This window comes from Rhodococcus sp. BP-261, assembly GCF_019835205.1.
Classification (GTDB): domain Bacteria; phylum Actinomycetota; class Actinomycetes; order Mycobacteriales; family Mycobacteriaceae; genus Rhodococcoides; species Rhodococcoides kyotonensis_B.
In genome coordinates, this window is sequence record NZ_JABUCO010000005.1 from 1 (window position 1) to 115343 (window position 115343).

Genomic DNA, 115343 nt, shown 5'->3' on the forward strand with positions numbered 1-115343 from the left:
ACTTCACCGAACTGCCCCGTATCCGTTCCGAGCGTCCCGCGTTCGAGCTGCACTACCCACACATGGTCGAACGCATGCGCTCCGAAGCCCACGTCGGACCCGGCAGCCACGGCGGACACACCACCGAGGTACTCGAACAGGCACGCCGTGCACCCATCAGTACGAGCGACCACGAGCACTCCGGCGACCCGGATCCAGGCAGGGATCTGAAGTAGCAGGTACGCGATAGCCCCGAAGAGCCCCTCCCGGTACCCGGGCGGGGCTCTTCGCTTGCAAGAATCGAAACCCACGACCACATTCGGACAGCGGATTCGCACGCGATGCGGATCCGCGCGTGAAGGGAGATCCGGTGGCGTCATCGGACACCGCTGTACTCGTGACGGTCACCGGGCCGGACAAGCCTGGCGTCACGTCGGTTCTGTTCGCTGCGCTCTCACGTCACGAGGTGACCCTGCTCGACGTCGAACAGGTCGTCATCCGGGGACGCCTGACACTGGGCGTACTGCTGAACTGTCCCCGAGATCCCGAACACCTGCAGGAAGAACTCGAAGAGGCCATGTCGACGGTCGGCGTGCACGTCGACGTCGAGATCGGCGCGGACCAGAACGGCAAGCCCGGACTTCCGACACACGTCGTCGTCGTTCTGGGCCGTCCGGTCACCGCCCGCGCGTTCAGCACCCTCTCGCGGGAGCTCGCGCGGCAGGGTGCGAACATCGACTCGATTCGCGGCGTCGCCGATTACCCGGTCACCGGCCTCGAACTGCAGGTGTCGACGACCAACACCTCGCCCGACGCCGATCGTCAGCTGCGCACGGGGCTGTCCGAGATCGCCGCGGGGGTCGGCGTCGACGTCGCGGTCGAACGGGCGGGAATCGCGCGGCGTTCCAAGCGGCTCATCGTGTTCGACGTCGACTCGACGCTCGTGCAGGGTGAAGTCATCGAGATGCTTGCCGCCAAGGCCGGTCGGGAAGCCGAGGTTCGCGCGATCACCGAATCCGCGATGCGCGGTGAGATCGATTTCACCGAATCGCTGCACCAACGCGTCGCAGCGCTGGCAGGGCTGGACGCATCGGTGATCGACGAGGTGGGCGAGGACCTCGAACTCACTCCGGGTGCGAGGACGACCATTCGAACGCTCCGCAGGCTCGGGTATTCGTGTGGTGTCGTGTCCGGTGGATTCCGCCAGGTCATCGAAGGCCTCGCACACGAACTCGAACTCGACTTCGTTCGCGCGAACACTCTGGAGATCGTCGACGGCAAGCTGACCGGCCGCGTCGTCGGCGAGGTCGTCGACCGTGCCGCGAAGGCGATCGCTCTGCGTGAGTTCGCAGCCCAGTCCGGGGTGCCGATGGAGCAGACCGTCGCTGTCGGTGACGGCGCCAACGACATCGACATGCTCACCGCGGCGGGTCTCGGCGTTGCCTTCAACGCCAAACCCGCCCTCCGCGAGATCGCCGACACGGCGATCTCGCACCCTTATCTCGACGCCGTGCTGTTCATGCTCGGCGTCACACGCGGTGAGATCGAGGCAGCCGACGCCGTCGACGGCGGTGTGCGACGCGTTCCGATCCTGTGAGCGAGTCGCCGATCGAGGACACACCGCGGAGCACGTTCGCCGAACGACACGAAGTCCTCGCGCAGGGCTACGGGGGACGGCCGGACCCCGACGACCCCGCCGACGTCCTCGCGATGCCGATCGTGCTGAACATCCCCAAGGCCGATCCGCCGCCGCGCAGCCGGTTGCTCGAAGCGGCGGCGTCGGCCTCGGTCGCGCTGTGCTTCGACGAGCGCGTCGGACCGGGCGGGGAATGGGAAGAGTCGTTCCGCGCGTGGACGTCGTCACGCATCCGCAAGGTGGCCAGACGAGCTCGTGGGGCCCATTGGACCGCCGCGCAGGATGTGCCAGGCGTGACCGTGGACGTCGGCGACGCGCAGGCCCGTGCCCTGGTTCCCGGACGCGTCGGCGACCTCGATGCGCGGATCAGGAGACTGCAGATCGGCGGCACCGATCTGAGTCACGACGAACCGGATCGGGTGGCCGACGACCTTCCGGTGCTCTGGATCGACCCTGCGCTCGAGATGACCGTGGGAAAGGCTGCAGCGCAGGTCGGGCACGCGTCGATGCTGCTCGCCGGAACGATGTCGACCGAGCAGTGCGAAGCATGGGCGGCACGCGGTTTCGCGTGTTCGGTCCGCGACGCGAACGCCCAGCAGTGGGCGACAGCCCGCGCACTCGTCGACGCCGGTCGCGCCGCAGCCGTACGCGACGCCGGATTCACGGAGGTGGCGCCCGGCTCGATGACGGTCGTCGGCGTCGCACCCGAGATGTGGCGATAGGGTCCACCGCTTCGAAACTGGCCGTTTCTGCGGCATCCAGTGTGCTCGACACTGAATGCATGCGTACATCGAACATCTCTTCCGGATCGGCCAGGAATCTCGTACTGCGCCTCGGCGCCCTGTACATCGGACTATGGCTGTACGGACTGTCGATGGCCGCGATGATCACGGCAGGGCTCGGCCTCGATCCGTGGGACGTCTTTCATCAGGGGATCGGTCGGCACGTCGATCTGAGCTTCGGAACCATCACGGCCGTGACGGGGATTCTGGTGTTGCTGGCGTGGATTCCGTTGCGCCAGAAGCCAGGATTGGGGACCGTCAGCAACGTCGTCGTCATCGCGATCGCAGTCGACGTGTCGCTCGCGTGGTTACCCGACGTCGATTCGCTCGCGGTCCGCATTCCGTTGATGCTGGCGGGCATCGTGACCAACGGCTTCGCGACGGCGTTGTACATCGGTGCGGGCATGGGACCCGGCCCGCGTGACGGACTGATGACGGGCTTCGTGGCGCGAACGGGCCTGTCGATCCGTCTGGTTCGCACCTGCATCGAGATCACCGTCCTCGCGACGGGCTGGCTGCTCGGCGGCAACGCCGGAATCGGAACCCTGTTGTACGCCTTCGGTATCGGGCCGATCGTGCAGTTCTTCGTCCATCACCTCCCGACGCTGCGCAGCACGAGCACGGTCGAACCCGACAGCGACAGTGGCGAACCCGCATCGATGGCCGTCGCGTCGACGGGCGTGCCGTCGGCAGTGCTGGAATCGAAGACGGCGACGAATCTTTCGGCCGCCCAGGGCGGGCACGCCAGCGATACCTCGGTCGGGCCGCCGGAGTGCAGTACGAGCAGCGAACTGGCGTCGTCGACGCGATGCCCGTCCGAGGCGTAGGAGCGGACGTCGCCGCCGTCCACCCATGCCTGGATGGTGCGGATCGAATCGTCGTGCCACTGGTCGGTCGTCAGTTCGTTGCCGCGTCCGTCGAACCAGACGAGATCCGGCCTGCCGCTGGGAGTATCGCGCCCGAAGAAGAATTCCTGCTGGCGCAGTGACGGGGCGCTTCGCCTGATCCGCAACAGTCGCGAGACGAACGCGAGGAGATCGCGGTCGGCGGACTCCCAGTCGATGGCCCACGACCGATCCGCGGGTGCATCCTCCGGCACGCAGTACGCATTGTTGTTGCCGCCCTGCGTGTGTCCGATCTCGTCGCCGGCCAACAGCATCGGCGTCCCGGTCGACAGGGTCAGCGTGGCGAGCAGTGCGCGGACGTGGCGGCCCCGCGCAGCGATGACATCGGGATCGTCGGTCGGGCCCTCGACGCCGTGGTTCTCCGAGATGTTGTTGTCGGTGCCGTCTCGGTTGTCCTCACCGTTCGCGTCGTTGTGCTTGCGCGAGTACGACACCAGGTCGCGGGCGGTGAAGCCGTCGTGTGCGGTCACGAAATTGACCGAGGCCCAAGGCTTTCGGACGCCGCCGCCGAAGATGTCCTCGGAACCCGCTATGCGCGAGGCGAGTTCACGCACGCCGGTCTGTCCCGCCCAGAACCGACGGACGGTGTCGCGGTACCGGTCGTTCCACTCCGACCACATCGCGCCGAACCCGCCGACCTGATAGCCGGCGCCTGTCGCGTCCCACGGTTCGGCGATCAGTTTGCGTGTCGACAGCACGGGATCCGTCGCGATCGCAGTCAGAAGCGGTGCGCGCGCATCGAATCGCCACGCGGGGCGGCCGAGCGTGCTCGCGAGGTCGAAACGGAACCCGTCGACACCCATGTCCGTCGCCCAGTAGCGGAGACTGTCGCAGACCATGCGTACGACAGCAGGTGACGCCGAGTCGGTCGTGTTTCCGCACCCGGTCAGGTCGACGTCGTGGCCACGTCCGTCGAGAAGGTAGTAACCGGGTGCGTCGAGCCCGCGCCAACTGATGGACGGACCGTCGACCGAGCTCTCGCACGTGTGGTTGTAGACGACGTCGAGTATCACTTCGATACCGACCGAGTGCAGCGCGTCGACCATCGTGCGGAATTCGGCGATCTCGGCTCCTGGCGTCGACGCGAACCGTGGATCGGGTGCGAAGAACGCGCCGGTCGAGTATCCCCAGTGATTACGCATCCCACGGGCACGGACGCCCGGCTCGGTGATCGTCGCATGCACCGGCAGCAGTTCGACGGTCGTCACGCCGAGGCGGGTGAGATGGTCGAGTACTGCAGGGGTCGTCAGTCCGAGATAGGTGCCGCGATGCTCGGCCGGTACGTCCGGGTGCCGGGCAGTGAACGCGCCGACGTGCATCTCGTAGACGACCGTTCGATCCCACGGGATGCCGGGCCGGGGTGCGCTCGGAGGTACGTCGGGCGCGGTAACGACCGCCAGCGGCACATGGCCCAGTGAATCCACGGTGTTCGGACGCCCGAACGGGTCGTCCTCGTAGGCGAGGAGAGCCTCCGCCGATCCGACGGTGCCGTGGATCGTGCGCGCGGCGGGATCGAGTAGAATCTTCTGCGGATTGAATCTGCGGCCGTCCGACGGGTTCCACGGGCCGTGCGCTCGGATTCCGTACTTCGTTCCTGCTTCGACGCCCTCGACGAACCCATGCCAGACGCCGTACGTACGGCTGCCGAGTGCGATGCGACGCTCGCCGCCGTCGTCGTCGATCAGGCAGATCTCGATGCCATCGGCGTCGGGCGAGTGGACTGCGAATTGCGTACCACCTTCGCCGACTGTTGCCCCGAGCGGGAAAGGGGACCCCGGTGCGGGACGATTCGCCGAGTCGGGCTCGCCGACGGTGTGATGAACATTGGACGACACGCATACAGATCCTGCCGTGAAAGCCCGACGAATGTGGGACAAGATAGACCTCGTGTCCGAACCAGATCCCGATCTCCTCATCGACTTCGACGACGTACTCATCAGGCGAGGTGGTGTGACGCTTGTCGGCCCTGTGACCTGGCAGGTGGAGCTCGACGAGCGCTGGGTCGTCCTCGGTCCGAACGGGGCAGGCAAGACGTCGTTGATGCGCATCGCAGCTGCCGAGGTGCATCCCACCTCGGGCGTCGCACACGTGCTCGGTGAAGTGATGGGCAAGGCCAACGTCGCGGACCTCAAACCGCGCATCGGTCTGTCCTCCTCCGCGCTGGCCCACCGCATTCCGGCCGACGAGACCGTCGCCGATCTCGTCGTGTCCGCCGGGTACAGCGTGCTCGGCCGGTGGCGTGAGCGGTACGACGACATGGACACCGAGCGTGCCGTCGACATGCTCGAGAGCCTCGGTGCCGAACACCTCGCGAACCGCACCTACGGAACTCTGTCCGAGGGCGAGCGCAAGCGTGTGCTGATCGCTCGCGCCCTCATGACCGACCCGGAACTACTTCTTCTCGACGAGCCGGCCGCGGGTCTCGACCTCGGTGGACGCGAGGAGCTCGTCGCCCGCCTGGCCGATCTCGCCGCCGACCCGGACGCGCCCGCGACGGTGCTCATCACGCACCACGTCGAGGAGATCCCACCGGGCTTCACGCATGCACTGTTGCTCAAGGAGGGTGGAGTCGTCGCGCAGGGCCTCGTCGACGACGTCATCACCGCCGAGAACCTGACCGAAGCGTTCAGCCAGTCAATCACGCTCGATCGCGTCGACGGCAGATTCTTCGCGCGCCGTACGCGGGCCGGAGCACAGCACCGCCGCTGATGTGATGGCCGTTACGTAAGTCCGGTAGATTTCCTTCAATGTCCACAGCCAGCGGTGCCTCGACCCCGTCCGATCTCGCCGACGTCCCGGTGCGCGACGCGTCGACCGTGATTCTTCTGCGCGACGCGGCTGCGGGTATCGAGGTGTTCCTGCTGGAACGGGTCGGTGGCATGGCGTTCGCCGGCGGCATGACGGTGTTTCCCGGGGGAGGCGTCGACTTGTCCGACGCCGACGCCGACACCGGACTCGAGTGGACCGGACCGAGCGCGTCCTGGTGGGCCGAACGATTCGGTGTGGACGAGCGCAAGGCCACAGCGCTCGTGTGTGCGGCGGCGCGGGAAACGTTCGAAGAATGCGGCGTCCTGCTCGCCGGACCGACTGCGGACTCCGTCGTTTCGGACACGCGCCGCTTCGCCGACGACCGCGGTGCACTCGAACGACGGGAGCAGACGTTCGGCGAGTTCCTGACGCGCAACGAGTTGGTGTTGCGCGCCGACCTGTTGCGTCCGTGGTCGAACTGGATCACGCCGGTGGGGGAGAAGCGTCGCTACGACACCCGGTTCTTCGTCGCGGTGGTGCCGGAGGGGCAGACCGCGGACGGCGAGACCAGTGAGGCGGCGTCGGTCGGATGGCGTTCGCTGGATGCTGCGCTGGAGGACTGGCGTCGCGGCGCGACGATCCTGCTGCCTCCGACGTGGAGTCAACTCGCGGGACTGACGACGTTCGACGGTGTCGATGCCGTCCTGGCCGCGTCGCCCGACGTCACGCCCATCCAGCCGGATCTCTACCACTCCGACGGCGAACTACGCGTCGATTTTCCGGGCCAGGACGCGTACTACGCGGGCAGCACCCACCCGTGGGCAGACCGTTAGGTCCGCCTACCGGTAGCGTGAGCGCCATGGCTGAGTACGTGACTCTCGAGGTAGCAGACGGCATCGGCACCATCCGCCTGGACCGTCCCCCCATGAACGCGCTGAATCGTCAAGTGCAGGAAGAGATTCGCGACGCGGCCCGGGCGGCCACCGTCGACTCGTCGGTCAAGGCCGTCATCGTGTACGGCGGCGAGAAGGTATTCGCGGCAGGCGCGGACATCAAGGAGATGCTCGAGCTCACGGCCGCGCAGATGTCGGCCATCATCGGTGATCTGCAGTCCGCGCTCGGGTCGCTCGCTGCCATCCCGAAGCCCGTCGTCGCCGCGATCACCGGCTACGCACTCGGAGGCGGACTCGAGGTCGCGCTCGGCGCGGATCGTCGTATCGCAGGCGACAACGCCAAGCTCGGTGTCCCGGAGATTCTTCTCGGCATCATTCCCGGCGGCGGTGGTACCCAGCGGCTTGCGCGCCTGGTCGGTCCGAGCACGGCGAAGGACATGGTCTTCACCGGTCGGTTCGTCGGAGCCGACGAGGCTCTGCGCATCGGCTTGGTCGACGAGGTCGTCGCCCCCGACGAGGTCTACAACGCCGCACGTGCGTGGGCGTCGCAGTTCACGACGGGTGCGGCCCGCGCTCTCGCCGCCGCGAAGGCGTCTATCGATCAGGGGCTCGACACCGATCTGAACACCGGTCTGAAGATCGAGGCTCAGCAGTTCGCCGCGTTGTTCGCCACGAAGGACCGCACCATCGGCATGGAATCCTTCGTTGCCAACGGACCTGGCAAGGCGGAGTTCGTCGGCGAGTGAGGTCGGCAAAACTGGAACTTGTTCATTCACTACCGGATAGTAGGCTGCCCTCATGACTGCAAGCCCACACGACGGCAACTCCGATGCACCCGCATCGTCTGCCGCAAGCGCCGTGAACGATCCTGCTCCCAACCCGCACGCCACGGCCGAGCAGGTCGAGGCTGCCCGGAGCGACACCAAGCTCGCTCAGGTCCTGTACCACGACTGGGAAGCGGAGACGTACGACGACAAGTGGTCGATCTCGTACGACGAGCGCTGCATCGAGTACGCGCGTGGGCGTTTCGACCAGGCGGTCAGCGGCCAGCCGGGTGCGCAGGACGACCTGCCGTACGGTCGTGCCCTCGAATTAGGTTGCGGCACAGGGTTCTTCCTGCTCAATCTGATGCAGGCGGGCGTCGCGGAGAAGGGTTCGGTCACCGACCTGTCGCCGGGCATGGTGAAGGTCGCCCTGCGCAACGCCGAGCACCTGAACCTCGATGTCGACGGACGCGTCGCCGACGCGGAGACGATCCCTTACGAGGACAACACCTTCGACCTCGTCGTGGGCCATGCGGTGCTGCACCACATCCCCGACGTCGAACAGTCTCTGCGCGAGGTGTTGCGCGTGCTCAAGCCCGGTGGACGCTTCGTGTTCGCCGGCGAACCGACGACCGTGGGCAACTTCTACGCTCGCTGGCTCGGCCGTGCGACGTGGGAGACCACCACGCGTGTCACCAAGCTGCCCTTCCTCGCGAGCTGGCGCAAGCCGCAGGCCGAACTCGACGAATCGTCCCGCGCCGCGGCGCTGGAAGCCGTCGTCGACCTGCATACCTTCGACCCCACCGACCTCGAGAACATCGCGCGGAGCGCAGGTGCGGTGGACGTACAGGCCCAGACCGAAGAGTTCGCCGCGGCACTGCTCGGATGGCCGGTGCGTACGTTCGAAGCCGCCGTTCCGGCGGAGAAGCTCGGATGGAACTGGGCCAAGTTCGCGTTCGGCGGATGGAAGACGCTCAGCTGGGTCGACGAGAAGGTCCTCAGGCACGTGGTGCCGCGCGGATTCTTCTACAACGTGATGATCACCGGAGTGAAGTCCGACTGATCGAATCATGGGTTACGGCTTCACCGGCGCCGACATCGACTTTCTGACCAGCGATGTCGGCGTCGCCGCATTGCGCGACGTCGACGAACGGCCGTTGGACTCGGCGTCGATGCTGTCCGACATCTCGATTCTGCGTGCCGCGCACGGAGATCGCACCGCCGCACTCGTCGAGACGACGCGTCTGCGGCGCAAGGCGGCTACCAAGATCGACGGAGCCGAGCGGTGGTTGCTGACCGACGACGCCGTCCAACAGGCGACACCGACACCTGTCGCCGTACGCCGCGCGCAGCGTCTCGAGGGTCGCGACGTACACGACGTGACCTGTTCCATCGGAACGGAATTGGCGGCGCTGTCGACGACTGCTCGAACCGTCGTCGGTAGCGATCTCGATCCGGTGCGCACACGGATGGCATCGCACAACGTCCCGGGTGTCGCGGTACTGCGTGCCGATGCCCTGACTCCGACCACTCGTGGAACGGTCGTACTCGCGGACCCGGGCAGGCGTGCCGGTGGAAGGCGCACGCACGATCCTGCGGCGCTCGAACCGCCCCTACCGTCGTTGCTGGGCGCCTATGCCGGACACGATCTGGTCGTCAAATGTGCGCCCGGTCTGGACTTCGACAGGCTCGGATGGGAGGGCGAAGTCGAAGTCGTGTCCCTGAGCGGCGGTGTGCGGGAGGCATGTCTGTGGTCGACGGGCCTCACCCACGACGGAGTGCGTAGGCGCGCAACGGTGTTGGCGTCGGACGGTTCGTCGTTCGAGGTGACCGACGCCGAACCCGACGACATCGACGCCGGCCCCGTGGGCGAGTGGATCGTCGATCCGGACGGGGCGGTGGTGCGCGCGGGACTCGTGCGGCACTACGGTGCGCGTCACGGTCTGTGGCAACTCGACCCTCGAATCGCCTATCTGACCGGCGACTCGGTTCCCGAGGGCGTCAACGGATTTCGTGTGCTCGAACAGATCAAGTATTCCGAGAAGACACTGCGGCAGGCGTTGGCGTCGAGGCGCTGCGGCTCGGCCGAAATTCTCGTCCGAGGTGTCGACGTCGATCCCGCAGTGCTGCGACCGAAGCTCAAACTGCGGGGAGACGTCGCCCTGTCGGTGGTCATCACGCGTGTCGAGCGTTCGGCGTTCGCGTTCGTCTGCGAAGCACGGCGCCCCGGTGGTTCGAGCTGATCCCGACGGCTCGAATCAGGGTGCGTAGGTGAAGATCTCGCCCAGATTGGTCGACGTCACCATCTGACCTTCCGGTCCGACCGACGTGCCGACCGTCGATCCCTGCGCGCCTGGAAGGGTGCTCTCGGACAGAGTCTCGCCCGACGAACCGTCGAGCGACGTCAGTACCAGATCGTCGCCGCGGCGGACGACCGTGTGGACGACACCGTCCGCGCTCTGCACGGGTCCGCCGGCCTGCTTCAGATCGTCACGAGCCCACACCTGCGTGGCGTGATCGCCGTCGTCGCGGATCGACTGCACGATGCCGTCACCACCCGAGGGCACGATCGACCCGTCCGCCGACACGGACGGCGACGCCGACACACCGAATCCAGCTCCGTACGCCCACTTCGACGCCCCGTCGCCCGCGCCGTACGCGGTGAGCCTGCCGTCGACGTCCGCGACGTAGACGGTCTGCCCGTCCGCCGACAGGACCGGGCTCGACGTGACCGCTGCCGGCAGCAGTTCCGAGGACCATCTCTCGGTGATGGAGGGAGTCGCATGCGCGTCGTAGGACAGCGACACGAGTTGCGGCGCAATGGCTCCCGGGCGCCACAGCACGAGGAAGATCGATCCCGTATCGAGGTCGACGGCCGGGCCCGCGCCGACGGGGCATTCCGGGGATCCGATCGTGCAGTCGTCGAGACCCGTCGTCGGCGCGAGGAAGTTCGTGTCCGGAGACTCCAGGAACGGAGGCGGCTCGATCAGGTCGTGGATCGGCACGGTCAACTGCCCGGTCTGTGTGTCGAGCACGTTGACCTGGCCGAGATGCGTCACGGCGAGCACACTGCCGTCGCCGAGGAACTGTGCCGACCGGGGAACGCCGTACACCGGTGTCCGCCAACGCAATTGGCCGTGCTCGTTGAACGACGAGAACCCGCCGTCGTCGCCGACGTACACGTTGGCGACCGAGTCGACGAGAGGTGTGGCCGTCGGGACAGAGGGTCCGACGCGGTTGCACCACCGCTTGCGGCCGGACTCCATCTCGAACGAGAAGAGGTTGCAGCCTGCGTCCGAGTACGTGCCGACGAACATCTGTCCGCTCGCGGCGATCGAGATCGGGGATCCGACCGCGCCACCCAGCGGGCGCGACCACTGCAGTTCGACGTCGGTCGATCCGTCGTGGCCGGTGGAGCTGCTGTTTCGAGAGTCGCCGTGCGCAGCGGGCCATGCTCCGGGAGCGAAGGCGTCGACGGTGTCGCTGTCTCCGCAGGCGGTGGAGGCGACCAGTGCGGCGGTTGCCACTGCCGCTACTCGCGCGAACGTTGCTCTGCCGCCACGCACCGTGCTGTTCTCCCTCGTCTCAGGTCGCGTGCATGGTTCGCTGGGCACGCGCGTCGCACAAGAGACTATCCCGGCACCGGTGTCCACCGACGAAGCGGCCGTGCGGGGCCATGGTGGAGTGAGCGCGACCGGTTATCTAAGGTGCTCGGTATGACGAGTATGTGGAACGCGCCGTTGCGTTCGCGCTGGCGGGGATCGAGACGGCGCGACGACGAACAGGCGCGTTTCCTGACGCTCGATTCCCTGCGGTGGGTTCTGCAGAACAAGGCCTACACGCCGTGGTACCTGGTGCGGTACTACCGTCTGGCGAAGTTCAAGGCCGCCAATCCGCACGTGATTCTGCGCGGCATGGTGTTCCTCGGCAAGAACGTCGAGATCCACTCGACGCCCGAGCTGTCGAGGCTGGAGATCGGTCGCTGGGTGCATATCGGCGACGGCAATGCCATCCGGTGCCACGAAGGCTCGCTGCGGATCGGCGACAAGGTGGTGTTCGGCAAGGACAACGTCGTCAACACCTACCTCGACATCGAAATCGGCGCGTCGACGCTCGTGGCGGATTGGTGCTACATCTGCGATTTCGACCACCGCATGGACGACGTGACGACGCCCATCAAGGATCAGGGCATCGTCAAGGGTCCCGTCCGCATCGGCCCGGACACGTGGGTCGCGGCAAAGGTCACGGTGTTGCGCGAGACCGACATCGGACGTGGATGCGTGCTGGGTGCGCACGCGGTGGTCAAGGGCACGATCCCGGACTACAGCATCGCGGTCGGCGCACCGGCGAAGGTCGTGCGCAACCGCAAGGCCGACTGGGAAGCCGGCGCGGCGGCGCGCGCCGAGTACATTGCCGCGCTCGAGGACATCGAACGCAAGAAGTCGCTGAAGGCAGCAGAAGCCGCCCGCGGCGACTCAGCTTCGTTCGGGTAGCGCGCGTTCGACGATGACCGGCCTGCCGAGCGGATAACGCACCTTCCGCTTGGCTCCGAGGTACACCTGCGCGGTCGCGTCCGCGACGTGCTTCCAGTCGAAGTCGACCGTGAGGCGGGCACGCGCGGCCTCGGCACGTTCCTGCGCCTTGTCCACGTTGTCGAGAACCGACCGCACGGCGGTGGCCAAGCCGGCGACGTCGCCGGGCTCGAACGACAGACCCGTCGTTCCGTGAACGATCGCTTCCCCGAGCCCGCCCGCGGTCGAAGCCACGAGCGGAGTTCCGGCTGCCGCGGCCTCGAGCGCGATGATGCCGAAAGGCTCGTAGCGTGAGGGCAATACGATCGCGTCGGCGCCGTGCAGCCACCCGAGGAGTTCGGTGTGATCGAGCGAACCGAGGAACGACACCGCACGTGCGACGCGGTGCGTGCGGGCCAGCTGCGACAGCCACGCGAATTGTGTTCCCTCACCGGCGATGTGAAGCGTCGTGCCGGGGTGACTACGACGGATGCGGGGGAGTGCAGCGATCGCGTCCTGGACCCCCTTCTCGTACTCCAGCCTGCCGACGTAGAGCAGCTTGGCCGGTTCCGAGCGCGGTTCGCGACGCCGAAAGCTCCACGTACGGATGTCGATGCCGTTCCTGATGACGGTGACGGCGGCGTCCTTGATGCCGAAAAGCCGTGTCACCTCGTCCTTCATCGATGTCGAACACGTGATGACGGCGTCGGAGTCGTTGGCCAGCCACCACTCGATCGAGTGGACCTGACGGTTGATCGGCCCGGAGATCCAGCCGCTGTGCCGCCCCGCTTCGGTGGCGTGGATGGTCGACACCAGTGGGACGTCGAAGTGTTCGGCGAGCGCGATCGACGGATGTGCAACCAACCAGTCGTGCGCGTGGACGACGTCGGGTTGCCAACCGTCGCCGAGTCCCGGCTTGCCGAGGGCGATGCCCGCCCGAACCATCGCGTGGCCCATCGCAAGGGTCCACGCCGCCATGTCCTCGCCGAACACGAAGTGTGCGGGATCCTCGGCGACAGCGACGACGAGGACGCCGTCCTCGATGCGGTGAAGAGTGGGGTGCGTCGAGGCGTCGGTACCCGTCGGGCGACGCGACAGGACCACCACCTCGTGGCCTGCCCGCACCAGTTCGGTCGCCAGATGATGTACGTGCCTGCCCAACCCGCCGACGACGACGGGTGGGTACTCCCACGACACCATCAGAATCTTCACTCGGCCGCCCCTTCGTCACGATGATCCCCACGCAAACGTCTGGCGTCGAGTCCGGGGAACAAGCCGTCGGCCCGATTCCACCGTTCGGCGAGTTCGGCGGCCCTGCCGACCGGACCCCGCGCGACCGCGTCGGCGATCTCCCGCAGCGCGTGCGCATGGATGTGCGCGCGGTCGCGGGCATATCCTGCGGCGGAGTCCTTGCTGACCATGAACGCCCAGTCGCTTGCCAGTGCCAACAGTGTCTCACGCAGAATCTGGTCGTCGACCCGGTTGCGCAATACGGGCCCGTCGGACTCGCGAGAAGCGTTCTTGTCGATCGTGTCCAATGCCAGGGCCGAGACCTCGGCGTTCAGCGTCACCAGGTCGGCGACGGCGTCGCCCGCCCAGACACGCCAGTCCTTGCCCGATCCCCACGACGACTTCTGCAGGTCGACGGGCGTGCCGACGTAGCCACGCGTCCGAGCGTCGTCGAGCGTCCCGACGTCGATTCCGGCCTCCGGCAATGCGCGCAGTACACGCTCCAGCCACACCGGGCCCTCGAACCACCAGTGGCCGAACAGTTCGGTGTCGAAGGCAGCGACGACCAGGGCGCCTCGCCCGATTCGGTCGGACTCCTCGCGCAGGCGTCGTCGAACCGAATCGACGAAGTCGGCGACGTGCTTGTCGATGGCAGCGGATGCGCGTTCGGGATCGTAGGGTTCCTTGTCGGCGGAATCGACGGTCCGGCCCGTCACCCGTGCGTGCTTGAGCCCCGTCGCGTGGTCGTAGGTGTGGAAGTCGCGATACGCGGGGTGGCCCGGATATCCCGATTTCGGCGACCACACCCGATAACTGACCGTCAGATCGCGACCGAACGCGATGACGTCGGACTCGCGAACGGGACGGCCGAGTGTCGTGTCGCCGCGCAGCGCCGGGCCGTCGACCATGAAATGCGTCACTCCCGCTGCGGCATAACCGAATTCCATGCCCGGTGCGTAGGCGCATTCCGGAGCCCAGATGCCCGTCGGGCGGGTGCCCCATCGTGACCGGGCATCCGAAAGCCCCTCGGACAGCGAGAATTCGCGCAATCGCTCGTCGAGGAGAGGCTGGAACGGATGTGCGAGCGGGCCACCGAGCAACTCGACCGTTCCGGCGTCGACGAGTCGGCGAATCGCGGCGGAACCCCCATGGCGCCACTGTGTTTCGAACGTGTCGAGAGCGTGCGACGCGGCCCTGTGCTCACGCGTCGACAGTCCGCGATCGGTCGCCTCGTGCGCACGCAGCTGCCAATTGCCCAGCCAGTGATGCATGCCGGACAGGCAGTGCGGGTCGTCGAGTTGGGCGGCCAGCACGGGAGTGATGCCGAGCGACAGCAGGTTCGTTCGGCCCTCGTCGGCCAGCCGGCCGAGCATCTCCACCAACGGCAGATACGAGCCGGCCCACGACTGGTACAGCCATTCCTCGCCCACGGGCCACCGTCCGTGATTGGCGAGCCAGGGAAGGTGGGAGTGCAGAACCAGGGCGAACATCCCTGGCTCGGTCACCGGAGTGCGGCGTTCGCTCACTCGCTCACCGAGGTCGCAGGCTTCGTTGCGACGGCCACCAGATCGAGGCTGGCATCGATGTCGGAGGTGCGAATGTCGAAGTCGCACGAGCGAATTCCCGCGACATCGGCCGTCAGATCGTCGGGCCACGGCTCGCCCGCGAGTGCACGTTCGATCTGCGCGTCGATGAACGAACCACCGTGTTTGGTGTCCAGGGCGCGCAGGACCGAGCCGTGGTGCACGCCTGTCATCGTCTCGACCGTGAATCGAGCGTCGCCCAGCAGTTCGGTGAGTTCTGCGGCATTCAGCTCACGGGTGTGGAACGGATTCAGGGGAGTGTCACGCCCGGGGGAGAACGTGATGCGGTTCGGCGTGCTGATCAACAGAACTCCGCCAGGGGCGAGTACGCGGTGGCACTCGGCGAGGAACTGAGCCTGGTCCCACAGATGCTCGATGACCTGGAAATTGACGACGACGTCGATCGAGTCGTCGGCCAGGGGTAGCTGCGCCAGGTTCCCGCGCAACATTCCGACGCGGGGATAACGCGTCAGGACGTGCGCTGCCGCCGACGCGTCGTAATCGAGGCCGACGACGGACGTCGCGACGTCGGCGATCATGTTCGCGCCGTAGCCCTCACCGGAACCGGCCTCCAGTACGACCTTGCCCGCGCAACGATCTCGCAGGTGCTCGTAGACGACTTCGTGCCGACGGAACCAGTAGTTCTCCTCGGCGATGCCGGGAACCGTGCGCTCCCCGGTGAGGGGTAACGGTTCGGGCGCGCCGTCCACGACGGAACCTGCGTTCGATGAATCGCTCACCGACGAGAGGGTAATGCCTCTACTGCCCAGTAGGACAGCGACGGGCAGTCCCTGGCGTGGCCCTCCTGGATGTATGGTCAGGCGGGAAACGCAGTAAGTTACCCACCGGTAACTAGACATGGGGTAATCTACGGCCAGGTGCTAGAACTGCAAGAACCCATACGAACACTCGATTCAGCGGAACATGACCAGGAGGTCGACGCAGACCCATGACGAACATCGTCGTATTGATCAAGCAGGTTCCCGACACGTGGTCCGAGCGCAAGCTGACCGACGGTGACTTCACCCTCGATCGTGAAGCCGCCGACGCCGTGCTCGACGAGATCAACGAGCGCGCGGTCGAGGAAGCACTGCTCATCAAGGAGTCCAAGGGTGGTGAGGTCAAGGTGCTGTCCGCAGGCCCCGACCGCGCGACCGACGCCATCCGCAAGGCTCTGTCCATGGGCGCCGACAGCGCCGTCCACCTGAACGACCCTGCGCTGCACGGTTCGGACGCGATCCAGACCGCATGGGCACTCGCAGCGGCACTCGGCCAGATCGAGTTCGAGAACGGCGAGGCCACCGAGCTGATCATCGCCGGTAACGAGGCCACCGACGGCCGCACCGGAGCCGTTCCCGCGATCATCGCCGAATACCTCGGCATCCCGCAGTTGACGCAGCTGCGCAAGCTCGTCGTCGACGGCGACAAGGTCTCCGGAGAGCGCGAGACCGACGAAGGCATCTTCGGCCTCGAAGCCACGCTGCCCGCCATCGTCAGCGTCACCGAGAAGATCAACGAGCCGCGCTTCCCGTCCTTCAAGGGCATCATGGCCGCCAAGAAGAAGACGGTCCAGACGCTGACCCTCGCGGACATCGGCGTCGAGGCAGAGACCGTCGGTGTCGAGAACGCAGGCACCACGGTGACCTCGTCCACGCCGAAGCCTCCCAAGACTGCTGGTGAGCGCGTCACCGACGAAGGCGACGGCGGAGACAAGATCTCGGCCTACCTCGTCGGCCAGAAGATCATCTGATCGCCCACCCCAAGCAGCCAGACCACAAGAGGAGAAGCTAGAACATGGCAGAAGTACTTGTGCTCGTCGAGCACGCAGAGGGAAGCCTGAAGAAGGTCAGTCTCGAACTCATCACCGCGGCACGCGCTCTCGGTGAGCCGTCGGCAGTCGTGACCGGTCCGGCCGGCACCACCGACAAACTCGCCGACGCCTTGACCGAGGCCGGTGCCGAGAAGATCTACGCTGCCGAGTCCGACGACGTCGACGGCTTCCTGTTGACCCCGAAGATCGACGTGCTGTCGTCTCTGGCCGAGTCGGTCAGCCCCGCCGCGATCATCACCGCGTCGAGCACCGAGGGCAAGGAGGTGGCCGGACGTCTGGCTGCACGCCTCGGTTCCGGCCTGCACTCCGACGTCGTCGCGGTCAACGGTGACGGCAGCGCCGTCTACTCCATCTTCGGTGGCGCGTACACCGTCGAGGCCAAGGCCAACGGCGACGTCCCGGTCATCTCGGTGCGCCCCGGCGCAGTCGAGGCAGAGCCGAAGGCAGGCGCGGGCACCCGCGAGACGGTCGAGGTCCCGGCCCAGGAAGAAGGCGTCACCAAGGTCACCTCGCGTGACCCGATCGTCGGTGGCGACCGTCCCGAGCTCACCGAGGCGTCGGTCGTCGTCTCCGGTGGACGTGGCGTCGGCAGCGCGGACAAGTTCAACGTCGTCGAGGAGCTCGCCGATTCGCTCGGTGCCGCCGTCGGTGCATCGCGCGCCGCCGTCGACTCCGGCTACTACCCGGGCCAGTTCCAGGTCGGACAGACCGGTAAGACGGTCTCGCCGCAGCTGTACATCGCGCTCGGTATCTCCGGCGCGATCCAGCACCGCGCAGGTATGCAGACTTCGAAGACCATCGTCGCCGTCAACAAGGACGAGGAAGCACCCATCTTCGAGATTGCGGACTTCGGTGTCGTGGGCGACCTGTTCAACGTCGCACCGCAGCTGACCGATGCGGTCAAGAAGCACAAGGGCTGACACGTCGTAGCCGAATCGGCCCCCGTACCCACTGGGTGCGGGGGCCGAACTGTGTGATACAGCCGTTCACACAACGTGTTCGGACACGTAACCCAGGTGATGCGCGGACGGTGCTGAAGCTCGTTAGACACAGCATCATGACCACTTCAGTCATGACCTCGGCCGCAGCGGAGCTCGCGACCACCGCTCCCGCCGCGCCTGCCACCGACAGGTACTCGCTGGTCCTCTCCACGGACCGCTACCACCGGGAAGCCGCACAGCGGCTTCGCTACGACGTGTTCGCCTCCGAACCGGGGTTCGAGATTCCCGCCGACACGAACGGCCTCGACGCCGACCGATTCGACGACTTCTGCGACCATCTTCTCGTCCGTGACAACCTAACCGACGATTTCGTCGGCTGCTACCGCATGCTTCCGCCCGACGCCGCCGCTCGCGCGGGCGGCTACTACAGCGCAACGGAATTCGATCTGTCCGCACTCGATCCAGCGTCGTCCCGGGTCGTCGAGATGGGCCGGGCCGTCGTTCGTCCCGAGCATCGTTCCGGCTCGGTTCTCGGACTCATGTGGTCGGGAATCCTGCACTACCTCGAAGTGACCGGCCTCGAATGGGTGATGGGCTGCGTGTCCGTACCGATGCAGGCCACGCCGGACGACGAACCCGGCGTCAACGTTCGCGGCGTGCGCGATCTTCTGCTGACCAAGCACGCCTCGCCGGCCGACCGGCGGGCGATCCCACACAATCCCGTCGTCGTCGACGGCCGTACGCTCGACGACCTCGTTCCCCCGGCCCGACCGTCCGTGCCGCCGCTGCTGCGCGGGTACCTGCGCTTGAACGCGACGATCTGTGGCGAGCCCGCTCACGACCCGGACTTCGGTGTCGCCGACTTCGTCGCGCTGCTCGGGCTCCGCGAAGCCAACACGCGATACCTCGACCGACTCAGAAGTGCCGCCGCGACCTACGACTCGCAGGCCGGCCGATGACACGCCGAGACGTCGCGGCGACCTCGGCCCCGCCCGAGATCGATCACGCGTGGATGCCGTCGAGCCCGTGCGGCGACAGCTGCATCGGACGTGACACGTCGGCGGCCCGGACCATCGTAGTCGTTCTGCGAACGCTCCTCGCCGTCACGGCGCTGATGCTTCTGCCGATCCTGATTCTCGTCGGGGTGGCGTCTCCGCACGCGCGGCGGAATGTGACGCGCTTCGGGGCCAGGATGCTGCTGTTCGCGATCGGGATCGGCCTGCGCGTCGACGACCAGCGGTCGGTGCGGGAGAAGTCCAGGACCGAGGGCGGCGCGCTCGTCGTGGCCGGCCACGTCTCGTGGACCGACGTCATCGTGCTCACCGCGCTGCGACCTGCGACGTTCGTCGCCCGCGGCGATCTGATCGACTGGCCGGTTCTCGGAGTTCTCGCCCGCGCGATGAAGGTTCTGCCGATCCACCGACGCAGCCTGCGCGCACTGCCCGGCACCGTGGAACAGGTCGCGGACCGGCTGCGCGCGGGCGGCACGGTCGTCGCATTCCCCGAAGCGACGACGTGGTGTGGCCGTGCCTACGGGTCGTTTCGCCCGGCGATGTTCCAGGCTGCCGTGGACACCGAGACATGGGTTCAACCGGTCCGACTGCGCTATGTCGACGCTTCCGGTGAGCAGACGACGTCGACGTGCTTCGTCGGCGACGAGACGATCGGACAATCGATCTCCAGGATCTTCCGGCTCAAAGGGATCGTCGCCGAAGTCGGACTCGCGACGCCGGAACCGCCGGGAAACGATCGTCGAGACCTCGCGCGGCGGTGCGAGGCATCGGTGCGATCCGGCGATGCGCTGAGCGCCGACCTGCACGGTGTGATCGCCGGGAACGTCGTACTTCATTCGGCGATGCAGCAGGGCGCCTGACCCTCGGCGGAATCTCGCGCGTTCTTCCGGCTCACGCCGAGCGGCTATCCTGAACAGCGTTATGCCTTCTGCCCGCAGTTCGGCTGCTACCACTGCCTCGAGCGCACCCGTCTACCTCGATCATGCTGCGACGACGCCCATGTCGTCCGCCGCGATCGAGGCGATGACGGCCGTGTTCGCCACCGTCGGCAACGCGTCGTCGCTGCACGGATCGGGGCGCTTAGCCCGCAGGCGCGTCGAGGAAGCGCGCGAGTCCATTGCGGAGAATCTCGGCGCACGGCCGTCCGAGGTGATCTTCACCTCAGGCGGAACCGAGAGCGACAACCTCGCGGTCAAGGGCATCTTCGCGGCCAGGCGCGACGCCGAACCGTCGCGCACCCGGATCGTCGCGAGCTCGGTGGAACACCACGCGGTTCTCGACGCGGTGGAGTGGCTCGCCGCGCACGAGGGTGCCGACGTCACGTGGCTGCCGGTCGACGCGTCCGGACGCGTCCAGCCGGACACTCTGCGCGCCGAGCTCGCGCTGCGCGGTGACGAGATCGCGCTGATCACCGTCATGTGGGCCAACAACGAGGTCGGCACCATCATGCCGATCGCGGAGCTCGCTGCCGTCGCGCAGGAGTACGGCATCCCGATGCACAGCGACGCCATCCAGGCCGTGCCCCACCTTCCCGTCGACTTCGCCGCCAGCGGACTGTCGGCACTCAGCATCGCGGCACACAAATTCGGTGGACCGCAGGGCGTCGGCGCGTTGTTGCTCGGCCGCAGCGTTCCGTGTGTGCCGCTGCTCCACGGTGGCGGGCACGAGCGGGACGTACGGTCCGGGACGCACGACACCGCGTCCGTCGTCGCCATGGCGGCAGCGCTGAAGGACACCGTCGACACCCGTTCCGCGCGCCACCGAGAGCTGACGCGGCTGCGCGAGAAGATGATCGCCGGAGTGCGGGCCATCGATCCCGACGTGATCGTCAACGGTGCGCAGGGCGACGGCGGTCTCGACAGCATCGCGCACTTCACGTTCCCCGGATGCGAGGGTGATTCCCTGCTCATGCTGCTCGACGCGGCCGGGATAGAATGTTCGACCGGATCGGCATGTACCGCGGGCGTCGCTCGCGCGAGTCATGTGCTGATCGCCATGGGCGCCGACCCGGTGACCGCGCGCGGATCCTTGCGTTTCTCGCTCGGGGCCGGATCGTCGGACGACGACGTGGATCGACTTCTGGCTGCGTTGCCACAGGTGACAGAACGTGCCCGCGCTGCGGGACTGGCGAGCGTAGGAGCTCGGGGAGGACAACGCTGATGCGTGTTTTGGCTGCGATGAGCGGCGGAGTGGACTCGGCTGTCGCGGCGGCCCGGGCAGTGGACGAAGGGCACGACGTCGTCGGCGTGCACCTCGCTCTGTCGAGTGACCCCGGAACGCTCCGGACCGGTTCGAGGGGCTGCTGCTCCAAGGAGGACGCGGGAGACGCCCGACGCGCCGCCGACGTCCTCGGCATCCCGTTCTACGTCTGGGACTTCGCCGACCGGTTCAAGGAAGACGTCATCGACGACTTCGTCGAGTCCTACGCGGCGGGGGAGACCCCGAACCCGTGCCTGCGGTGCAACGAGAAGATCAAGTTCTCGGCGCTCGCCGACCGTGCGCTGGCGTTGGGCTTCGATGCCGTCGCCACGGGCCACTACGCCCAGCTGCACGACGGTGTGCTGCGCCGCGCGGTCGACGCCGACAAGGACCAGTCCTACGTACTCGCGGTGCTGAACAAGGCCCAGCTCTCGCGTGCGATGTTCCCGATCGGTGACACGCCGAAGTCCGAGATCCGTGCCGAAGCCGCCGAACGGGGACTCGCCGTCGCCGACAAGCCGGACAGTCACGACATCTGCTTCATCCCGTCCGGTGACACACGTGCATTCCTCGGCGCGAAGATCGGCATCCGGCCGGGCAAGGTCGTCGACGCGGACACCGGTGCCGAACTGGCCGACCACGACGGAGTCCACGGATTCACGATCGGCCAGCGCAAGGGCCTCGGCGTGCAGGGTCCTGCCGCCGACGGCAAACCCCGCTACGTGACGGCCATCGAACCCGACAGCGGCAACGTCATCGTCGGGTCGGCAACGCGTCTCGACGTCTGGGGCATCACCGGCGAGCGTGCCATCTGGACCGACGGCGTCGCGCCGACCGGACCGATCGAGTGCGTCGTCCAGGTGCGCGCACACGGAGGAACCACCGAAGCGGTCGCCGAGGCGACGTCCGACGGCGGTATGGACATCCAACTCCGCAGTGCGCTCACCGGTGTCGCGAAGGGACAGGCGGCCGTACTGTATCGGCGAGATGTGTTGGGCGACATCGTCATCGGTAGCGCCACCATCGCGGGCACCCGTTCCGAGAGCGAGTGAGCAGCAGCGTTTTCGCCGGACTCGCGACCGGAATCGGCTCGTGGCCCGGCACCGACGTGCGTGAGGCGGCGGGCATCGTGCTCGGTGAATTGCCCGCCCTGCCCCATGTCGTCGAACTGCCCGCCCGTGGGCTCGGCGCCGACCTGATCGGTCGTACCGGGGCGTTGATGGTCGACGTCGAACTCGATGTGCGCACGTCCGGATATCGCATCGCGCAGCGGGCGACTCGGGCAGGGCGCCACGCCGAGGACCTGTTGAGTCGCGATCTCGACATACTCGAAGAGTTGTGGGAGACAGGCGGTTTCGCGGCGTCTCTGTCGGTGCTGAAGGCGCAGGTCGCCGGACCGTTCACGATGGCGGCCGAGGTCGAACTTCGGAACGCGCATCGCGTGCTCACCGATCGGGGAGCCGTCCGGCACGTTGCGGAATCGCTGGCCGAGGGCATCCGTGAGCACGTCGCCGAACTGCGTCGGCGGCTCGGCGTCGACGTCGTCGTTCAGCTCGACGAGCCGAGTTTGCCTGCGGTGCTTCGCGGTTCGCTACCGGGTGTGAGCCGACTCGATCCCGTGCCGGCATTTCCCGAACCCGACGCGCTGGAGCTGCTCGATTCCGTTCTCGATTCGATCGGAGTACCCGCGATGGTGCACTGCTGCGCCACGGGTGTGCCCATCGATCTGATCCGTCGCAGCGCCGCGGACGCCGTCGCGCTCGATGCGTCGCTGCTGCGTTCTTCCGACCTGGACGCGGTCGGCGAGCTTCTGCAGGCAGGGAAAACGCTCGTCCTCGGCGTCGTCCCCGGTACGACGCCGGAACGTACGCCGACCTGGCGAGAGGCGGCGGCACCTGCGGTGACGCTCGTCGATCGGCTGGGATTCCCGAGGTCGACGCTGGCCTCTCAGGTGTCGGTCACGCCCGCGTGCGGGTTGGCCTCGGCGACCCCCGAATGGGCGCGCACCGCGCTCACGTTGGTCGAGAACGTCGCCGATGCGTTCGGTGACGCGCCGGACTCGCTGTAGGAGGTTTGTTCGGCGAGGTTTGGTGTCGGTGTATTCCGATAATCTTCGGGAGTGGACGAATCGACTGACGTACCTGCTTCGACCGACACCGCTGACGCCGTGGCTGCCGGCACACCGGCATCCAGCGAAGATCGGGAGCAGTGGCAGAAGTTGGCCGAGGAAGTGCGTGGCCACCAGTTCCGCTACTACGTGCGCGACTCGCCGATCATCTCCGACGGCGAATTCGACGCTCTGCTGCGCGATCTGAACGCGCTGGAGGAAGCACATCCCGAGCTCCGTACCGCCGACTCGCCGACGCAGCTGGTCGGGGGCGGGTTCGCCACCGAGTTCACCGCCGTCGACCATCTCGAACGAATGTTGAGCTTGGACAACGTGTTCGACTACGACGAGCTTCGTGCCTGGGCCAAACGCGTCGAGTCGGAAACCGGATCCGGTCTGCACTACCTGTGCGAGGTCAAGATCGACGGTGTAGCGCTCAACCTGGTTTACGAGAACGGCACACTCGTCCGCGGTGCCACGCGTGGCGACGGCCGCACCGGCGAGGACGTCACGTTGAACGCGCGGACCATCGACGACATCCCCGAGACGTTGACCGAGAGTCCCGATCATCCCATTCCGGCCTTGTTGGAAGTGCGCGGCGAGGTGTTCTTCCGGTTGGAGGACTTCCAGGCGCTCAACGCCGCGCTCGTCGAGGAGGGCAGAGCGCCGTTCGCGAATCCCCGGAACTCGGCAGCAGGGTCGCTGAGGCAGAAGAATCCCGCGGTCACCGCGCGTCGTCGTCTCGGCATGATCTGCCACGGTTTCGGCCGAATGGAAGGGTTTTCGCCCGACTCGCAGCTGCACGCCTACGAAGCGTTGAAGGCGTGGGGTCTGCCCGTGTCGACCCACACCAGCCAGGTCGAGGGCATCGACGCCGTCGTCGAGAAGGTCGAGTACTGGGACACCCATCGCCACGACGTCGAACACGAGATCGACGGGCTCGTCGTCAAAGTCGACGAGATGGCTCTGCACCGCAGGCTCGGTACCACCTCGCGCGCGCCGCGCTGGGCCATCGCCTACAAGTATCCGCCCGAGGAAGTCACCACCAAGCTCCTCGACATCAGGGTCAATGTCGGCCGTACGGGCCGTGTCACTCCGTTCGCGTACATGGAACCGGTGCTCGTGGCCGGGTCGACGGTGTCGTTGGCGACGCTGCACAACGGGTCCGAAGTCAAGCGCAAGGGCGTGCTGATCGGCGACACCGTCACCATCCGCAAGGCGGGCGAGGTCATTCCGGAGGTTCTGGGGCCTGTCGTCGACGCACGCACAGGTGACGAGACCGAGTTCGTCATGCCCACCGAGTGCCCCGAGTGCGGCACCACGCTGGCTCCCGCGAAGGAGGGCGACGCCGACCTTCGCTGCCCCAATTCCGAGTTCTGCCCTGGTCAGCGTCGTGAACGCCTGTTCTTCGTCGCCGAGCGAGGCCGGTTCGACATCGAAGGTCTCGGCTACGAGGCGGCGACGGATCTGTTGAAAGCCGAAGTGGTGCTCGACGAGGGCGACATCTTCTCGCTCACCGAGGACGACCTGTTGAAGACGTCGATCTTCCGGACCAAGGGCGGCGCGCTGTCCGCGAACGGCCGACGGTTGCTCGACAATCTCGACAAGGCCAAGGACCGGCCGCTGTGGCGGGTTCTCGTCAGCCTGTCCATCCGCCATGTCGGACCGTCCGCCGGTCGTGCGCTCGCCACCGAGTTCGGCAGCCTCGAACGCATCGAGAACGCGTCGGAAGAAGAGCTGGCCGCGGTCGACGGCGTCGGCCCCACCATGGCCAAGGCCGTGGCCGAATGGTTCACCGTGCCGTGGCACCGAACCATCGTCGAGAAGTGGCGCGCCGCGGGCGTCCGGATGGAGGACGAGCGCGACGACTCGATCGTTCGGAACCTCGAAGGCATGTCGATCGTCGTCACGGGTTCGCTCGAGAACTACTCGCGTGACCAGGCGAAGGAGGCGATCCTCGCACGTGGCGGCAAGGCGGCCGGATCGGTGTCGAAGAAGACGGCGTTCGTCGTCGTCGGCGAATCGCCGGGAAGCAAGCACGACAAGGCCGTCGAACTCGGGGTTCCTGTACTCGACGAAGCAGGCTTCACGCTGCTGCTGACCGAGGGTCCGGATGCTGTCCGGCCCGGCGACAGCGATGGCGAGAGCGACCCGGACAGCGACGGGAGCGGAGCCCGCAGGAGCGACCCGGACAGTAACGACGAGTAACGCTTCAGCCCAGGACGGTGGCGACGATTCCGGCGAGGTAGCCGAGTCGCGCCACCTCCGACGGCCTGAAGTCGGGGCCGCCCGGACGTCCCAGCACGAGGACGGTTCCCGTCGACCCGAGCGGCGCTGCAGCGATCTTGGTGTCCATGTCGCGCCAGGCCTGCGGCACCCACTCGGCATCGCCGTCCAGCGCGGCCGGGTGCTGCAGTGGCATCCACGGCATCTCCGTGGCGTGGGTTTCCGGGGCGCCGGAACTACCGACGACCCGGTACGTGCCGCGTTCGCCCGTGGCCACGACGATGCTGAACCCGACCCGCAGGACGCGTGGCGCACCGTCGACGAGTACCTGTAGTCGGTCGTCGGTGGCCGCGGCGACGCTGTCGATCAGTTCGAGTTCGCGATGTGTGTCCAGCACGCCCGTGTACGGCCGGATCGAGTCGACCCGTACGTGATTCAGGTTCTCCGCCGCGGTGATGAGCGTGTCGGGAAGGGATCCGGGCGCGACGTCGACGACCAGGTCGTCCACCGCGTACCCGTCGCCGCGTTCGATGACGTCGAGAGACAGAATGTCCGCTCCGACGGAACCGAGTGCGACGGCGAGTGCGCCGAGGCTGCCGGGACGATCGGGAAGCTGGACGCGGAGCAGGTAGGACATGACGCTCCCTTTCGGTGACTCTCTTCGAACACGGACGATCCGTAGAGAACTCTAGGCATCCCTCACGCCGCACGTCGGGTCCGCGCCGCGCACCGTCGACGCTTTCTCGGTCGTGCCCGGGTCGACCAGCACGAAGGGGGCGGTGATCTTGACGACACCATGGGCGTGTCCGGCCGTCGACAGCGGAAGGTCCACGGGCTGCGGCCGTCGCCGGACCTATAAGCTTGCACACGTCATGTGCCCGTGCGGCGCATCTTCGATTGTTGTGAAAGGGGTCCACGCGGTGCCTGATATCTCCCGCGACGAGGTAGCTCACCTCGCCCGGCTGTCTCGGCTGGCGCTGAGCGAAGCCGAACTGGACGAGTTCGCAGGTCAGCTGGATTCGATTCTGCACCACGTGAAGACGGTCGCGGAAGTCGCCGCGGACGACGTGCCGCCGACGGCCAACCCCAGCGCCATCACCAATGTGACGCGCCCCGACGTCATCGTGCCCGGCCTGACGCCTCAGCAGGCGCTGGCCGAGGCGCCGAACGCCGAGGAAGACCGTTTCGCAGTGCCGCAGATCCTGGGAGAGAGCGAATGACCGACCTGACCGCACTCGACGCGTCCGAACTCGCGACGCGCATTCACTCCCGTGAGGTGTCGGCCGTCGAGGTCACGCAGGCTCACCTCGACCGCATCGAACAGGTCGACGGCGACCTGGGCGCATTCCTTCACGTCTCCGGTGCCGGTGCACTCGTCTCCGCGAAGGAGGTCGACGCCTCGCTCGCTGCCGGCGACGCGCCCGCGTCGGCTCTGGCAGGCGTTCCGCTGGCGCTGAAGGACGTGTTCACCACGACGGACATGCCGACGACGTGCGCGTCGAAGATCCTCGAAGGATGGATCTCGCCGTACGACGCGACGGTCACGGCGAAGCTGCGTGGCGCGGGTATCCCGCTGCTCGGCAAGACGAACATGGACGAATTCGCGATGGGCTCGTCGACCGAGAACTCCGCATACGGTCCGACGAAGAACCCCTGGGACACCACCCGCATCCCCGGCGGATCGGGCGGCGGAAGTGCGGCGGCCCTGGCGTCGTACCAGGCGCCTCTGGCGATCGGCACGGACACCGGCGGCTCGATCCGTCAGCCTGCCGCGTTGACCGGAACCGTCGGCACCAAGCCGACCTACGGCACGGTGTCTCGATACGGACTCATCGCGTGCGCGTCGTCGCTGGATCAGGGTGGCCCGTGTGGCCGTACCGTTCTCGACACGGCATTGCTGCACGAGGTCATCGCCGGACACGACCCGCGCGACTCCACGTCGGTCGACACCCCGGTGGCGTCGGTCGTCGCCGCTGCACGCGACGGTGCCAAGGGCGACCTGAAGGGCGTCAAGGTCGGCGTCGTCAAGGAATTGCACTCCGACAGTTACCAGTCGGGTGTCATCTCGTCCTTCGATGCCGCGGTCGCCACGCTGACCTCCCTCGGTGCCGAGGTCGTCGAGGTGTCGTGCCCCAACTTCGTGCACGCGCTCGCCGCGTACTACCTGATCCTCCCGTCGGAGGTGTCGTCCAATCTCGCCCGTTTCGACGGAATGCGTTACGGCTCCCGCGCAGGCGACGACGGTACGCACAGCGCCGAGCAGGTCATGGCGATCACGCGCGCCGAAGGATTCGGTGCAGAAGTCAAGCGCCGCATCATGATCGGCACCTATGCGTTGTCGGCCGGATACTACGACGAGTACTACGGCCAGGCGCTGAAGGTGCGCACGCTCATCGCCCGGGACTTCGACAGGGCCTACGAGCAGGTCGACGTGCTGGTCTCTCCGACGACGCCGACGACGGCATTCCCGCTGGGGGAGAAGGTCGACGACCCGATCGCGATGTACCTGAACGACCTGTGCACGCTGCCGACCAACCTCGCAGGCCACTGCGCGATGTCGGTTCCGTCCGGACTCGCGTCCGAGGACGGTCTGCCCGTCGGTCTGCAGATCATGGCACCCGCGTTCGCCGACGACCGCCTCTACCGCATCGGTGCGGCGTACGAGGCAGCACGCGGCGCTCTGAAGTGACACCGAGTTGATCGGGATGATGCACGACGTCGCGCTGGACGTCGTGCACGTCCGGATCGACTCGATCGTCCTTCCCGCCCTCGCGCTGGCGGTGGCGTTCCTTCTCGGCTGGATTCTGTTGCGCCGCCGAGTCCTCGGGGTTCTGACCGTGCTCACCGTGGTCGGTGCCCTCGTCGCGGTGACGAACACGCAGGTCTGGAAGGTGCCGACTCTCGCTGCGGCGATGGGGCATCCGCCCGTCGGCACCGTCACCAGCGTCGACATCCCGGGAACGGTGTCGGGATTCGAGGCCAGACCCGCGTCGGTCTACACCCCGCCGTTCTACCGCGCGGACGCTCACGGCGACAACCCGGTGCTGGTGCTGCTCACCGGCCAGCCGGGTCACGTCGTCGACTGGATCGAGGGTGGCCATCTCGCGCGGACGATGGATACGTTCGCAGCGAACCACGACGGCCATGCACCCATCGTCGTCGTCGCCGATGCGCTGGGCGACGCCGACGCCAACCCCATGTGCATCGACTCCGATCTGGGCAACGTCTCGACGTATCTCGCCGTCGACGTTCCGACGTGGGTTCAGCAGAACATGCACGGCTCCACCGATCCACGAGAGTGGGCGATCGGCGGATACTCGTACGGCGGAACGTGTTCGGTGCAGACCGCGCTGCGTGTGCCGGACGTGTACCCGACGTTCCTCGACATTTCGGGTGAGGACGAGCCGCGACGCGGCACACGGGACGAGTCGATCACCGCGGCCTTCGGTGACGACAGCGACGAATCGGTGGCGAAGTTCGACGCCGTCGCACCTCTGACGTTGCTCGAGCAGAACGACTATCCGGACACAGCGGGTGCTTTCGTCGTCGGAGACGCCGACGAGGAGTTTCGGCCGCAGACGCGTCGCCTGTTCGACGCGGCCGTCGCCGACGGCATGGACGTGCGGTACGCAGAACTACCCGGTGGCCACTCGATGGACGTGTGGGCGCCCGCGCTCGAGATCGAAATGGATTGGCTGGCACATCGATTGGGTCTCTAGCATTCGCGAATGCTCGTGCCCTGGTCGGTGCCGTACCGATGTCCGTGACCCGCGGGCGCGTTCAGTGCGGACAGCAGGTCGACGGTCGTCTGCAGGTAGGAGACCACCGGAATCCATGCGGGGACGGGGGCATCGACGCGGGCGTCGGTCAGGTCGGGACGCTCGTGAATCAGATCGGCCGACCACCAGACGACCGGATCGGAACTGTTGGCGAGTACGACGCCTCCGCCTGCGGTCACCTCACCACTGGGAGGTCCCGCCCATACCGTGCTGCACACGAAACTCGAATCACGTTGCACCGCAGCGCTTCCGGCGACCGATCCGAGGCTCTGTCCGTAGACGTGGAGCTCGGGACGCGACAGCGGATCGTACGTTCGCAGTCTGTCTCGCACTGCGTTCAACAGTGCGGTCGTCGCGTCGACGGCTGCGTCCTCGGCGAAAAGAAATGTCGCCCAACTGGGTTGGTCGGAGTACTGCAGAGCCACCGTCGCGACGTCGTCGGCGAATCGCTCCTCGATGCCGCTGACGGCGTTCTCGTCGACCCATCCCGATCCGGTCGGAACAGCGATGACGATGTGCTCCTTGCCGAATCCCCCTGCACGACCCAGCTCGTCGACGGCGAGCAGTGCTCGTTCGTCGACGGTCGCGGCGGATCTCAGTCCGACGTACGTCCGGATTGCCGAACCGTCGGCCCCGGCAGCGACGAACCTGCGGCCCTCGCGACCCAAGTCGTCCCACCGGATCTGCGACGCTGTGTTCGGAGCGGTGAGATCGGTGTCGACGACGGCGTCGGCAAGCGTGTAGCGAGTGGAGAACGCGTGCCGAGCCCACGGAACCGCGAACACGGAGCCGACGACGACCACGACGAGCGCAGCGACCGTGACTCGCGCCGTGCCGACAGCTCGCACGCCGCGTGCCGATCCGACTCCGGCGACGATCAGCATCGCCGATATCGACACCGAACCGCACAGTACTTCGACCCAGTGCATCGCGCCGGTGGGCGGCTGACCCATCGCGTCACGCAGTCGGTTCTGCCAGTGAGCGGCGGCGACGACTGCTCCGGCCACGGCGACGATGCCGACCGAGGCTGCGACGCGTCGCGCGGTCGGCTGCGGGCCCCTGCAGTGCAGTCGCGTCGTGATCCGGTGGAGGACGGCGGACAGCAGCAGGGCCGTGGCTGCGAACAGCGCTGTCACGACCGCCTGGACTTCGGGTGCGCGAGGAAGCAGCGACGGGGCCAGCGATGCCACGGTCGCCGCCGACAGCAGAACCGAAGTCGTGACGCGGGGAACGGCGGGTGGGCGTCGGGGAGTGTCGATCGGGTGAGTCGCCGGGATGACGAGAGTCGCGGTCATGCGTGTGCCTTCGCTCGGCGTGCGACAACGGCGGCCGCGGTGGACGCTGCAGCAGCACCGGCGGCGACGAGCGTGCCGGCGAGAAGGAACGGCAGAGCAGGTTCGGGGCCTGGGTTGCCGTACCCCTGGCGCCACGAGTTGAAATCGACTGCGGCAGAGGCGACGTCGCTCATCAGGTAGCAGACCGAACGGGAACCGATTCCGTCACGAACACGGCAGGAATCGTGCAGGGAAGTCCGAAGCGATGCGTCGAGGTCCTCGCGAAGTCGCGTTGCCGCCGGATCGCCTGTCGCAGCACCGTATCGGATGAGGTCGTACCCGAGATCGTGTGCCTTGCAGGCGGTGTCGAACTCCCGTGGAAGGGGAATCGGTGACGAGCACTCGCCCGTCGGGTTCACGAGCACACCGTTCTCGACGGCGGGCTCGTAGAACATCGTCCGAAAACCCGTGGGCACCCGGCCGGCCGCGAGAACGGCGTCATTCGCGGTCAAGGCGTCGATGGCGACGGACACCGCCGAGGTGTGCGCGTCCGAGGCGGCGGCGGTGGGGAGTCCGATGCTTGCTCCGAGACCCACCGTGGTCAGAAGTGCTCCGATGGCGATCTTCGCTCTCGCTGTCATGACCCGAGACGCTAGGAACGCTCCACGCTGCAGGTCATCGCACCGAGGTCGCGATCTCGCGTCACACCTCCGGACCGACAGCCGGTCCTTCTGATACCGCGGTACGGGTCCTGATCTCACCCCGAGGTATGACGACTTTCGTCGCGTCGGTTCCTAGAGTTCACGGGGTGAGCAAAGGTAATTCGATGGGAAGCCCCGTGAACACGACCGTGGCAGGTGTGCGACGGCTCGTCGCGGGTCGAGTCGTCGATGTCGTGATCGTTCTCGTCACGGCGATTCTGTACGCGGTGGCATGGCCGACGCTGCAGTTGACGCATGACGTGTCGCCGCCCCTCATGCCGATCGTCGCTGCGCTCGCAGTCTTCCCGTTTCTGCTCGTGCGCGCCAATCCGGCCCTGGGATGGGCGATCTCGGCGGCCTCCGCGTTGGTCGTGCCCGTCGCGTTCGACAACGTTCCGGGCTACGACTATCCGTGGCAGGTCACCCACATCATGGTGATGTTGGTGCTGGTGTTCGCAGTGAGTCTGCGGTGTGCGATGCCGATCGTCGGCGTCGCCTGGGGGGCGACGGTACTGCTGTTCCTGTCGTTCACACCCGGCGACGACGGCATCGGCTGGGCCGTCGGGTTCACGGCTGTCGTCGTGTTCGGACTGCTCGTGCGATGGCTCGTGCTGTCGCGTCGTCAACTGGCTCGCCAGGAGGAGGTGAGCGAACTCGAACGGGCGCGGCGCGCCATCCTCGAGGAGAAGGCGAAGATCGCGCGAGATCTGCACGACGTCGTCGCCCATCACATGTCTCTCGTGGTGGTGCAGGCGCAGAGCGCTCCGTATCGACTCGACGATGTATCGCCATCGGCTGCAGCGGAATTCGAGTCCATCGGCGCCACCGCGCGCGAGGCGCTCAACGAGATCCGCGGCATGCTCGGGGTTCTGCGCAGCGACGGTCACGTCGTCGACGACGCCCCGCAGCCCAGCGCGTCGGACGTCGACGCGCTTCTGGTGAGCGCGCAACGAGCCGGTGTTCGACTCACGTGGACGTCGACGGGACAACCGTCGCTCGTATCGGCCGGTACGGGTCTCGCGCTGTATCGCATTCTGCAGGAATCGCTGTCCAACGCCGCTCGCCACGCCCCCGACAGCGATGTGCGTGTGCGTCTCGACTACGGATCGGATCTGGTGTTCCTGGAAGTGATCAACGGGCCGTCACCCGCGGGCGTCGTCGCCGTCGAGAACTCCGGAGGCCATGGCGTGCAGGGTATGAGAGACCGAGCCCGCGGTGCAGCGGGGTGGCTCGACACACGTCCGCTGTCCGACGGCGGCTTCGAAGTCGTCGCCCGACTACCCGTCGACGCGATTCCGGTGGCGGCCCCGTCGGCATAGGGTGTCACCCGTGGCAATCACGGTATTCATCGCCGACGATCAGGCAATGGTTCGACAGGGATTCGGTGCATTGCTGGCCGCTCAGGCCGACATCTCCGTCATCGGGGACGCCGACAACGGAGCGAGTGCCGTCACCGAAGTGACGCGGCTGCTCCCCGACGTCGTACTGATGGACGTGCGCATGCCGCAGATGAACGGTCTCGATGCCGCGCGCGCCATTCTCGGTGCGGGACTGCCACATCCGGTACGCATTTTGATGCTCACGACGTTCGACATCGACGACTACGTCTACGAAGCGCTCACCATCGGCGCCAGCGGCTTCATGCTCAAGGATGCGCCCGCCGAGGAACTGATCCGCGGCGTACGCGTCGTCGCCGCGGGGGAGGCATTGCTCGCGCCGTCGGTTACTCGTCGCCTCATCGCCGACGTGACGTCCAGGCGCGGAACACCCCGGGTGGAACCGTCGTCGCTGCGGGTTCTGACGCCGCGCGAACGCGAGGTGCTCGAGTTGATCGCCAAGGGGATGTCGAACACGGAGATCGCGCAGTCGTTGTTCGTCGCCGAGCAGACCGTCAAGACACACGTCGGCAAGGTGCTCGGCAAACTCGGTCTGCGGGACCGGGCGCAAGCAGTCGTGCTGGCATACGAGAGTGGCGTCGTCACTCCAGGCTGACCATCCGACCGTCACGAATTACGGTAGGAGGTATGGCCACGACGAAAGGCGAGAATTCGATGCGCATCGGTGTTCTGACCGGCGGCGGTGACTGCCCGGGACTCAACGCAGTGATCAGGGCGGTGGTTCGCACCGCGGATGCGCGCTACGGATCGACCGTCGTCGGATTTCTCGACGGATGGCGAGGGTTGCTGGAGGACCGGCGGATTCAGCTCCGCAACGACGACCGCAACGATCGGCTGCTGACCAAGGGCGGCACGATCCTCGGGACAGCACGGACCAACCCCGATGTGTTGCGCGCCGGGCTCGACCGGATCAAGCAGACGCTCGAGGACAACGGCATCGACGTGCTCATCCCGATCGGTGGTGAGGGAACTCTCACGGCCGCGAACTGGCTGTCGGAGGAAGGCGTTCCCGTCGTCGGCGTGCCGAAGACGATCGACAACGACATCGACTGCACCGACGTCACATTCGGCTTCGACACCGCGCTCACCATCGCCACCGACGCGATCGACCGGCTGCACAGCACCGCGGAGTCGCATCAGCGCGTCATGCTCGTCGAGGTCATGGGACGGCACGCGGGATGGATTGCCCTGCACGCCGGTCTGGCGTCCGGATCGCACATGACGTTGATCCCGGAGCAGCCGTTCGACGTCGACGAGGTCTGTGATCTCGTGCGCAAGAGGTTCCAGCGCGGCGACTCGCACTTCATCTGCGTCGTCGCCGAGGGGGCGAAGCCGAAGGAGGGGTCGATGTCGCTTCTCGACGGCGGTATCGACGAATTCGGACACGTGCGATTCACCGGCGTCGCGCATCAACTCGGCCAGGAAATCGAGCGGCGGATCAACAAGGAAGTACGCACGACGGTGCTCGGGCACGTGCAGCGCGGCGGGACGCCGACGCCGTACGACCGCGTGCTCGCGACGCGTTTCGGTGTCAACGCCGCCGACGCCGCCCACGCCGGGGACTTCGGAAAGATGGTCTCGCTGCGCGGGGTCGACATCGGGCTGGTCTCGCTCGACGAGGCCGTCAAGCAACTCAAGCGGGTGCCGGAAAGCCGGTACGTCGACGCGGCGGCGTTCTTCGGGTAGGCGCCTTCGGCGCCCGTGAGTACTTATGTATAGAGGGCTATGCATTAGTACTCACGGGTGCCGGAGGCGCCTCGTTACTGACGCGTTCGCACCAGCGCATAAACTGACGTGCATGACTGCTGCCACGGTCGATCTCATCGACTACGACGACGTGCTGACCCGATTCGACCCCGTTCTGGGTATGGAGGTCCACGTCGAGCTGGGCACAGCGACCAAGATGTTCTGCGGCTGCCCGACTGCGTTCGGTGCCGAGCCCAACACGCAGGTCTGCCCGGTGTGCCTGAGCCTCCCCGGCGCCCTTCCGGTGGTCAACTCCGCCGCCGTGGAATCGGCCATCCGCATCGGCCTTGCACTGAACTGTTCCATCACCCCGTGGGGACGTTTCGCTCGGAAGAACTACTTCTACCCGGATCAGCCGAAGAACTACCAGATCTCGCAGTACGACGAGCCGATCGCCACCGAGGGCTACCTCGACGTCGTCCTCGACGACGGCAGCACCTTTCGCGTCGAGATCGAGCGGGCGCACATGGAGGAAGACACCGGCAAGTCGACGCACGTCGGCGGCGCGACCGGGCGCATCGAGGGAGCGAGCCACTCGCTGCTCGACTACAACCGCGCGGGCGTTCCGCTCGTCGAGATCGTCACCAAGCCGATCACCGGTACCGGGGAGCGCGCTCCCGAGGTGGCACGCGCCTACGTCACCGCCCTGCGTGACCTGCTGAAGGCCCTCGACGTGTCCGACGTCCGCATGGATCAGGGCTCGCTGCGTTGCGACGCCAACGTGTCGCTCATGGAGAAGACGGCCACCGAATTCGGTACGCGTACCGAGACGAAGAACGTCAACTCGCTCAAGAGCGTCGAGGTCGCCGTTCGCTACGAGATGCGCAGGCAGGCAGCCGTGCTGCAGTCCGGCGGCGAGGTCGTGCAGGAAACCCGTCACTTCCAGGAGTCCGACGGCACCACGTCGCCCGGACGCAAGAAGGAGACGGCCGAAGACTACCGCTACTTTCCCGAGCCCGACCTCGCGCCCGTCGCACCGGACGCAGCCTGGATCGAAGAGCTCCGCGGCACGCTGCCCGAGCTTCCGTGGCTGCGCCGCGCCCGCATCCAGGCCGACTGGGGCGTCTCCGACGAGGAGATGCGTGACCTCGTGAACTCCGGAGCTCTCGACCTCGTCGCGGCGACCGTCGACGCGGGTGCACCCGCGCAGGCCGCGCGGTCGTGGTGGGTGTCCTATCTGGCTCAGCAGGCGAACGTCAAGGGCGTCGAGCTCACCGAGCTGGCCATCACGCCGGCTCAGGTCGCAGCCGTCGTCGCGCTGGTCGCCGACGGCAAGGTCAACAACAACGGTGCTCGTCAGATCGTCGACGGTGTCCTCGCCGGGGAGGGTGAACCTGCCGACGTCATGGCTGCTCGTGGTCTCGTCGTCGAGAAGGACGACACCAAGTTGCAGGCAGCCGTCGACGAGGCTCTCGCCGCGAATCCCGGTATCGCAGACAAGATCCGCAGCGGCAAGGTTCAGGCGGCGGGTGCCATCGTCGGTGCCGTCATGAAGGCGACACGTGGCCAGGCCGACGCAGCACGAGTCAAGGAACTCGTGCTCGCCGCCTGCAGCTAGCTCTAGTCGAATCCGCCTCCGCCTGCGGGGACCGGAATCTTGACGACGCGATCGTCGTTGGGGCCGGGCGCGTCACCGTTCTTGTTGACGGTCCCGGCCCAGATCGTGCCGTCGCCGGAGATCGCGGCGCCGTTGAGTTGGCCGTAACGGTCCTGCGCGACGAGGGACGGCGCGGCGGTCACGGCTCCGGTGTTCTCGTCGGTTGCGAGCACGGCGACGGCCTTGCCCGTCGTCAGCGCGATGGCCACCGTGCCGGGGCCGGCCGCGCAGCCGGCGACACCGGGACGGTCCGGCCAGGTCCAGACCGGTGAGACGACCGTGCCGAGTTGGTCGATGCGCTGCAGCCGATCCTCGACGGCCGTCCGGTCGGTGACCCAGATGCTGCCGGTCTGATCGGTGCAGACGTCGCCTGCGGTCCCGATACCGCTCAGTGCGACGGCCGGGGCAGGCGGGTTCGCGGACGGCGTCAACGAGTCGACGCGCAGCAACTTGCCGGAAAGTGACGCCGGATCCGTTGCGGCAGCAGGGTTTCCGGCATCGCCCGTCAGTACCAGCATCTGACTGGGGCTGGAGAATTCGATCGCACCTCGGTTGCTCACCTGGCCGCGCGGGATGCCCGTCAGTACTGGCTTCGGGGTGTCTCCGGCTGCGATACGGACGACACGGTTGTCCGAGCCCGTCGTGATGTAGGCGTAGATGAGTCCGTCCTCGGCGTAGCTCGGGGACAACGCCAGATCGAGCAGACCGCCGTCGCCGGACGCGTCGACGTCGACGCGCGCTACTTCCGTCGGCTGCTGCCCCTGGGCGACCTGCACTATCCGCCCGGTACGCCGCTCGCCGATCAACGCCGAGGCACCACCGGGGAGCATGACGAGACCACCGGTGGTGTCGAGACACGTCGCGATCACGTTCGGGTCCGGGTCGACACACGGACCGGGAGGCGGGCCGGGAGCGGCGGAGGTGGACGTCGGAGGCGCGTCGGGGTCGACGGGGTCGATCTCGGCTGCGCCGAAGGACGGCTCGGGGCTGAACGGGGTGGATGCGGAGTCGTCGAAGCGTGCACATCCCGCCGCCATGATCGCGGTGACGGCCAGGACTGCGGAGGCGGTAGCTCTTCGTGACGACGCACGCACCAACTTCATGTACGCAAACGTTACGGAAACCTCGGCGCACTTCGCCAGGCGGTCCGGATCCGTGAGCGCCGCGCCCGACTCAATGTAGGTGCATCGGCGCCTCACCGCTCTAGTGTTGGAGACGTGACCGACAAGCCCCGTGACTCCGACAAGCCCGACTCCGGCTACGAGCCTGCGTCGAGCCCGTACGACCAGCCCACCGAACAGATTCAGCAGCCACCGAAGGCGCGCCCGGCCTCGGGTGACTCGAACAAGTTGCCACGTACCGACGACGACTTGGACTTCGGAAGCAGCACGGCGTCGTACCCGACCGAGCAGCTACCCGCGTTCCGCCCGTCGAAATACGAGGAGCCGACGCCGTCGGACACCGGATCGTCGTACTCGGACAAGCCGACGGAGGTGTTCGATCGCTCCCAGACGAGTGCGCCGGTCTCACCGGCACCGTCCGTGTCCCCAGCCGCTTCCGCGCCGGAACCCGTCGTGCGTACCGAGACGGTGCAGATCCCGGCCAAGCGCGGCACGCTGGATCTCGGATTGCTGCTGCTGCGTCTGGCAGTGGGTGGCATCTTCCTCGTGCACGGTCTTCAGAAGCTGGTCGGCTTGTGGAACGGCCCGGGTCTCGACGGCTTCCGCGGACTGCTCGAGGACACCGGCTACGAGCAGGCCAACATCCTCGCGATCGCGGGCGCGGTCGGTGAGACCGCGGGCGGTGCGCTGCTGATACTCGGACTGGCGACGCCGTTCGCGGGTGCCGCGGTTCTCGGCGTCATGATCAACGCGTGGTGCTTCAAACAGGCCGCCGACCCGGGTCTGCAGTTCTTCGCGCCGAACGGCGTCGAGTACGAGAGCCTCCTGGGCGTTGCAGCCGCCGCGATCATCCTGACCGGCCCGGGCAAGATCGCGCTCGACGGCCGCAGGGGATGGGCGACGCGTCCGCGCTTCGGTTCGTTCCTCGCGCTGCTGCTCGGCATCGCCGGCGGCGTGTGCATCTGGATCTTCTTGAACGGTGCGAACCCGATAGCGGCGTAGCCGCATGTGAGTGGGAATGCGTACTGGAGTACGCATTCCCACTCACGGGGCCTAGGGCACGTACCGCACTGCGCCCTTGTCGGCCGACGTCGCGAGAGCTGCGTACGCGCGCAGGGCCGTGGTGACCGTGCGCTGGCGATCCACGGGCTGCCACGGGCGCTCCGACGCCTCCATCTTGGCCCGTCGCGTCGCGAGAACGTCGTCGTCGACGAGGATCTCGAGCGTGCGCGAGCCGACGTCGATGCGCACCTGGTCGCCGTTCTCCACCAGACCGATGACGCCGCCCGACGCGGCCTCCGGGGAGATGTGGCCGATGGACAGGCCGGACGTGCCACCGGAGAAGCGGCCGTCGGTGATCAGCGCGCACTCCTTGCCGAGACCGGCACCCTTGAGGAACGCCGTCGGGTGCAGCATCTCCTGCATGCCCGGGCCGCCCTTGGGGCCCTCGTAGCGCACGACGAGCACGTCGCCCGGCTTGATCTTCTTCTGCAGGATCGCCGACACGGCTTCTTCCTGCGACTCCACGACGAGCGCCGGGCCCTGGAACGAGAACAGTTCCTCGTCGATGCCCGCCGTCTTCAGAATGGCGCCGTCGACCGCGATGTTGCCGCGCAGCACGACAAGACCACCCTCGACGGTGTACGCATGCTCCTTGTCGCGAATGCACCCGCCTGCGGCGTCGGTGTCGAGCGACGACCACCGGTTGTCCGTCGAGAACGGTTCGGTGGTGCGCACTCCACCGGGAGCAGCATAGAACAGCTCGAGGGCCTCGTCGGAAGCCTTGCCGGAGCGGATGTCCCACGTGTCGAGCCACTCGTCGAAGCTCTTCGTGTGCACCGTCGAGACGTCGGTCTCGAGCAGGCCTGCGCGACGCAGTTCGCCCAGCAGCGCCGGGATTCCGCCTGCGCGGTGCACGTCTTCCATGTGGTAGTCGGAGTTCGGCGACACCTTGGACAGGCAGGGGACCTTGCGGCTGATGGCGTCGATGGTCTCCAGATCGAAGTCGACCTCGCCCTCCTGGGCTGCGGCGAGCGTGTGCAGCACGGTGTTGGTCGAGCCGCCCATCGCGACGTCGAGTGCCATCGCGTTGCGGAACGCGGCGGGGGTGGCGATGCTGCGCGGCAGCACGGAGTGGTCGTCCTCGCGGTAGTACTTGAGCGCTGCTTCGACGACGACGGTGCCCGCCCTCTCGAAGAGTGCGCGACGCGCACTGTGCGTCGCGAGTGTGGATCCGTTGCCCGGCAGAGCAAGACCGAGGGCCTCGGTGAGGCAGTTCATCGAGTTGGCGGTGAACATGCCCGAGCACGAACCACACGTGGGGCAGGCGCTGCGCTCGACCTCGTCGAGTCCTTCCTCGGACACGGACTCGTTGGCGCTCGCCGAGATCGCGGTGATGAGGTCGGTCGGTGCCTGCGCGACGCCACCGACGACGACGGCCTTGCCCGCTTCCATCGGACCGCCCGAGACGAAGACCGTCGGGATGTTCAGACGCATCGCGGCATTGAGCATGCCGGGAGTGATCTTGTCGCAGTTGGAGATACAGACGAGCGCGTCGGCGGTGTGCGCGTTGGCCATGTATTCGACCGAGTCCGCGATGATTTCGCGGCTCGGCAGGGAATAGAGCATGCCGCCGTGGCCCATTGCGATGCCGTCGTCGACAGCGATCGTGTGGAACTCACGTGGAACGCCACCGGCAGCGCGGACGGCGTCGGCGACGATTTCGCCTACGTTCTTCAAATGCACGTGGCCGGGCACGAATTGGGTGTACGAGTTGGCGATCGCGACGATCGGCCTACCGAAATCCGAGTCCGTCATTCCAGTGGCGCGCCAGAGCGAGCGTGCGCCCGCGGCGTTGCGTCCGACAGTGGTAACCCGTGACCGTAGCGGCGGCATGCTTCGATTCCTCAATCTGTGGAGCGAATACTTTTCAGCGGATATCGCTCCGGCAAGGCTACTCCCGTATCACGAAGTGCCCTTGTCCGGTCCGCCGTCGGTTTCCGAATCCTGCTCCGCCCGCTCGGCATCGGCCGCGGCGGCATCGGCTGCTGCTGCCGCGTACGGATCGGTGATGCGTCCACCGCTCGCGGCCGCCAACTGAGGCAGACGGTCGAAACGAACGAGAGGAAGTGACTTCTCGCTCTTGTCCTTCAGGACGACGCGTGCCCACCGGCGATTCGGAAAGTGGATCCCGCGGACGTCGTCCCACCCTATGAACTCGGAGCCGAGGAATCGACGCACGGAAAGACCGTCGATCGACACCACGGTCCTGACCCGAATCACCCACACGGCCACTACGATGGGGACCACGAAGAGCCAGCCGAGAGCGGCAGGCCAACTCGCTGCGGGGAAGAAAACTCCGAACAGGAGCAGGGCCACGCCGATCAGCGCGAGGCGCGGAAGCCGGATGACCTGTGGGGAGGGATCGGGCGTGTGGGATGATGTGTCCGGTGGTTCGGACTGCTGCGGAGACGACACCCATTCATCTTCGCATTGCAACTGCGCGATCTCACATAATGGGATTGCGTCGTGACGAGTTTGACTGTTCCCTATGCGCGCGCCTACCGTCGAGCGCGTGAAGCGGAATCAGATACTCGTAATCGGCCGGCGCGTCGTCGCCTGAGCCGGTTCATTCCAACTCGCATCGACGCGCCACCCTCGTACAGCCTCGGCTGGCGGGGGTTTTTTCTTGCCCAGAGATCGTCCAGTACCAAGACCCTGAGGAAGCCGCAGTGAGCGCACCAACCGCACGCCCAGGGCCCACGACACGTAAGTCGGGGGCAGTCAGCAGCTCGTCGACGCAAGAGACGCCGACGGTAGGCATCGTCGAAGGATCTCGCCGTCAGGTCGCACCCGAAAAGGTGACCGGCGCGCAGTCCGTCGTCCGAGCGCTCGAGGAACTCGACGTCGACACGGTATTCGGTATTCCCGGCGGCGCCGTCCTTCCCGTCTACGACCCGCTCTTCGACTCGAAGAAGGTCCGCCACGTCCTCGTCCGGCACGAGCAGGGTGCAGGACACGCCGCAACGGGTTACGCCCAGGCAACCGGCCGCGTCGGTGTCTGCATGGCGACGTCCGGACCCGGCGCGACCAACCTCGTGACCCCGCTCGCCGACGCACAGATGGACTCGGTCCCCGTCGTCGCGATCACCGGTCAGGTCGCCCGCAGCCTCATCGGCACCGACGGGTTCCAGGAGGCCGACATCTCCGGCATCACCATGCCGGTGACCAAGCACAACTTCCTGATCACCGACGGGGTCGACATCCCGCGGATCATCGCCGAGGCGTTCTACATCGCCGCGTCCGGTCGTCCGGGCGCTGTCCTCGTCGACATCCCGAAGGACATCCTGCAGGCGCAGACGACGTTCTCGTGGCCGCCGGAGATGCGACTGCCCGGCTACCGTCCGGTGACCAAGCCGCACGGCAAGCAGGTTCGCGAAGCGGCGCGCTTCATCGCCGACGCGAAGCAGCCCGTGCTGTACGTCGGCGGCGGTGTCATCAAGGCCAATGCGTCGGCCGAGTTGCTGGAACTCGCGGAGCTGACCGGCATTCCGGTCGTCACCACCCTGATGGCGCGTGGCGCGTTCCCCGACACGCACCAGCTGAACCTCGGCATGCCGGGCATGCACGGAACCGTTGCAGCCGTTGCGGCACTGCAGAAGAGCGACCTGCTCATCACGCTCGGCGCTCGTTTCGACGACCGTGTCACCGGCAAGCTGTCGTCGTTCGCGCCGAACGCCAAGGTCATTCACGCCGACATCGACCCGGCCGAGATCGGCAAGAACCGATACGCGGACGTGCCGATCGTCGGTGACTGCAAGGAGGTCGTCGTCGAGCTGATCGAGGCCATCCGCGCGGACCGTGCCACCGGCACGACGCTGGACCTCGCGGAGTGGTGGACCTACCTCGACGGCATCCGCAAGACGTACCCGCTGAGCTACGACCGTCCCCAGGACGGGAGCATGTCGCCGGAATTCGTCATCTCCGCGGTCGGCAAGGCCGCAGGTCCCGACGCGGTGTACTGCGCGGGCGTCGGCCAGCATCAGATGTGGGCGGCGCAGTTCATCGACTACGAGAAGCCGCGTACGTGGCTCAACTCGGGTGGTCTGGGCACCATGGGGTACGCGGTTCCCGCAGCCATGGGCGCCAAGATGGGCGTGCCGGACACCGAGGTGTGGGCGATCGACGGCGACGGCTGCTTCCAGATGACCAATCAGGAACTCGCCACGTGCGCGGTCGAGGGCATCCCGATCAAGGTCGCGTTGATCAACAACGGCAACCTCGGCATGGTTCGGCAGTGGCAGACGCTGTTCTACGAGGAGCGTTACTCCAACACGAACCTCGGAACCCATGGCACGCAGCGCATTCCGGACTTCGTCAAGCTGGCCGAGGCTCTCGGTTGCGTCGGAATCCGGTGCGAGCGCGAGGAAGACGTCGACGACGTCATCGCGCAGGCCCGGGCGATCACGGACCGGCCGGTCGTCATCGACTTCATCGTCGGTGCCGACGCGCAGGTCTGGCCGATGGTGGCCGCAGGCACGGGTAACGACGAGATCATGGCAGCACGTGGCATCCGCCCGCTGTTCGACGAGGACGAGGCCTCGGTCGCCGAGCCGGCCGTCATCCACGAAGCCATGAACCGCGAGCAGGCGCACGGTGAGGCGCTGTCCGCGAACGACGAGAAGGGCACCGCGAAGTGAGCACGAGTCATACCCTCAGCGTCCTCGTCGAGGACAAGCCAGGTGTGCTGGCCCGCGTCGCCGCGCTGTTCTCGCGTCGCGGATTCAACATCTCCTCGCTCGCCGTCGGCGGCACCGAGATTCCCGAGATCTCGCGCATGACCATCGTCGTGACCGTCGACGAATTCCCGCTCGAACAGGTGACGAAGCAGCTCAACAAGCTCATCAACGTCATCAAGATCGTCGAGCAGGACGACGACACGTCGGTCGCGCGAGAATTGGTCCTGATCAAGGTGCGTGCCGACGCAAGCGTGCGGAGCGAGGTCATCGAAACGGTGAACCTGTTCCGCGCCAAGGTGATCGACGTGTCGCCCGAGTCCGTCACGGTCGAGGCGACGGGTACCCGCTCGAAGCTCGATGCGTTGCTGAAGATGTTGGACCCCTATGGAATTCGAGAAATAGTTCAGTCGGGAGTCGTTGCCGTCGGACGTGGACCGAAATCGATCACTGCCTCGCGCTAGCCGCGAGCAGTACAGCGTAAAACCCAAGAGGAAAGGTAATAACCAGTGGCAGTCGAGATGTTCTACGACGACGATGCTGATCTGTCGATCATCCAGGGCCGCAAGGTCGCGGTCATCGGCTACGGAAGCCAGGGCCACGCGCACTCGCTGAGCCTGCGCGACTCGGGCGTCGACGTCCGCATCGGCCTGAAGGAAGGTTCGAAGTCTCGCGCCAAGGCCGAGGAGCAGGGACTGACCGTCGGCACGCCGGCAGAGGTTTCCGCATGGGCCGACGTCATCATGGTGCTCGCACCCGACACCGCTCAGGCATCGATCTTCAAGGAAGAGATCGAGCCGAACCTGAAGGACGGCGACGCGCTGTTCTTCGGTCACGGACTCAACATCCACTTCGACCTGATCAAGGCTCCTGCCGGCGTCACGGTCGGCATGGTGGCCCCCAAGGGCCCCGGCCACCTCGTGCGTCGCCAGTTCGTCGACGGCAAGGGCGTTCCCGCGCTCATCGCCATCGATCAGGACCCGAAGGGCGAGGGCCAGGCGCTCGCGCTGTCGTGGGCCAAGGGCATCGGTGGCACGCGCGCAGGCGTCATCAAGACCACGTTCAAGGAAGAGACCGAGACGGACCTCTTCGGCGAGCAGGCTGTCCTCTGCGGTGGCACGGAAGAACTCGTCAAGACGGGCTTCGAGGTCATGGTCGAGGCCGGCTACGCACCCGAGATGGCGTACTTCGAGGTTCTGCACGAGCTCAAGCTCATCGTCGACCTCATGTACGAGGGTGGCATCGCCCGCATGAACTACTCGGTGTCCGACACCGCGGAGTTCGGCGGCTACCTCTCCGGCCCGCGCGTCATCGACTCGGGCACCAAGGAGCGCATGAAGGCGATCCTGGCCGACATCCAGTCCGGTGAGTTCACCCGTCGCCTCGTCGCCAACGTCGAGAACGGCAACACCGAGCTCGAAGGCCTGCGCAAGGCCAACGCCGAGCACCCCATCGAGGTCACCGGCAAGAAGCTGCGCGACCTGATGAGCTGGGTCGACCGTCCGATCACCGAGACGGCCTGATCCGTCGTACATGAGTGAAGGGCATCCGCGAGGGTGCCCTTCGCTCGTTCGGTGAGGGTGAACCCCGTGCTGTTCGCCCAGGCCATTAAACTTGTCCCGCACTCGCACTCTTTCACCAGCTCGAAACCGACATAGGGGAGTTCTTCACGTGAGCCAGCCAGGCCGTCCTGTCGTTCTGATCGCCGACAAACTTGCGCAGTCCACAGTCGAGGCTCTCGGCGACGGCGTCGAGGTCCGTTGGGTCGACGGCCCGGACCGCCCCGCCCTGCTCGCCGCCGTCCCCGAGGCCGACGCGATCCTCGTTCGCTCCGCGACGACGGTCGACGCCGAGGTCCTCGCCGCAGGCACCAAGCTGAAGATCGTCGCCCGCGCAGGCGTCGGCCTCGACAACGTCGACGTACCGGCAGCCACCGAGCGCGGTGTCCTCGTCGTCAACGCACCGACGTCGAACATCCACACCGCTGCCGAGCACGCCGTGACGCTGCTGCTGTCCGCTGCGCGTCAGATCCCCGCCGCCGACAAGACGCTGCGTGAGCACGAGTGGAAGCGCAGCAAGTTCAACGGCGTCGAGATCTTCGGCAAGACCGTCGGCGTCGTCGGACTCGGCCGCATCGGCCAGCTGTTCGCGCAGCGCCTCGCCGCGTTCGAGACCCACATCATCGCGTACGACCCCTACGTCTCCGCAGCACGCGCCGCACAGCTCGGCATCGAGCTCGTCAGCCTCGACGAACTGCTCACGCGCGCCGACATGTTCTCGGTGCACCTGCCCAAGACCCCCGAGACCAAGGGCATCATCGGCAAGGAAGCCCTCGCCAAGACCAAGCCCGGCGTCATCGTCGTCAACGCGGCTCGCGGTGGGCTCGTCGACGAGCAGGCTCTCGCCGACGCCATCACCAGCGGCCACGTCTTCGCTGCAGGCATCGACGTCTACGCCAGCGAGCCCTGCACCGACAGCCCGCTGTTCGAACTGCCCCAGGTCGTCGTCACGCCGCACCTCGGTGCGTCGACCACCGAAGCGCAGGATCGCGCGGGCACCGACGTCGCGAAGTCCGTATTGCTCGCTCTCGCAGGCGAATTCGTTCCCGACGCAGTGAACGTCAAGGGCGGCGCGGTCGGCGAGGAAGTGTCGCCGTGGCTCGACATCGTTCGCAAGCAGGGTGTCCTGCTCGGTGCGCTATCCGACGAACTGCCGTCGTCGCTGTCGGTCGACGTCCGCGGTGAGCTCGCAGCCGAGGACGTCGAAATCCTCAAGCTGTCGGCGCTGCGCGGTCTGTTCTCCGCCGTCATCGAGGACTCGGTCACGTTCGTCAATGCACCCTCGCTCGCCGAGGAGCGCGGTGTCACCGCCGAGGTCACCACGGCACCCGAGAGCGAGAACCACCGCAGCGTCGTCGACATCCGCGCCGTCTACGGCGACGGCACCGTCCTCAACGTCGCGGGCACGCTCACCGGAACCCAGCAAGTCGAGAAGATCGTCAACATCAACGGACGCAACTTCGACCTGCGTGCCGAGGGCAAGAACCTCATCATCAACTACACCGACCAGCCCGGCAGCCTCGGCCGCATCGGCACACTGCTCGGTGACGCGGGCGTCGACATCCAGGCCGCGGCGCTCAGCCAGGACTCCGAGGGCGACGGCGCGACGATCCTGCTTCGCGTCGACAAGGACGTGTCCGCCGAGGTCAGCGCGAACATTGCCTCGGCGGTCGGTGCGTCGACCATCGAGCTCGTCGACCTGTCCTGATCGTCTCTCACATCCATTCGCTCGAACAGAACGAGGAGTCAATGAAGCTCGCCGTCATCGCTGGAGATGGAATCGGCCCCGAGGTCGTCGACCAGGCACTGAAGGTGCTGGACGTCGTCGTCCCCGGCGTCGACAAGACCGAGTACGACCTCGGTGCTCGCCGCTACAACGCGACCGGCGAGCTTCTCCCGGATTCCGTTCTGGACGAGATCCGGGCGCACGACGCAATCCTGTTGGGCGCCATCGGCGATCCGTCCGTGCCCAGTGGTGTGCTCGAGCGCGGACTGCTGCTGCGCGCTCGGTTCGCGCTGGACCACCACATCAACCTGCGTCCGGCCAAGCTGTACCCGGGTGTCGTCGGACCGCTCGACGGCAACAAGAACATCGACATCGTCGTCGTCCGTGAAGGAACCGAAGGCCCGTACACCGGCAACGGCGGTGCGCTGCGCGTCGGTACGCCGAACGAGGTCGCGACGGAGGTCAGCGTCAACACTCGCTTCGGTGTCGAGCGCGTGGTGCGTGACGGTTTCGCGCGGGCCATAGGTCGTCGCAAGCACCTGACGTTGCTGCACAAGACGAACGTATTGTCTTTCGCCGGTAGCCTCTGGGCACGCACGGTCGACGAGGTTGCCAAGGAATTCCCGGAGGTCGAGGTCGCCTACCAGCACATCGACGCCGCCATGATCCACCTCGTCACCGACCCCGGTCGTTTCGACGTCATCGTCACCGACAACCTGTTCGGCGACATCGTGACCGACCTGTCCGCAGCCGTCAGCGGCGGAATCGGTCTTGCGGCCAGCGGAAACATCGACGCGACGGGTACGAACCCGTCGATGTTCGAGCCCGTTCACGGCAGCGCACCCGACATCGCGGGCCAGGGCAAGGCGGATCCCACGGCCGCAATTCTGTCGGTGTCGCTGCTCCTCGCACACCTCGGGGACACCGCGAACTCCGAGCGCGTCGAAGCTGCGGTGGCCGCGGACCTCGCGTCGCGCGGAACTGCTCCGGCCTCGACGTCGGAAATCGGTGACAGGATCGCGTCGAAGCTGTAACCCTTTCTCGCACCGAAGGCCTCCTCCGGTCACTCAGAGTGACCGAAGGAGGCCTTCGGTTTGTGCGGACCCCGGTCAGTCCTTCGACTCGTGGTCCGCCGGGATGACGGGGACGGACAGGGCGGGGAAGATCGAGGACACCAGGAACGCCACGGGAAAGCTGACGGCCGCGAGGGCGCCGAATGCCGGGGGTACGAGGGACGCGGCGATGTACTGACCGGTGTTCTGCATTCCCAGCGCACGACCGCTCCAGTACGGTCCCGCGAACTCCGCGACCGCGGTGAAGGCCAACCCGTTGGGTGCGACGGTGACGACCGATGCGACGACCATGACGACGATGGACACGGGGGAGTCCATCCAGTCGGTGATCGCGAGTACGAGCATGGTGACCGTCGTCGATACGGCGACCCAGCGGAGCGGACGCATTCGGCTGCCGACCCGGTCGGACAGTGCGCCGACGCCCATGCGGCCGAGGGCTCCCAGGATCTGGGTTGCGGTGACGAGTACACCGGCCGATGCGGCGGACCAACCGCGGTCGGACATCAACCACACGAGTGCGTACGTCCAGACGACGTACTGCGGCACGACGAGCAGGATCGACGTCGAATGGATGCGCCACAGCTGGCTGCTCGTGCGGTACGGGTTGACCAGCAGTCCTTGCTTCTCCGCCGCAGCGCGGTCCGGACGCGGGGGATCGACGACGCCCAGGCACAGAATCGCGCCGAGACCACAGATGACCGCTGGGACGAGCAGAGCGGATCCGACGCCGTGGTCGCGCGCGATGGACGGGATGGTCATCGCGGCGACAGCGACACCCAGTGGAACCGACATCTGACGGATTCCCATGGCGAGCCCACGCTGCTTCGGCGGGAACCAGCCGACGACGACGCGTCCGCTCGCGCTGTTGGCGCTGGCTGCAGCCATTCCACCGACCAGAAGGCACAGCCCGAGTATCGGTAGCGAAGTGGTGAAGTACGCGGCGACACTGGCGAGTGCGGTGAGCCCCAATCCGATTGCCAGAACGAGTCTTTCGCCGACGCGATCGACGAGCACGCCCCATGCGATGAGCGTCAGCATGATGCCGACCGTCGGCATCGCGACGAGAATTCCGGCGGTCGCGAAACTGAGGCCGAGATCGTCGTGCAGTGCGGGGATCAGGAAGGCGGCGCCGTTGATGAACACGGCTCCTGCGGTCTGGGCAAGCATTCCGAGCCCGAGCATGAACCACTTTCGACGACTCGTCGTCCGGCTCTCACTGTCGGTTCTCGTCACGTTCCTCACTGCTCCATCTCACTATGTGGACACTGAATCTCTCACTGTGAACTCTTCGGTCGACTGTACTCCGCGTCGGTGGTGGGCAATTCGACGGCCCGGCCACGTGGAAAACGTGGGTCGATAGACTTTCGGTATGCGACTGGGTCGAATTGCAAGTCCTGACGGTGTGGCTTTCGTGAGTATCGAAGGGGAGGGTGACGCGCAGACTGCCAAGGAAATCGCCGAACATCCTTTCGGCACACCGACCTTCACCGGGCGCTCGTGGCCGCTCGCCGATGTTCGCCTGCTGGCGCCGATTCTCGCCAGCAAGGTGATCGCGATCGGCAAGAACTACGCGGCGCACGCCGCGGAGATGGGTGGCGAAGCGCCCGAATCTCCCGTCATCTTCATCAAGCCGAACACGTCGATCGTCGGACCGGGCGCTCCGATCGTGCTTCCCCCGACGTCGAACGAAGTTCATTACGAAGGCGAACTCGCGGTCGTCATCGGCCGCCCCTGCAAGGACGTTCCCGCGTCCAAGGCTCTCGACGTCGTGCTCGGATACACCGTCGCCAACGATGTATCGGCCCGCGATCACCAGCGTGCCGACGGTCAGTGGACCAGGGCGAAGGGGCATGACACGTTCTGCCCGCTCGGTCCGTGGATCGAGACGTCGCTCGATGCATCGGACGTCGAGATCAAGACCGAGGTCGACGGCCAGGTCAAGCAGCACAGCCGCACGTCGCTGCTGTTGCACGACATCCCGAAGATCATCGAATGGGTCTCCGCCGTCATGACTCTGCTGCCCGGTGACGTCATCCTGACCGGAACTCCGGAGGGCGTCGGGCCGATCGCCGACGGCCAGTCGGTGTCGATCACCGTCGAGGGGATCGGAACGTTGACGAACCCTGTCGTAGCCAAGAACTAGACACCCACACTCAAGCCCTCGAACGTGAGCGAGACATGACCTCCACCGAAGTACGAGTCCGATTCTGCCCTTCGCCGACGGGCACACCCCATGTCGGCCTCATCCGCACCGCGCTGTTCAACTGGGCGTTCGCGCGCCACCACGGTGGCTCGTTCGTCTTCCGCATCGAGGACACCGACGCGGCCCGCGACTCCGAGGAGTCCTACGCCGCCCTTCTCGACGCGTTGCGCTGGCTCGGTCTGACGTGGGACGAGGGCCCCGAGGTCGGTGGACCGTACGAACCGTATCGGCAATCGCTTCGACGCGACCAGCACCTCGAGGTCGTCGCGAAGCTTCTGGAGGCAGGGGAGGCGTACGAGAGCTTCTCGACGCCCGAGGAAGTCGAGGCCAGGCACAAGGCGGCAGGTCGCGATCCGAAGCTCGGATACGACAATTTCGATCGTGACCTCACGCCGGAACAGAAGCAGTCGTTCGTCGACGAGGGCCGCAAACCCGTTGTGCGCCTTCGTATGCCGGATCGCGATCTGACGTGGAACGACTTGGTGCGCGGCGAGACGACGTTCAAGGCGGGAACGGTTCCGGACTTCGCGCTCACCCGTGGCAACGGAATCCCGTTGTACACGTTGGTCAATCCTGTCGACGACGCACTCATGAACATCACCCATGTTCTCCGTGGCGAGGACCTCCTGTCGTCGACGCCGCGTCAGCTCGCGCTGTACGAAGCGTTGGTCCGTATCGGAGTCGCGCAGCGGACACCGGAATTCGGTCACCTTCCCTTCGTGATGGGGCAGGGAAACAAGAAGCTGTCCAAGCGTGATCCCGAGTCGAACCTGTTCATTCACCGCGATCGCGGGTTCGTTCCCGAAGGGCTGCTCAACTATCTGGCATTGCTCGGCTGGGGGATCTCGGACGATCACGACGTGTTCTCGTTGGAGGAGATGGTCGAGGCGTTCGAGATCGGCAAGGTCAACTCGAACCCGGCGCGCTTCGACCAGAAGAAGGCCGACGCCATCAACGCCGAGCAGATCCGACTGCTCGAACCGGCGGACTTCGCGACGCGTCTGCGTGCCTTCCTCACCGAGCACGGCCATCTGCCTGCCGAGATCGACGAGGCGCAGTTCGCGATCGCCGCGGATCTGGTGCAGACACGCATCGTCGTGCTGTCCGACGCGTGGGGACTGCTGAAGTTCCTGTACGTGTCCGACGACGAATTCGAGATCGATCCGGCGGCCGCGTCGAAGAATCTCGGTGCCGACGCGGGCCCGGTGCTCGACGCGACCATCGCCGCGCTGACGGCACTGCCCGAATGGAAGACAGCCGAGTTGGAGGAATCGCTGAAGTCCGCGCTGATCGACGGCCTGGGGCTCAAGCCCCGCAAGGCATTCGCTCCCGTGCGCGTTGCGATCACCGGATCGCACATCAGCCCGCCGCTGTACGAGTCCATGGAACTGCTCGGTCGCGACAAGTCGCTCGCTCGACTCGGCGCGGCGCGCGCCCTGGTGGGTTGATCCACCCGATGGCGAGCCGGTGAGCGCTTCCGGCCGGGTGGACCGGTTCCAACGCAGACATCCGGTGGTCGGGTTTCCGCTCGCTGTCGTCTACAAGTTCGTCGACGATCAGGGTGGCTATCTCGCCGCCCTGATCGCCTACTACGCGTTCGTGTCTCTATTTCCGCTGTTGCTGTTGGGCTCGACGATTCTGGGGATCGTGCTCGCGGGCAATCCCGATCTGCAGCAACAGATTCTGGACTCGGCGCTGAATCAGATCCCGATCGTCGGGCAGGACGTCGGCGAACCCACTCGCATCGGTGGCGGCACACTGGGTCTCGTCGTCGGCGTCGTCGGATCGCTGTACGGCGGTCTCGGTGTCGCGGTGGCGTTCCAGAATGCGATGAACACCGCGTGGGCCGTCCCGAAGAATCTGCGCCCGGACCCGATCCGGGCTCGCCTACGCGGTCTGGGGCTGCTCAGTACCGTCGGAGTGGCGGTACTCGGCATCACCGCGGTCAATGTGATCAGCTCCGCGGGCTACTTCGGGGAGATCACGGGCACCGTCGTGCTGGCTGCTGTCGTTCTGTTGAACATCGTGGTGTTCGGTGTCGCGTTCCGGCTCGCCACGGCGAGGCCACTGTCGGTGGGGGACGTGTTGCCGGGTGCTGTTGCGGCAGGGGTGATCTGGCAGCTCCTGCAGACGTTCGGCGGGGTCTACATCAAACATGTCGTGAGCCGAGCCTCGATCATCAACGGTGTGTTCGCGGTCGTGCTCGGACTGCTCGCCTTCATGTACGTCGCAGCGGTTCTCATCGTCGTCGCGGTCGAGATCAACGTCGTACGCGTCGACAAGCTTTATCCGCGTTCGTTGTTGACCCCGTTCACCGACGATGTCGACCTGACCGAAGGGGACCGTCTCACCTACACCGGACAGGCGGAGGCGCAACGCAGCAAGGGGTTCGAGGAGATCGACGTCAGTTTCGACGGCCCGGGACCGAACGGTCATTCCGGATCGGCGTAGTGCGGCCGGACCGCGATGTCCATCGGGAAGCGTACGACGGTGTCGCCGAACAGCAGTCGCGTCGCCGCCAGCGCGGAGTCGACGACGAGTCCGCGCGCGGTATCGGGGTCGGACGTGTGGACCACGACTTCGTCGTGTTGGAAGAACACCAGTTCGCCTGATCCTGGGCGCGCCGACAGGCGTCGCCGCAGTTCGGCCAACAGACATGACGCCCATTCCGACGCCGTCGCCTGCACGACGAAGTTCCGTGTGAAGCGGCCGCGGGCATGGGTGTCGCCGTGGGACCACCACTCCGGCGTCGGCGGCGGGCAGGCTCGTCCGAGCCACGAACGGACCGTCTCACCCCGTTCGCCGGCGCGCGCGGCGCGTTCGACGTAGTCGACGGCGTCCGGGAAGCGGCGACGCAGCAGCGTGAGGAGAGCCCGCGCGTCACCCGACGTCGCGCCGTAGAGGACTCCGAGGATCGCGACCTTGGCCTTGGCTCGGTCCCCGCCGAATGCGGCGCCGGCGACCAGTGCGTAGAGATCGTCGCTGCCCGCTGCATTCATCATCTGTCGATCACCCGACATCGCGGCGAGAATGCGCGGCTCCAACTGACCGGCGTCGGCGATCACGAAGGTGTGTCCTGGATCCGCGATCACACTGTGCCGCAGGGCTTTCGGAATCTGCAGTGCACCGCCGCCACGGCTCGCCCAACGCCCGGACACGACCCCACCGGGAACGTACACGGGACGGAACCGGTCGTTCCTCACCCAGGTGTCGAGCCACGACCATCCGTTGGTGCTGAACAATTTCGCGAGATCGCGGTAGCGAAGAATCAGCGGGATCGCAGGATGGTCGATCCGTCGCAGAACATGGGCGCGTGTGGAGTCGAGCACGATGTCCTCGCGGGCGAATGCGGCCACCACCTCGGCGGGCGATGCCGGATTGACTCGGCGACCGAAGACCTCGCCGACGGCGGTTTCCAGTTCGATCATCGACCGCGGCAGCGATCCGTCGGGTGGACGGGGGCCCAGGACTGTCTCGAGGTACTGCCGATGACGCGTCGACGAGAACGGCAGCCCGTCGTAGCTCATCTCCGCGGCGGTGAGTGCTCCCGCCGATTCGGCAGCGACGAGCAGTCGAAGCGTCGCCGAATCCTGTATCGCGGTGGCGTGCGTCCGATACGACTCGACCAATGAGTCCGGTGACGGAGGATCGTACGTCTCGAAGAGGCCTGGCCGATCGTCGCGGTCGACCGCGGCCGCCATCACCTCCCCTCGCCGCGTCGCCAGAATCGACTCGGTGAGCTCGAGGTCGTGGCAGCGCTGAACGCGAACGCCTGCGTCGAGCAGCGGGGGATAGACGCGCGCTGCAGAGTCCCAGATCCAGCGTGGGTGAGAGTCGGCCTCGATCCTGGAGATGGTGTCCGCAAGATCGGAACATGTGATTCCGTCGCCGACCGTTCCGTCGTCATCGATCGGAACCAGGACGCCACCCGTGCCCGACGGTGCGACGACCATCTTCACGGCGGATTCTCGCGAACGTTCACCCCATGCAGTCTTCAGTAGTGTCGTTTACAGGCCATCGACGGGTCCGTGCGACGCCGTGGAGTCAGGTCAATGCCTCTGAACAGGCGATTTGGAGAATCATGGGTGGGCCCTGCTAATCTCTATCACGGCTCGAAACGAGGTGCAGAGCGCAGCGGAAACGCTCGCCGAGCAGTTCGAGAAGGTCATTGGGGTATGGTGTAATTGGCAACACAGCGGTTTCTGGTACCGCCATTCTAGGTTCGAGTCCTGGTACCCCAGCAAGCGCGAAGCGGCGATTTGGTCGCAGAGCGCGAGCCGGTTAAGCTTCCTGAGCACTCAGCGAGTGGTTGGTGGAGTGCAACCGGAAGTAACACTGCAAGTGCTGTAAAGATCCTGGCCCCGTCGTCTAGCGGCCTAGGACGCCGCCCTCTCAAGGCGGTAGCGCGGGTTCGAATCCCGTCGGGGCTACAACGAAAACCCTCCCACCGATCGCGGTGGGAGGGTTTTTTCGTTCGTCGGGACGGTCATACACTCTTGCGCCGGAACATCTTCTGGTGATCGGCCGGCCCGTGCGCGTTGTGCACCTTGGGTCCGCCGTCCAGGTGGTCGGTCGCGGTCACCGACTTGTGGTTCTTCTTGTCCAGCACTTCGCGGAACTTCTTCTTCAGATTCTCGTTGTCGGACTGGGTCATGATGATCACTCCTCGGGCGTCGACTGCCCACGAAGGTACTCCTCCCGGCAGGCCGGGCTCACCCCATTTTCGAAAGGTACTGAGCCGTGGTGCCGCCGAGCGGAAGCGTCGGGAGCCCCAGTTTGCGGTGATCCCAGGAACGAATCCGGTCTACGACGACGCGAACGACGATTCTCTTGTTCATCATCTGCTCGACCATCGGGCGAACCTCGTCCGAATAGGGACCGGTGTAGCGCTCCCAGACGCTGATGCCGACGTTCAGGGTGGCGTCCGGATCGTCGACGACCTCGGCGTGGCCGTCGATCGACACACCGCGCAGTGTGTCGTACGTATGACCGTCCTCGACGAGAACCGTGACGCGCGGATCGCGGCGTAGGTTGACGGCCTTCTGGGACTTCGCTTTGGTCTCGAACCAGATTTCGCCGTCGAGTAGCGCGTACCACATCGCGACGAGATGCGGTGTGCCGTCACGACCGATCGTCGCGAGGGTTGCGACGCGGCTGCGTTCGAGAAATTCGCCGATCTCGGCGTCGGTCATCGTGATCTGTGCCCGTTGATTGGTTCCCACGAGCATCTTCCTATCAGAGGTGACCGGTCGGTGTTCGCATTCGACGAACGACGGCTCACAATCGCTTGTGTATGGCCTCCGCCGCCGCGAGGAGGTCGGCGGCCCAGCGGGCGCCGGGGCGCCGTCCGATTCGATCGATCGGACCGGAAACCGATACTGCTGCAACGACATTGCCGACCGCGTCGCGAATCGGCGCGGCCACCGACGCGACGCCGGGCTCACGCTCGCCTGCACTCTGTGCCCATCCGCGTCGACGCACCTCGGCCAACGCGCGCTCGCCGAATTCGGCCTCGGGCAATATCGCTCGTTGAGCGTGCGGATCGGCCCACGCCAGAAGGACCTTGGCGCCGGAGCCTGCAGTCATCGGAAGGCGCGCTCCGACGAGGACCGTGTCGCGCAGTCCCGTCGGAGGTTCCATGGAGGCGACGCAGACGCGAACCGATCCTTCGTGCCGGTAGATCTGCACGCTCTCGCCGGTGATCTCACGTAAGCGGGGAAGGACCGAGGCGGCCGCGTCGAGAAGCGTGTCCGACGCGGTGGCGGCGAGCTCCGCCAGACCGGGTCCAGGACGCCACAGGCCGTTGGCGTCTCGGGTGAGAAGGCGGTGGATCTCGAGTCCGACGGCCAGACGGTGGGCCGTCGCGCGGGGGAGTCCGGTTCGTGCGCAGAGATCGCTCAGCGTGCAGGGTTCCTCGGCTACCGCGTACAGAACGCCCATAGCTTTGTCCAGAACTCCGATGCCGCTATGCTGTCTCATAGGTCGATACTAGCGTCTCGCATAGTGGGAATGCACATTGTGAGATCGCACAGGGTGCGCGCACGATGCGAGAGACGCGCAGTGGGTGTGTGCTGTGCAGTGTCGACGAACGACGCGACGTGGGCCGGCCCGTAGCCCACCGGCGCGACAGGCAGAAGTGACTCGAGCGAAGTAGAGATTGGTGGTAACCATGTCCGGAACAGCACGCACGCTGGCGGAGAAGGTGTGGGATCAGCACGTCGTCGTACGCGGCGAAGGTGAAGGTGCTTCGCGTGAGCCCGATTTGATCTACATCGATCTGCATCTCGTGCACGAGGTCACCAGTCCTCAGGCGTTCGACGGCCTCCGTCTCGCCGGACGACCGCTCCGACGGCCGGACCTCACCATCGCCACCGAGGACCACAACGTCCCGACCGCCGACATCTTCGCGCCCATCGCGGATGTCGTGTCGCGGACGCAGGTCGACACGCTGCGCAAGAATTGCGAGGAATTCGGAGTTCGGCTGCACCCCATGGGCAATCTGGATCAGGGCATCGTCCACATCATCGGCCCGCAGCTGGGCCTGACGCAGCCGGGAATGACCGTCGTCTGCGGAGACAGTCACACCTCGACGCACGGTGCTTTCGGCGCCATCGCAATGGGAATCGGCACGAGCGAAGTCGAACACGTCATGGCGACGCAGACGCTGTCGCTGCGTCCGTTCAAGACGATGGCGATCACCGTCGACGGTGAACTCGCACCCGGCGTCACGAGCAAGGACCTGATCCTCGCCGTGATCGCGAAGATCGGCACCGGTGGCGGTCAGGGTTACGTTCTCGAGTACCGCGGCGAGGCCATCCGCGCGATGTCGATGGAAGCTCGAATGACCATCTGCAACATGTCGATCGAGGCCGGGGCTCGCGCCGGCATGATCGCGCCCGACGAGATCACCTACGAATACATCAAGGGGCGGCCGCACGCACCGCAGGGCGCGGACTGGGACGAGGCCGTCGCGGCGTGGGACCAGCTGAAGACCGATCCGGATGCCGTCTTCGACAACGAGGTTCACATCGACGCGTCGTCGCTCACGCCGTTCGTGACGTGGGGTACCAACCCGGGGCAGGGCGCGCCACTCGGTGATCGCGTTCCGAATCCGGACGATTTCGCCGACGAGAGCGCCAAATTGGCTGCCGAGAAGGCGCTGCAGTACATGGGTCTCGAGGCAGGAACTCCGCTGCGGGAGGTCTCGGTCGACACCGTGTTCGTCGGATCCTGCACCAACGGTCGCATCGAGGATCTGCGTGCCGTCGCAGAGGTTCTCGACGGCCGCACGGTCGCCGACGGTGTGCGCATGCTGATCGTGCCCGGATCGATGCGCGTGCGCGCACAGGCCGAGGAGGAAGGTCTCGGTGAGATCTTCACCGCCGCAGGCGCCGAATGGCGCCAGGCCGGATGCTCGATGTGTCTCGGAATGAACCCGGATCAGCTCGCGTCCGGCGAGCGTTCGGCGTCCACCTCCAACCGAAACTTCGAAGGGCGTCAAGGGAAAGGGAGCCGTACTCACCTGGTCTCGCCGCTCGTCGCGGCTGCCACTGCGGTACGAGGCACGCTGTCGTCGCCCGCCGATCTCGTCTGACCCGGCCTTTCATTCGCACGAATTATTCGTTGACCGTAGGAGATTTTTCGATGGAACCCTTTACCAGCCATAAAGGAATCGGCGTACCGCTGCGTCGGTCGAACGTCGACACCGATCAGATCATTCCGGCCGAGTACCTGAAGCGAGTCACGCGTACGGGTTTCGAGGACGGTCTGTTCGCCGCGTGGCGAAACGATCCTGATTTCATTCTCAACAACAGTCCGTACGACCGCGGTTCGGTTCTGGTGGCGGGACCGGACTTCGGAACGGGGTCCTCGAGGGAGCATGCGGTGTGGGCCCTCTCCGACTTCGGATTTCGGGTCGTCATCGCGTCGCGTTTCGCCGACATCTTCCGCGGGAACGCCGGAAAGGCGGGTTTGCTGGCCGCACAGGTCGAGCAGAGCGACGTCGAATTGATCTGGAAGGCACTCGAAGAGCAGCCGGGACTCGAGATCACCGTCGATCTGGAAGAGAAGACCGTCACAGCGGGAACCTTGGTGGTGCGCTTCGATATTGACGACTACACGAGGTGGCGCCTGCTGGAGGGCCTGGACGACATCGGATTGACGTTACGCCAGGTAGACGCCATTGCCGAGTACGAAAAGGCAAGGCCTTCATGGAAACCTACGACGCTTCCCGAGCGCATCGAGGCCCCGTCCGAAGGGTAGGAAATTCGGCCTCCGAGACCTACTGTGGCGGTAAATCTTTCCGTTGCGCCTGATGAAAATTGGCGTGGCGCATAGACTCTTGACGTCTTGGGGTTTACCGTTGTAGTAGTCGGTCCGACGATGGGCCACAATATTGCGGAGGAAATCCATGAACAAGGCAGAGCTGATCGATGCCCTGACCGAGAAGTTGGGGTCTGACAGGCGGAGCGCGACCGAGGCTGTCGAGAACATCGTCGACACCATCGTGCGTGCAGTTCACCGTGGCGAGAGCGTCACCATCACCGGATTCGGTGTGTTCGAGCAGCGTCGCCGTGCGGCTCGTGTCGCGCGCAACCCTCGTACCGGCGAGACCGTTCGCGTGAAGCCGACCAACGTTCCTGCTTTCCGTCCGGGTGCTCAGTTCAAGGCCGTCATCGCTGGCGGACAGAAGCTTCCGGCGTCCGGCCCTGCCGTCAAGCGTGGATCGGCTGCTGCGCCGGCGAAGAAGACTGCAGCAGCGAAGAAGACCGCAGCCAAGAAGGCAGCAGTCAAGACGACCGCTCGTAAGACCACGGCAGCCAAGAAGGCAGCACCGGCCAAGACGACGGCCCGCAAGACCACCACCGCCGCCGCGAAGAAGGCAGCACCGGCCAAGACGACGGCCCGCAAGACCACCACCGCCGCCGCCAAGAAGGCAGCTCCCGCGAAAACTGCTGCCAAGAAGACCACGGCTGCAGCGAAGAAGGCTCCGGCCAAGACCGCAGCCAAGAAGACCACGGCTGCAGCGAAGAAGGCTCCGGCCAAGACCGCAGCCAAGAAGACCGCCGCCAAGAAGGCCCCGGCCAAGCGCACCGCACGCAAGTAAGCGTCGAACGGTACGGCAGTACCGAAAACAACGACAGGGCCCCGACATTCGATGTCGGGGCCCTGTCGTCGTCCTGTATGTCGTTGTCGTGGACCGTTTCTGTGTCGGCCGTTGTGTCGTGTCGTACCGCGTATCAGTCTTCGGCAGGCACGGTCGGCAGCGGGCTCGCCAGGTGATCGGCCGCGATCAGTTTGTCGCCGTACAGCGTCAGCACCCAGACGCTGCCTTTTCGATTGCGGTTCGGCGGTAGCGTGACGCCGTCCTTCTCCGCCCACCACGACAGCAGATCCGGAATGACCTTGCCCTGACTGCACAGTGCGGTCACGTGATCGGCCGACGCGATCTCGCGGGCACGCCGGCGAGCGGTCGGCGGGTCCTCCCAATACCCCTCTTCGGACAGCAAGGGTTCCAACGTGATCTGTTCCCCCAGCGCGTCCGCAAGAGGCTGGACGGTTTGCACACACCGCCGCCGATTCGCCGCGTGCACGGTCTCCGCTCCGAACGCTCGCAGCTGTCCGACGAGCGCCGCTGCCTGGGTTTGTCCGAGCTTGTCCAAGGGGCGTAACGCGTCGTCGCCTTTGTAGCGCGATCGTTGCCCGGCGCGACCGTGCCGAACCAGCAACAGGGTCCGGGTGTCCGCCGGTTGCTTCAGGAATTTGTTCAGCACCTTGCGATCCATCGGATACGACAATTCACGCGCGGCGTGCTCGGGGCTTACCCATCTCAGCTCGTCCACTTCGGAGTTCGCTTCGAATTTGCCGTCGCGTGCCTCCGCGGCCCAGTAGTCGACCTTCTTCGTCTTCTGGTGCCCCGGAACGGGATACGTGACCTTGGTCAGATACCGGCCCAATCGGGCGTCGAACCCCGTCTCCTCGGCGATTTCCCGCACTGCGGCCACGACGGCGTTCTCGCCCGGGTCGATCTTTCCCTTCGGAAAAGACCAGTCGTCGTACTTCGGGCGATGAACGAGAGCGACACGAATGTCGCCTCCGTCGCCGGGGCATCGTCGCCACAGGACGGCACCCGCGGCGAAGATGTTGGCGCGCAGCGATTTGTCGCCGCGGCTCATCAGGAGGCCCGACTCCGACGGCTGCGCATCAGCTCGACCTGGTGCTCGCGCACGGTCTCACCCTGTGCGGGCGACGCGGCCCAGCTGCCGTCGGGCTGCAGAACCCAGCAGCGCGTGGTCGGGTCGAGAGCGGACTCGAAGATGTCGTCGAGTTGAGCAGTCAACCGTGGATCCTTCACCTGCGCCATGACTTCCACGCGGCGGTCCAGATTGCGATGCATCATGTCCGCGCTGCCGATCCAGAATTCTTCCGAACCGCGGAACTCGAGTATCCGTGAGTGTTCGAGGAAACGCCCGAGAATGGAACGCACCTCGATGTTCTCGCTCAGGCCGGGTACTCCTGGCTTCAGCGCGCAGATGCCGCGCACGACGACCTGGATCGGGACTCCGGCAGCGGACGCACGGTACAGGGCGTCGATGACCTGTTCGTCCACGAGCGCGTTGGCCTTCAACCGGACACCGGCGTTGCGGCCGGCCTGCTTGTGCTCGACCTCGCGTTCGATGCGCTCGATGATTCCGCGTCGAACCCCGTACGGAGCCACCAGGAGGTTCCGGTAGTGGGACTTGCGGGAGTATCCGGTCAGCGAATTGAACAGGTCGGTGAGGTCGGCGCCGATCTCGGGCGACGACGTCAACAAGCCCACGTCCTCGTAGATGCGGGCAGTCTTCGGGTTGTAGTTGCCGGTTCCGATGTGGCAGTACCGACGAATGACCGATCCTTCGCGTCGAACGACGAGGCACGTCTTGCAGTGCGTCTTCAAGCCGACGAGACCGTACACGACGTGTACCCCGGCTTTTTCGAGCTTGCGTGCCCATTCGATGTTGGCCTGCTCGTCGAACCGCGCCTTGATCTCGACCAGTGCGACAACCTGCTTGCCCGCGCCTGCCGCGTCGACGAGTGCGTTGACGATCGGTGAGTCACCGGAGGTGCGGTAGAGAGTCTGCTTGATGGCGAGCACGTGCGGATCGGCAGCCGCCTGCTCGATGAAGCGCTGCACACTCGTCGAGAATGAATCGTACGGATGCTGCACCAGCACATCGCCGTCGCGCAGCGTCGAGAACACGCTTTTCGGTGTTTCGCGCTCGCCGAACGCCGGATGCGTCGCGGGCACGAACGGTGCGTCCTTGAGGGTGGGACGGTCGACGCCGTACACCTGCCACAGGCAGGACAGGTCGAGGAGGCCAGGCACCTGGATGACGTCACCGGGGTCGACGTCGAGTTCGCGCAACAGCAGACCCAGCATGTGTTCGGTCATGTCGTCGGCGATCTCGAGGCGGACCGGAGAACCGAATCGGCGACGCGCCAGCTCGCGTTCGAGTGCCTGCAGCAGATCCTCGTCTCGATCTTCCTCGACCTCGAAATCCGCGTTGCGCGTGATGCGGAACGCATGGCTCTCCACGACTTCCATTCCGGGGAACAGGACGTCGAGGTGCGCCGAGATGACCTCTTCCATCGCGAGGAACGCATCGACGGCCTGGCCGTCGCCGCCGCGTCGCACACGCACGAAACGGTCGACGTTGTCCGGAACCTTGACGCGCGCGAAGTGCTCGCCTGCGGTGGCGTAATCCTTCACCGTGACAGCGAGATTGAGGCTGAGGCCGCTGATGTACGGGAACGGGTGGGCGGGGTCGACGGCGAGAGGTGTCAGTACCGGGAAGATCTGTTCCTGGAAGTACGCGGACAGGCGTTCGCGTTCGGCGTCGTCGAGGTCTCGCCACCGGACGATCTCGATGCCCTCGGATGCCAATTCGGGCAGGATCGAGTCGAGCAGCACCCGCGCGTGGCGACGCGCAAGTTCCTGTGTCCGTTCGCCGATCAGCGCGAGCTGTTCGCGGGGAGTGAGACCGTCGGCGGATCGAACCGACAGCCCCGTCTCGTCACGACGTTTCAGACCCGCGACGCGGACCATGTAGAACTCGTCGAGATTCGAGGCGAAGATGGCGAGGAACTTCGCACGCTCGAGGAGCGGAAGCGACGAATCCTCCGCGAGAGCGAGAACGCGTGAATTGAAGTCCAGCCAGCTCAATTCGCGGTTCAGATAACGGTTTTCGGGCAGAGCGTCCTTGTTCTGGACGACCTCGGGAGTGGTGGCGGCGGGTAGGGCGGACGGACTGCTCGGTGTCACGTTCGCCAGGGGAGCACTCCATTCCGCAGCCTCGACACCGCCCGAAGGGCCAGTGGATTCCGATTCGCCGGTTTGTACTTCGCTGTCGCTCACGAGAACGATCATCCCCCATTCCGTCGACGGTTGAAACTCGGATCGGCCATTTCGATCGCGATGCCGTGGCCGCATCACCAACCGAGCGTACGGAGAACTTCCGCGGTGGCGGGTCCGACACCCAACGAGAGTGCTTGTCGCACGTCGTCGATCGTGTCCACGTCGAGACGGAGGCCGGGCCAGGTGCCGTCGAGATCGTCGGCGCCCGACTGTCGGTGACGCTGAGCCGACGCCGGTCCGAACAGGGGAGTGAAGTCGCTCGCACCTGCCTTCAGGATCAGTGCAGCCGTTCCCGTTCCGTGATGATCGCTGACGACGGACCGCGACGCCGGGCGTGCGGTCTCGTAGGCTTCGGCGAGTTCTTCCGAACGCAATGCGGGCAGATCGGCCTGCAGGACGATGATGTCGTGTTCTCCGCCGGCACGAGCGGAGGTCATCGCAGCCGAGAACGCCGAGTTCAGTCGGTCGGCGGACGTGCCGTCCTCGCCGGCCGGATCCTCGACGACGAGGGCCCCCAACTCGTCCGCCACGTCGGCGACGGTCGGATCCGGCGTGACGACGGTGATCGACCCGACTGCCTCCACCGCACGGGCCGCCTGCACGGTGTCACGCAGCATCGCCACGACGAGCCGCGCCCGATCGACGTCCGAGAACGAATCGGCCAACCTCGTCTTGGCGGTGGTCAGATCCTTCACTGCGATGACCACGTGGGCGGTACTCATGGGTACCGATCCTGCCAGCGTGCGCGTCGCGCGCCGAGTTCGACCTCGGTGACGGGGCTCGGGCGGCTACTGTGATGCGGCGGCATGCTGGCGGGGTGGCCGACGCGGATTCCGGCGAGACTTTTCGAGAAGGTGGTTTTCGATGACCAGAGCAGCAGTACTCGGTTCCGGATCGTGGGGAACGGCATTCGCGAAAGTGCTTGCCGATGCCGGGACGGACGTCACGATGTGGGCCCGACGTGAGGAGTTGGCGTCGGCGATCGCCGACAAGCACGAGAACACCGACTATCTCCCCGGAATCACGTTGCCGTCGTCGATCTCGGCCACGAGCGACCCGGCGACGGCGCTCGACGGGGCCGACATCGTCGTGCTCGCGGTGCCCTCGCAGTCGTTGCGCGCCAACCTGGCCACGTGGACCGACTTCATTCCGGCGGATGCGACGCTGCTCAGTCTGGCCAAGGGAATCGAGACCGGAACGTTGCTGCGTATGAGTCAGGTGGTCGGTCAGGTGACGGGGGCGGATCCGAGTCGGATCGCGTCGTTGTCCGGCCCGAATCTCGCGCGGCCGATCGCGGAGGGGCAGCCGGCTGCGACGGTCATCGCATGCCCGGATTCCAGGCGCGCGCTCGAGATTCAGAAGTCCTGTGCCACAGGCTATTTCCGTCCCTACACCAATTCCGACGTCATCGGCTGCGAAATCGGCGGTGCGTGCAAGAACGTCATCGCCCTCGCCTGCGGAATGGCGAGTGGCGTCGGCTACGGCGAGAACACGCTCGCGTCGATCATGACGCGCGGCCTCGCCGAGATCATTCGGCTCGGCACCGCGCTCGGCGCGAAGCCGGCGACGCTGGCCGGTCTCGCGGGCGTCGGCGATCTCGTCGCGACATGCTCGTCGACGCTGTCGCGCAACCGCACGTTCGGTGAGCGTCTCGGGTCGGGCGGATCGATGGAGAGTGCGCAGGAAGCTGCACACGGTCAGGTCGCCGAGGGCGTCAAGTCCTGCACGTCGGTACGTGCGCTGGCCGAGAGCTACGACGTCGAGATGCCGCTCACCGAAGCGGTCCACCGCGTGTGCCACGAAGGATTGTCGGTTCCCGACGCCGTCGGGCATCTGCTCGGCCGTCGTATCAAGCCCGAGTGAAGGTGGGCCACGTCCACTGTGGCCGATGAGGTGGCGGTACGGTTTGGAACCGTGAGCACACCCCGTACCAAGGTCGCCGTCCTCTTCGGCGGCCGGAGCAACGAGCACGCCGTGTCCTGTGTATCCGCAGGCAGCGTGCTGAAGCATCTCGATCCGGAGCGGTACGAGGTCGTCCCGATCGGCATCACCACCGACGGCGCCTGGGTGCTCGGCGCCTCGGACCTCGAAGCACTGGCCATCCACGGCCGTGAACTTCCGTCCGTGGACAAGGACGGCGTCGCGCTGGCACTGACGGCCGATCCGACCCGTCGAGGCGCGCTCGTCGGACTCGGGGAGGGTGACGCGGGCAAGGTGCTCGACGCCGTCGACGTCGTCTTCCCGATCCTGCACGGACCGTACGGCGAGGACGGAACGGTTCAGGGGTTGCTCGAGCTCGCAGGCATTCCGTACGTCGGCCCGGGCGTCCTCGCCAGCGCTGCGGGAATGGACAAGGAGTTCACGAAGAAGTTGTTGGCGGCGGAGGGGCTGCCGGTCGGCAGGCAGATGGTGCTCCGGCACGACACCGAATCGTTGACCCCTGCGCAGCAGGATTCGATCGGACTGCCCGCATTCGTCAAGCCCGCGCGTGGCGGATCGTCCATCGGCATCTCACGGATCGTCGCGTGGAGCCAACTTCCGGCGGCCATCGCCGAGGCTCGTCGCCACGATCCGAAAGTGGTTGTGGAAGCGGCCGTTCACGGGCGTGAGGTCGAGTGCGGTGTTCTCGAGTTTCCGGACGGTGCCGTGCGCGCGAGCGCGGTCGCCGAGATCAAGTTGCCCGGCGCCGACGCGAACGACCACTCGTTCTACGACTTCGACAGCAAGTACCTCGACGACGTCACCGAATTCGACTTGCCCGCCGATCTTTCCGAGGACGTCGCCGACCGAATCCGTGCGATCGCGGTCGACGCGTTCCGTGCGCTCGATTGCCAGGGACTCGCGCGTGTCGACTTCTTCGTCACCGACGACGGCCCCGTCATCAACGAGATCAACACGATGCCCGGATTCACCTCGATCTCGATGTACCCGAAGATGTGGGGCGAAAGCGGTGTCGAGTACGGGGCCCTGCTCGATACGTTGATCGAGACCGCCGTCGCCCGGGGTGTCGGACTGCGCTAGTTCGGAGGCTGACGCAGAGGCGCAGGATCGAGCGGTGTCTGCGGCAATGCGGCGGTGATTGCGTTCGACGCGTCCTGCAGCGGTGTCGGTCCCGACCCACCGGGAACGGTCAATGCGACGTAGACGGCGCGGTCGACGGCGAACCACGTACTGGCGTCGATGCCGGAGTCGGCACCGGACACCTCGAACCATTGCACATCGTTGACGACCTGCAGGGGCGCTGCGACGTCGAACCCGTCAGGTCGGTCGAGGCCACAACGCAGGACGACAGGTTCGGACTCGTCGTCGCCTGGTGCCCACGCGCGAGCGCCCGCCGGGGCAGGGTCGAGCAGTTCGGCCGAGCGGTAGTCACCGAGTTGCTCGGGCAGAGCGCCCAGCAGCGAGGTGCATTCCGGACTCTCGGCTTCGGGCGCGTTCACCGGTCCGAGTGCTTCGGGTGGGCGCGTGGACTTGCCCGACACCATGACGGCCGCGACGATGACACCGATCAGCAGCGCGACCGGAAGCGCGACCGCCGTCGCGATGACCGCCGGGTGACGCCGCTCGGGTTGCTCCTGAAGTGTCGGCTCTGTCGGTGGCTGGGGCCTGGATTCGGGTTCGCTCATGGTCCTTCGGTCTTTTCGCAGTGCGAGGTCAGTGCTGGTCGACGACCTGGCAGGTCAACGTGCGAGTGATCGAGTCGACCTTCTGGATGTGTCCGACGATGTCGCGAACCTGTGCGTCGCCTTCACCCTCGGCGCGCACGACGACGTCGTACGGTCCGGTCACTGCTTCTGCCGACACCACGCCGGACACCTCGCGCAACGCGGATGCCACGAGGCCCGCGCGCCCCACCTCGGTCTGGACGAGGACGAATATCTGCACCATTGCTGGTCCCTTCCGGCGATCCTCGGCCGCGACACCGGCGGTAGTGTCGAGCGAGGGGAACGTGATCGTGGTGAACAGTTCACCGCCTGCGCACCTGCCGCTAAAAGTACCGCAGCGGCGAATCGGGTCCTCGCGCGCACGACCACCATCGACACGAGGGAGCTTTCGTCATCGACAACGGAGAGACGACCGTCGGCAGCGTCGGCGAGTTCGGTGTCATCGACAGGATCACCCAGGGGCGGCATCATCCGGCCGACACGGTCCTCGGCCCGGGAGACGACGCGGCGATCGTCGCCGCGCCCTCGGGATCGGTCGTGGCTACGACGGATATGTTGTTGCAGGGCAGGCATTTTCGACTGGACTGGTCGAGTCCGGTCGACATCGGACGTAAAGCGATTGCGCAGAACGCTGCGGACGTCGTGGCGATGGGTGCACGGTGCACCGGCTTCCTCGTCGCCCTCGGCTGCCCGTCGGACACGCCGATCTCGGTCACCGACGGACTCACCGACGGGCTGTGGCTCGAAGCCGAGCGCGCGGGAGCGGGCATCGTCGGCGGTGATCTCGTGCAGTCGGAGAGCCTCGTGATTTCGATCACCGCCCTGGGGGACCTGGACGGGCGACCCGCCGTACTCCGTTCCGGGGCGCAACCGGGAGACGTCGTCGCCGTCGCCGGTCGGCTGGGACGGTCGGCCGCTGGGCTCGCCGTCCTGCTGGCGGGAATCGACGGTCACGACGGACTCGTCGACGCGCATCGGGTTCCCAGCCCGGACTATTCCCGAGGGGCGGCTGCCGCGCGTGCGGGTGCGACGTCGCTCACCGACGTCTCCGACGGGTTGCTCGCCGACCTCGGGCACATCGCGGACGCGTCGTCCGTGTCGATCGACGTCGTCACGGAACTGCTGCACCATGACGACGACATGCGTTCTGCGGCAAACGAACTCGGGGTGTCCGTGTTCGACTGGATGCTCGGCGGAGGTGAGGACCATGCGTTCGCCGGAACCTTCCCGGCGAGCGTGATTCTGCCCGACGGGTGGGTCGTGATCGGGGCCGTGCACGACGGGTCGGGCGTCACCGTCGACGGGAGAGGTCACGACGGGAGCCACGGCTGGTCGAGCTTCTCCGTGTGAGGACAGTTCTGGGCTATGTTGCACGATATGACGAAGAAGCCGCTCGCGGAGGTAGTCGAAAAGGGTTGGGCTACAGCGCTCTCCCCGGTCGAGGATCGGATCACGCACATGGGGAACTTCCTGCGTGAGGAGGTCGCGAACGGTCGGCAGTATCTGCCGTCGGGGGACAACGTGTTGCGCGCGTTCACCCGACCGTTCGACGACGTCCGTGTCCTGATCGTCGGGCAGGACCCGTACCCGACGCCGGGACATGCGGTGGGGCTGAGCTTCTCGGTCGCCCCGGATGTGCGCCCGGTGCCGCGTTCGCTCGCGAACATCTTCAAGGAGTACACCGAGGATCTCGGCTTCCCGACGCCTACCTCCGGCGATCTGACGCCGTGGGCGGATCAGGGTGTGCTGCTGTTGAATCGAGTCCTCACCGTCGAACCGGGTGTCGCCGCGTCGCACCGACGGAAAGGGTGGGAAGCGGTGACGGAACAGGCCATTCGAGCGCTCGTCGCCCGCTCCGAATCCGGTGAATCGGCGGGCTTGGTCGCCATTCTGTGGGGACGCGACGCGGCGACGCTGAAGCCGATGCTCGGAAGCACCCCGTACATCGAATCGGCCCATCCCTCACCGCTGTCCGCGTCGCGCGGATTCTTCGGTTCTCGGCCGTTCAGCAGAACGAACGACATCCTCGCCGACGGCGGCCACCGGCCGATCGACTGGCGGCTGCCCTAGCGGAGGAGAGGATCAGGAGAAGTCGGGGCGACGCTTCTCGACGAACGCGTCGACGCCTTCGCGTCCGGTAGGACTGTCGGCGGCGGCCGAGATGGACTCCGTCTCCGCAGCCAATTGCTGTGCGAGAGTGTTGTTCTCGGACTGCAACAGCAGCGCTTTCACGCCCTGGAACGCCGCGGTCGGGCCCGCGGCGAACGTGCGCGCCAGACGTTCGGCCTCGCTCACGATGATGTCGTCACCCACCAGACGGCTGAGGATGCCGAGGCGAACGGCTTCCTCGCCGTTGATGATCGAGTCGTTCAGCAGAATATCCCGCGCCCGAGTGGAACCGACGATGCGGGGGAGCGTCCACGTCAGTCCGCCGTCCGGAGTGAATCCGATTCCGGGGTAGGCGGGACGAAGTTTGGTCGCGCGGCCGCCGATCGCGACGTCGGCGTGGCACACGATGCTCATGCCCGCGCCCGCCGCCCAACCCTGGACGCCTGCGACGATGGGCGCCGTGGCTGCGGCGAGCTCGGAGACGAAAGCGTGGAACGCGTCGGCGACCCCGCGCACGTACGCGCCGCGATCGGGTGCGTCGGCGAAGGCGCGGACGTTGCCGCCTGCACAGAAGTTCGGACCGGATCCGACGAGCAGAACACATCCCGCGCGAAGTTCGCCCGCGTTCAGCAACCGAAGTGCCGCAGCGCCTTCCGTCATCGCGTCACCGTTCAGCGACGTTCCCGCGGCCTCGGTGGCCACGGTGATTCTCAGGACACCGTCCTCGAGATGGACGTAGTTCGCGCTTTCGATGTTGGTCACCGTCGCACTGTAACGTGCCTCACCCGAGGGGACGCGAACCCCCTCCGGCAGATACGACGATGCCCCCGAAAACAACTGTGCCCCGACGCTGAACAGCGTCGGGGCACAGTCGATGATGCAGACGGTGAGGGCTCGATCAGCCCCGAACCACCTTGCCGGCCTTGAGGCAGGAGGTGCACACGTTCATGCGCTTGCTGTTGCCGGGGGCAACCTGAGCGTGAACGGTCTGGATGTTCGGGTTCCAGCGACGGTTGGTCCGTCGGTGCGAGTGCGAGACCGACTTACCGAAGCCGGGCCCCTTGGCGCATACGTCGCAGACGGCAGCCATAGTCGCGAACTCCTTGATAGATGTTGTTCATTACATGAGGGCATTTGCTCCGACACGTACGACGCGCACAGCACACCGTGCCGCATCAGGCAACCCTGCAAGAATAGCCGTGCCCCCGGAATTAACCAAACCGCCACCTGAGGGCGTACGTCACAGCCGCTGGGAACGGTAGCCGCCCGTCACCGAGTCTAGGCTTGTTCGGTGTCGGTCCGCCGACGCACGGGGAGTTCTCGATCGATCTGCAGCGTCGAACAGGGGGTGTACGTGGCGGAGAGCGAGCTCGAGGCGACGTCGACAGAACTCGGCGTCGACGAGTTGCGTACGTGGGCGTACCGATGTGTCGACGATCTGACCGCGCGATGCGACGAGATCAACGAGCTGAACGTCTTTCCCATCCCCGATTCCGACACCGGAACGAATCTGGTGTTCACCGTCCGCGCCGCCGTCGAGAGCATGCGCGCGGCCGGACCCGACGCGGATCTGTCGACCACGGCGTCGGCCCTCGCGGCGGGAGCAGTGGCAGGCGCGCGAGGAAATTCGGGCGTCATCGTGTCGCAGGTTTTGCGTGCGGTCGCAGAAGTGGCGTCTCGTGGCTCATTCGACGGTGCGGCGTTGACCGATGCTCTCGTGCGCGCAGCCGAACTCGTCGTCGAGGTCGTCAGCGTTCCGGTGCAGGGCACCATCGTCAGCGTGCTCGCGCGGGTGGCCGAGGACGTGTGGTCGCTCGATCGGCAGGCCGACGTGACGGTGGTGGCTCGCCGGGCTGCCGAATCGGCGTCGAGTGGGCTCGATCGCACCCGCAAGCAGTTGCCCGCTCTCGACGCAGCAGGTGTCGTCGACGCCGGAGCACTCGGTCTCCGCGTGATGCTCGACGCACTCGCCACCACGCTGACCGGTGCTGTCCCGTCGCGGCAGCGCTATCACCGACGGGTCGACCCGCAGACGCGACGAGGCGCCTCACCCCGGTTGCTGCCGCGGGCGACGATCGTCGGCGACGTCACGCACGGCGAAGCGACGGTCGGATACGAAGTTCTGTACGGGATTCGCGACATCGACGACGACGGTGCGCGACAGCTTCGACTCGGCCTTGCAGACATCGGGGATTCCGTCGTCGTGGCGGGCGACGGCGACGGCGGGTGGTCCGCGCACGTCCACACCGCCAATGCAGGGCTGGCCGTGGAGGTCGGTCTGAAGATCGGGAACGTGCACGGGGTGCGGATCGAAGTGTTGGAGTCCGCCGAGGCGGGTTCGGGTGGGCACTGTCACCCGGGTCACACCACTGCCGACGTTCGCGGTGGACGCGACATTCTCGCGGTCGTGGCCGGCGACGGTGCCGAAGGGCTCTACTTGGGCGAGGGTGCCAGCGTCCTCCGATCCGACAGGCAACGAGTGGGGCCTGCCGAACTGTGCGCCGCGATCGTCGAATCCAACCACCCCGAAGTTCTCGTCCTGCCCAACGGAGCTCTGTCCGCCCAGGAGTTGGTGCACGTCAGTATCGCGTCGCGCAACGCGGGCAAGGACGTGCTGATGCTGCCGTCCGGTTCGATGGTGCAGGGACTCGCCGCGCTCGCGGTCCACGACGCGTCGCGTGCGGCGGTGGACGACGCCTTCGCGATGTCCGAAGCGGCGGCCGGCACCCGGTGGGCGTCGCTGCGTCACGCCGAGGAACGCTCGCTCACGTGGGTCGGAACCTGCGAGCCCGGTGACGGTCTCGGACTCGTCGGGCACGAAGTCGTCGTCATCGGCCCCGACGGGGTCACCGCCGGCCGCGACCTGCTCGATCAACTTCTGTCGGTGGGTGGTGAGATGGTGACGATGCTGATGGGGCGGGCCGCGTCGGACGAGTTGGGTGAGCAGCTGACCGAACACGTACGCACCCGCTATCCAGGTGTGGAAGTCGTGGTCTACCACGGCGGACAGATGGACGAACTGGCGCAGCTCGGCATCGAGTGACTCACGAGAAGGGACGGACGACAAGCAATCATGGCCGTACTCTCGGATCGGCTCGACTCCGTGCTGGGCGCGACGGTGTCCACGCCGCTGCACGAATTCTTCGACATCTCCACCGTCGAGGACCTGCTGCGCCATTACCCACACCGGTACATGACCCACGGCGGGGAACTCAGCGAGAAGGAACCGCCGGAAGGTGAACACATCACCATCGTCGCCACCATCTCGTCGGCGACGCTGCGGCAGATGAAAGTGCGCAAGGGCCAATTTCTCGCGGTGTCGCTCGCGGCAGACGGCCAACAGATCGACGCCAGCTTCTTCAACCCTCACAAACTCAAGCACGTCCTGGTGCCGGGACGCCGCGGCATGTTCTCCGGGAAGGTCAAGTACTTCGGCCGTCGCTGGAATCTCGCACACCCCAGTTACGTGCTGCTCGGTGGTGACGACGAGGACGGCGCGATCGTGCCGGCCGGCCGGATCGTCGGAGGCGGGGCGCTCGCCGGCTTGGCTCGCGGGTCGGTCGACTCCTCGGGCAGCGTGGACATGGCCATGTTCGAGCGCAGGTACGTGCCGATCTATCCGGCCACCAAGGACGTCGAGAGCTGGACGTTCATGCGCTGCGTTCGTCAGGTTCTCGACCGACTCGACCCGACGCCGGATCCTGTTCCGGCCGACATCCTGGCCGATCGCGATCTCGTCGACCTGGACACCGCACTTCGATGGATTCACTTTCCGGACTCCTCGGAGCAGAAGGAACAAGCCCGTGAGCGTCTGAAGTTCGACGAGGCGCTCGCGGTGCAGTTGGTGCTGGCATCGAGGCGTCGGGACGTCCAGGCGCGGTCGGCTCCGCCGTGCCCGCCGCGGACCGACGGCATCGCGGCCGAATTCGAACGCCGACTTCCGTTCTCGCTGACCGAAGGTCAGCTCACCGTCGCGGGGGAGATCTCCGACGACCTGTCCCAGGGCCACCCGATGTCCCGGCTGCTGCAGGGCGAAGTCGGCTCGGGTAAGACCGTCGTCGCGCTGCGGGCGATGTTGCAGGTCGTCGACGCAGGCCACCAATGTGCGTTGTTGGCACCGACGGAAGTGCTTGCCGCCCAGCACGCTCGTTCCATCACGTCGATGCTCGGTTCGCTCGCGACCGCGGGCGAACTGGGATCGCACGATCTCGCGACGAAGGTCGCGTTGCTCACCGGGTCGATGAGTACGGCGGCCAAGAGGTCGGCGTTGCTGGACGTGGTCACCGGGGATGCAGGCATCGTCATCGGCACGCATGCACTCATCCAGGACCGCGTCGAATTCATGGACCTGGGCATGGTCGTCGTCGACGAGCAACACCGATTCGGCGTCGAACAGCGAGATGCGCTGCGGGGTAAAGCCCGTGAGGGCACGAGCCCACACCTGCTCGTGATGACGGCGACGCCGATTCCGCGAACCATCGCGATGTCGTCCCTCGGTGATCTCGAAACGTCCACGCTGACGCAACTTCCCCGTGGTCGATCGCCGATCGTCAGCAACGTCGTGTCGTCGAAGGACAAGCCGGCGTGGGTCGGTCGCGCGTGGGAACGCATCGTCGAAGAGGTCGAGCAGGGTAGGCAGGCGTACGTCGTGTGTTCGCGGATCGGCGGCGACGAGGACGAGAAGCCGGCCAAGAAGGCGTCCGACGAGGGAACGAATCTGCCCAAGCCGAAGGCCGCGCTCGACATGTTCGACATGCTGCGTGACGGTCCGCTGGCGCAGCTACGAGTGGGACTCCTGCACGGACGTATGCCGTCCGACGAGAAGGACGTCGCGATGTCCGAGTTCAATGCGGGCGAGATCGACGTTCTCGTCTGCACGACCGTCGTCGAAGTCGGCGTGGACGTGCCCAACGCGACGGTGATGGTGATCGTCGACGCCGACAGGTTCGGGATCAGTCAGTTGCATCAATTGCGCGGCCGTATCGGCCGAGGTGGCCACCAGGGTCTGTGCATCATGATCACCCAACTCGGCGGCGGCGGTCCGACGGCAGAGCGCTTGAAGTCGGTGGCGGCCACGAACGACGGATTCGAGCTGGCCAAGCTCGACCTCGCGATGCGGCGTGAAGGCGACGTCCTCGGAGCAGCGCAGTCCGGCACGGTCAGCAGCCTTCGTCTGCTCTCGCTCTTCGACGACGAGGACGTCATCGCCGACGCGCACGACTGCGCCCGCGCGTTGTTCGACGCAGACCCGCAGTTGGAGAACAGCCCGGGCATCGCCACGATGATGAAATCGGCGTGGCGGTCGGACCGAATAGACTTCCTCGACAAGTCCTGACCGGGGTCTGCCGACCTCTGCACCGTTCAAGCAACGCATTTTGGTCAATTTGTCCCACATCTCGAGACTGAGGTCACATCGACAGCGCTCGGCGGCGGTAGGTTGAGCCAATGTTCTCCAAAGTGTTGGTTGCAAATCGCGGCGAGATCGCCATCCGAGCGTTCCGCGCGTCGTACGAGTTGGGTGCCGCGACAGTGGCTGTCTTCCCCTTCGAGGATCGCAACTCGGTCCATCGAACGAAGGCCGACGAGGCGTACGAGATCGGCGAGAAGGGTCACCCCGTTCGCGCCTACCTGTCCGTGTCCGAGATCGTCGCCGCCGCGAAACGGGCAGGCGCCGACGCGGTGTACCCGGGCTACGGGTTCCTCTCGGAGAACCCGGACCTCGCCGCCGCGTGCGCCGAGGCAGGCATCACGTTCGTCGGGCCGTCGTCCGACGTGCTCGAGCTGACGGGCAACAAGGCCAGGGCGATCGCCGCGGCCAAGCGTGCAGGCTTGCCCGTGTTGGCGTCGTCGGAGCCGTCGAGCGACGTCGACGAGTTGGTGGCCGCATCCGAATCGATGACCTTCCCCGTGTTCGTCAAAGCCGTGGCCGGTGGCGGTGGCCGCGGTATGCGACGCGTGGCCGAACCCGCGCAGCTGCGTGAGTCCATCGAGGCCGCGGCGCGTGAGGCGGAGTCGGCGTTCGGCGATCCGACGGTGTTCCTCGAACAGGCCGTCATCGACCCGCGTCACATCGAGGTCCAGATCCTCGCCGACGGCGAGGGCAACGTCGTCCATCTCTTCGAGCGCGACTGCAGCCTGCAGCGTCGACACCAGAAGGTCATCGAGCTCGCACCCGCACCCAACCTTCCCGCCGAGGTGCGCGAGAAGATCTGCGCCGACGCCGTCGCGTTCGCGAAGGAGATCGGCTACTCGTGTGCAGGCACCGTCGAGTTCCTGCTCGACACTCGGGGCAACCACGTCTTCATCGAGATGAACCCTCGCATCCAGGTCGAGCACACCGTGACCGAGGAAGTGACCGACGTCGACCTCGTGCAGGCACAGCTACGGATCGCGTCGGGGGAGACCCTTGCCGACCTCGGCCTGAGCCAGGACAAGATCGTGCTGCGCGGTGCCGCACTGCAGTGCCGCATCACCACCGAGGACCCGGCCAACGGGTTCCGTCCCGACACCGGTCGCATCACCGCCTACCGCACCCCGGGCGGCGCAGGTGTCCGTCTCGACGGCGGTACGACGCTCGGCGCCGAGGTCGGTGCGTACTTCGACTCGATGCTCGTCAAATTGACTTGTCGCGGACGGGATTTCGAGACCGCTGTGGCGCGTGCGCGCCGTGCGGTGGCCGAGTTCCGCATCCGCGGTGTCGCGACGAACATCCCGTTCCTGCAGGCCGTTCTGGTCGATCCCGACTTCACCGCGGGACGCGTCACGACGTCGTTCATCGAGGAACGTCCGGAGCTGTTGACCTCGCGCACCTCGGGTGACCGCGGCACGAAGATCCTCAACTACCTCGCCGACGTGACGGTCAACAAGCCGCACGGGGAGCGCCCGTCGACGGTGTACCCGCAGGACAAGCTTCCCGAGGTGGACTTCTCGAAGCCCATTCCGGACGGCAGTCGTCAGCGTCTGCTCGCGCTCGGGCCCGAGGGCTTCGCGCGCGATCTGCGCAGTCGCAAGGCGCTCGGCGTCACCGACACGACGTTCCGCGACGCGCACCAGTCGCTGCTCGCGACGCGTGTACGAACGTCCGGGCTGCTGATGGTGGCACCCTACGTCGCGCGTACGACGCCGGAACTGTTGTCGATCGAGGCATGGGGCGGTGCGACGTACGATGTGGCGCTGCGGTTCCTGCACGAGGACCCGTGGGAGCGCCTCGCGGCGTTGCGTGAAGCGGTGCCGAACATCGCGCTGCAGATGCTGCTTCGCGGACGCAACACCGTCGGCTACACCCCGTACCCGGAGAAGGTGACCCGCAGCTTCGTCGCGGAGGCCACCGACACCGGTATCGACATCTTCCGCATCTTCGACGCGCTCAACAACGTCGACCAGATGCGTCCGGCGATCGACGCGGTGCGTGAAACCGGTACGGCCATCGCGGAAGTCGCGCTCAGCTACACCGGCGACCTGTCCAACCCGAACGAATCGCTCTACACGCTCGACTACTACCTGAAGCTGGCCGAGCAGATCGTCGACGCCGGTGCGCACATCCTCGCGATCAAGGACATGGCAGGCCTGTTGCGTGCTCCTGCCGCGAAAACCCTTGTGACAGCACTGCGCTCGAACTTCGATCTCCCGGTGCACGTGCACACGCACGACACGCCGGGCGGACAGTTGGCGACGTATCTCGCTGCGTGGGAGGCAGGCGCGGACGCCGTCGACGGTGCAAGCGCCGCGATGGCCGGAACCACCTCGCAGCCCGCACTGTCGGCGATCGTCGCCGCGGCAGCACATTCCGAGCGCGACACCGGTCTCGACCTGGACGCGGTATGCGACCTCGAACCGTACTGGGAGGCGCTGCGCAAGGTGTACGCGCCGTTCGAGTCCGGACTTCCGGCACCGACGGGCCGCGTCTACACGCACGAGATTCCGGGCGGCCAGTTGTCGAACCTGCGGCAGCAGGCGATCGCCCTCGGCCTCGGCGACAGGTTCGAGACCGTCGAAGCGAACTACGCTGCGGCCGACCGGATGCTGGGCCGTCTGGTCAAGGTGACACCGTCGTCCAAGGTCGTCGGCGATCTCGCGCTGGCTCTGGTCGGCGCGGGCGCGTCGGCCGAGGAGTTCGCCGAGAACCCACGGGCATACGACGTTCCGGACTCGGTCGTCGGATTCCTGCGCGGAGAACTGGGCACACCCGCGGGCGGATGGCCGGAACCGTTGCGCACGAAGGCATTGGAAGGTCGCACCGAGCCCAAGCCCGAGACGCCGATCTCGGAGGAGGACGAGAAATCGCTCGACGGAACCTCTGCCCAGCGTCGAGATGCACTGAATCGCTTGCTGTTTCCCGGACCGACGGCCGAACTGGCAGCGCACCGCGAGAAGTACGGCGACACGTCGCGGCTGTCGGCGAACCAGTTCTTCTACGGCCTGCGTCAGGGCGAGGAGCACCGGGTCAAGCTTGAGAAGGGCGTCGAACTGCTCATCGGACTCGAAGCGATCTCCGACGCCGACGAGCGCGGCATGCGCACGGTCATGTGCATCCTCAACGGCCAGTTGCGGCCGGTGTCGGTGCGGGACCGCTCGATCGCCTCCGATGCCCCGACGGTGGAGAAAGCGGATCGGTCCGATCCCGGACACGTGCCTGCCCCGTTCGCAGGCGTCGTCACGCTGTCGGTGTCCGAAGGCGACAAGATCGCCGCGGGAGACGTCGTCGGCACGATCGAGGCCATGAAGATGGAAGCCGCGATCACCGCCCCCAAGGGTGGCACGGTCACCCGTCTCGCGATCGGCAACGTCCAGCAGGTCGAAGGCGGCGATCTGCTGCTGGTGATCAAAACCGGATCGGGCGCGGAGGCGCCGAGCGCGTGATGCGTAACCTTCTGTAGATGACCAGGATCGTCGCAGGCATTGCAGGAGGACGGCGGTTGAAGGTGCCGCCTCGCGGTACACGTCCCACGTCGGAACGTGTCCGCGAGGCGCTCTTCAGCTCTCTCGATTCCAGGCTCGACCTCGACGGTGCCGTCGTGCTCGATCTGTTCGCGGGATCGGGAGCCCTTGGCCTCGAAGCACTTTCGCGTGGAGCGTCGTCGGTTCTGTTGGTCGAGTCGGATGCTCGCGCGGCGTCGGTCGTGCGCGACAACGTCTCCGGCGTCGGCCTGGCGGGTGCGACGGTTCGCTGCGCGCCCGTGTCGGCGGTGCTGGCCGCGCCGGCCGACACGCAGTACGACCTCGTGATGGCAGATCCGCCGTACGCCGTCAGCGATGCCGCGGTCGAGAAGATGCTGCAGGACCTGCTCGCCGGGAACTGGCTCGCGCCGGAAGCCGTTGTGGTGCTCGAACGTTCGTCGAGATCGCCCGAGACCGCATGGCCGGACGGGCTCGTTCCGGAGAAGGTCAAGAAGTACGGCGAGACGCGTATCGAGATCGCGAGCGTGGCAGCCCAGCTCGGCTCCTGACGCCTGTCCGGCTCCTGACGCGTCCTCGGTGATAGCGTCTTCGTCCATGACTGGAGCTGTGTGCCCTGGATCCTTCGACCCCGTGACCAAAGGTCACCTCGACGTCATCACCCGGGCTGCAGCGCAGTTCGACGAGATCATCGTCACGGTGATGATCAACAAGAGCAAGCGCGGACTGTTCACGGTCGACGAGCGCATCGAACTGTTGAAGGAAGCCACCGGCCATCTCGGAAACGTGCGGGTGTCGTCGTGGCACGGCCTGCTGGTCGACTACGCACGCCAGGAAGGCTTCACCGCCATCGTCAAGGGACTGCGCGGCGCCAACGACTTCGACTACGAACTGCAGATGGCGCAAATGAACCAGAAGTTGTCCGGCGTCGACACGCTTTTCATTCCGGCGAACCCCACGTACAGCTTCCTGTCGAGTTCTCTCGTGAAGGAAGTGGCGATGTTCGGCGGCGACGTCGAGGACATGGTTCCTGCTCACGTTCACGGACCGCTCCTCGAGCGCATCGCCGAACGCAAGGCGGAGTAGCGCGCGACACGCTTGTTCCGACACACCGCGGGCGCGTCGCGCACGGGCGGGGATCTGCAGGCAAACTGGACTGTGCTCGATCTTTCTTCGTTCGACGATTGGGGTTACCGGTGTATCGCGTATTCGAGGCGCTCGACGAACTCGTCGCCATTGTCGAGGAGGCGCGCGGTGTCCCGATGACAGCCGGTTGCGTCGTCCCCCGTGGCGACGTGCTGGAACTGCTCGACGACGTCCGTGATTCCATCCCCGGCGAGCTCGACGACGCCCAGGACGTGCTCGACCACCGCGACAAGCTCGTGGGCGATGCTCGCGCCACGGCCGACAAGACCGTCACGTCGGCCAATCAGGAGGCGCAGGACACCGTCGAGAATGCTCGGGATTCGGCCGACCGCATTCTGGCCGACGCCAAAGCCCAGGCGGACCGCATGGTCGCCGAAGCGAAGGCACACGCCGAACAGCTGGTCGACGACGCCACCGACACTGCCGAACGGACCGTGGAGGACGGCCGTCGGGAGTACGAGGCCGTGACGACGCGGGCGCGCACCGAGGCCGATCGCATGATCGAGTCCGGGCAGGCGGCATACGACCGCAGCGTGGCGGACGGCGTCGCGGAACAGGCTCGTCTCGTCGCGCAGACCGAGGTCGTTCAGGCCGCGCACGCGGAATCGGCGCGGGTCATCGACGAGGCGCACGCGGAGTCGGATCGGATGCGCAGTGAATGTGACGTGTACGTCGACACGAAGCTCGCCGAGTTCGAGGAGTTCCTGACCGGCACCATTCGCTCGGTCGGACGAGGTCGTCAACAGCTTCGCACCGGGTCCGGCGTCCCCGATTATGGAACCGACCCGGCCGACGATTTCCGTCGGTCACGCCGTTCGTAGTCGTCCTCGCTCGGGATCCGGGGCCGCAGTTTGCCCCGACATGCATGCATGCGTATCGTTGTGTGGTTGCCTGATGCACGGTTCGACGACTCGTCGTGCCTGCGATCGGGCAGACATCCGTCATCGAGCAGGAAGATTCACTGTGTCAACCGGTCGTAGTACCCCCCGTCCCGACGCGGACGCGGGTTTCGTGCTGGACGTCGACAATCTGGGTCGCAGGCCCGGGTCGATGAAACAGATCCAGCGGACGGTCGCCGCGCCGTCGCGCATCGGGCTCGACTCGATCGCGATCAGCGAAGGATCGCCCGTCGAGCTCGACCTTCGGTTGGAAGCAGTGTCCGAGGGCGTTCTCGTCACCGGCACCGTGCGTGCCGACACGACGGGGGAGTGCTCTCGCTGCCTCGAACCGGTGACAGGTGACGTCGACGTCTACCTCACCGAGCTGTTCGCCTACCCGGACAGCGTGACGGAAGAAACGACCGACGAGGACGAGATTCATCGCGTCGTCGACGATCGGATCGACCTCGAACCGGTCATCGTGGACTCGGTCGGACTGGAGCTTCCGCTCTATCCGCTGTGCCGCGAAGACTGCGAGGGATTGTGCCCCGAATGTGGCGTTCGCCTGGCGATTGCTGAATCCGGCCACAGTCATGACATACTGGATCCTCGCTGGGCTGGTCTTGCAGCCAAATTTGGCGTGGGCTCAGAACCGAGCACAGAACTTGTGAACAACGAAGCCGAGGAGAAGTAGAAGTGGCTGTCCCGAAGCGCAAAATGTCGCGTTCCAACACGAGGTCGCGTCGTGCACAGTGGAAGACCACTGCGCCCACCCTCGTCACCTGCCCCAACCGCGGTTGCGGCGAGAAGACCCTGCCCCACATCGCGTGCCCCTCGTGCGGCACCTACAAGGGTCGCCAGGTAGCAGCAGCGGTCTGATCCCAGGATCGGACGAATTGTGACGAACAAGGGCAGTTCTACCTACAGGAACAGCTCGACAGCCGGCAGCGGCGGGGACGACCGAGAGTCGCTCCTCGCCGCTCTTGGCGTTGTACTGGACGAATCACTGCTGACGTTGGCGTTGACGCACCGCTCGTACGCGTACGAGCAGGGCGGGCTGCCGACGAACGAGCGCCTCGAGTTCCTCGGAGACTCGGTGCTCGGACTCGCGATCACCGAACGGCTGTATGCGGTGCACCCGGACAAGTCCGAGGGCGAGCTCGCCAAGATCCGCGCCAGCGTCGTGAACATGCACGCTCTGGCCGAAGTGGCACGCGGCCTCGGCGAGGGCGGACTCGGTCGTCATCTGCTGCTCGGTAAAGGCGAAGAGCAGACCGGCGGGCGTGACAAGCCGAGCATCCTCGCCGACGGTATGGAATCGCTCCTCGGTGCGATCCATCTGCAGCACGGAATCGACGTCGCGCGCGAGGTCGTGTCCCGACTGTTCGCGGACCTGCTCGATCGTGCACCCCGACTCGGCGCAGGGCTCGACTGGAAGACCAGCCTTCAGGAACTGACGGCGGGCAAGACGCTCGGCGTCCCCGTGTACGAGATCTCGTCGACGGGCCCCGATCACGACAAGGAGTTCACCGCGACGGTTCTCGTCGGCGGTCACGCGTTCGGTGTCGGTATCGGGCGGTCGAAGAAGGAAGCGGAGCAGAAGGCCGCAAGCACCGCGTGGAATGCGTTGTCGGACAGCGAAGAAGAATCCGACGGCGGCACCGACGTGGCGTCGGGCAGCGTGGATGCCTGAGCTTCCCGAAGTCGAGGTCGTGCGCCTCGGTCTCGAGGCGCACGTCGTCGGGTCGCGCATCGACTCGGTCGACGTCCTGCATCCGCGTGCTGTGCGCCGCCACTTCGCGGGCGAGCGAGATCTGGTGGCCCAGTTGCGTGGTCGTCGAATCGCGTCGGCGCAGCGGCGCGGAAAATATCTGTGGTTGCCACTCGACCCCGGCGACATGGCGATCGTCGTGCATCTGGGCATGAGTGGGCAGATGCTCGTCCAGCCGCCGACCGTTCCCGACGAGAAACACTTGCGGATCAGGGCACACCTCGATTCCGGCGCCGATCTACGATTCGTGGACCAGCGCACGTTCGGGGGGTGGGCCGTCGCCCGACTCGAAGTGGTCGACGGCACCGAAGTTCCCGAACCCGTGGCACACATCGCACGTGACCCCATCGACCCGCTCTTCGACGCCGAAAAGGTCGTGGAAGTGTTGCGCGGCAAGCACACCGAGATCAAACGGGCACTGCTCGACCAAACCGTCGTGTCCGGTGTCGGCAACATCTACGCCGACGAAGCATTGTGGCGAGCCAAGATTCACGGCAACCGCATCGCCGACACCCTGACGCGACCTGCGCTTCGGCGTCTTCTGACGTCGGCGCACGCGGTGATGGGCGAGGCCCTCGCACAAGGCGGTACGTCGTTCGACGCGCTGTACGTCAACGTCAACGGCGAATCCGGTTATTTCGATCGATCGCTCGACGCATACGGACAAGAGGGTCGTCCGTGTTCGCGTTGCGGTGCGCCGATCAGGCGTGAGAAGTTCATGAACCGGTCGTCGTACAGCTGCCCGAAATGTCAGCGTAAACGGTAGAGGCGTTCAATCCGGTACTGCGCTGCCGCGACGCTCCGGCGCGACGGCCCGACGCAGTAAGTCCCCGAGCGTCTCCAGCTCGGCCGGGGTGAGCCCGGAAATCAGCGGCGACGCTCCCCGCAGCCCCGCGAGCAGTGTCCTTCGGCGCTCGGCCCCCTCGGCGGTGAGAAGTATCTGCTTGGCCCGTCGGTCGGTGGGGTGTGGGCGGCGCTCGAGCAAGCCCTGGCTTTCCAGGTAGTCGATGACAGCGGTGGCGTTGGACGGCTCACAGCCCATTTGCTCGGCCAATTCACGCATCGTCATCGGGCCGGTCAGCTCCCTGAGGGCGGAGGCCTGGGAAACGGTGAGTCCGTGCGCGCCGACGCGCGCGCGCTGGCGGGCCGTGCTCTGGGTGTCGACCTCGTGCACGAGCTTGGCCAGCTCCCAGTCCGCCGCCACCATCGAATCCGTCGACGTCATGATCACACTCTAGCAATACCCTTCAGACCATGATAGATATGATCTGAATAGTTCAGTTCATATCTAAATGGAGGTTCGATCATGACGAACGAAATTGACACACGGGAGCGCCTTCGCCGCCCGTCCGGTGTCCGTTCGCTGACTCTCGGCGAGACCAAGCTCACCTATGTTCCCGATGGCGTGGCCAGACTCGACGCCCGAATGTTGCTGCCGGAACCGTCGGAAGAGGACTGGGCGCAGAACGCCGAGTATCTGGACGAGGACGGTCACCTGGTGGCGGGCGTCGGCGGACTGCTGGTCGAGCGCGACGGGCACGCACTACTGATCGACGCGGGCGTCGGACCGTTGACGATCGGCCCGCCGATGAACCCGTTCGGCGTTCTGTCCGGCGGTGCGTTGCTGGACAACCTGGCGAGAATCGGTTGCAGCCCAGCCGATATCGACGCGGTCGCATTGACGCACCTGCACACCGACCACTTCGGTTGGGCATGGCATCCGGCTCCCGGCAGCACCCGCCCCGCCTTCACCGAAGCCGATTACCTTGTCGCCGAGACGGAATGGGCCAACCGTCACGTCGCCGAAGAGCAGGGGCAGGCCGACATGATCAAGGCTCTCGCGCCGCACGTCCGGACCGTGGTGGAGAACGAGGAAGTCTTCCCCGGCGTTCGGGTCATGTCCGCTCCCGGCCACAGTCCTGGCCATTCCGGGTTCGTCATCGAAGCGGACGGGCAGCGGGTGATCGCCTTCGGCGACGCGTTCCACTCTCCGGTTCAGATCACTCATCCGTTGTGGGAGAACACATTCGACCACGATCACCGGCAGGCAACCGCCCTGCGCCACCGCCTCGTGCTCGAACTGGCCGGGTCCGACGCCATCGGCTTCGGTATCCACTTCGCCGACGTACCGTTCGGACGAGTTCGCATCGAAGACAACCGGGCGACCTGGCACCCCGTCGACGACTGACGAAGCACGATCCGGTCCGCGCCTCGGGGACCATCCGCGTCGATCACGACGTCGGTGGCACTGTCTAGAATCTGCTGTCATGGCTGACGAGAGCACACCGACAGAGCTGTGGGTCGAACGCACGGGCACCCGCCGGTACACCGGCAAGAGTTCGCGAGGGGCCGAGGTGTCGATCGGTTCCGAGTCGGTGGACGGAGTCTTCACTCCCGGTGAACTGCTGAAGATCGCACTGGCGGCATGCACCGGTATGAGCTCGGACCTGCCTCTGTCACGCAGGCTCGGAGACAACTACGACGCCACCGTCCGAGTCTCGGGCGCCGCGGACCGCGAGAACGAGCTGTACCCGGACCTCCACGAGATTCTCGAACTCGACCTCAGCGAGCTCGACCCCGAGGCGCAGCAGCGGTTGCTGACCGTCGTCGAGCGGGCGATCGACAAGGTCTGCACCGTCGGCCGCACGCTGAAGGCGGGCACGAAGATATCCCTCGACGTCGTCACGGACGCCTGACATGAGATGGGGGGCGGCTCTGGGGGTACTGGCGACGACGTGCGGGGCAGTGGTGGCCGTCGCTCCCACGGCAGCGGCAGCCCCCGCGTGCGCACCGTGGACCGTCAGCACGGTCGCGTCGGGGCTCGGCCTGCTCGAGAACGTGACGTTCGACGACCGAGGAACCATGCTGCTGTCCCGGACGTCGCTCACCGGTCCCGGCGCCATCGCCGGTCTGACGCCGGACGGGACTCGGTCGGTCGTCGTTCCGGACGTGACCGCACCCGGTGGGCTCGTCGTGCGCGGCGACACCCTGTATTTCACGACCGGCAACGGCTTCTCGTCGGGACTTCTCGACGTTCACGACGGCACGGTCGAGGCCGTCGACCTCGACACCGGTGCGCGCACGGTGGTGGCGCGCGACGTCGTCATGCCCAACGGCCTTGCCGTGCTCGACGACGGTGACCTCCTGGTCACACGCAATCTCGGCACGCCGAGCGGCGTCACACGGGTCGACGCGGGCGATCCCAACTCGGCTCGATACGTGCGCACGGACGTCGGGAGCGCCAACGGTCTGGCCGTGGACGACGGAACGGTGTACGTGTCGAACACGTTCGAGCCCGAACTGGCGATCACCGTTCTCGACGCGTCGAACCTCGGTGGGGATGCTCGTCGCATTCCGGTCGACGGATTCGGACCTGTCACCGCGTCGGACGACTTGACCGTCGGGCCGGACGGACAGATCTACCTCGCCCAGAACCTCGCCGGTCGAGTACTGCGCATCGACCCCGAGTCCGGTGCGTCGTGCGTCATCGGAACCGGCCTGCCGGCGACCTCGGCGGTCGAGTTCGGTGGTGTCGGATGGGACCCGGATTCGCTGTACGCCACGAGTTTCGACGGCTCGGTCCGCCGGCTGGCCCCCGCATGAGCGACGAACGACTGACTGCGTGGGTCCACGGAACCGTGCAGGGTGTGGGTTTTCGATGGTGGACGCGGTCTCGGGCGCTCGAACTCGGTATCGTCGGGCACGCCACCAACCATGCCGACGGCCGTGTTCTCGTCGTCGCCGAGGGCTCGCGCGAGCGGCTGGAACGACTTCTCGACTTGTTGCGCGGCGGGACGACTCCCGGCGTCGTGTCGCTCGTCGTGGAATCCTGGGATCCAGCACGCGGCGGACTCTCCGGGTTCGTCGAGCGTTGAGGCCTGACGTCGGCGACTGGAGTGTCGACCGAACAGGTCGGACCTACCCGGTAATCTGACTCGTCATGCATCTCAAGAGTCTGACGCTGAAGGGCTTCAAGTCCTTCGCCTCGGCGACGACTCTTCGTTTCGAACCGGGAATCACCTGCGTCGTCGGACCCAACGGGTCGGGTAAGTCCAACGTCGTCGACGCGCTCACCTGGGTCATGGGGGAGCAGGGCGCGAAAGCGCTGCGCGGCGGGAAGATGGAAGACGTCATCTTCGCCGGCACGTCCGGCCGGGCGCCGCTCGGCCGGGCGGAAGTGACGCTGACCATCGACAACGCCGACGGTGCACTGCCCATCGATTACACCGAGGTCTCGATCACCCGGCGCATGTTCCGCGACGGTGCGGGCGAGTACGAGATCAACGGCAACTCGTGTCGGTTGATGGACGTGCAGGAACTGCTCAGCGACTCCGGTATCGGACGCGAGATGCACGTCATCGTCGGACAGGGACGCCTCGCCGCCATTCTCGAATCGCGGCCCGAGGACCGACGCGCCTTCATCGAGGAGGCCGCGGGTGTTCTCAAACACCGCAAGCGCAAGGAAAAGGCCGTCCGCAAACTCGACGCGATGCAGGCCAACCTCGCGCGTCTGACCGACCTCACCGCCGAGCTCCGGCGTCAGCTCAAGCCGCTCGGCAGGCAGGCCGAAGTCGCGCGGCGTGCACAGACCGTCCAGGCCGATCTGCGCGATGCGAAGCTGCGCCTGGCCGCCGACGATCTCGTGACGCGTCGTGAGGCATTCGCCAGCCAGGAACAGGACGAAGCGGCGCAACGCGAGCAGTACGCCGTCGTTCAGGACACCCTCGAAGCCGGAAACGTCGCGCTCGGCGAGCTCGAGCAGTCGGTCGCCCGTCTGACACCCAGTGCCGAGGCGGCGAGCCAGACCTGGTTCCAGCTGTCCGCGCTCGCCGAACGCGTGAACGCCACCATCAGGATCGCGAAGGAACGCGCACGTCACCTCGACAGTGCGCCGTCGACGGGCCGCGGTCAGGATCCCGACGAGCTCGAGCAGCAGGCCGAACGCGTCGCCGAGGAAGAGATGGAGCTCGTCGAGGCCGTCGAGATCGCCCGCGAGACGCTCGAAGCAGCGCGCGAGCAGCTGATGGAACGTGAGTCGGCCGCAGCCGAGGCCGAACGCGCCCACATGGCCGCCGTGCGCGCCGTCGCCGATCGTCGTGAGGGATTCGCCCGGCTGTCCGGGCAGGTCGACACGTATCGAACGAAGGTCGAGTCCATCGATGCCGAGGTAGCTCGGTTGTCGGTCGCCATCGACGAAGCCCGTCAGCGCGGCGACGTCGCGCAATCGGAGTTCGACAGCGTCCAGGACCAGATTTCAGGGCTCGATGCAAGCGAACTCAGCCTCGACACGCACTACGAGCGTGCGGTCGCCGCACTGCGCAGCGCCGATGCTCGCGTCACCGAGTTGCAGAACGAGGATCGAACCGCGGGCAAGAAGGTCGCGTCGTTCCAGGCGCGCATCGAAGCACTGACGATGGGCCTCGAACGCAAGGACGGCGCGGGCTGGCTCATCGAGAACGGCCAGTCCGGTCTGTCCGGCCTGCTGGCCGAGCGGATCACGATCGAGCCCGGATTCGACGTCGCCATCGCGGTGGCCATGGGTCCGGTCGCCGACGCGGCACATGCCGACTCGTTCGCGAGCGCGCGCGAGGCCGTACGGGCACTCCGCGAAGCCGACGGAGGCCGAGCAGCGATCGTGTTCGACGGCACCGCCGTCGAGGCGCAGCATCGGTCGGTCACCCTGCCCGACGGGGCACGGTGGGCTCTCGACGTCGTGTCGTACCCGGATTCGTTGGCCGAGTCGATGCTCGCCCTGCTCGGTGACGTCGCAGTCGTCCCGTCGCTCGACGACGCAGCGTCGCTGGTGGCGTCGGCGCGTGGCGTGCGTGCGGTGACGACGGCGGGCGATCTCGTCGACGCGGGCCTGGTCACCGGTGGTTCGGATCGTCGGCCCAGCACGCTGGAGGTACAGGCCGCGATCGATACGTCCATGGTCGAACTCGCTGCGGCCGAACGCCGTTCGGCCGAGCTGGAAGCTGCGTTGTCGGGCGCGCTCGCCGAGCAGTCCGACCGCAAGGAATCGGCCGAGCAGGCATTGGCCGCCCTCAACGAGTCGGATGCGGCCATGGCTGCGGTCTACGAACAGCTGGGCCGCCTCGGCCAATTGGCGCGATCCGCCCACGCCGAGTCGACGCGTCTGTCCGAGCAGCGAGCGGCCGCGGAGACCGGTCGAGAGGAAGCTCTGGGGGCGCTGGCGGAACTCGAGGAACGGCTTCGACTCGCCGAGGACGAACAATCCGGGTTGGAGGGCACCAGCGACTCCACCGAGTCCACCATCGCCCGCGAGACAGCCGCGGCCGCGTTGGCGGAGGTCCGTGCCGTCGAGGTCGAAGCACGCCTGAACGTGCGCACCGCCGAGGAACGTGCGCAGTCGCTGCGTGGACGCGCCGACTCGTTGCGCCGAGCGGCTCGCGCCGAGCGCGAGGCCCGTGCCCGTGCCGAACGCGAGATGGCATCGCGACGGCATGCAGCTGCCGTCGCCGAGGCCGTGGCGTCCGCGGGAGAGCGCGTCGCCGAGCGGTTGGCGATGGTCGTCGACGAGGCCGCGTCCCGTCGCGACGAGCTCGCCGAACGCAAAGCGACGACGACGGCCGAGCTCGAACGCGTCAAGGAACAGGTGCGCGCGTTGCAGGCGCAGCTCGCGTCGATCACCGACGCCGTGCACCGCGACGAGGTAGCCCGCGCCCAGGCGGCACTGCGCATCGAACAGCTGGAAGCGAGCATTCTCGAGCAGCACGGCATCGGTCTCGACGATTTGATCGCCGAGTACGGGCCGGACATCGCGTTGCCGCCGACCGACCTGGAGATGGCCGAGTACGAAGCAGCGAAGGAACGCGGCGAACAGGTCGTCGCCCCCGCACCGATGCCGTTCGATCGTGTGACGCAGGAGAAGCGCGCCAAGAAGGCCGAACGCGATCTCGCGACACTCGGCAAGGTCAACCCGCTCGCGCTCGAAGAGTTCGCCGCGCTCGAGGAGCGCTACAACTTCCTCTCGACGCAGCTCGAAGACGTCAAATCGGCGCGCAAGGATCTGCTCGAGGTCGTCGCCGACGTCGACGACCGCATCCTTCAGCTGTTCACCGATGCCTGGCTCGACGTCGAGCGCGAATTCACGCAGGTGTTCGCGAAACTGTTCCCCGGCGGGGAGGGTCGACTGATTCTCACCGAACCCGGCGACATGCTGACCACCGGTATCGAGGTGGAAGCGCGACCGCCCGGCAAGAAGGTCAAGCGGTTGTCGCTGCTGTCCGGCGGTGAGAAATCACTGACCGCGGTCGCGATGCTCGTGGCCATCTTCCGTGCGCGGCCGTCCCCGTTCTACGTCATGGACGAGGTCGAGGCCGCGCTCGACGACACCAACCTGCGGCGGCTGATCGGGCTGTTCGAGCAGCTACGGGAGAAGTCGCAGCTCATCGTCATCACTCACCAGAAGCCGACGATGGAGGTCGCCGACGCGTTGTACGGCGTCTCGATGCGCGGCGACGGCATCACGACGGTCATCTCGCAACGGTTGAACCGGGATCGCGTCGAAACCATCGGCAGCGCAACGATCGACGAGGATTCCGTGGTGGATCCCGCGCCGGCGCCGCCGGCATGACACGGCTGACGCGGGCGCTGTAGCGCATCGTGACAGGATGGTCCCCGTGAGTACCGAAGCGTGGATCGTCGTCGCGGCCGTTCTGGCCATTCTTGTCGTCGTGCTCGTCGCGGGATTCGTTCTGTCCCGTCGCCGCCGCGTGTCCTTCCAGTCCAAGGACACCAAGGCCGTCGAGGAAACTCCGAAGGACAGATCGGGTGGTTACAAGGCGGGCGGTGGCTTCTCGTTCAGCCAGGGCACCGCCACCGCCGAGCCGGAGCTCGCCCCGAAACCCAAGCCGCGCCCCGAGCCGACTCCGCGGCCGGAACCGACGCCCACACCCGAGCCCGCTCCGACGCCAGAGCCCGCGCCTGCTCCCGAACCCGCGCCGACACCGGAGCCCGCTCGGACGCCCGAGCCTGCGCCTACACCTGAGCCCGCTCCGACGCCCGAGCCCGCGCCTGCTCCCGAGCCCGCTCCGACGCCCGAGCCCGCGCCGGAACCTGCTCCTGTCCCGCCGCCCGAGCCCGAGCGTCCTGTCATCGAGGAGATCGCACCCACCGAGGGCCGGATCGACCGACTGCGTGGCCGGTTGTCCCGGTCGCAGTCCGCGGTCGGGAAGAGCTTGCTGGGACTGCTCGGTGGTGGCGATCTCGACGAGGATTCGTGGGAGGAAGTCGAGGACACGCTGCTGATCGCCGACATCGGGTCGTCGACCACGGCGGAGATCATGTCGACGCTGCGTGAACAGATGGCGGCGCGCAGCATCCGCACCGAAGCGGATGCGCGAGCACTGCTGCGCGAGGTCCTCGTCGCGCAACTGCACCCCGAGTTCGATCGGTCGATCAAGGCGCTGCCGCACGAAGGTACGCCTGCAGTGCTGCTCGTCGTCGGTGTCAACGGCACCGGCAAGACGACGACCACCGGCAAGCTCGCCCGCGTGCTCGTCGCCGACGGCCGCCGGGTTCTGCTCGGCGCGGCCGACACGTTCCGCGCCGCAGCAGCGGACCAGTTGCAGACGTGGGCCGAGCGCGTCGGTGCGGACGTCGTGCGCGGCAAGGAAGGCGCCGATCCGGCCGCCGTCGGATTCGACGCGGTGTCCAAGGGCATCGAGCAGGGTGTCGACGTCGTCGTCGTGGACACGGCCGGGCGTCTGCACACCAAGTCGGGCCTGATGGACGAGCTCGGAAAGGTCAAGCGCGTCATCGAGAAGCGAGCGCGCGTCGACGACGTGCTGTTGGTTCTCGACGCGACGGTCGGACAGAACGGTCTGATGCAGGCACGTGTGTTCGCCGAGGTCGTGGACATCAGCGGCGTCGTACTGACCAAGCTCGACGGCACCGCGAAGGGCGGCATCGTGTTCCAGGTCCAACGCGAACTCGGTGTTCCGGTGAAGCTCGTCGGGCTCGGAGAGGGCGCCGACGACCTGGCGCCGTTCGAGCCGGGGGCGTTCGTCGACGCACTGCTCGGCTGACATCAGGTGCGGCCGTCCGCCGCACGAAGCCACACGAAACACGCCCCGCCGAACCGTCGGCGGGGCGTGTTTCGTCGTTGCGGACGGGGTCGTTCGAGGGTGTCCGGTTTCGACCGCTTTTCCCCGGTTTCGTGCTCGAAGCAAAACCGGCGAAAGAACGAAACGCCTGGACGAAACGTACTAGCAACACATTCCGTCTGTCCGTTCACATGCGCGAAACACCGGAGTGTCACCGATGAAACCTAGTGAAACCACTCTTTGTCCAGACCACGCGCCAACCGGTGCGTCAGATAAGGAGGGTGTACGTGAGTCCCGAGGATTTGTTGGCCAACTCCGGCAATGCCGCCTGGATGCTGGTGGCCGCATCGCTGGTGCTGCTGATGACGCCAGGCCTGGCGTTCTTCTACGGCGGCATGTCGCAGCAGAAGTCCGTGCTGAACATGATGATGATGTCGTTCGGCTCGATGTTCGTCGTCGCCATCATCTACGTTCTGTGGGGTTGGTCCATGTCCTATGGCACCGAGAACATCGGCGGGATCTTCGCGAACCCGTTCGAGTTCTTCGGACTGAAGGATTCGATCACCGACGCGGACGGCAACTTCATCGCCGGTGCCTGGGGCTACGCCAACGTGATCGACATCGCGTTCCAGGTGACCTTCGCGATCATCACCGTCGCCCTCATCAGCGGTTCCATCGCAGGCCGCGTCAAGTACGGAACGTGGCTCGCGTTCGCAGGTATCTGGGTCACGCTGGCCTACTTCCCGCTGGCACACATGGTGTGGGGCGGTGGACTCCTCTCGGGCTCCGAGGACGGACTCGCGGCCAAGCTGTTCGGCACAACCGACGACGGTGAGGGCGGCCTGGTCGCCTCCGTCGCACCGATCGACTTCGCCGGTGGCACCGTCGTTCACATCAACGCCGGTATGGCCGGCCTCGTGTTGGCGCTGATCGTAGGTAAGCGCGCCGGATTCGGCCGCGTCGCATTCCGCCCGCACAACCTGCCGTTCGTCATGCTCGGCGCTGCACTTCTGTGGTTCGGTTGGTTCGGCTTCAACGGTGGATCTGCATTCGCCGCCGACGGTGTCGCCGGTCTCGCCTGGGTCAACACCACCACGGCCACCGCTGCTGCCATCGCAGGATGGCTCGTCGTCGAGCGCATTCGCGACGGCAAGGCCACCAGCCTCGGCGCTGCGTCGGGCATCGTCGCCGGTCTCGTCGCCATCACGCCTGCCGCCGGTGCTCTCACGCCGATCGGCTCGATCTTCCTCGGCGCCATCGCCGGTGTTCTCTCCGCTCTCGCAGTCGGCCTGAAGTTCAAGTTCGGCTACGACGACTCGCTCGACGTCGTCGGTGTCCACCTCGTCGCAGGCCTGTGGGGAACCGTCGCCATCGGCTTCTTCGGATCCGAGACCGGCCTGTTCTACGGCGGTGACTACAAGCAACTCGTCGTCCAGATCGTCATCGCTCTCGTCGCACTGATCTTCACCGGCATCATCACGACCGTCATTGCATTCGCGCTGAAGCCGCTCGGTTGGCGTGTGTCGAAGGAAGACGAAGCCAAGGGAATCGACGAAGCCGAACACGCCGAGACGGCGTACGACTTCGCCTGACAAGGTAGAGATAGGAGCGAATCGAAGCTCCGCACGCAACCGGGCACTCCAGAGCTTGTGAAGGGAAGCAGAAAATGAAGCTGATCACGGCAATCGTCAAGCCGTTCACGTTGGAGGACGTCAAGACGGGTCTCGAACAGGCCGGTGTGCTTGGCATGACGGTCAGTGAAGTCCAGGGATACGGACGTCAGAAGGGCCACACCGAGGTATACCGAGGCGCCGAGTACTCGGTCGACTTCGTGCCGAAGGTGCGCGTCGAGGTCGTCGTCGACGACGCCGCGGTGGAGAAGGTCGTCGAGGTCATCGTCGAAGCCGCTCGCACCGGCAAGATCGGCGACGGCAAGGTGTGGGTTTCGCCGGTCGACTCGGTCATCCGGGTACGTACCGGGGAACGTGGTGCCGATGCGCTCTGACCCCACTGGGTCGCGGGCAGGCGGCCCCGGCTCTGCAGCGAAAGCTGCAGGGTCGGGGCCTTCGGCCTCTGGGCCGTCCGCTACCAAGAGTTCCGATGCGGCGGCAGACCTGGCGCGCGCCAGGAAACAATTGCTCGACGGCGGAACACGCGGACGCCGTCTCGACGCGCCCGCGCTGAGGCAGGCGCTCGTGGACCTTCACGAGTTCTGGCTCACCACGAAGGGTGCCGAACTCGGGATCAAACCCGATTCGGGATTCGCGATCGTTGCAGTCGGAGGCCTCGCGCGCCGCGAATTGCTTCCGTACTCCGATCTCGATCTCGTACTGCTCCACGACGACATGGACCCCGAGTTGGTGTCGGAGGTGGCCGACAAGCTGTGGTATCCGCTGTGGGACGCCCACATCAAACTCGACCACAGTGTGCGCACGGTGCCGCAGGCTCTGCAGGTGGCGTCGACGGATCTGACTGCAGCGCTCGGCATGCTCGAAGCCCGTCACATCGCGGGAGACGTCGAGCTCAGCAATCTGCTGATCGGCGGAGTGCGGCGCGAGTGGCGTACCGGCATCCGGTCGCGGTTCGACGAACTGATCACCCAGACGCAGTCGCGGTGGTCGCGGAGCGGCGAAATCGCACATCGCGCCGAACCGGACCTCAAGAGCGGTCGTGGTGGACTGCGGGACGTCCAGCTTCTCGACGCGCTGTCCATCGCCCAGCTGACCGACGGCATGCCGGGACTCGGTCCGCAGTCTCCGGGAGGAGGACTCGCCTTCGCCCACACGCGCATGCTCGACGTCCGAACCGAACTGCATCGTGTTGCCGGCCGCGCCCGCGACCAACTGCGTGCGCAGGATGCCGACGAGATCGGTGCAGCACTGCGCATAGGAGACCGGTTCGACCTCGCCCGCGTTCTCAGCGACTCGGCACGCACCATCAGCTACTCGGTGGACGTCGGGCTACGCACCGCCGGGAATTCGCTTCCACGACGCGGGCTGTCGCGTCTGCGCCGAGTGCCCGTACGTCGGCCGCTCGACGAAGGCGTCGTCGAGCATGCAGGAGAGGTCGTGCTCGCCCGAGATGCCCGTCCGAGCAAGGATCCGGGACTCATCACCCGCGTGGCGGCCGCGTCGGCGCAGTACGGGATGCCGATGTCGGCGTCCACGTTGAGCAGACTCTCCGACAGCGCACCCGAACTGCGTGAACCGTGGCCCAAGGAAGCGGTGAACGATCTGTTGGTCCTGCTCGGCTCCGGTCGACGCTCGATCCCGGCGATCGAGGCACTGGACCGCACCGGCCTGTGGGGGCGCTTGCTGCCCGAGTGGGGTGCCGTCCGCGACCTTCCGCCGCGCGACGCGGTGCACACCTGGACTGTCGACCGGCATCTCGTCGAGACCGCGGCGTACGCGTCGGCGCTGACGACGCGCGTCGCTCGACCCGATCTGCTGATCCTCGGGGCTTTGATCCACGACATCGGCAAGGGTCGCGGGGGAGACCACAGCGTCGTCGGCGCCGAGTTGGCGACGCAGATCGGTAACCGGCTCGGGCTCTGGCCGTCGGACGTGGCACTCCTGACCGCGATGGTGCGTCACCATCTGTTGTTGCCCGAGACAGCGACACGACGCGATCTGGACGATCCCGTGACGGTGCAGACCGTCGTCGACGCCCTGGGCGCCGATCCGGTTCTTCTGGAGCTGTTGCACGCGCTCGCCGAGGCCGACTCGCTCGCGACGGGTCCGGGAGTGTGGGGTGATTGGAAGGCGTCGCTGATCCGGGAGCTCGTGCGGCGGTGCAGGCTGGTGATGGCAGGGGAGTCGTTGCCCACGCCCGATCCGCTCGACCCGGCTCACGTCGAGTTGGCCGAGAAGGGTGGCGTACACGTCGATCTGCAGCCGACCGAGGGGTCGCACACGTTCGTCGTGACGGTCGTCGCGCCGGACACCCCCGGTTTGTTGTCGGACGCCGCGGGTGTTCTCGCGCTGCATTCGCTGCGCGTGTTGTCGGCGTCCCTCGGCAGTCACGACGGTTCGGCGGTCAACTCGTTCGCCGTCACGCCGTTGTTCGGAGCTCCGCCTCAAGCGGGGCTGCTGCGTCAGGAACTCATTCGCGCACAGGCCGGTGAGCTCGATCTGGTGGCGGTGCTGAACGAGAAGGAACGGAATGCTCGCCCTCCGGTTCTCGACGGGGAGGACTCGGCGGTGCCGGTGCTGTACGCCCAGGCTCCTCCGCGCGTGTTGTGGTTCGACGGGACCGAACCGGGACAGGTCGTGCTCGAACTGCGGGCCGAGGACCGGCTCGGCCTGCTCTGTCGACTCGCGAGCGCGCTGGAGAAGCTCGGTGCCGACGTGCGGTGGGCGCGGGTGGCGACTCTCGGTACGTCCGTCGTCGACGCCTTCTGCATCGACCTGACCGGATCGGACACTCGTGCGACACGCGAGGAGATCGAAGAAGCGATTCTCGGTGTGGTTCCCGCCCCGGAACCGCCGAGACCACCGGAAAAGCCCGAAGGAACCTAGGTACGGTGTCGGCCAGGCGTCGAATTCCCATCGTTCGTAGTGAGATCTCATAAAGATTCGGTTACGGTGTTTGCGCGCGAGATCGTTTTGTTACGTTTCCCGCCAGCAGACGAAAAGCGGGTCCGAGCAGTGACTGCTCGGGGGCGCACGCCGACGACTGATGAGGTAGACACTGTGGGATCCCACCGGCGGTCGAACATTTACGTTCCGGCCGATACAGATTCGACGACACCACGTGGGCGCCACAGGGCGACGGAGGACTCCAAGGATTCGGGGTTGAAGGCGGCGACCATCGTCGCCGCCACCGGTGCGATCGTCGCGGGTGCGGCTCAGATGGGAACGGGTACCGCGTCGGCGGCACCTGCTCCCGCGCCGCAGGCCCCCGCGGCGGCTGTGCCGTTCCAGATCCCGCCGAACCTGCTCCCGGCCGGGTTCGAACTCCCCGCGGGCATCCAGTTGCCGGAGAACATCCAGCTGCCGCCCGGCATCGAGATTCCCGACACCTCCGACCTTCCCGCACTCGGGCTGCCGGACGTCGGCAAAGCGGCTCAGGATCTGTTGCAGGGACTGCAGCCGCTGAAAGAGAAGGCCGTGCAACCGGTTTCGGGTGTTCTGACGTCGAGCTTCGGTTCGCGATGGGGAACGCACCACGGTGGGCTCGACGTCGCGGCCCCCATCGGAACGCCCGTTCTTGCCGCTGCCGACGGCGTCGTCACCGCGGCAGGGCCTGCATCGGGGTTCGGCTTGTGGGTCAAGGTCATGCACGCCGACGGCACCGAAACCATCTACGGCCATGTCGGCAACTACTCGGTGGCCGAAGGACAGCAGGTCTCGGCGGGCCAACAGATCGCGACGGTCGGCAACCGAGGTCAGTCCACCGGCCCGCACCTGCACTTCGAGGTCCACGACCCGAGTGGGGTCAAGGTCGACCCGGCGCAGTGGTTGGCCACCCGCGGGGTGTCGGTGACCTGGAACGACGCAGCACTAAACGCGTAGGCAATCCTGCGGACCGCGCTCTGTCGGCCTCGATGACGACGGGGCGCGGTAGCGGGCGCTAGTCTGGAGCCTGCTCTACTCGTCTGTTCAGGCCCCATTCGCAATTGGCTCAGGAGTGCAATCGGTGTTCGAATCCCTATCCGACAGGTTGACCGGGACCCTCAAGGACCTGCGTGGCAAGGGTCGACTCTCGGGGGCCGACATCGATGCCACAGCCCGTGAAATCAGGCTCGCGCTGCTCGAAGCCGACGTCGCTCTGCCCGTCGTGCGTGAGTTCATCACGCGCATCAAGACGCGCGCCAAGGGCGCCGAGGTCTCGGGCGCTCTCAACCCGGCCCAGCAGGTCGTCAAGATCGTCAACGAGGAACTCGTCGGCATTCTCGGCGGCGAGACGCGCCGGCTGACGTTCGCCAAGACGGCGCCGACGGTCATCATGCTGGCCGGTCTGCAGGGTTCCGGTAAGACGACGCTCGCCGGCAAGCTCGCCAAATGGCTCAAGGAGCAGGGACACACACCGCTTCTGGTCGCGTGTGACCTCCAGCGCCCCGGTGCTGTCAGCCAGCTCCAGATCGTCGGTGAGCGTGCGGGCGCCACGGTGTTTGCTCCGCACCCCGGCACGTCGATCGGTGGCGGCGAGAACGAGCTCGGCATCTCGGCTGCCGACCCGATCGAGGTCGCACGTGCCGGTGTCGCCGAAGCACGCACCAAGCAGTACGACATCGTCATCGTTGACACCGCAGGCCGTCTCGGTATCGACACCGAACTGATGAATCAGGCCGCGGGCATCCGAGACGCCGTGCAGCCCGACGAGACGCTGTTCGTGCTCGACGCGATGGTCGGTCAGGACGCGGTCAGCACCGCGCAGGCCTTCCGGGACGGCGTCGGGTTCACCGGCGTCGTGCTCACCAAGCTCGACGGCGACGCCCGAGGTGGTGCGGCGCTCAGCGTGCGCGAGGTGACGGGCGAGCCCATCATGTTCGCGTCGACCGGTGAAAAGCTCGAAGACTTCGACGTCTTCCACCCGGACCGTATGGCCAGTCGAATTCTCGGCATGGGTGACGTCCTCAGCCTCATCGAGCAGGCGGAGCAGCACTTCGACGCCGAGCAGGCCGAGGCGACCGCCAACAAGATCGGTTCCGGTCAGCTCACGCTCGACGACTTCCTCGAGCAGATGATGGCCGTCCGCAAGATGGGCCCGATCGGCAACCTGTTGGGCATGCTCCCGGGTGCAGGCCAGATGAAAGAACTGGCCAACATCGACGAGAAGCAGCTCGACCGTGTGCAGGCGATCATTCGTGGCATGACGCCGCAGGAACGCAACGATCCGAAGATCATCAACGCGTCGCGGCGTCTACGCATCGCGAACGGATCGGGCGTCAAGGTGTCGGACGTCAACCAGCTCGTGGACCGGTTCTTCGAAGCGCGCAAGATGATGTCGGCGATGGCAGGCCGCATGGGCATGCCCGGCGCGCGCAAGCAGGTCCGCAGCAAGAAGGGCAAGAAGGGCAAGAAGGGCGGACGCGGGCCGACTCAGCCCAAGATCAGGGGCGGTTTCCCCGGCATGCCCGGTGGAATGCCCGCGGGAATGCCGGATCTGTCGGGCATGCCCAAGGGTCTCGACCAGCTACCCCCGGGACTCGAGGGCATCGACCTGTCGCAGTTGAAACTGCCGAAGAAGTAGCGGACCGACCGTGCCCGCCTTCCGGGTTCGGGGTCGGCCGGTGCCGTCGGAGGATCCGGTCGATTTCTGGATCGTCGACGGCCGCATCTCGCTCGACCCGGTCACGCACGCGGACATCTTGTGCGACGACGGGTGGATTCTTCCCGGCCTCGTCGACGCGCACTGCCACGTGGGCATCAAGTACGGCGGCGGCCACGAGGATGTCGACGGCGCCGTCGAACAGGCGAGGGCCGAACGGGACGTCGGCGTGCTGCTGCTGCGCGATGCAGGCTCGCCCGTCGACACACGCGCCCTCGACGATCACGACGACCTGCCCCGCATCATCCGCGCGGGTCGGCACATCGCGTCGCCCAAGCGGTACATCCAAGGCCTCGCGATCGACGTCGAGGACGAGTCGCAACTACCGGAAGTCGTTGCGCGACAAGCACGTTTCGGTGACGGCTGGGTCAAACTCGTCGGCGACTGGATCGATCGCAGCGTCGGCGACCTGAGGCCCCTGTGGGACGAGAAGATCCTGCGAGCATCGATCGACGCCGCCCACGCCGAGGGCGCTCGCGTCACGGCGCACGTCTTCGGTGAGGACGCCCTGCCCGGGTTGATCTCGGCGGGCATCGACTGCATCGAGCACGGCACCGGCTTGACCGACGAGACCATCGAGATGATGGTCCGGCACGACACCGCGCTGGTGCCGACTCTCGTGAACATCGCGACCTTTCCCGACATCGCCGCGTCGGCGTCGAAGTACCCGATCTACGCACGTCACATGCGCGACCTGCACGCGCGGGTCAGCTCGACCATCGGTCGAGCGCACGATGCGGGCGTGTCGATCTACGCGGGTACCGACGCGGGCGGATCCATCCGGCACGGGCGTATCGCCGACGAGGTGCAGGCGCTGACCGAAGTCGGAATGACGCCGACCGAGGCGCTCGGCGCCGCGAGCTGGAGTGCCAGATCGTGGCTCGGATGGCCGGGTCTGGAACACGGCGCTCCCGCGGACCTTCTGGTCTACGACGTCGATCCCCGGACGTCACCGGCGGTGCTGTCACATCCCGACGTCATCGTTCTGCGCGGTGTGCCGCAGCGTCGCCGACAGGTCGATTAACTTCCGGCGGCGCTCGTCTGGCACAATGGACTGCTGTTCGCCCGTCTCCGGTTACGTACCGCACGGCGGTCACGACACCCCATCAACGCAAAACCGGGTGCGCGGTCCACGCGCACCGCTGAATTGCGGAGTGACCAACTCGAAAGGCTCTACTTTTCATGGCTGTCAAGATCAAGCTCATGCGCATCGGTAAGATCCGCACCCCGCACTACCGCGTCGTCATCGCCGACTCTCGCACCCGCCGCAGCGGCCGTGCGATCGAGACCATCGGCACGTACGAGCCCAAGCAGGAGCCGAGCGTCATCGACATCGATTCCGAGCGTGCTCAGTACTGGCTCGGCGTCGGCGCTCAGCCCACCGAGCCCGTCGAGGCTCTGCTGAAGATCACCGGTGACTGGCAGAAGTTCAAGGGCCTCCCCGGCGCCGAGGGCACCCTCCGCGTTGCCGAGCCCAAGCCGTCCAAGCTGGACCTGTTCAACGCTGCGCTCGCTCAGGCCGACGCCGAGCCGCTCGGTGACGCCACCACGGCCAAGAAGAAGAAGGCTCCGAAGGCCGACGAGGCTGCTTCGGCCGACGACGCCGCAGCCGAGACCGCAGAAGCACCGGCCGCCGAGGCTGCTGAGAAGTGAGTGCCGTGGTCGCCGACGCCGTCGAGCATCTCGTTCGTGGCATCGTCGCCAACCCTGACGACGTTCGCGTCGAATTGATCACCGGCCGTCGCGGACGCACCGTGGAAGTTCACGTGCATCCCGACGATCTCGGCAAGGTCATCGGTCGCGGAGGTCGGACGGCAACAGCTCTGCGCACGCTGGTCTCCGGTATCGGAGGCCGCGGAATTCGCGTCGACGTCGTCGACACGGATCAGTAGCGCAGCACACATGGAGCTGGTAACCGGCCGTGTGGTGAAGTCACACGGCATCCGCGGCGAGGTCGTCGTCGAGGTTCGCACCGACGAACCCGACGATCGCTTCGCCGTGGGGTCGGTGATTCGCGGGCGTAAGCCACGCGATACCACCGGCGAGGTCGACTACACGGTGGAAGCCGCCCGGGAACACTCCGGGCGGCTTTTGCTGCGCCTGAAGGGAATCGATTCCCGGGACGCCGCCGACGCCCTCCGCGGCACACTGTTCATGGTCGAGTCGGACGATCTCGAATCCTCCGACGACCCGGACGAGTTCTACGATCACGAGCTCGAAGGTCTGACCGTGCAGCTCGCCGACGGTACGGTCGTCGGAACGGTTCGTGAGGTACTGCATTCCGCGGCAGGCGAATTGCTGTCCATCCGTCCCGCCGACGGAAGCCGATCCGAAGTGCTCGTGCCGTTCGTGGCTGCCATCGTCACGTCGGTGTCCCTGGCCGACGGCACGGTCGTGATCGATCCGCCCGAAGGTCTCCTGGATCCGGAGTAGACATCGTGAAACTCGACGTCGTCACGATCTTTCCCGAATACCTGGACCCGTTGCGAACTGCCTTGCTGGGCAAGGCGATCGACAAGGGCCTGGTGTCGGTGGACGTACACGATCTGCGTAGCTGGACCCACGACGTGCACAAGGCCGTCGACGATTCGCCGTACGGCGGCGGACCCGGAATGGTCATGAAGCCCACCGTGTGGGGCGACGCGCTCGACGACGTCCTCACCGAGGACTCTCTTCTCGTCGTCCCGACTCCGGCCGGTGTGCCGTTCACGCAGCGCACCGCCGAGCGATGGTCACAGGAGAAGCACATCGTCTTTGCATGCGGACGCTACGAGGGCATCGATCAGCGCGTGTTCGACGACGCGGCCACCCGTGTGCGCGTCGAAGAGGTGAGTATCGGCGACTACGTCCTCATCGGGGGAGAGGCCGCCGTTCTCGTCATGGGCGAAGCCGTCGTGCGGTTGCTGCCCGGCGTGCTCGGGAATCAGCAGTCGCACCAAGAGGATTCGTTCTCCGACGGGCTCCTCGAAGGCCCCAGCTACACCCGGCCCGTCCGGTGGCGTGGGCTCGACGTCCCGGACGTCCTGTTGTCGGGCGATCACGCGAAGGTCGCCGCGTGGCGCGCGGAGCAATCACTGCAGCGGACGCGTGAACGCCGTCCTGATCTGCTCGCCGACTAGTCGACCCGGCCGTCCGGGAAGAGCATCGACACGACGCCCGTGATGGTGTCGCGCGCATGCTGGGCGCTGCTGTCGTCCGTGACGTCGACGACGGCGGTGTCGGGGTAGTGCTCCCAGTCGTCGTCGTAATGGACCTCTTCGCGTGAGATCACGGCGATGACGTAGTCGTCGTTGCTCCCCACCGTGCCCGTCGACAGGTGCACCCACCGGCCGGCGATGCAGCACATCCAGCCCTGCTTGACGGCCCAGACCGGTTCGGACGGAAGGCCGTCGACGATTCCGAAGTGCTGGTGATAGCCGTCCGTCGCCACCGGAGTCGACTCGCGGAGGAGATCCTCGATCGTCGACGTCGACGTCGCGGACAGGCCGCCGGTGCCGTCGACGAGTTGCGCGTAATACGTGACGATGTCGGCTGCCGTCGTCATCGTGTTCCACCACAGTCCGTCCCACGGAGGCGACGTAGCCGCGAGGCCGTAGCGTTCGGCCACCCGTACGACGATGTCGTTGCCGCCGTACTCGTCCCAGAGATAGTTGGCGGCGTCGTCGCTGGACGACTTCAACATCACCTTCAGCAAGGTCATCTCGTCCTCGGCGAGGGGAACCTGCGCGACGTCGGCCTCGTGGAGAACCTCGTCGGCGATGAAAAGCTTGGAGACCGAAGCGGTTTCGCTCTGTATGGTGTCACCGTTCGAGAAATAGGATCCGGTTCGTCGGTCGAGAACGGCGAACGACACCTCCGCGCCTCGACCCGCCGCCGACGCGATGGCCGCCGGGATGCGCGAATCGAGATCGAGATCCTGGACCGTCTCGGTGTCCGGGAACGGTGACGACGACGTCGCGGACGACGCGCCCGACGCGGAATCGGCAGGAACGTCGCAGCCGGTGACGAGAACGGCGATCGCGGCGAACAGTGCCGTGCACGAGAGCGCCAGGACTTGCATGGGCCTGGACATCCTCGGTCTCCTGCACTGGTCACTGATGAACGTGTCCCACACTAGCTGTAGGGTCGTGCGCCGTGACGACTGCTCTGAAAACTGTGAACAAGCGCATAGCCGAGGAACTCGACGTATCCGAAGGTCAGGTCAGCGCTGCCGTGGATCTGCTGGACAGCGGATCGACCGTGCCGTTCATCGCTCGGTACCGCAAGGAAGTCACCGGCATGCTCGACGACGCGCAGCTCCGTCAGCTCGAAGAACGGCTCCGGTACCTCCGTGAGCTCGACGAGCGACGCGACGCGGTCATCGAATCGATTCGCTCGCAGGGCAAGCTCGACGAGGCTCTCGAACAATCACTGATGCTGGCCGAGACCAAGGCCCGCGTCGAGGACATCTACCTGCCGTTCAAGCCCAAGCGTCGGACCAAGGCGCAGATCGCGCGCGAGGCGGGCCACGAACCCGTCGCCGACGCCCTCATCACCGATCCCACCACCGATCCCGCGTCGTACGACTCCGAGCAGCTCGACGGCGCGCGCGCCATCCTCGTCGAGCGCTTCGCCGAGGACGCCGACCTGGTGGGCGAACTGCGTGAATTGATGTGGACCCGTGGAAAACTGGTCTCGACCGTGCGCAAGGGCAAGGAAGAAGGAGGCGCCAAGTTCGCCGACTACTTCGAATTCTCCGAACCGTTCACGTCGTTGCCGTCGCACCGCATTCTGGCGACGCTGCGCGGCGAGAAGGAAGAAGTTCTGTCCCTGGGGTTCGAACCGGAGCAGGACGAGACGCCTCCCGGTGAGCGGACGGTGTACGAGGGACGCATCGCCACCGCGTTCGGTATCGCCGACCAGGGCAGGGCCGCGGATCGGTGGTTGCTCGACACGGTGCGATGGGCTTGGCGTACCAAACTGCTCGTGACCCTCGCCATCGACGTTCGGATGCGGCTTCGCCAGTCCGCGGAGCAGGATGCCGTCGACGTCTTCGCTACCAACCTGAAGGACCTGCTGCTCGCTGCGCCCGCGGGCAATCGCGCGACGATGGGCCTGGACCCCGGGTTCCGCACCGGGACGAAGGTCGCGGTCGTCGATTCGACCGGCAAGGTCGTCGACCACGACACGATCTACCCGCACAAGCCCCAGGGCAAATGGGATCAGGCTGTCGCGACGTTGGCCGCGCTTGCCGCGAAGCATTCGGTCCAGCTCATCGCCATCGGCAACGGCACGGCGTCCCGCGAGACCGATGCGCTTGCTGCCGACCTGATCTCGAAGTTCCCGGAAGCGGGTCTGACCAAGGTCGTCGTGTCCGAGGCAGGCGCTTCGGTGTACTCGGCGTCGGCATACGCGTCGAGCGAACTTCCCGAGCTCGACGTCTCGATCCGAGGCGCCGTCTCCATCGCGCGTCGGCTGCAGGATCCGCTCGCCGAGCTCGTGAAGATCGATCCCAAGTCCATCGGCGTCGGCCAGTACCAGCACGACATCTCCGAATCCCTGCTGGCGCGTTCGCTCGGTGCGGTCGTCGAGGACGCGGTGAACGCTGTCGGCGTCGACGTCAACACCGCGTCGGTCCCGTTGCTGTCGCGTGTGTCGGGCATCGCCGGTTCGCTTGCGGAAAGCATTGTCGCGCACCGTGATCAGAACGGTCCCTTCACCTCGCGCTCCAAGCTGAAGGACGTCGCGCGTCTCGGGCCGAAGGCATTCGAGCAGTGTGCCGGCTTCCTGCGGATCCAGGACGGCGACGATCCGCTCGACCGGTCGAGCGTGCACCCCGAGGCGTACCCGGTGGTTCGCCGCATCGTGGATTCGGCGGGCGTCGGGGTGCTCGAGGTCATCGGCAACACGTCGCTGCTGCGCGGTCTGCAGCCGCAGCAGTTCGCCGACGAGCGCTTCGGTATCCCGACGGTCACCGACATCATCGCCGAACTCGAGAAGCCGGGCCGCGACCCGCGACCGGAATTCAAGACGGCGACGTTCGCCGCCGGGATCGAGAAGGTCGCCGACCTGAAGCCGGGCATGACGCTGGAAGGCGTCGTCACCAACGTGGCAGCGTTCGGGGCCTTCGTCGACGTCGGTGTGCACCAGGACGGACTCGTCCACGTCTCCGCGATGTCGCACAACTTCGTCAAGGATCCGCGCGAGGTCGTCAAGTCGGGTGACGTCGTCAAGGTCAAGGTCATGGAGGTCGACGTCCCACGTCAGCGCATCGGCTTGAGTCTGCGCCTCGACGACGAACCGGGCGCGGCCGCCAAGGACAAGCCTCGTGGCGGGTCCGGCGGGGGACAGCGCGGGGGGAACGGAGGCGGGCCGCGTAATGGCCAGCAGGATCGCAGGTCCCAGGCGGGCCGTCGCGACAATCGCGGGGGGAGTCGCCAAGCGAGCGCACCGGCGAGTGGATCGATGGCCGACGCGCTACGGAAGGCCGGATTCGGGAAGTAACATCTCGTTTCACGTGTGAAGGGAGATGCGGCGGCCGTGAAGTGGTTGGATCGTGAGATCATCGCGCACGGCCGCCTGCCTCTTCTGTGTTTCCTCCTCGGCTTCGTCGTGGGTTTCCTGTTGATTCGCTTGAGCGTCAGGATGATTCGCGCGCAGGTCAGGTGGTGGCCCGGAAACATCACGCCCGGCGGACAGCACATCCATCACGTCGTGTTCGGCATCGTCTTGATGCTGGTGTCCGGCGTCTCGTTGATCGCCGTCTTCGAGGACGCCACCCAGGAGACCGGGGCAGTGCTCGCCACCTTGTTCGGCGTGGGTGCCGCGCTCGTCCTCGACGAGTTCGCGCTGATCTTCTATCTGCAGGACGTCTACTGGGCGGAGCAGGGACGGACCTCGGTCGACGCCGTGTTCGTCGCTGTCGCGGGCACCGGCTTGCTACTCCTCGGATTCCACCCACTCGAACTGTTGAACGTCACCGACATTCGACGAAGCCCGGACACATGGGTTCGCGTCGGTTACGTGGTGTTGGCCGTCGTCAATCTCGGACTCTGTGCCGTTGTCGTGCTGAAGGGGAAGATCTGGACCGGTCTGATCGGGCTGTTCTTCGTTCCGATTCTGGTGGTCGCCTCGCTGCGGCTCAGCAGGCCGTCCGCGCCGTGGGCCCGATGGCGGTACACGAGACGTCCGAGGAAGATGGAGCGTGCGTTGCGCCGTGAACGCACGATCAGGCGACCGGCCATTCGAGCCAAGATCTACTGCCAGGACCTGATCGCGGGCAAACCGAGCGTGGAGCACGCCGTCTCTGCGACCGAGGACGAGCTGGACCGGACCGTACAGCCGGCCGCACCGCCGCGTGGGTGACCACGATTTCGTGGGCGGAGCGACGTCTGGCACAATAGTGGGGTTGCCTGTACCAGGCACAGACCTAATCGGAGTACGAACCAGCCGAGTTCCGTGTCGACAGTGTTTTCTGTCGTCGCGGTACCGCTCGGTTCCTCTACTCGCGCGAAGAACGCAAGGATGGCCCCACCGATGAACACTTTGGACTTCTTGGACAACAAGTCGCTGCGCAGCGACGTTCCTGACTTCCGCCCCGGCGACACGCTCAACGTGCACGTCAAGGTTATCGAAGGCTCGAAGGAGCGCGTGCAGATCTTCAAGGGCGTCGTCATTCGTCGCCAGGGTGGTGGCGTCCGCGAGACGTTCACCGTGCGCAAGGTCTCGTTCGGCGTCGGCGTCGAGCGTACTTTCCCGGTGCACAGCCCCAACATCGCTCAGATCGATGTTCTGACCCGCGGTGACGTTCGTCGCGCGAAGCTGTACTACCTTCGCGATCTGCGTGGCAAGGCCGCCAAGATCAAGGAAAAGCGCTGACACCAGCTCGTCGACAGACGGCTACATTCTTTCCGACGCCGCATCACCCAACTGGGTGGTGCGGCGTCGGTCGTTGTGTGACCTGTCACGACACTTGGCGAGTGGGTTCGACGCAGCTCTCGTCCACGGCAGCGCTACGGCTAATCTGGTGCGGTGGCTGATTCCTCGTACGATCCGAACGGCACTTCGGATTCCGACGCCGACGAACCCGCGACCAGGAAGCGCGAGAAGAAGCCTCGCTCGTTCTGGCGCGAGCTGCCGATCCTCATCCTCGTCGCCCTTGTCCTCAGTTTCCTGCTGCAGACGTTCATCGCACGGGTCTATCTGATCCCGTCCGAATCGATGGAGCCGACGCTGCACGGGTGTCCCGGATGCACCGGTGACCGCATCGTCGTCGAGAAGATCGGCTATCGGTTCGGCGATCCGAAGCCCGGCGACGTCATCGTCTTCCGCGGTCCCGACTCGTGGAACGGCGAATACGTGTCGACGCGGTCGTCCAACCCGGTCGTGCGTGGTGCGCAGGAAGTCGGATCGTTGATCGGCATCGTCGCGCCCGACGAGAACGACTTGGTCAAGCGAGTCATCGCGACCGGAGGCCAGACCGTCGAATGCTGCGACGATCAGGGGCGGGTGCTCGTGGACGGCAAGCCGCTCGACGAGCCGTACATTCAGATGGACTTCCCCTTCACGCCCGGCGTTCTGACGTGCGACACCGAGATCAAGTCGGGTCGCTGTTTCTCCGCGGTCACGGTTCCCGAAGGAAACCTGTGGGTCATGGGGGACAACCGCAGCAATTCGGCGGACTCGAGGTTCCATGTGTCCGACGAACTGAAGGGCACCGTTCCAGTCGACAACGTCATCGGGCGCGCATTCGTCATCGCGCTGCCGCCGTCGCGCTGGGGCACACTCGACTCGCCCGACATCCAAGGACAGTGAAACCGAGCAGAACAGATGGCTAGAACGAGTACGAGCCGGTCCCGCGGCCGGCCACCGTGGCCACCGCGGCCGGTCATCCGCCGGTCCTCGGGTCTGCGGACCATGGAGTCCGCCCTGGATCGACACGGGTTGGGCCCCGTCGCCGGGGTGGACGAGGCGGGTCGAGGTGCGTGCGCCGGACCACTGACGGTTGCCGCGTGCGTGCTGGGGCCGAAACGGTACGAGTCGTTGGCGGACCTCGACGACTCGAAGAAGCTGACGGAGAAGCGTCGTGAACTGCTGTTCCCGAAGATCCAGCGGCTCGCGCTCGCGTGGAGCATCGTGTTCATCGAAGCCGAAGAGATCGACCGCATCGGTCTGCACGTCGCGAACATCGAGGGGATGAGACGTGCCGTTGCGGGCCTCGGCGTCGCGCCGGGGTACGTGTTGACCGACGGATTTCGCGTCCCTGGGCTGCCCGCGCCGTCGCTACCCGTCATCGGCGGCGACGCGACTGCCGCATGCATCGCCGCGGCCAGCGTGCTGGCCAAGGTGTCGCGGGACCGCGTCATGGTCGAGATGGATTCCTCGATTCCCGGATACGGCTTCGCGATACACAAGGGATACAGCACCAAGGCGCACGCAGCCGCCATGGTCGAGCTGGGCCCGTGCGAGGAACACCGGATGTCCTACGCCAACGTGTCTGCAGCGGCGGCCGGTCGTCCCGATTCGGTGGCCGCGGTGTTGGGGCGGATGGACTGCACGGACACCGGTGCGCGATGATTGACGTTCATGCAAACAGACGGAGGATGAGTAGAAACCGATGAGTGCCGAGGATCTCGAAAAGTACGAAACCGAGATGGAGCTCTCGCTGTATCGCGAGTATCGGGACATTGTCGGTCAGTTCAACTATGTCGTGGAAACCGAACGGCGTTTCTACCTCGCGAACTCCGTAGAACTCATACCGCACAACGCCGACGGCGAGATCTATTTCGAGCTTCGCATGTCGGACGCATGGGTCTGGGACATGTACCGGCCCGCGCGGTTCGTCAAGCATGTCCGCGTCATCACCTTCAAGGACGTCAACATCGAGGAGCTCGACAAACCGGATCTGCGGCTTCCGGAGTAGAAGTATGTCGGTGACGCTGTGGTTGTTGCTCGTCGCGGCAGCGATCTATCTGTTCGGACGTCGGCGCTCGCGTCGAAACCTCGTGATGTGCGGCCAATTGATCGGTCTGGTCGCGGTGTGCCTCGTGGTGGGGCAAGTCGGCTGGCAAATTCTTGCGCAATGATCACTGTAGTGTGAATCGTTGCGACACACCGTATTTCGATGAGTCGACGCATTCGGGTCGGGTGAAATGGCTCATATAAACGGGGTCATTGTTGCTGAAAAGAAACTGTGGATTCAGCGATTGTTTTGTCCGATCGGAGGAATGAGTGGTAGAAACATGCATACATCATTCCTTGACGGTTAGAGGTTCGGACATGGCGCGTAAGACACTCGTCCAAATGATCGATGATGTCGATGGGTCGGTCATCAAGGAGGGGCAGGGCGAAACCGTCGAATTCGGTATCGACGGCAATCTGTATCGCATCGACCTGAATCTGAAGCACGCGAACGAATTACACGAGCAATTGGCGTTCTGGATCGAACACGCGGAGAAGGTTTCCGGCCGCCGGAGCAAGAAAGTCGCGTCGGCGCCGTCCCGCGGGAAAGTCGATTTGCAGGATGTTCGCGCGTGGGCTCGCGAGAACGGCTACGAGGTCAGTGCTCGCGGAAGAATCAGCCAGGACGTGCAGGCAGCCTACGAGGCAGCACACTGAAACCGCGATAGTTCACAAAGCTCGACTCTCGATGCCCCGGCCGATTCGGCCGGGGCATCGAATCGTTTCGGGCGGCCTTTCTCACCCCGTTCATCCACAGCTTCGCTTCGTCCACAGGGCAATTCTCGACCTGCGGTTTCTCCGATGTCACCGGCGGCACGACAGTGCATGGTCGTGCAGTGGTTCGGCAGTCGGCGGACCGACGATCAGTGGGGGAATGGATGTCGAATGCGGAGTTGGGGGCTCGGGGCGAAGCGTTCGCCGCGCTGCACCTGGTGGAGTCCGGAATGGAATTGGTCGACCGGAATTGGCGGTGCAGACACGGCGAGTTGGACATCGTCGCTCGTGACGGCGAGACGATGGTGTTCGTCGAGGTGAAGACGCGGTCGGGCACCGGGTACGGAACTCCGGCGGAGGCCGTGACGCCCGTCAAACGCGATCGAATTCGCAAGTTGGCGCTGATGTGGCTCGCGGAACACGATTATCCCTGGGTGCGAATGCGTTTCGACGTCGTAGCAATCCTGGTGACCCGAGACGGCGATCCAGTGGTGTCGCACTTGCGGGCGGTGTTCTGATGGCGCTCGGAAAAGCCTTCTCGGTCGCGGTCACCGGTGTCGACGGTCAGGTCGTCGAGATCGAGGCGGATATAGGCAGAGGATTGCCAGGAACACATCTGGTGGGATTGCCGGATACCGCCTTGCACGAATCACGCGACCGCATCAAGGCTGCGGTGTCGAATTCGGGTGGTAGTTGGCCCGATTCGCGCGTGGTGCTCGCGTTGTCGCCGGCGACCCTGCCGAAGATGGGATCGGTGTACGACCTCGCGCTCGCGTTGGCGGTACTGCACGCCGACAAGCAGATTCCCCGTGCGTCGATGCGGCGGACGGTGTTTCTGGGGGAGTTGGCTCTCGATGGTCGACTGCGGAGAATTCGCGGAGTTCTGCCCGCGGTACTGGCGGCGAAGAACGCGGGATGGTCCTCGGTGGTGGTGCCGACGGCTGCGTTGGCCGAGGCAGGTCTGGTCGACGGAATCGACGTGTTCGGGGCGCGGTCGCTGAAGGACGTGGTGGCCTGGCTGCGCGGCGAGGACGATCTCGTTCGCCCGGCGCCCGGTGTGTGGGACGACGGGGTGTCGTACCCGGACATGAGCGAGGTCGTCGGGCAACCGGAGGCACGGTGGGCTCTGGAGGTCGCGGCCGCGGGTGCGCATCACGTCATGTTGACCGGGCCGCCGGGCATCGGGAAGACGATGCTGGCCCAGCGTCTCCCGGGAATACTTCCCCCGTTGACCGAGCAGGAGGCGTTGGAAGTGACGGCGATCCATTCGGTCGCCGGGACGTTGCCCGACGACCGGCCGTTGATCGGTTCGCCGCCGTTCATCGCGCCGCACCATTCGACGTCGGTCAGTGCCATGGTCGGAGGCGGATCCGGAATGGCGAAACCCGGCGCCGTCAGCCGGGCGCATCGTGGTGTCCTGTTTCTCGACGAATGCGCCGAGATCGGCGTGAAGGTGCTCGAGTCGTTGCGAACACCGTTGGAAGACGGGGAGATTCGCATCGCGCGCCGCGACGGTGTGGCGCGGTACCCGGCTCGATTCCAGTTGGTTCTCGCTGCCAATCCGTGCCCGTGCGCTCCCGCACGCGACGTCGACTGCGTCTGCACGCCGACGGTGCGACGGAAATATCTCGGAAAACTATCCGGGCCTCTGCTCGATCGCGTCGACCTCCGAATTGCGATGAAAGCGGTCGCCACAGGAGCTCTGACGGACGACGTGGGCGAGACCACCGAGGTGGTGAGGGCACGGGTCACCGGTGCACGTGATGCAGCAGCCGAACGCTGGCGCGACTACGGATGGCGCACCAACGCAGAGGTGCCGGGTCCTGCACTGCGCCAGAAGTTCACGCTGCCCCGGGAATCGGTGAGACCGATCGAGCGGGCGCTCCGGAACGGATCGCTGACCGCGCGAGGGGCGGACCGCGCTCTGCGGGTGTCGTGGACCCTGTGCGATCTGGCGGGCGGCACCGTGCCCGGCATCGACGAGGTCGGCGCGGCGCTCGATTTTCGAGACAGGGGAATGTCGTGACGGGACACGACGATCGCAGGCTGGCGTGGGCGTATCTGTCACGTGTCGCGCAGGGGCCGCATCGACAACTGGCAGAGTTCGCAGTCGCGGCGGGGCCGCAGGAGGCGCGAGCCGAACTGGCCCGCGGCCGATTCGGCGAGCGCCTACAGGTTCGTGCGCACATCGACACCGCCGAAGACGACCTGAATCTGGTTGCGTCGCTCGGCGGTCGACTCGTCACACCGGACGACGACGAATGGCCCACATGGCAGTTCCTGTCGTTCGACGGTGCAGGAATGCCGACGTCGTCGGACCACTGCGCGCCGTTCGCGCTGTGGGTGCTCGGGCGAGGACCGCTCGACACGCTGGGGGAACGAGCGGTGTCCATCGTCGGTACGAGAGCGGCGAGCGCCTACGGCGAACATGTGACCGCGGAGATCTCGGGTGACCTGGCGGTCGACGGGTGGACGATCGTCTCCGGCGGGGCGTTCGGGATCGACGCGGCCGCCCACCGTGCGGCCCTCGGTGTGGGAGGTGCGACGGTGGCCGTGCTGGCGTGCGGAATCGACCGGGCATACCCGTCGGGACATGCGCGGCTGCTCGGCCGCATCAAGGAATCCGGCGCAGTGATCAGCGAATACGCGCCCGGAACGACGCCGGCGAAGCATCGGTTTCTCGCGCGAAACCGGCTCGTCGCCAGTCTCGGCTCGGCGGTCGTCGTCGTCGAAGCGGGGTGGCGTAGCGGTGCACGCAACACCGCGGCGTGGGCGCGAAAGCTCGGAAGGCCGGTGTTGGCGGTGCCGGGTCCGGTGACCTCGGCGTCGTCGAAAGGCTGCCACCGCATGATCCGCGAGGGGGAGGCTCGGCTCGTCGCCGACGCGCACGACGTCGTCGCCGAAGCAGGCGTCGTCGGTGAAACCGACGAGGGTCGACCGTCGATGTTCCGCGATATCGACGCGCTGTCGGAACCGGCGCTGCTGGTCTACGAAGCGCTTCCGGCGTCGGGCACGTTGTCTCCGCGTGAACTGTCCGAGCGGTCGTCCCTGCCGATCGCGAAGGTGCGTTCGGTCCTACCGCTCCTGGAACTCGACGGCTTCGTCGCTAGCGACGACACCGGCTGGTACCGCGTGGTCGGGACGTGAACGACCCGGACGCATATCGGTACCGGTAGCCTGATTAGGCAATGCTTACTCGAATAGCTATCTGGTAGCGCTGGAGCAGCTCGGAAAGGCTGAACACGTGGCACGACGCAAGACCACCCTGACCGTCCTCCGGACGGAGGCGCTGACCCCCCACATGCAGCGGGTCTACCTGGGCGATCCCGGATTCGACGACTTCGAGCCGGTCGACTACACCGATTCGTACGTCAAATTGATCTTCGGAACCGAGGACGACGAGATCAAGCGCACGTACACGATTCGGTCGGTTAATACCGATGCGCGTGAGATCGCGATCGATTTCGTCGTGCACGGCGACGAGGGTGTCGCGGGTCCGTGGGCTGCCCACGCGCAACCGGGAGACACGATCAGCCTGTACGGCCCCGCGGGCGCGTACACACCACGCGCGGACGCCGACTGGCATCTGTTCGCCGGTGACGAGTCCGCGATCCCCGCGATCTCGGCGGCCGTCGAGGCGCTCCCCGAGGACGCGATCGCCAAGGTCTTCGTCGAGGTCGCGGATCGTAAGGACGAGATCTACATGGAGACGCTCGCCCTCGTCGACGTCACGTGGATCCATCGTGGTGCGGGTTCCAACGAGATCACCGACGACAAGGCAGGCGACAACGCGCCGCTGATCGAGGCGGTACGGAACACCGAATGGTTGCCCGGCCAGGCTCAGGTCTTCATCCACGGTGAGGCGCAGGCCGTCATGCACAATCTGCGCGGCTACATCCGAAAAGAGCGCGGCGTGTCGGCCGAGTGGGCGTCGATCTCCGGGTACTGGCGTCGCGGCCGCACCGAGGAGACGTTCCGCGTGTGGAAGCGCGAGCTGGCCGAGGCCGAGGCCGGCGCGTCGAGCTGATCGTCGAGCTGATCGTCGACCCGATCGGGCGACCGGCGAGGCGACGGCTCCCCGGCGCGCCCGGTTGCTCGGTCGGCTCCGAGGGGCCACGCTGAACCGATGTCCGACGAGCTGACACCGACGTTTCGAGCGCTCCTCGACGACTACGCCGAGCACCTCCGGCTCGGACGAAGTCGGTCGGCCAACACGATTCGCGCGTATGTCGCCGACGCCGAGTCGCTCCTGGCCTATCTGGTGCACGAAGAGGACTCGGACGAGGTGTCCGACCTGAGTCTCCGCGTGCTTCGCGCATGGCTCGCACACCAGTCGCGGGCCGGTTCGGCGCGATCGTCGATGGCGCGTCGAACATCGTCCGCGAGGGCATTCACCGCGTGGCTGACGCGAACCGGTTACCTCGACACCGATCCTGCGCTTCGTCTGTCCTCCCCGTCGGCGAAACGAGCGCTGCCTGCCGTGCTGAAGAAGTCGCAGGCGTCGGACGCGTTGTCGGCTGCGGAATCGGGTGCAGCCGAACGAGATCCGATCGCCCTGCGGGACAGACTGATCGTCGAGATGTTGTACGCCACGGGAATTCGAGTCAGCGAACTGTGCGGACTCGACGTGGACGACGTCGACACCGGGCGTCGACTGGTACGCGTTATCGGCAAGGGGGACAAGGAGCGATCGGCGCCGTACGGGCTGCCTGCGCACCAGGCACTCGACGCGTGGATCGCGTTCGGGCGACCGGCGCTGGCCACCGAGCGGTCGGGTTCGGCGCTGCTGCTGGGCAAGCGCGGCGGGCGAATCGACCCTCGCCAAGCTCGAACGGCGGTGCACGACGTCCTGGACTCGGTGCCCGGTGCGCCCGACATGGGCCCGCACGGCCTCCGGCACTCCGCGGCGACGCACCTGCTGGAAGGTGGCGCCGATCTACGCGTGGTGCAGGAATTGCTCGGTCACGCATCCCTGGCGACGACACAGATCTACACCCACGTGTCCGTGGAACGACTACGCACCGTCCACGACCGAGCGCATCCGCGGGGGTGACGTCACCGGCCGGGCTGCCGGGATTTGGTAGCGTCGTAGCGAAACAAACCGCGTGCACAGTATTGTCGGGCGCATACGTATCGACGTCAGATTTCGACCCGCAATTCGTATACCGGGGGGCACCGTGGACCGCGAAGAACCACAAGGCACGTCAGCCGCGTGGTCGATCCGTGACCAGATCAGGCCGGGGCGGCCGTTTCGTTCCAACCCGGTGCCCATCGATCCCGCACCTGCCGGGTCCACCTCGTTCCAGGCTGGAGAACCGCCGATGAACGGCGACCGCCAGGCCCCGCCGTGGCAGACCCCACGTCCGGATCGCCGTCCACCGCGGTACACGCCTCCGACGGAGAATTCGGCGGCGAACCCGGAACCTGCTCAGCCGTCCGGGCCGCAGGGTCAGGCGCGATCCGAGGACTCGCGATCGCACAGCCCGCGGAACTGGACTCCGCCGTGGGCCGACCCGGCCGCTGCGCCCGGTCAGCCGCACACGAACTCGTTTCCCGGCGTCCCGCACCATCAGCCGACGAGCCAGGATCTCGCTCCCGATTCGCTGCTCAAGCGGCCGCGTCGGACGTCGGCGTCGGGGTGGCGTCGCGGAGTGCACCGCCTCACCGGCGGTGTCATCAACCCCGGTGAATCGACGGCCGAGGAGCGTTACCGCAACCAGGTGGATCGCATTCGGCAACCGGTCATGGGGGATTACCGGATCGCGTTCCTGTCCTTGAAGGGTGGGGTCGGCAAGACCACGACGACGCTCGGTCTCGGGTCCACCTTCGCGTCGCTCCGGGGGGACTGCGTCATCGCCGTCGACGCCAATCCGGATTTCGGCACACTCGGCGAGCGGGTGCCGCGCCAGACGTCGTCGACGGTGCGGGACCTCCTCGCCGACGCACCGAACATCAAGCGCTACTCGGACATCAGGGCGCACACGTCGCAGGCGCCGAGTCGACTCGAAGTGCTTGCGGGAGAACGGGATCCGGCTGCGTCCGAGGCGTTCGACGAGAAGGACTACCGGTCCGTCATCGAGATGCTGCAGGTGTACTACAACCTGATTCTGACGGACTGCGGCACCGGCATCATGCACTCGGCGATGAACGGCGTTCTGCAGTTGGCCAACGCGCTCGTGCTGGTCTCGTCACCCGCGGTGGACGGGGCGCGCAGCGCCGCGGCCACCCTGGATTGGCTGCAGTTGCACGGCTACGGTCATCTGGTCGAGCGCACGGTCGTCGTCATCAGCTCGGTACGGCCGGGCTCGTCGGCGGTCGACATGAACCTGCTCACCCAACACTTCCTCGAGCGCTGCCGCGCAGTGCTCGTGGTTCCGTTCGACGAACATCTCGCCGAGGGTGCCGTCGTCGACTTGAATTCGATGCGTCCACAGACGCGTGCGGCGTTCGTCGAACTGGCTGCCATGGTGGCCGACGACTTCCCGGCCGCCACGGGTCGGCACTCCGGCCCGAGCTGGCGTTAATTCCCGTCCGCCGGCGCAAGGGGTTTGAGCACGATCCTCGACGCGCCGACCAGCCGCAGCGGATCCAGATACTCACGCCCTCGCCGGACACCCCAGTGCAGACAACTGTCCGCGCACCCCGGGTGTCCCGGTTCCACCGTCCCGATCGTCGTGCCGGGTCGGACGCGGTCACCGGGGGAGACGACCGCGAGCACCGGTTCGTACGTCGTCCGCAGTCCGTTCGGATGGTCGATCGACACGACGGGTTTGCCCGCGACGGATCCGGCGAACACGACGGTTCCGTCGCCCGCCGCCCGAACGGTCTGCCCCGCCGCGCCGGCGAGATCGACTCCGCGGTGGCCAGGAAGCCAGTCGTGCTCGGGTGGGTCGAACGGGCCGACCACCGCGGGCCGCGGGGCGAGCGGCCAGACGAAGCGGTCGCCGGGAGACGCGTCGGCGTCCGTCGTGCAGTGCGTGATGACGGCGGCGGCCACGAAGACCGTGAGCAGGCGTTTCATACAGTCCAGGGTCACCCGAGATCGATGCCGTCCCAGCGTCGAATCGATATCTGTGGACGAACGAGAAATCCGTCCACAGATGTCGTTCGCCCTTGACCATCGGGCCTGGTTATGTAGTCGGGCGCGCGAGGTCTACACTTGTCGAGCGGCCTGTGCATGCATGGGTCGACTTCGCGCGTCCGCGTCATGTGGCAGCCATCGTTTCCGTGGCATCGTCGCACGACCCGGCTGTCGGGCGGTCCTGCTTCTCGAAGTGGGTCCGACAGTCAGCGGTCGCCAGGGCAGGGGTCGAACGACACCCTGCATCAACCGGCAATCGAAAGAGAGTTCTTCAGCCATGGCTGTAGTAACCATGAAGCAGCTGCTCGACAGCGGCACACACTTCGGACATCAGACCCGTCGCTGGAACCCGAAGATGAAGCGTTTCATCTTCACCGACCGCAACGGCATCTACATCATCGACTTGCAGCAGACGCTGACCTTCATCGACAAGGCCTACGAGTTCGTCAAGGAGACTGTCGCTCACGGCGGCACGGTCCTGTTCGTCGGCACGAAGAAGCAGGCTCAGGAGTCCATCGCAGCCGAGGCCACTCGCGTGGGAATGCCCTACGTGAACCAGCGCTGGCTCGGTGGCATGCTCACCAACTTCCAGACGGTTCACAAGCGTCTTCTCCGCCTCAAGGAGCTCGAGGCCATGGAGCAGACCGGTGGCTTCGAGGGACGCACCAAGAAGGAAATCCTCATGCTCACGCGTGAGATGACCAAGCTGGATCGCACCCTCGGTGGTATCCGCGACATGGCCAAGGTTCCGTCGGCCATCTGGATCGTCGACACCAACAAGGAGCACATCGCCGTCGGCGAGGCTCGCAAGCTGAAGATCCCGGTCATCGCGATCCTGGACACCAACTGCGACCCCGACGTCGTCGACTACCCGATCCCGGGCAACGACGATGCGATCCGTTCCGCTGCACTGCTGACCAAGGTCGTCGCTTCGGCTGTCGCCGAGGGTGTCCAGGCTCGCGCCGGACTGAACACCTCGTCCGACGCCAAGCCCGAGGTCGGCGCAGGCGAGCCGCTCGCCGAGTGGGAGCTCGAGCAGCTGGCACAGGCGTCGCCCGCAGCCGAGGCCACGCAGGAAGCTGCTGCCGAGGCGCCGGTCGCCGATGCTCCGGCCGGAGAAGCGTCCGCAACTCAGGCATGATCTTCGAAGGT

General features: G+C 66.2%; 106 protein-coding genes, 2 tRNA genes and 2 pseudogenes. 83 read left to right on the top strand and 27 right to left on the bottom strand.

Translation table 11 applies throughout. From position 1 onward, the window contains the following. From HQ354_RS07495 to HQ354_RS07505, 3 genes and pseudogenes are all read left to right on the top strand, one after another. Window positions 1–215 (top strand): annotated as a pseudogene (locus HQ354_RS07495) (cytochrome ubiquinol oxidase subunit I); the annotation flags it as partial. A 134-nt stretch (window positions 216–349) separates the two neighbouring features. Beyond that, window positions 350–1576, top strand: a complete 1227-nt coding sequence (gene serB, locus HQ354_RS07500; protein WP_068429120.1) for a phosphoserine phosphatase SerB — start codon at window positions 350–352, stop codon at window positions 1574–1576. Further along, window positions 1573–2337 carry an aminoacyl-tRNA hydrolase gene (locus tag HQ354_RS07505; RefSeq protein ID WP_068428358.1) on the top strand — a complete coding sequence of 255 codons (765 nt, stop codon included), beginning with the start codon at window positions 1573–1575 and terminating at the stop codon, window positions 2335–2337. Before serB ends, HQ354_RS07505 begins: the two co-directional genes overlap by 4 nt. A gap of 652 nt (window positions 2338–2989) precedes the next feature. On the opposite strand, the gene glgX is transcribed toward HQ354_RS07505, so the two are convergent. Beyond that, window positions 2990–5137: a glycogen debranching protein GlgX gene (glgX, locus tag HQ354_RS07515; RefSeq protein ID WP_068428361.1), complete on the bottom strand. Its 2148-nt coding sequence runs from the start codon at window positions 5135–5137 to the stop codon at window positions 2990–2992. Between the two features lie 31 nt (window positions 5138–5168). On the opposite strand from glgX, the gene HQ354_RS07520 reads away from it, so the two are divergent. The 5 genes from HQ354_RS07520 to HQ354_RS07540 are packed head-to-tail and all read left to right on the top strand — an operon-like array spanning window position 5169 to window position 9950. Continuing rightward, window positions 5169–6011: an ABC transporter ATP-binding protein gene (locus HQ354_RS07520; RefSeq protein ID WP_068428365.1), complete on the top strand. Its 843-nt coding sequence runs from the start codon at window positions 5169–5171 to the stop codon at window positions 6009–6011. Window positions 6012–6049: 38 nt separating this feature from the next. Then, on the top strand, window positions 6050–6883 hold the full coding sequence (locus tag HQ354_RS07525) for an NUDIX hydrolase (RefSeq protein WP_068428369.1): 834 nt from the start codon (window positions 6050–6052) through the stop codon (window positions 6881–6883). 26 nt (window positions 6884–6909) lie between these two features. Continuing rightward, window positions 6910–7689 (top strand): enoyl-CoA hydratase/isomerase family protein, encoded by a 780-nt coding sequence (locus tag HQ354_RS07530; RefSeq protein ID WP_068428371.1) that lies wholly within the window; start codon window positions 6910–6912, stop codon window positions 7687–7689. Window positions 7690–7741: 52 nt separating this feature from the next. Continuing rightward, window positions 7742–8770: a class I SAM-dependent methyltransferase gene (locus HQ354_RS07535; RefSeq protein WP_068428373.1), complete on the top strand. Its 1029-nt coding sequence runs from the start codon at window positions 7742–7744 to the stop codon at window positions 8768–8770. Between the two features lie 7 nt (window positions 8771–8777). Beyond that, window positions 8778–9950: an SAM-dependent methyltransferase gene (locus HQ354_RS07540; protein ID WP_068428377.1), complete on the top strand. Its 1173-nt coding sequence runs from the start codon at window positions 8778–8780 to the stop codon at window positions 9948–9950. A 15-nt stretch (window positions 9951–9965) separates the two neighbouring features. Here the strand turns inward: HQ354_RS07540 and HQ354_RS07545 are convergent, their stop codons facing one another. Then, window positions 9966–11234 (bottom strand): PQQ-binding-like beta-propeller repeat protein, encoded by a 1269-nt coding sequence (locus HQ354_RS07545; protein ID WP_308115145.1) that lies wholly within the window; start codon window positions 11232–11234, stop codon window positions 9966–9968. 189 nt (window positions 11235–11423) lie between these two features. On the opposite strand from HQ354_RS07545, the gene HQ354_RS07550 reads away from it, so the two are divergent. Beyond that, the gene (locus HQ354_RS07550) at window positions 11424–12200 is read left to right on the top strand and encodes an acyltransferase (protein WP_068428383.1); all 777 of its coding nucleotides are present in this window, start codon (window positions 11424–11426) and stop codon (window positions 12198–12200) included. On the opposite strand, the gene HQ354_RS07555 is transcribed toward HQ354_RS07550, so the two are convergent. The 3 genes from HQ354_RS07555 to HQ354_RS07565 are packed head-to-tail and all read right to left on the bottom strand — an operon-like array spanning window position 12183 to window position 15771. Further along, on the bottom strand, window positions 12183–13430 hold the full coding sequence (locus HQ354_RS07555; protein WP_068428386.1) for a glycosyltransferase family 4 protein: 1248 nt from the start codon (window positions 13428–13430) through the stop codon (window positions 12183–12185). The two genes, HQ354_RS07550 and HQ354_RS07555, sit on opposite strands and share 18 nt — an antisense overlap. After that, window positions 13427–14938, bottom strand: coding sequence for a glycoside hydrolase family 57 protein (locus HQ354_RS07560; RefSeq protein ID WP_222634623.1), 1512 nt, complete (start codon window positions 14936–14938; stop codon window positions 13427–13429). Before HQ354_RS07560 ends, HQ354_RS07555 begins: the two co-directional genes overlap by 4 nt. 32 nt (window positions 14939–14970) lie before the next feature. Continuing rightward, window positions 14971–15771: a bifunctional 2-polyprenyl-6-hydroxyphenol methylase/3-demethylubiquinol 3-O-methyltransferase UbiG gene (locus HQ354_RS07565; RefSeq protein ID WP_068428388.1), complete on the bottom strand. Its 801-nt coding sequence runs from the start codon at window positions 15769–15771 to the stop codon at window positions 14971–14973. A 209-nt stretch (window positions 15772–15980) separates the two neighbouring features. On the opposite strand from HQ354_RS07565, the gene HQ354_RS07570 reads away from it, so the two are divergent. The 8 genes from HQ354_RS07570 to ligA all read left to right on the top strand — a co-directional run bounded on the left by HQ354_RS07570 (window position 15981) and on the right by ligA (window position 25330). Next, the gene (locus HQ354_RS07570; protein ID WP_068428390.1) at window positions 15981–16781 is read left to right on the top strand and encodes an electron transfer flavoprotein subunit beta/FixA family protein; all 801 of its coding nucleotides are present in this window, start codon (window positions 15981–15983) and stop codon (window positions 16779–16781) included. 44 nt (window positions 16782–16825) lie between these two features. After that, entirely contained in the window at window positions 16826–17782 is a 957-nt protein-coding gene (locus tag HQ354_RS07575) for an electron transfer flavoprotein subunit alpha/FixB family protein (RefSeq protein WP_068428393.1), read from the top strand. A 137-nt stretch (window positions 17783–17919) separates the two neighbouring features. Continuing rightward, window positions 17920–18762, top strand: coding sequence for a GNAT family N-acetyltransferase (locus tag HQ354_RS07580; RefSeq protein ID WP_114332638.1), 843 nt, complete (start codon window positions 17920–17922; stop codon window positions 18760–18762). After that, window positions 18759–19676 (top strand): 1-acyl-sn-glycerol-3-phosphate acyltransferase, encoded by a 918-nt coding sequence (locus HQ354_RS07585; protein ID WP_222634611.1) that lies wholly within the window; start codon window positions 18759–18761, stop codon window positions 19674–19676. The genes HQ354_RS07580 and HQ354_RS07585 overlap by 4 nt, the downstream gene beginning before the upstream one ends. Before the next feature lie 61 nt (window positions 19677–19737). Then, window positions 19738–20976 carry a cysteine desulfurase family protein gene (locus tag HQ354_RS07590; RefSeq protein ID WP_222634610.1) on the top strand — a complete coding sequence of 413 codons (1239 nt, stop codon included), beginning with the start codon at window positions 19738–19740 and terminating at the stop codon, window positions 20974–20976. After that, the gene (gene mnmA / locus HQ354_RS07595) at window positions 20976–22067 is read left to right on the top strand and encodes a tRNA 2-thiouridine(34) synthase MnmA (protein WP_114332641.1); all 1092 of its coding nucleotides are present in this window, start codon (window positions 20976–20978) and stop codon (window positions 22065–22067) included. Before HQ354_RS07590 ends, mnmA begins: the two co-directional genes overlap by 1 nt. Beyond that, window positions 22064–23083, top strand: coding sequence for a methionine synthase (locus HQ354_RS07600; protein ID WP_167678373.1), 1020 nt, complete (start codon window positions 22064–22066; stop codon window positions 23081–23083). Before mnmA ends, HQ354_RS07600 begins: the two co-directional genes overlap by 4 nt. Before the next feature lie 51 nt (window positions 23084–23134). Beyond that, the gene (gene ligA / locus HQ354_RS07605; RefSeq protein ID WP_222634609.1) at window positions 23135–25330 is read left to right on the top strand and encodes an NAD-dependent DNA ligase LigA; all 2196 of its coding nucleotides are present in this window, start codon (window positions 23135–23137) and stop codon (window positions 25328–25330) included. 4 nt (window positions 25331–25334) lie between these two features. Here the strand turns inward: ligA and HQ354_RS07610 are convergent, their stop codons facing one another. Together HQ354_RS07610 and HQ354_RS07615 are read right to left on the bottom strand one after the other, a co-directional pair. Continuing rightward, on the bottom strand, window positions 25335–25985 hold the full coding sequence (locus HQ354_RS07610) for an ACT domain-containing protein (RefSeq protein WP_068428409.1): 651 nt from the start codon (window positions 25983–25985) through the stop codon (window positions 25335–25337). 51 nt (window positions 25986–26036) lie between these two features. After that, on the bottom strand, window positions 26037–26180 hold the full coding sequence (locus HQ354_RS07615; protein WP_157105370.1) for a hypothetical protein: 144 nt from the start codon (window positions 26178–26180) through the stop codon (window positions 26037–26039). 88 nt (window positions 26181–26268) lie between these two features. Between HQ354_RS07615 and gatC the strand changes: the two genes are divergently transcribed. From gatC to HQ354_RS07630, 3 genes are read left to right on the top strand one after another with little or no spacing between them, the layout of a single operon-like run. Next, the gene (gatC, locus tag HQ354_RS07620; protein ID WP_068428413.1) at window positions 26269–26568 is read left to right on the top strand and encodes an Asp-tRNA(Asn)/Glu-tRNA(Gln) amidotransferase subunit GatC; all 300 of its coding nucleotides are present in this window, start codon (window positions 26269–26271) and stop codon (window positions 26566–26568) included. Further along, on the top strand, window positions 26565–28037 hold the full coding sequence (gene gatA, locus HQ354_RS07625; protein ID WP_068428415.1) for an Asp-tRNA(Asn)/Glu-tRNA(Gln) amidotransferase subunit GatA: 1473 nt from the start codon (window positions 26565–26567) through the stop codon (window positions 28035–28037). The genes gatC and gatA overlap by 4 nt, the downstream gene beginning before the upstream one ends. A 16-nt stretch (window positions 28038–28053) precedes the next feature. After that, window positions 28054–29067, top strand: a complete 1014-nt coding sequence (locus HQ354_RS07630) for an esterase family protein (RefSeq protein ID WP_068428417.1) — start codon at window positions 28054–28056, stop codon at window positions 29065–29067. Here HQ354_RS07630 and HQ354_RS07635 read toward each other — a convergent pair. Both HQ354_RS07635 and HQ354_RS07640 read right to left on the bottom strand, forming a co-directional pair. Further along, complete coding sequence (locus tag HQ354_RS07635) at window positions 29064–30422, bottom strand: alpha/beta-hydrolase family protein (protein ID WP_222634608.1); 1359 nt, start codon at window positions 30420–30422, stop codon at window positions 29064–29066. The two genes, HQ354_RS07630 and HQ354_RS07635, sit on opposite strands and share 4 nt — an antisense overlap. Beyond that, window positions 30419–31042 carry a hypothetical protein gene (locus HQ354_RS07640; protein WP_068428425.1) on the bottom strand — a complete coding sequence of 208 codons (624 nt, stop codon included), beginning with the start codon at window positions 31040–31042 and terminating at the stop codon, window positions 30419–30421. Before HQ354_RS07640 ends, HQ354_RS07635 begins: the two co-directional genes overlap by 4 nt. 185 nt (window positions 31043–31227) lie before the next feature. Here HQ354_RS07640 and HQ354_RS07645 point away from each other — a divergent pair, with 185 nt between their 5' ends. From HQ354_RS07645 to gatB, 4 genes are all read left to right on the top strand, one after another. Continuing rightward, complete coding sequence (locus HQ354_RS07645; protein WP_222634622.1) at window positions 31228–32421, top strand: sensor histidine kinase; 1194 nt, start codon at window positions 31228–31230, stop codon at window positions 32419–32421. Between the two features lie 10 nt (window positions 32422–32431). Continuing rightward, window positions 32432–33094 carry a response regulator transcription factor gene (locus HQ354_RS07650; protein WP_222634607.1) on the top strand — a complete coding sequence of 221 codons (663 nt, stop codon included), beginning with the start codon at window positions 32432–32434 and terminating at the stop codon, window positions 33092–33094. 59 nt (window positions 33095–33153) lie between these two features. Next, a complete protein-coding gene (locus HQ354_RS07655; protein WP_068429134.1) occupies window positions 33154–34185 on the top strand; it encodes an ATP-dependent 6-phosphofructokinase in 1032 nt (343 codons plus the stop codon). 112 nt (window positions 34186–34297) lie between these two features. After that, window positions 34298–35803: an Asp-tRNA(Asn)/Glu-tRNA(Gln) amidotransferase subunit GatB gene (gene gatB / locus HQ354_RS07660; RefSeq protein ID WP_068428429.1), complete on the top strand. Its 1506-nt coding sequence runs from the start codon at window positions 34298–34300 to the stop codon at window positions 35801–35803. A 2-nt stretch (window positions 35804–35805) separates the two neighbouring features. Here gatB and HQ354_RS07665 read toward each other — a convergent pair whose 3' ends face one another. Continuing rightward, window positions 35806–36945 (bottom strand): sorbosone dehydrogenase family protein, encoded by a 1140-nt coding sequence (locus HQ354_RS07665; RefSeq protein ID WP_068428432.1) that lies wholly within the window; start codon window positions 36943–36945, stop codon window positions 35806–35808. A gap of 114 nt (window positions 36946–37059) precedes the next feature. Between HQ354_RS07665 and HQ354_RS07670 the strand changes: the two genes are divergently transcribed. After that, window positions 37060–37965: a DoxX family protein gene (locus tag HQ354_RS07670; protein WP_068428434.1), complete on the top strand. Its 906-nt coding sequence runs from the start codon at window positions 37060–37062 to the stop codon at window positions 37963–37965. Between the two features lie 51 nt (window positions 37966–38016). On the opposite strand, the gene ilvD is transcribed toward HQ354_RS07670, so the two are convergent. Both ilvD and HQ354_RS07680 read right to left on the bottom strand, forming a co-directional pair. Further along, entirely contained in the window at window positions 38017–39858 is a 1842-nt protein-coding gene (ilvD, locus tag HQ354_RS07675) for a dihydroxy-acid dehydratase (protein WP_068428437.1), read from the bottom strand. Between the two features lie 69 nt (window positions 39859–39927). After that, a complete protein-coding gene (locus HQ354_RS07680; RefSeq protein ID WP_217266269.1) occupies window positions 39928–40440 on the bottom strand; it encodes a PH domain-containing protein in 513 nt (170 codons plus the stop codon). A 254-nt stretch (window positions 40441–40694) separates the two neighbouring features. Between HQ354_RS07680 and HQ354_RS07685 the strand changes: the two genes are divergently transcribed. The 5 genes from HQ354_RS07685 to HQ354_RS07705 all read left to right on the top strand — a co-directional run bounded on the left by HQ354_RS07685 (window position 40695) and on the right by HQ354_RS07705 (window position 47017). Continuing rightward, entirely contained in the window at window positions 40695–42662 is a 1968-nt protein-coding gene (locus tag HQ354_RS07685; RefSeq protein WP_068428439.1) for an acetolactate synthase large subunit, read from the top strand. Next, window positions 42659–43162, top strand: coding sequence for an acetolactate synthase small subunit (gene ilvN / locus HQ354_RS07690; RefSeq protein WP_068428441.1), 504 nt, complete (start codon window positions 42659–42661; stop codon window positions 43160–43162). Before HQ354_RS07685 ends, ilvN begins: the two co-directional genes overlap by 4 nt. A gap of 57 nt (window positions 43163–43219) precedes the next feature. Further along, a complete protein-coding gene (gene ilvC, locus HQ354_RS07695; RefSeq protein ID WP_174551464.1) occupies window positions 43220–44221 on the top strand; it encodes a ketol-acid reductoisomerase in 1002 nt (333 codons plus the stop codon). A gap of 148 nt (window positions 44222–44369) precedes the next feature. Further along, window positions 44370–45965, top strand: a complete 1596-nt coding sequence (serA, locus tag HQ354_RS07700) for a phosphoglycerate dehydrogenase (RefSeq protein WP_068428447.1) — start codon at window positions 44370–44372, stop codon at window positions 45963–45965. 41 nt (window positions 45966–46006) lie between these two features. Continuing rightward, window positions 46007–47017 carry a 3-isopropylmalate dehydrogenase gene (locus HQ354_RS07705; RefSeq protein ID WP_068428450.1) on the top strand — a complete coding sequence of 337 codons (1011 nt, stop codon included), beginning with the start codon at window positions 46007–46009 and terminating at the stop codon, window positions 47015–47017. A 75-nt stretch (window positions 47018–47092) separates the two neighbouring features. Here the strand turns inward: HQ354_RS07705 and HQ354_RS07710 are convergent, their stop codons facing one another. Next, a complete protein-coding gene (locus HQ354_RS07710) occupies window positions 47093–48238 on the bottom strand; it encodes an MFS transporter (RefSeq protein ID WP_068428453.1) in 1146 nt (381 codons plus the stop codon). A gap of 187 nt (window positions 48239–48425) precedes the next feature. Between HQ354_RS07710 and HQ354_RS07715 the strand changes: the two genes are divergently transcribed. Genes HQ354_RS07715 through HQ354_RS07725 form a run of 3 tightly spaced genes read left to right on the top strand, consistent with a single transcriptional unit; the run spans window position 48426 to window position 51710 of the window. Beyond that, window positions 48426–49199, top strand: a complete 774-nt coding sequence (locus HQ354_RS07715) for a fumarylacetoacetate hydrolase family protein (RefSeq protein ID WP_068428456.1) — start codon at window positions 48426–48428, stop codon at window positions 49197–49199. Between the two features lie 35 nt (window positions 49200–49234). Continuing rightward, on the top strand, window positions 49235–50707 hold the full coding sequence (gene gltX / locus HQ354_RS07720) for a glutamate--tRNA ligase (RefSeq protein ID WP_068428459.1): 1473 nt from the start codon (window positions 49235–49237) through the stop codon (window positions 50705–50707). 19 nt (window positions 50708–50726) lie between these two features. After that, complete coding sequence (locus HQ354_RS07725) at window positions 50727–51710, top strand: YihY/virulence factor BrkB family protein (RefSeq protein WP_174551448.1); 984 nt, start codon at window positions 50727–50729, stop codon at window positions 51708–51710. On the opposite strand, the gene HQ354_RS07730 is transcribed toward HQ354_RS07725, so the two are convergent. After that, window positions 51692–53212 carry a bifunctional 3'-5' exonuclease/DNA polymerase gene (locus tag HQ354_RS07730; protein WP_084423882.1) on the bottom strand — a complete coding sequence of 507 codons (1521 nt, stop codon included), beginning with the start codon at window positions 53210–53212 and terminating at the stop codon, window positions 51692–51694. The genes HQ354_RS07725 and HQ354_RS07730 overlap by 19 nt on opposite strands. A 216-nt stretch (window positions 53213–53428) precedes the next feature. Here HQ354_RS07730 and HQ354_RS07735 point away from each other — a divergent pair. Further along, window positions 53429–53500 (top strand) — tRNA-Gln (locus HQ354_RS07735). 116 nt (window positions 53501–53616) lie between these two features. Next, window positions 53617–53689 (top strand) — tRNA-Glu (locus HQ354_RS07740). Between the two features lie 56 nt (window positions 53690–53745). Here the strand turns inward: HQ354_RS07740 and HQ354_RS07745 are convergent. Genes HQ354_RS07745 through HQ354_RS07755 form a run of 3 tightly spaced genes read right to left on the bottom strand, consistent with a single transcriptional unit; the run spans window position 53746 to window position 55238 of the window. After that, window positions 53746–53913: a DUF5302 domain-containing protein gene (locus HQ354_RS07745; protein ID WP_165839592.1), complete on the bottom strand. Its 168-nt coding sequence runs from the start codon at window positions 53911–53913 to the stop codon at window positions 53746–53748. A gap of 58 nt (window positions 53914–53971) precedes the next feature. Then, the gene (locus HQ354_RS07750; RefSeq protein ID WP_068429137.1) at window positions 53972–54481 is read right to left on the bottom strand and encodes a PPOX class F420-dependent oxidoreductase; all 510 of its coding nucleotides are present in this window, start codon (window positions 54479–54481) and stop codon (window positions 53972–53974) included. A 55-nt stretch (window positions 54482–54536) separates the two neighbouring features. Beyond that, entirely contained in the window at window positions 54537–55238 is a 702-nt protein-coding gene (locus HQ354_RS07755) for an IclR family transcriptional regulator (RefSeq protein WP_068428468.1), read from the bottom strand. A 190-nt stretch (window positions 55239–55428) separates the two neighbouring features. Here HQ354_RS07755 and leuC point away from each other — a divergent pair, with 190 nt between their 5' ends. The 3 genes from leuC to HQ354_RS07770 all read left to right on the top strand — a co-directional run bounded on the left by leuC (window position 55429) and on the right by HQ354_RS07770 (window position 58365). Further along, window positions 55429–56853, top strand: coding sequence for a 3-isopropylmalate dehydratase large subunit (leuC, locus tag HQ354_RS07760; RefSeq protein WP_222634606.1), 1425 nt, complete (start codon window positions 55429–55431; stop codon window positions 56851–56853). A 50-nt stretch (window positions 56854–56903) separates the two neighbouring features. Then, window positions 56904–57521, top strand: coding sequence for a 3-isopropylmalate dehydratase small subunit (leuD, locus tag HQ354_RS07765; protein ID WP_068428474.1), 618 nt, complete (start codon window positions 56904–56906; stop codon window positions 57519–57521). 148 nt (window positions 57522–57669) lie between these two features. Further along, window positions 57670–58365, top strand: a complete 696-nt coding sequence (locus HQ354_RS07770) for an HU family DNA-binding protein (protein ID WP_068428477.1) — start codon at window positions 57670–57672, stop codon at window positions 58363–58365. A 133-nt stretch (window positions 58366–58498) separates the two neighbouring features. On the opposite strand, the gene HQ354_RS07775 is transcribed toward HQ354_RS07770, so the two are convergent. The 3 genes from HQ354_RS07775 to cofC form a co-directional block, all read right to left on the bottom strand. Then, window positions 58499–59434 carry an NUDIX hydrolase gene (locus tag HQ354_RS07775; protein ID WP_114331264.1) on the bottom strand — a complete coding sequence of 312 codons (936 nt, stop codon included), beginning with the start codon at window positions 59432–59434 and terminating at the stop codon, window positions 58499–58501. Next, window positions 59434–61665 (bottom strand): RNA degradosome polyphosphate kinase, encoded by a 2232-nt coding sequence (locus HQ354_RS07780; RefSeq protein ID WP_374107325.1) that lies wholly within the window; start codon window positions 61663–61665, stop codon window positions 59434–59436. Before HQ354_RS07780 ends, HQ354_RS07775 begins: the two co-directional genes overlap by 1 nt. A gap of 62 nt (window positions 61666–61727) precedes the next feature. Further along, the gene (gene cofC / locus HQ354_RS07785) at window positions 61728–62375 is read right to left on the bottom strand and encodes a 2-phospho-L-lactate guanylyltransferase (RefSeq protein WP_174551449.1); all 648 of its coding nucleotides are present in this window, start codon (window positions 62373–62375) and stop codon (window positions 61728–61730) included. A gap of 142 nt (window positions 62376–62517) precedes the next feature. Between cofC and HQ354_RS07790 the strand changes: the two genes are divergently transcribed. Next, window positions 62518–63516 (top strand): NAD(P)H-dependent glycerol-3-phosphate dehydrogenase, encoded by a 999-nt coding sequence (locus tag HQ354_RS07790; protein WP_222634605.1) that lies wholly within the window; start codon window positions 62518–62520, stop codon window positions 63514–63516. A 51-nt stretch (window positions 63517–63567) separates the two neighbouring features. After that, the gene (locus HQ354_RS07795; protein WP_222634604.1) at window positions 63568–64674 is read left to right on the top strand and encodes a D-alanine--D-alanine ligase family protein; all 1107 of its coding nucleotides are present in this window, start codon (window positions 63568–63570) and stop codon (window positions 64672–64674) included. Here HQ354_RS07795 and HQ354_RS07800 read toward each other — a convergent pair. Together HQ354_RS07800 and HQ354_RS07805 are read right to left on the bottom strand one after the other, a co-directional pair. After that, window positions 64671–65279: a DUF3515 domain-containing protein gene (locus HQ354_RS07800; protein ID WP_222634603.1), complete on the bottom strand. Its 609-nt coding sequence runs from the start codon at window positions 65277–65279 to the stop codon at window positions 64671–64673. The genes HQ354_RS07795 and HQ354_RS07800 overlap by 4 nt on opposite strands. Before the next feature lie 28 nt (window positions 65280–65307). Continuing rightward, window positions 65308–65541, bottom strand: a complete 234-nt coding sequence (locus HQ354_RS07805; RefSeq protein WP_068428494.1) for an Lrp/AsnC ligand binding domain-containing protein — start codon at window positions 65539–65541, stop codon at window positions 65308–65310. Window positions 65542–65711: 170 nt separating this feature from the next. On the opposite strand from HQ354_RS07805, the gene HQ354_RS07810 reads away from it, so the two are divergent. Together HQ354_RS07810 and HQ354_RS07815 are read left to right on the top strand one after the other, a co-directional pair. Continuing rightward, window positions 65712–66668: a thiamine-phosphate kinase gene (locus tag HQ354_RS07810; protein ID WP_222634621.1), complete on the top strand. Its 957-nt coding sequence runs from the start codon at window positions 65712–65714 to the stop codon at window positions 66666–66668. A 27-nt stretch (window positions 66669–66695) separates the two neighbouring features. Continuing rightward, on the top strand, window positions 66696–67388 hold the full coding sequence (locus HQ354_RS07815; protein WP_222634602.1) for a uracil-DNA glycosylase: 693 nt from the start codon (window positions 66696–66698) through the stop codon (window positions 67386–67388). A 12-nt stretch (window positions 67389–67400) separates the two neighbouring features. Here the strand turns inward: HQ354_RS07815 and HQ354_RS07820 are convergent, their stop codons facing one another. Together HQ354_RS07820 and rpmB are read right to left on the bottom strand one after the other, a co-directional pair. Beyond that, on the bottom strand, window positions 67401–68189 hold the full coding sequence (locus HQ354_RS07820; protein ID WP_222634601.1) for an enoyl-CoA hydratase/isomerase family protein: 789 nt from the start codon (window positions 68187–68189) through the stop codon (window positions 67401–67403). A 136-nt stretch (window positions 68190–68325) separates the two neighbouring features. Continuing rightward, on the bottom strand, window positions 68326–68517 hold the full coding sequence (gene rpmB / locus HQ354_RS07825; protein ID WP_008717389.1) for a 50S ribosomal protein L28: 192 nt from the start codon (window positions 68515–68517) through the stop codon (window positions 68326–68328). A 264-nt stretch (window positions 68518–68781) separates the two neighbouring features. On the opposite strand from rpmB, the gene HQ354_RS07830 reads away from it, so the two are divergent. The 10 genes from HQ354_RS07830 (at window position 68782) to mutM (ending at window position 80883) form a co-directional block, all read left to right on the top strand. Then, the gene (locus HQ354_RS07830) at window positions 68782–70470 is read left to right on the top strand and encodes a DAK2 domain-containing protein (protein WP_222634600.1); all 1689 of its coding nucleotides are present in this window, start codon (window positions 68782–68784) and stop codon (window positions 70468–70470) included. 30 nt (window positions 70471–70500) lie between these two features. After that, window positions 70501–72762: an ATP-dependent DNA helicase RecG gene (recG, locus tag HQ354_RS07835; protein ID WP_222634599.1), complete on the top strand. Its 2262-nt coding sequence runs from the start codon at window positions 70501–70503 to the stop codon at window positions 72760–72762. Window positions 72763–72872: 110 nt separating this feature from the next. Further along, window positions 72873–76286, top strand: a complete 3414-nt coding sequence (locus HQ354_RS07840; RefSeq protein ID WP_068428508.1) for a pyruvate carboxylase — start codon at window positions 72873–72875, stop codon at window positions 76284–76286. 17 nt (window positions 76287–76303) lie between these two features. Beyond that, on the top strand, window positions 76304–76873 hold the full coding sequence (gene rsmD, locus HQ354_RS07845; protein ID WP_222634598.1) for a 16S rRNA (guanine(966)-N(2))-methyltransferase RsmD: 570 nt from the start codon (window positions 76304–76306) through the stop codon (window positions 76871–76873). 46 nt (window positions 76874–76919) lie between these two features. Then, the gene (coaD, locus tag HQ354_RS07850; RefSeq protein ID WP_114331254.1) at window positions 76920–77408 is read left to right on the top strand and encodes a pantetheine-phosphate adenylyltransferase; all 489 of its coding nucleotides are present in this window, start codon (window positions 76920–76922) and stop codon (window positions 77406–77408) included. Window positions 77409–77518: 110 nt separating this feature from the next. Further along, window positions 77519–78289, top strand: coding sequence for a DivIVA domain-containing protein (locus HQ354_RS07855; RefSeq protein WP_068428518.1), 771 nt, complete (start codon window positions 77519–77521; stop codon window positions 78287–78289). A 190-nt stretch (window positions 78290–78479) separates the two neighbouring features. Continuing rightward, complete coding sequence (locus HQ354_RS07860) at window positions 78480–79040, top strand: DUF177 domain-containing protein (RefSeq protein WP_174551465.1); 561 nt, start codon at window positions 78480–78482, stop codon at window positions 79038–79040. A gap of 2 nt (window positions 79041–79042) precedes the next feature. Continuing rightward, the gene (gene rpmF / locus HQ354_RS07865; RefSeq protein ID WP_080733022.1) at window positions 79043–79225 is read left to right on the top strand and encodes a 50S ribosomal protein L32; all 183 of its coding nucleotides are present in this window, start codon (window positions 79043–79045) and stop codon (window positions 79223–79225) included. 19 nt (window positions 79226–79244) lie between these two features. After that, window positions 79245–80039 (top strand): ribonuclease III, encoded by a 795-nt coding sequence (rnc, locus tag HQ354_RS07870; protein ID WP_114331252.1) that lies wholly within the window; start codon window positions 79245–79247, stop codon window positions 80037–80039. After that, the gene (mutM, locus tag HQ354_RS07875) at window positions 80032–80883 is read left to right on the top strand and encodes a bifunctional DNA-formamidopyrimidine glycosylase/DNA-(apurinic or apyrimidinic site) lyase (RefSeq protein ID WP_167678824.1); all 852 of its coding nucleotides are present in this window, start codon (window positions 80032–80034) and stop codon (window positions 80881–80883) included. The genes rnc and mutM overlap by 8 nt, the downstream gene beginning before the upstream one ends. Window positions 80884–80889: 6 nt before the next feature. Here the strand turns inward: mutM and HQ354_RS07880 are convergent, their stop codons facing one another. Beyond that, a complete protein-coding gene (locus HQ354_RS07880; RefSeq protein WP_068429147.1) occupies window positions 80890–81342 on the bottom strand; it encodes a MarR family winged helix-turn-helix transcriptional regulator in 453 nt (150 codons plus the stop codon). Window positions 81343–81423: 81 nt separating this feature from the next. Here HQ354_RS07880 and HQ354_RS07885 point away from each other — a divergent pair, with 81 nt between their 5' ends. From HQ354_RS07885 to trmD, 16 genes are all read left to right on the top strand, one after another. Beyond that, window positions 81424–82305, top strand: coding sequence for an MBL fold metallo-hydrolase (locus HQ354_RS07885; RefSeq protein ID WP_167678822.1), 882 nt, complete (start codon window positions 81424–81426; stop codon window positions 82303–82305). A 79-nt stretch (window positions 82306–82384) separates the two neighbouring features. After that, window positions 82385–82813 (top strand): OsmC family protein, encoded by a 429-nt coding sequence (locus HQ354_RS07890; protein WP_167678820.1) that lies wholly within the window; start codon window positions 82385–82387, stop codon window positions 82811–82813. Between the two features lies 1 nt (window position 82814). Next, window positions 82815–83720 (top strand): SMP-30/gluconolactonase/LRE family protein, encoded by a 906-nt coding sequence (locus HQ354_RS07895; protein ID WP_167678818.1) that lies wholly within the window; start codon window positions 82815–82817, stop codon window positions 83718–83720. After that, complete coding sequence (locus tag HQ354_RS07900) at window positions 83717–83992, top strand: acylphosphatase (protein ID WP_222634597.1); 276 nt, start codon at window positions 83717–83719, stop codon at window positions 83990–83992. Before HQ354_RS07895 ends, HQ354_RS07900 begins: the two co-directional genes overlap by 4 nt. Window positions 83993–84057: 65 nt before the next feature. Further along, window positions 84058–87714, top strand: a complete 3657-nt coding sequence (gene smc / locus HQ354_RS07905) for a chromosome segregation protein SMC (RefSeq protein WP_167678816.1) — start codon at window positions 84058–84060, stop codon at window positions 87712–87714. 46 nt (window positions 87715–87760) lie between these two features. Further along, window positions 87761–89167: a signal recognition particle-docking protein FtsY gene (gene ftsY, locus HQ354_RS07910; protein ID WP_374107324.1), complete on the top strand. Its 1407-nt coding sequence runs from the start codon at window positions 87761–87763 to the stop codon at window positions 89165–89167. 350 nt (window positions 89168–89517) lie between these two features. Beyond that, complete coding sequence (locus HQ354_RS07915; RefSeq protein WP_206031271.1) at window positions 89518–90777, top strand: ammonium transporter; 1260 nt, start codon at window positions 89518–89520, stop codon at window positions 90775–90777. Between the two features lie 74 nt (window positions 90778–90851). Then, on the top strand, window positions 90852–91190 hold the full coding sequence (locus HQ354_RS07920) for a P-II family nitrogen regulator (protein ID WP_019664269.1): 339 nt from the start codon (window positions 90852–90854) through the stop codon (window positions 91188–91190). Then, window positions 91180–93702 (top strand): [protein-PII] uridylyltransferase, encoded by a 2523-nt coding sequence (locus HQ354_RS07925; RefSeq protein WP_068429155.1) that lies wholly within the window; start codon window positions 91180–91182, stop codon window positions 93700–93702. Before HQ354_RS07920 ends, HQ354_RS07925 begins: the two co-directional genes overlap by 11 nt. Before the next feature lie 174 nt (window positions 93703–93876). After that, on the top strand, window positions 93877–94698 hold the full coding sequence (locus tag HQ354_RS07930) for a M23 family metallopeptidase (protein ID WP_068428542.1): 822 nt from the start codon (window positions 93877–93879) through the stop codon (window positions 94696–94698). 124 nt (window positions 94699–94822) lie between these two features. Next, window positions 94823–96379 (top strand): signal recognition particle protein, encoded by a 1557-nt coding sequence (gene ffh / locus HQ354_RS07935; RefSeq protein WP_068429158.1) that lies wholly within the window; start codon window positions 94823–94825, stop codon window positions 96377–96379. A 10-nt stretch (window positions 96380–96389) separates the two neighbouring features. Next, the gene (locus HQ354_RS07940) at window positions 96390–97481 is read left to right on the top strand and encodes an amidohydrolase family protein (RefSeq protein ID WP_068428545.1); all 1092 of its coding nucleotides are present in this window, start codon (window positions 96390–96392) and stop codon (window positions 97479–97481) included. A gap of 158 nt (window positions 97482–97639) precedes the next feature. Further along, window positions 97640–98110 carry a 30S ribosomal protein S16 gene (rpsP, locus tag HQ354_RS07945; RefSeq protein WP_068428548.1) on the top strand — a complete coding sequence of 157 codons (471 nt, stop codon included), beginning with the start codon at window positions 97640–97642 and terminating at the stop codon, window positions 98108–98110. Beyond that, window positions 98107–98349 (top strand): RNA-binding protein, encoded by a 243-nt coding sequence (locus HQ354_RS07950; RefSeq protein ID WP_003939023.1) that lies wholly within the window; start codon window positions 98107–98109, stop codon window positions 98347–98349. The genes rpsP and HQ354_RS07950 overlap by 4 nt, the downstream gene beginning before the upstream one ends. A 10-nt stretch (window positions 98350–98359) precedes the next feature. Further along, window positions 98360–98890, top strand: a complete 531-nt coding sequence (gene rimM, locus HQ354_RS07955) for a ribosome maturation factor RimM (protein ID WP_068428551.1) — start codon at window positions 98360–98362, stop codon at window positions 98888–98890. A gap of 5 nt (window positions 98891–98895) precedes the next feature. After that, entirely contained in the window at window positions 98896–99576 is a 681-nt protein-coding gene (trmD, locus tag HQ354_RS07960; protein ID WP_068428554.1) for a tRNA (guanosine(37)-N1)-methyltransferase TrmD, read from the top strand. Here trmD and HQ354_RS07965 read toward each other — a convergent pair. After that, on the bottom strand, window positions 99573–100529 hold the full coding sequence (locus HQ354_RS07965; protein ID WP_068428557.1) for a serine hydrolase: 957 nt from the start codon (window positions 100527–100529) through the stop codon (window positions 99573–99575). The genes trmD and HQ354_RS07965 overlap by 4 nt on opposite strands. A gap of 62 nt (window positions 100530–100591) precedes the next feature. Here HQ354_RS07965 and HQ354_RS07970 point away from each other — a divergent pair, with 62 nt between their 5' ends. From HQ354_RS07970 to HQ354_RS08035, 14 genes and pseudogenes are all read left to right on the top strand, one after another. Then, window positions 100592–102940: a Tex family protein gene (locus tag HQ354_RS07970; RefSeq protein WP_068428562.1), complete on the top strand. Its 2349-nt coding sequence runs from the start codon at window positions 100592–100594 to the stop codon at window positions 102938–102940. A 45-nt stretch (window positions 102941–102985) separates the two neighbouring features. Further along, window positions 102986–103865 (top strand): annotated as a pseudogene (locus tag HQ354_RS07975) (hypothetical protein); the annotation flags it as partial. 107 nt (window positions 103866–103972) lie between these two features. Then, window positions 103973–104314, top strand: a complete 342-nt coding sequence (gene rplS / locus HQ354_RS07980; protein WP_068428564.1) for a 50S ribosomal protein L19 — start codon at window positions 103973–103975, stop codon at window positions 104312–104314. 153 nt (window positions 104315–104467) lie between these two features. Next, a complete protein-coding gene (lepB, locus tag HQ354_RS07985) occupies window positions 104468–105250 on the top strand; it encodes a signal peptidase I (RefSeq protein WP_068428568.1) in 783 nt (260 codons plus the stop codon). A 15-nt stretch (window positions 105251–105265) separates the two neighbouring features. Then, complete coding sequence (locus HQ354_RS07990) at window positions 105266–106012, top strand: ribonuclease HII (RefSeq protein WP_084423864.1); 747 nt, start codon at window positions 105266–105268, stop codon at window positions 106010–106012. Between the two features lie 40 nt (window positions 106013–106052). Beyond that, window positions 106053–106358 (top strand): DUF2469 domain-containing protein, encoded by a 306-nt coding sequence (locus tag HQ354_RS07995; RefSeq protein WP_068428573.1) that lies wholly within the window; start codon window positions 106053–106055, stop codon window positions 106356–106358. Between the two features lie 4 nt (window positions 106359–106362). Continuing rightward, window positions 106363–106521 (top strand): hypothetical protein, encoded by a 159-nt coding sequence (locus tag HQ354_RS08000; RefSeq protein WP_167674319.1) that lies wholly within the window; start codon window positions 106363–106365, stop codon window positions 106519–106521. A 193-nt stretch (window positions 106522–106714) separates the two neighbouring features. Continuing rightward, window positions 106715–107053: an Lsr2 family protein gene (locus HQ354_RS08005; protein WP_068428576.1), complete on the top strand. Its 339-nt coding sequence runs from the start codon at window positions 106715–106717 to the stop codon at window positions 107051–107053. A gap of 221 nt (window positions 107054–107274) precedes the next feature. Further along, window positions 107275–107628 carry a YraN family protein gene (locus tag HQ354_RS08010; RefSeq protein WP_068428579.1) on the top strand — a complete coding sequence of 118 codons (354 nt, stop codon included), beginning with the start codon at window positions 107275–107277 and terminating at the stop codon, window positions 107626–107628. Further along, a complete protein-coding gene (locus tag HQ354_RS08015; RefSeq protein WP_068428583.1) occupies window positions 107628–109136 on the top strand; it encodes a YifB family Mg chelatase-like AAA ATPase in 1509 nt (502 codons plus the stop codon). Before HQ354_RS08010 ends, HQ354_RS08015 begins: the two co-directional genes overlap by 1 nt. Further along, window positions 109133–110257, top strand: a complete 1125-nt coding sequence (gene dprA / locus HQ354_RS08020) for a DNA-processing protein DprA (protein ID WP_068428586.1) — start codon at window positions 109133–109135, stop codon at window positions 110255–110257. The genes HQ354_RS08015 and dprA overlap by 4 nt, the downstream gene beginning before the upstream one ends. 97 nt (window positions 110258–110354) lie before the next feature. Further along, complete coding sequence (locus tag HQ354_RS08025; protein WP_068428589.1) at window positions 110355–111137, top strand: siderophore-interacting protein; 783 nt, start codon at window positions 110355–110357, stop codon at window positions 111135–111137. 99 nt (window positions 111138–111236) lie between these two features. Further along, window positions 111237–112163: a tyrosine recombinase XerC gene (locus tag HQ354_RS08030; RefSeq protein ID WP_068428592.1), complete on the top strand. Its 927-nt coding sequence runs from the start codon at window positions 111237–111239 to the stop codon at window positions 112161–112163. A gap of 268 nt (window positions 112164–112431) precedes the next feature. Further along, window positions 112432–113634, top strand: coding sequence for a MinD/ParA family protein (locus HQ354_RS08035; protein ID WP_206031001.1), 1203 nt, complete (start codon window positions 112432–112434; stop codon window positions 113632–113634). Here the strand turns inward: HQ354_RS08035 and HQ354_RS08040 are convergent. Next, on the bottom strand, window positions 113631–114131 hold the full coding sequence (locus tag HQ354_RS08040) for a M23 family metallopeptidase (RefSeq protein ID WP_068428598.1): 501 nt from the start codon (window positions 114129–114131) through the stop codon (window positions 113631–113633). The genes HQ354_RS08035 and HQ354_RS08040 overlap by 4 nt on opposite strands. 337 nt (window positions 114132–114468) lie before the next feature. Here HQ354_RS08040 and rpsB point away from each other — a divergent pair, with 337 nt between their 5' ends. Further along, entirely contained in the window at window positions 114469–115332 is an 864-nt protein-coding gene (gene rpsB / locus HQ354_RS08045; protein WP_068428601.1) for a 30S ribosomal protein S2, read from the top strand. The last annotated feature ends 11 nt before the right edge of the window (window positions 115333–115343 follow it).

Excerpts from the sequence above, each read along its gene's own strand:
- HQ354_RS07520 (WP_068428365.1), top strand. The coding sequence starts at position 5,169 with ATGTGGGACAAGATAGACCTCGTGTCCGAACCAGATCCCGATCTCCTC.
- HQ354_RS07525 (WP_068428369.1), top strand. The coding sequence starts at position 6,050 with ATGTCCACAGCCAGCGGTGCCTCGACCCCGTCCGATCTCGCCGACGTC.
- HQ354_RS07530 (WP_068428371.1), top strand. The coding sequence starts at position 6,910 with ATGGCTGAGTACGTGACTCTCGAGGTAGCAGACGGCATCGGCACCATC.
- HQ354_RS07535 (WP_068428373.1), top strand. The coding sequence starts at position 7,742 with ATGACTGCAAGCCCACACGACGGCAACTCCGATGCACCCGCATCGTCT.
- HQ354_RS07540 (WP_068428377.1), top strand. The coding sequence starts at position 8,778 with ATGGGTTACGGCTTCACCGGCGCCGACATCGACTTTCTGACCAGCGAT.
- HQ354_RS07550 (WP_068428383.1), top strand. The coding sequence starts at position 11,424 with ATGACGAGTATGTGGAACGCGCCGTTGCGTTCGCGCTGGCGGGGATCG.
- HQ354_RS07560 (WP_222634623.1), bottom strand. The coding sequence starts at position 14,938 with ATGTTCGCCCTGGTTCTGCACTCCCACCTTCCCTGGCTCGCCAATCAC.
- HQ354_RS07570 (WP_068428390.1), top strand. The coding sequence starts at position 15,981 with ATGACGAACATCGTCGTATTGATCAAGCAGGTTCCCGACACGTGGTCC.
- HQ354_RS07575 (WP_068428393.1), top strand. The coding sequence starts at position 16,826 with ATGGCAGAAGTACTTGTGCTCGTCGAGCACGCAGAGGGAAGCCTGAAG.
- HQ354_RS07580 (WP_114332638.1), top strand. The coding sequence starts at position 17,920 with ATGACCACTTCAGTCATGACCTCGGCCGCAGCGGAGCTCGCGACCACC.
- HQ354_RS07585 (WP_222634611.1), top strand. The coding sequence starts at position 18,759 with ATGACACGCCGAGACGTCGCGGCGACCTCGGCCCCGCCCGAGATCGAT.
- HQ354_RS07590 (WP_222634610.1), top strand. The coding sequence starts at position 19,738 with ATGCCTTCTGCCCGCAGTTCGGCTGCTACCACTGCCTCGAGCGCACCC.
- mnmA (WP_114332641.1), top strand. The coding sequence starts at position 20,976 with ATGCGTGTTTTGGCTGCGATGAGCGGCGGAGTGGACTCGGCTGTCGCG.
- HQ354_RS07610 (WP_068428409.1), bottom strand. The coding sequence starts at position 25,985 with ATGTCCTACCTGCTCCGCGTCCAGCTTCCCGATCGTCCCGGCAGCCTC.
- gatA (WP_068428415.1), top strand. The coding sequence starts at position 26,565 with ATGACCGACCTGACCGCACTCGACGCGTCCGAACTCGCGACGCGCATT.
- HQ354_RS07630 (WP_068428417.1), top strand. The coding sequence starts at position 28,054 with ATGATGCACGACGTCGCGCTGGACGTCGTGCACGTCCGGATCGACTCG.
- HQ354_RS07635 (WP_222634608.1), bottom strand. The coding sequence starts at position 30,422 with ATGACCGCGACTCTCGTCATCCCGGCGACTCACCCGATCGACACTCCC.
- HQ354_RS07640 (WP_068428425.1), bottom strand. The coding sequence starts at position 31,042 with ATGACAGCGAGAGCGAAGATCGCCATCGGAGCACTTCTGACCACGGTG.
- HQ354_RS07645 (WP_222634622.1), top strand. The coding sequence starts at position 31,228 with ATGGGAAGCCCCGTGAACACGACCGTGGCAGGTGTGCGACGGCTCGTC.
- HQ354_RS07655 (WP_068429134.1), top strand. The coding sequence starts at position 33,154 with ATGCGCATCGGTGTTCTGACCGGCGGCGGTGACTGCCCGGGACTCAAC.
- gatB (WP_068428429.1), top strand. The coding sequence starts at position 34,298 with ATGACTGCTGCCACGGTCGATCTCATCGACTACGACGACGTGCTGACC.
- HQ354_RS07665 (WP_068428432.1), bottom strand. The coding sequence starts at position 36,945 with ATGAAGTTGGTGCGTGCGTCGTCACGAAGAGCTACCGCCTCCGCAGTC.
- ilvD (WP_068428437.1), bottom strand. The coding sequence starts at position 39,858 with ATGCCGCCGCTACGGTCACGGGTTACCACTGTCGGACGCAACGCCGCG.
- ilvC (WP_174551464.1), top strand. The coding sequence starts at position 43,220 with ATGTTCTACGACGACGATGCTGATCTGTCGATCATCCAGGGCCGCAAG.
- HQ354_RS07705 (WP_068428450.1), top strand. The coding sequence starts at position 46,007 with ATGAAGCTCGCCGTCATCGCTGGAGATGGAATCGGCCCCGAGGTCGTC.
- HQ354_RS07710 (WP_068428453.1), bottom strand. The coding sequence starts at position 48,238 with ATGCTCGGGCTCGGAATGCTTGCCCAGACCGCAGGAGCCGTGTTCATC.
- HQ354_RS07715 (WP_068428456.1), top strand. The coding sequence starts at position 48,426 with ATGCGACTGGGTCGAATTGCAAGTCCTGACGGTGTGGCTTTCGTGAGT.
- gltX (WP_068428459.1), top strand. The coding sequence starts at position 49,235 with ATGACCTCCACCGAAGTACGAGTCCGATTCTGCCCTTCGCCGACGGGC.
- HQ354_RS07730 (WP_084423882.1), bottom strand. The coding sequence starts at position 53,212 with ATGGTCGTCGCACCGTCGGGCACGGGTGGCGTCCTGGTTCCGATCGAT.
- HQ354_RS07745 (WP_165839592.1), bottom strand. The coding sequence starts at position 53,913 with ATGACCCAGTCCGACAACGAGAATCTGAAGAAGAAGTTCCGCGAAGTG.
- HQ354_RS07755 (WP_068428468.1), bottom strand. The coding sequence starts at position 55,238 with ATGAGACAGCATAGCGGCATCGGAGTTCTGGACAAAGCTATGGGCGTT.
- leuC (WP_222634606.1), top strand. The coding sequence starts at position 55,429 with ATGTCCGGAACAGCACGCACGCTGGCGGAGAAGGTGTGGGATCAGCAC.
- leuD (WP_068428474.1), top strand. The coding sequence starts at position 56,904 with ATGGAACCCTTTACCAGCCATAAAGGAATCGGCGTACCGCTGCGTCGG.
- HQ354_RS07770 (WP_068428477.1), top strand. The coding sequence starts at position 57,670 with ATGAACAAGGCAGAGCTGATCGATGCCCTGACCGAGAAGTTGGGGTCT.
- HQ354_RS07775 (WP_114331264.1), bottom strand. The coding sequence starts at position 59,434 with ATGAGCCGCGGCGACAAATCGCTGCGCGCCAACATCTTCGCCGCGGGT.
- HQ354_RS07780 (WP_374107325.1), bottom strand. The coding sequence starts at position 61,665 with ATGATCGTTCTCGTGAGCGACAGCGAAGTACAAACCGGCGAATCGGAA.
- cofC (WP_174551449.1), bottom strand. The coding sequence starts at position 62,375 with ATGAGTACCGCCCACGTGGTCATCGCAGTGAAGGATCTGACCACCGCC.
- HQ354_RS07790 (WP_222634605.1), top strand. The coding sequence starts at position 62,518 with ATGACCAGAGCAGCAGTACTCGGTTCCGGATCGTGGGGAACGGCATTC.
- HQ354_RS07800 (WP_222634603.1), bottom strand. The coding sequence starts at position 65,279 with ATGAGCGAACCCGAATCCAGGCCCCAGCCACCGACAGAGCCGACACTT.
- HQ354_RS07805 (WP_068428494.1), bottom strand. The coding sequence starts at position 65,541 with ATGGTGCAGATATTCGTCCTCGTCCAGACCGAGGTGGGGCGCGCGGGC.
- HQ354_RS07815 (WP_222634602.1), top strand. The coding sequence starts at position 66,696 with ATGACGAAGAAGCCGCTCGCGGAGGTAGTCGAAAAGGGTTGGGCTACA.
- rpmB (WP_008717389.1), bottom strand. The coding sequence starts at position 68,517 with ATGGCTGCCGTCTGCGACGTATGCGCCAAGGGGCCCGGCTTCGGTAAG.
- recG (WP_222634599.1), top strand. The coding sequence starts at position 70,501 with ATGGCCGTACTCTCGGATCGGCTCGACTCCGTGCTGGGCGCGACGGTG.
- HQ354_RS07840 (WP_068428508.1), top strand. The coding sequence starts at position 72,873 with ATGTTCTCCAAAGTGTTGGTTGCAAATCGCGGCGAGATCGCCATCCGA.
- rsmD (WP_222634598.1), top strand. The coding sequence starts at position 76,304 with ATGACCAGGATCGTCGCAGGCATTGCAGGAGGACGGCGGTTGAAGGTG.
- coaD (WP_114331254.1), top strand. The coding sequence starts at position 76,920 with ATGACTGGAGCTGTGTGCCCTGGATCCTTCGACCCCGTGACCAAAGGT.
- mutM (WP_167678824.1), top strand. The coding sequence starts at position 80,032 with ATGCCTGAGCTTCCCGAAGTCGAGGTCGTGCGCCTCGGTCTCGAGGCG.
- HQ354_RS07880 (WP_068429147.1), bottom strand. The coding sequence starts at position 81,342 with ATGACGTCGACGGATTCGATGGTGGCGGCGGACTGGGAGCTGGCCAAG.
- HQ354_RS07885 (WP_167678822.1), top strand. The coding sequence starts at position 81,424 with ATGACGAACGAAATTGACACACGGGAGCGCCTTCGCCGCCCGTCCGGT.
- HQ354_RS07890 (WP_167678820.1), top strand. The coding sequence starts at position 82,385 with ATGGCTGACGAGAGCACACCGACAGAGCTGTGGGTCGAACGCACGGGC.
- HQ354_RS07895 (WP_167678818.1), top strand. The coding sequence starts at position 82,815 with ATGAGATGGGGGGCGGCTCTGGGGGTACTGGCGACGACGTGCGGGGCA.
- HQ354_RS07900 (WP_222634597.1), top strand. The coding sequence starts at position 83,717 with ATGAGCGACGAACGACTGACTGCGTGGGTCCACGGAACCGTGCAGGGT.
- smc (WP_167678816.1), top strand. The coding sequence starts at position 84,058 with ATGCATCTCAAGAGTCTGACGCTGAAGGGCTTCAAGTCCTTCGCCTCG.
- HQ354_RS07915 (WP_206031271.1), top strand. The coding sequence starts at position 89,518 with ATGCTGGTGGCCGCATCGCTGGTGCTGCTGATGACGCCAGGCCTGGCG.
- HQ354_RS07920 (WP_019664269.1), top strand. The coding sequence starts at position 90,852 with ATGAAGCTGATCACGGCAATCGTCAAGCCGTTCACGTTGGAGGACGTC.
- HQ354_RS07925 (WP_068429155.1), top strand. The coding sequence starts at position 91,180 with ATGCGCTCTGACCCCACTGGGTCGCGGGCAGGCGGCCCCGGCTCTGCA.
- rpsP (WP_068428548.1), top strand. The coding sequence starts at position 97,640 with ATGGCTGTCAAGATCAAGCTCATGCGCATCGGTAAGATCCGCACCCCG.
- rimM (WP_068428551.1), top strand. The coding sequence starts at position 98,360 with ATGGAGCTGGTAACCGGCCGTGTGGTGAAGTCACACGGCATCCGCGGC.
- HQ354_RS07965 (WP_068428557.1), bottom strand. The coding sequence starts at position 100,529 with ATGTCCAGGCCCATGCAAGTCCTGGCGCTCTCGTGCACGGCACTGTTC.
- rplS (WP_068428564.1), top strand. The coding sequence starts at position 103,973 with ATGAACACTTTGGACTTCTTGGACAACAAGTCGCTGCGCAGCGACGTT.
- HQ354_RS07990 (WP_084423864.1), top strand. The coding sequence starts at position 105,266 with ATGGCTAGAACGAGTACGAGCCGGTCCCGCGGCCGGCCACCGTGGCCA.
- HQ354_RS07995 (WP_068428573.1), top strand. The coding sequence starts at position 106,053 with ATGAGTGCCGAGGATCTCGAAAAGTACGAAACCGAGATGGAGCTCTCG.
- HQ354_RS08000 (WP_167674319.1), top strand. The coding sequence starts at position 106,363 with ATGTCGGTGACGCTGTGGTTGTTGCTCGTCGCGGCAGCGATCTATCTG.
- HQ354_RS08005 (WP_068428576.1), top strand. The coding sequence starts at position 106,715 with ATGGCGCGTAAGACACTCGTCCAAATGATCGATGATGTCGATGGGTCG.
- HQ354_RS08010 (WP_068428579.1), top strand. The coding sequence starts at position 107,275 with ATGTCGAATGCGGAGTTGGGGGCTCGGGGCGAAGCGTTCGCCGCGCTG.
- HQ354_RS08015 (WP_068428583.1), top strand. The coding sequence starts at position 107,628 with ATGGCGCTCGGAAAAGCCTTCTCGGTCGCGGTCACCGGTGTCGACGGT.
- HQ354_RS08030 (WP_068428592.1), top strand. The coding sequence starts at position 111,237 with ATGTCCGACGAGCTGACACCGACGTTTCGAGCGCTCCTCGACGACTAC.
- HQ354_RS08035 (WP_206031001.1), top strand. The coding sequence starts at position 112,432 with ATGAACGGCGACCGCCAGGCCCCGCCGTGGCAGACCCCACGTCCGGAT.
- HQ354_RS08040 (WP_068428598.1), bottom strand. The coding sequence starts at position 114,131 with ATGAAACGCCTGCTCACGGTCTTCGTGGCCGCCGCCGTCATCACGCAC.
- rpsB (WP_068428601.1), top strand. The coding sequence starts at position 114,469 with ATGGCTGTAGTAACCATGAAGCAGCTGCTCGACAGCGGCACACACTTC.